Source organism: Kluyvera sichuanensis (assembly GCF_014218705.1).
In the GTDB taxonomy this organism is placed as follows: domain Bacteria; phylum Pseudomonadota; class Gammaproteobacteria; order Enterobacterales; family Enterobacteriaceae; genus Kluyvera; species Kluyvera sichuanensis.
On sequence record NZ_JABBJF010000010.1, the window covers coordinates 57,672 to 144,979 of the forward strand.

The 87,308-nt window shown below is 53.5% G+C and carries 79 protein-coding genes, 3 tRNA genes, 1 pseudogene and 1 other annotated feature (1 of these 84 only partly in view); of the genes and pseudogenes, 53 read left to right on the top strand and 30 right to left on the bottom strand.

Going from position 1 to position 87,308, the window contains the following annotated elements:
* The 3 genes from HII27_RS12810 to bglJ all read left to right on the top strand — a co-directional run.
* Window positions 1-142, top strand: partial view of a helix-turn-helix domain-containing protein gene (locus HII27_RS12810; protein ID WP_223883215.1) — the 3' end only. Its footprint begins 758 nt before the window's first position; 142 of the gene's 900 nt are visible here — the last part of the coding sequence; its start codon lies off the left edge, out of view; it ends in the stop codon at window positions 140-142.
* 287 nt (window positions 143-429) lie between these two features.
* On the top strand, window positions 430-1,155 hold the full coding sequence (locus HII27_RS12815) for a helix-turn-helix transcriptional regulator (protein WP_185668235.1): 726 nt from the start codon (window positions 430-432) through the stop codon (window positions 1,153-1,155).
* Window positions 1,116-1,790 carry a DNA-binding transcriptional activator BglJ gene (gene bglJ, locus HII27_RS12820; protein ID WP_185668236.1) on the top strand — a complete coding sequence of 225 codons (675 nt, stop codon included), beginning with the start codon at window positions 1,116-1,118 and terminating at the stop codon, window positions 1,788-1,790. The genes HII27_RS12815 and bglJ overlap by 40 nt, the downstream gene beginning before the upstream one ends.
* Here the strand turns inward: bglJ and HII27_RS12825 are convergent.
* A complete protein-coding gene (locus HII27_RS12825; protein ID WP_185668237.1) occupies window positions 1,787-2,245 on the bottom strand; it encodes a YbaK/EbsC family protein in 459 nt (152 codons plus the stop codon). The two genes, bglJ and HII27_RS12825, sit on opposite strands and share 4 nt — an antisense overlap.
* A 337-nt stretch (window positions 2,246-2,582) precedes the next feature.
* Between HII27_RS12825 and HII27_RS12830 the strand changes: the two genes are divergently transcribed.
* Window positions 2,583-3,926, top strand: a complete 1,344-nt coding sequence (locus tag HII27_RS12830) for a PTS sugar transporter subunit IIC (RefSeq protein WP_185668238.1) — start codon at window positions 2,583-2,585, stop codon at window positions 3,924-3,926.
* A 40-nt stretch (window positions 3,927-3,966) separates the two neighbouring features.
* Here the strand turns inward: HII27_RS12830 and fhuF are convergent, their stop codons facing one another.
* Together fhuF and HII27_RS12840 are read right to left on the bottom strand one after the other, a co-directional pair.
* A complete protein-coding gene (gene fhuF, locus HII27_RS12835) occupies window positions 3,967-4,755 on the bottom strand; it encodes a siderophore-iron reductase FhuF (protein WP_185668239.1) in 789 nt (262 codons plus the stop codon).
* A 101-nt stretch (window positions 4,756-4,856) separates the two neighbouring features.
* A complete protein-coding gene (locus HII27_RS12840; RefSeq protein ID WP_185668240.1) occupies window positions 4,857-5,921 on the bottom strand; it encodes a GGDEF domain-containing protein in 1,065 nt (354 codons plus the stop codon).
* Window positions 5,922-6,150: 229 nt separating this feature from the next.
* Here HII27_RS12840 and HII27_RS12845 point away from each other — a divergent pair, with 229 nt between their 5' ends.
* A complete protein-coding gene (locus HII27_RS12845; RefSeq protein WP_185668241.1) occupies window positions 6,151-6,390 on the top strand; it encodes a DUF1435 domain-containing protein in 240 nt (79 codons plus the stop codon).
* Between the two features lie 44 nt (window positions 6,391-6,434).
* Here HII27_RS12845 and HII27_RS12850 read toward each other — a convergent pair.
* The 4 genes from HII27_RS12850 to rsmC form a co-directional block, all read right to left on the bottom strand.
* A tRNA-Leu gene (locus HII27_RS12850) sits at window positions 6,435-6,520 on the bottom strand.
* Between the two features lie 35 nt (window positions 6,521-6,555).
* Window positions 6,556-6,641 (bottom strand) — tRNA-Leu (locus tag HII27_RS12855).
* A gap of 27 nt (window positions 6,642-6,668) precedes the next feature.
* Window positions 6,669-6,754: transfer RNA gene (locus tag HII27_RS12860), tRNA-Leu, on the bottom strand.
* Between the two features lie 225 nt (window positions 6,755-6,979).
* A complete protein-coding gene (gene rsmC, locus HII27_RS12865; protein WP_185668242.1) occupies window positions 6,980-8,011 on the bottom strand; it encodes a 16S rRNA (guanine(1207)-N(2))-methyltransferase RsmC in 1,032 nt (343 codons plus the stop codon).
* A 298-nt stretch (window positions 8,012-8,309) separates the two neighbouring features.
* On the opposite strand from rsmC, the gene HII27_RS12870 reads away from it, so the two are divergent.
* From HII27_RS12870 to HII27_RS12905, 8 genes are all read left to right on the top strand, one after another.
* On the top strand, window positions 8,310-8,723 hold the full coding sequence (locus tag HII27_RS12870) for a DNA polymerase III subunit psi (RefSeq protein ID WP_185668243.1): 414 nt from the start codon (window positions 8,310-8,312) through the stop codon (window positions 8,721-8,723).
* Window positions 8,692-9,138 carry a ribosomal protein S18-alanine N-acetyltransferase gene (gene rimI / locus HII27_RS12875; protein ID WP_185668244.1) on the top strand — a complete coding sequence of 149 codons (447 nt, stop codon included), beginning with the start codon at window positions 8,692-8,694 and terminating at the stop codon, window positions 9,136-9,138. The genes HII27_RS12870 and rimI overlap by 32 nt, the downstream gene beginning before the upstream one ends.
* Before the next feature lie 14 nt (window positions 9,139-9,152).
* The gene (gene yjjG / locus HII27_RS12880) at window positions 9,153-9,833 is read left to right on the top strand and encodes a pyrimidine 5'-nucleotidase (RefSeq protein WP_185668245.1); all 681 of its coding nucleotides are present in this window, start codon (window positions 9,153-9,155) and stop codon (window positions 9,831-9,833) included.
* 93 nt (window positions 9,834-9,926) lie between these two features.
* Window positions 9,927-11,516, top strand: a complete 1,590-nt coding sequence (prfC, locus tag HII27_RS12885; RefSeq protein WP_185668246.1) for a peptide chain release factor 3 — start codon at window positions 9,927-9,929, stop codon at window positions 11,514-11,516.
* 330 nt (window positions 11,517-11,846) lie between these two features.
* Entirely contained in the window at window positions 11,847-12,008 is a 162-nt protein-coding gene (locus tag HII27_RS12890; protein WP_185668247.1) for a DUF1328 domain-containing protein, read from the top strand.
* Window positions 12,009-12,129: 121 nt separating this feature from the next.
* Complete coding sequence (locus tag HII27_RS12895) at window positions 12,130-13,188, top strand: patatin-like phospholipase family protein (protein ID WP_185668248.1); 1,059 nt, start codon at window positions 12,130-12,132, stop codon at window positions 13,186-13,188.
* Window positions 13,185-13,964, top strand: a complete 780-nt coding sequence (locus HII27_RS12900) for a metal-dependent hydrolase (RefSeq protein WP_185668249.1) — start codon at window positions 13,185-13,187, stop codon at window positions 13,962-13,964. Before HII27_RS12895 ends, HII27_RS12900 begins: the two co-directional genes overlap by 4 nt.
* Before the next feature lie 147 nt (window positions 13,965-14,111).
* Complete coding sequence (locus HII27_RS12905) at window positions 14,112-15,389, top strand: NupC/NupG family nucleoside CNT transporter (RefSeq protein ID WP_185668250.1); 1,278 nt, start codon at window positions 14,112-14,114, stop codon at window positions 15,387-15,389.
* On the opposite strand, the gene HII27_RS12910 is transcribed toward HII27_RS12905, so the two are convergent.
* Together HII27_RS12910 and HII27_RS12915 are read right to left on the bottom strand one after the other, a co-directional pair.
* A complete protein-coding gene (locus tag HII27_RS12910) occupies window positions 15,384-16,247 on the bottom strand; it encodes a YjjW family glycine radical enzyme activase (RefSeq protein WP_185668251.1) in 864 nt (287 codons plus the stop codon). The genes HII27_RS12905 and HII27_RS12910 overlap by 6 nt on opposite strands.
* The gene (locus tag HII27_RS12915; RefSeq protein ID WP_185668252.1) at window positions 16,219-17,769 is read right to left on the bottom strand and encodes a YjjI family glycine radical enzyme; all 1,551 of its coding nucleotides are present in this window, start codon (window positions 17,767-17,769) and stop codon (window positions 16,219-16,221) included. The genes HII27_RS12910 and HII27_RS12915 overlap by 29 nt, the downstream gene beginning before the upstream one ends.
* A 258-nt stretch (window positions 17,770-18,027) precedes the next feature.
* Here HII27_RS12915 and deoC point away from each other — a divergent pair, with 258 nt between their 5' ends.
* From deoC to yjjJ, 5 genes are all read left to right on the top strand, one after another.
* Window positions 18,028-18,807: a deoxyribose-phosphate aldolase gene (deoC, locus tag HII27_RS12920; RefSeq protein WP_223883216.1), complete on the top strand. Its 780-nt coding sequence runs from the start codon at window positions 18,028-18,030 to the stop codon at window positions 18,805-18,807.
* A 137-nt stretch (window positions 18,808-18,944) separates the two neighbouring features.
* Entirely contained in the window at window positions 18,945-20,267 is a 1,323-nt protein-coding gene (gene deoA / locus HII27_RS12925) for a thymidine phosphorylase (RefSeq protein WP_185668254.1), read from the top strand.
* A 52-nt stretch (window positions 20,268-20,319) separates the two neighbouring features.
* Complete coding sequence (deoB, locus tag HII27_RS12930; protein ID WP_185668255.1) at window positions 20,320-21,543, top strand: phosphopentomutase; 1,224 nt, start codon at window positions 20,320-20,322, stop codon at window positions 21,541-21,543.
* A gap of 57 nt (window positions 21,544-21,600) precedes the next feature.
* Entirely contained in the window at window positions 21,601-22,320 is a 720-nt protein-coding gene (gene deoD, locus HII27_RS12935) for a purine-nucleoside phosphorylase (RefSeq protein ID WP_035894565.1), read from the top strand.
* A gap of 229 nt (window positions 22,321-22,549) precedes the next feature.
* The gene (yjjJ, locus tag HII27_RS12940; protein ID WP_185668256.1) at window positions 22,550-23,890 is read left to right on the top strand and encodes a type II toxin-antitoxin system HipA family toxin YjjJ; all 1,341 of its coding nucleotides are present in this window, start codon (window positions 22,550-22,552) and stop codon (window positions 23,888-23,890) included.
* Here the strand turns inward: yjjJ and lplA are convergent.
* Entirely contained in the window at window positions 23,887-24,903 is a 1,017-nt protein-coding gene (gene lplA, locus HII27_RS12945; RefSeq protein ID WP_185668257.1) for a lipoate--protein ligase LplA, read from the bottom strand. The two genes, yjjJ and lplA, sit on opposite strands and share 4 nt — an antisense overlap.
* 18 nt (window positions 24,904-24,921) lie before the next feature.
* Window positions 24,922-25,554 carry a YtjB family periplasmic protein gene (locus HII27_RS12950; RefSeq protein ID WP_185668258.1) on the bottom strand — a complete coding sequence of 211 codons (633 nt, stop codon included), beginning with the start codon at window positions 25,552-25,554 and terminating at the stop codon, window positions 24,922-24,924.
* A gap of 106 nt (window positions 25,555-25,660) precedes the next feature.
* Between HII27_RS12950 and serB the strand changes: the two genes are divergently transcribed.
* From serB to HII27_RS12985, 7 genes are all read left to right on the top strand, one after another.
* Window positions 25,661-26,632, top strand: coding sequence for a phosphoserine phosphatase (gene serB, locus HII27_RS12955; RefSeq protein ID WP_185668259.1), 972 nt, complete (start codon window positions 25,661-25,663; stop codon window positions 26,630-26,632).
* 10 nt (window positions 26,633-26,642) lie between these two features.
* A complete protein-coding gene (gene radA, locus HII27_RS12960) occupies window positions 26,643-28,025 on the top strand; it encodes a DNA repair protein RadA (RefSeq protein WP_035894570.1) in 1,383 nt (460 codons plus the stop codon).
* A 118-nt stretch (window positions 28,026-28,143) separates the two neighbouring features.
* The gene (nadR, locus tag HII27_RS12965) at window positions 28,144-29,370 is read left to right on the top strand and encodes a multifunctional transcriptional regulator/nicotinamide-nucleotide adenylyltransferase/ribosylnicotinamide kinase NadR (protein ID WP_185668260.1); all 1,227 of its coding nucleotides are present in this window, start codon (window positions 28,144-28,146) and stop codon (window positions 29,368-29,370) included.
* A 485-nt stretch (window positions 29,371-29,855) separates the two neighbouring features.
* Window positions 29,856-30,632 carry an ABC transporter permease gene (locus HII27_RS12970; RefSeq protein ID WP_185668307.1) on the top strand — a complete coding sequence of 259 codons (777 nt, stop codon included), beginning with the start codon at window positions 29,856-29,858 and terminating at the stop codon, window positions 30,630-30,632.
* Window positions 30,629-31,300 (top strand): ABC transporter ATP-binding protein, encoded by a 672-nt coding sequence (locus HII27_RS12975; RefSeq protein WP_185668261.1) that lies wholly within the window; start codon window positions 30,629-30,631, stop codon window positions 31,298-31,300. The genes HII27_RS12970 and HII27_RS12975 overlap by 4 nt, the downstream gene beginning before the upstream one ends.
* A gap of 34 nt (window positions 31,301-31,334) precedes the next feature.
* Window positions 31,335-32,459, top strand: coding sequence for a stealth family protein (locus HII27_RS12980; RefSeq protein WP_191092081.1), 1,125 nt, complete (start codon window positions 31,335-31,337; stop codon window positions 32,457-32,459).
* Complete coding sequence (locus HII27_RS12985) at window positions 32,449-36,210, top strand: CDP-glycerol glycerophosphotransferase family protein (RefSeq protein WP_185668262.1); 3,762 nt, start codon at window positions 32,449-32,451, stop codon at window positions 36,208-36,210. The genes HII27_RS12980 and HII27_RS12985 overlap by 11 nt, the downstream gene beginning before the upstream one ends.
* A gap of 16 nt (window positions 36,211-36,226) precedes the next feature.
* Here the strand turns inward: HII27_RS12985 and HII27_RS12990 are convergent, their stop codons facing one another.
* The 5 genes from HII27_RS12990 to ettA form a co-directional block, all read right to left on the bottom strand.
* Complete coding sequence (locus HII27_RS12990; protein WP_185668263.1) at window positions 36,227-37,498, bottom strand: capsule biosynthesis protein; 1,272 nt, start codon at window positions 37,496-37,498, stop codon at window positions 36,227-36,229.
* A 14-nt stretch (window positions 37,499-37,512) separates the two neighbouring features.
* On the bottom strand, window positions 37,513-39,534 hold the full coding sequence (locus HII27_RS12995; protein ID WP_185668264.1) for a capsular polysaccharide biosynthesis protein: 2,022 nt from the start codon (window positions 39,532-39,534) through the stop codon (window positions 37,513-37,515).
* Between the two features lie 65 nt (window positions 39,535-39,599).
* Complete coding sequence (locus HII27_RS13000) at window positions 39,600-41,273, bottom strand: polysaccharide biosynthesis/export family protein (protein WP_185668265.1); 1,674 nt, start codon at window positions 41,271-41,273, stop codon at window positions 39,600-39,602.
* Window positions 41,274-41,303: 30 nt separating this feature from the next.
* Window positions 41,304-42,362 carry a capsule biosynthesis protein gene (locus HII27_RS13005; RefSeq protein ID WP_185668309.1) on the bottom strand — a complete coding sequence of 353 codons (1,059 nt, stop codon included), beginning with the start codon at window positions 42,360-42,362 and terminating at the stop codon, window positions 41,304-41,306.
* A 485-nt stretch (window positions 42,363-42,847) separates the two neighbouring features.
* Window positions 42,848-44,515, bottom strand: coding sequence for an energy-dependent translational throttle protein EttA (gene ettA / locus HII27_RS13010; protein WP_185668266.1), 1,668 nt, complete (start codon window positions 44,513-44,515; stop codon window positions 42,848-42,850).
* A gap of 218 nt (window positions 44,516-44,733) precedes the next feature.
* Here ettA and sltY point away from each other — a divergent pair, with 218 nt between their 5' ends.
* Together sltY and trpR are read left to right on the top strand one after the other, a co-directional pair.
* A complete protein-coding gene (gene sltY / locus HII27_RS13015) occupies window positions 44,734-46,671 on the top strand; it encodes a murein transglycosylase (RefSeq protein ID WP_185668267.1) in 1,938 nt (645 codons plus the stop codon).
* 63 nt (window positions 46,672-46,734) lie between these two features.
* Window positions 46,735-47,058, top strand: a complete 324-nt coding sequence (trpR, locus tag HII27_RS13020; protein ID WP_185668268.1) for a trp operon repressor — start codon at window positions 46,735-46,737, stop codon at window positions 47,056-47,058.
* Between the two features lie 16 nt (window positions 47,059-47,074).
* On the opposite strand, the gene yjjX is transcribed toward trpR, so the two are convergent.
* Window positions 47,075-47,593 carry an inosine/xanthosine triphosphatase gene (yjjX, locus tag HII27_RS13025; RefSeq protein WP_185668269.1) on the bottom strand — a complete coding sequence of 173 codons (519 nt, stop codon included), beginning with the start codon at window positions 47,591-47,593 and terminating at the stop codon, window positions 47,075-47,077.
* 53 nt (window positions 47,594-47,646) lie between these two features.
* Between yjjX and gpmB the strand changes: the two genes are divergently transcribed.
* Window positions 47,647-48,294 (top strand): 2,3-diphosphoglycerate-dependent phosphoglycerate mutase GpmB, encoded by a 648-nt coding sequence (gene gpmB, locus HII27_RS13030; RefSeq protein WP_185668270.1) that lies wholly within the window; start codon window positions 47,647-47,649, stop codon window positions 48,292-48,294.
* Here gpmB and robA read toward each other — a convergent pair.
* Window positions 48,291-49,160, bottom strand: a complete 870-nt coding sequence (robA, locus tag HII27_RS13035) for an MDR efflux pump AcrAB transcriptional activator RobA (RefSeq protein WP_185668271.1) — start codon at window positions 49,158-49,160, stop codon at window positions 48,291-48,293. The two genes, gpmB and robA, sit on opposite strands and share 4 nt — an antisense overlap.
* A gap of 211 nt (window positions 49,161-49,371) precedes the next feature.
* Here robA and creA point away from each other — a divergent pair, with 211 nt between their 5' ends.
* From creA to creD, 4 genes are read left to right on the top strand one after another with little or no spacing between them, the layout of a single operon-like run.
* Complete coding sequence (gene creA, locus HII27_RS13040; protein WP_185668272.1) at window positions 49,372-49,845, top strand: protein CreA; 474 nt, start codon at window positions 49,372-49,374, stop codon at window positions 49,843-49,845.
* A 12-nt stretch (window positions 49,846-49,857) separates the two neighbouring features.
* Entirely contained in the window at window positions 49,858-50,547 is a 690-nt protein-coding gene (gene creB, locus HII27_RS13045; RefSeq protein ID WP_185668273.1) for a two-component system response regulator CreB, read from the top strand.
* Complete coding sequence (gene creC, locus HII27_RS13050; RefSeq protein ID WP_185668274.1) at window positions 50,547-51,971, top strand: two-component system sensor histidine kinase CreC; 1,425 nt, start codon at window positions 50,547-50,549, stop codon at window positions 51,969-51,971. Before creB ends, creC begins: the two co-directional genes overlap by 1 nt.
* 57 nt (window positions 51,972-52,028) lie before the next feature.
* On the top strand, window positions 52,029-53,381 hold the full coding sequence (gene creD / locus HII27_RS13055) for a cell envelope integrity protein CreD (protein ID WP_185668275.1): 1,353 nt from the start codon (window positions 52,029-52,031) through the stop codon (window positions 53,379-53,381).
* A gap of 45 nt (window positions 53,382-53,426) precedes the next feature.
* Here creD and arcA read toward each other — a convergent pair whose 3' ends face one another.
* Window positions 53,427-54,143 carry a two-component system response regulator ArcA gene (gene arcA / locus HII27_RS13060; RefSeq protein ID WP_015966004.1) on the bottom strand — a complete coding sequence of 239 codons (717 nt, stop codon included), beginning with the start codon at window positions 54,141-54,143 and terminating at the stop codon, window positions 53,427-53,429.
* A gap of 96 nt (window positions 54,144-54,239) precedes the next feature.
* On the opposite strand from arcA, the pseudogene yjjY reads away from it, so the two are divergent.
* The 7 genes and pseudogenes from yjjY to HII27_RS13095 all read left to right on the top strand — a co-directional run bounded on the left by yjjY (window position 54,240) and on the right by HII27_RS13095 (window position 61,056).
* A pseudogene (yjjY, locus tag HII27_RS13065) lies at window positions 54,240-54,381 on the top strand (YjjY family protein).
* Window positions 54,382-54,780: 399 nt separating this feature from the next.
* Window positions 54,781-55,467, top strand: coding sequence for a tRNA/rRNA methyltransferase (locus HII27_RS13070; protein ID WP_185668276.1), 687 nt, complete (start codon window positions 54,781-54,783; stop codon window positions 55,465-55,467).
* Between the two features lie 205 nt (window positions 55,468-55,672).
* Window positions 55,673-55,741 carry a thr operon leader peptide gene (thrL, locus tag HII27_RS27535; RefSeq protein ID WP_072129079.1) on the top strand — a complete coding sequence of 23 codons (69 nt, stop codon included), beginning with the start codon at window positions 55,673-55,675 and terminating at the stop codon, window positions 55,739-55,741.
* Window positions 55,680-55,797: a sequence feature (Thr leader region), on the top strand. (Overlaps the previous gene by 62 nt.)
* A 25-nt stretch (window positions 55,798-55,822) precedes the next feature.
* Window positions 55,823-58,285, top strand: coding sequence for a bifunctional aspartate kinase/homoserine dehydrogenase I (thrA, locus tag HII27_RS13080; RefSeq protein WP_185668278.1), 2,463 nt, complete (start codon window positions 55,823-55,825; stop codon window positions 58,283-58,285).
* Between the two features lies 1 nt (window position 58,286).
* Entirely contained in the window at window positions 58,287-59,216 is a 930-nt protein-coding gene (thrB, locus tag HII27_RS13085) for a homoserine kinase (RefSeq protein WP_185668279.1), read from the top strand.
* 3 nt (window positions 59,217-59,219) lie between these two features.
* Window positions 59,220-60,506, top strand: coding sequence for a threonine synthase (gene thrC, locus HII27_RS13090; protein ID WP_185668280.1), 1,287 nt, complete (start codon window positions 59,220-59,222; stop codon window positions 60,504-60,506).
* A gap of 196 nt (window positions 60,507-60,702) precedes the next feature.
* Window positions 60,703-61,056, top strand: coding sequence for a DUF2502 domain-containing protein (locus tag HII27_RS13095; protein ID WP_185668281.1), 354 nt, complete (start codon window positions 60,703-60,705; stop codon window positions 61,054-61,056).
* 84 nt (window positions 61,057-61,140) lie between these two features.
* Here HII27_RS13095 and yaaA read toward each other — a convergent pair whose 3' ends face one another.
* Window positions 61,141-61,914 carry a peroxide stress protein YaaA gene (gene yaaA, locus HII27_RS13100; protein WP_185668282.1) on the bottom strand — a complete coding sequence of 258 codons (774 nt, stop codon included), beginning with the start codon at window positions 61,912-61,914 and terminating at the stop codon, window positions 61,141-61,143.
* 66 nt (window positions 61,915-61,980) lie between these two features.
* On the bottom strand, window positions 61,981-63,411 hold the full coding sequence (locus HII27_RS13105) for an alanine/glycine:cation symporter family protein (RefSeq protein ID WP_185668283.1): 1,431 nt from the start codon (window positions 63,409-63,411) through the stop codon (window positions 61,981-61,983).
* A gap of 252 nt (window positions 63,412-63,663) precedes the next feature.
* On the opposite strand from HII27_RS13105, the gene tal reads away from it, so the two are divergent.
* Window positions 63,664-64,617 carry a transaldolase gene (tal, locus tag HII27_RS13110; protein ID WP_185668284.1) on the top strand — a complete coding sequence of 318 codons (954 nt, stop codon included), beginning with the start codon at window positions 63,664-63,666 and terminating at the stop codon, window positions 64,615-64,617.
* A gap of 58 nt (window positions 64,618-64,675) precedes the next feature.
* On the opposite strand, the gene HII27_RS13115 is transcribed toward tal, so the two are convergent.
* Window positions 64,676-65,614: an Rpn family recombination-promoting nuclease/putative transposase gene (locus HII27_RS13115; protein ID WP_185668285.1), complete on the bottom strand. Its 939-nt coding sequence runs from the start codon at window positions 65,612-65,614 to the stop codon at window positions 64,676-64,678.
* Between the two features lie 197 nt (window positions 65,615-65,811).
* Between HII27_RS13115 and mog the strand changes: the two genes are divergently transcribed.
* Both mog and HII27_RS13125 read left to right on the top strand, forming a co-directional pair.
* Window positions 65,812-66,399, top strand: coding sequence for a molybdopterin adenylyltransferase (gene mog / locus HII27_RS13120; protein WP_035896213.1), 588 nt, complete (start codon window positions 65,812-65,814; stop codon window positions 66,397-66,399).
* A gap of 125 nt (window positions 66,400-66,524) precedes the next feature.
* Window positions 66,525-67,820: an MFS transporter gene (locus tag HII27_RS13125; protein WP_185668286.1), complete on the top strand. Its 1,296-nt coding sequence runs from the start codon at window positions 66,525-66,527 to the stop codon at window positions 67,818-67,820.
* A 111-nt stretch (window positions 67,821-67,931) separates the two neighbouring features.
* Here the strand turns inward: HII27_RS13125 and satP are convergent, their stop codons facing one another.
* From satP to HII27_RS13140, 3 genes are all read right to left on the bottom strand, one after another.
* Complete coding sequence (gene satP, locus HII27_RS13130) at window positions 67,932-68,498, bottom strand: acetate uptake transporter (RefSeq protein WP_185668287.1); 567 nt, start codon at window positions 68,496-68,498, stop codon at window positions 67,932-67,934.
* Between the two features lie 134 nt (window positions 68,499-68,632).
* A complete protein-coding gene (locus HII27_RS13135) occupies window positions 68,633-69,358 on the bottom strand; it encodes a DUF3944 domain-containing protein (RefSeq protein ID WP_185668288.1) in 726 nt (241 codons plus the stop codon).
* Window positions 69,359-69,385: 27 nt separating this feature from the next.
* Window positions 69,386-69,790, bottom strand: coding sequence for a DUF2541 family protein (locus HII27_RS13140; RefSeq protein WP_185668289.1), 405 nt, complete (start codon window positions 69,788-69,790; stop codon window positions 69,386-69,388).
* A gap of 369 nt (window positions 69,791-70,159) precedes the next feature.
* Between HII27_RS13140 and dnaK the strand changes: the two genes are divergently transcribed.
* The 4 genes from dnaK to nhaR all read left to right on the top strand — a co-directional run bounded on the left by dnaK (window position 70,160) and on the right by nhaR (window position 75,591).
* Complete coding sequence (gene dnaK / locus HII27_RS13145) at window positions 70,160-72,082, top strand: molecular chaperone DnaK (RefSeq protein WP_035896220.1); 1,923 nt, start codon at window positions 70,160-70,162, stop codon at window positions 72,080-72,082.
* Window positions 72,083-72,170: 88 nt separating this feature from the next.
* Entirely contained in the window at window positions 72,171-73,310 is a 1,140-nt protein-coding gene (gene dnaJ, locus HII27_RS13150) for a molecular chaperone DnaJ (RefSeq protein WP_185668290.1), read from the top strand.
* Between the two features lie 173 nt (window positions 73,311-73,483).
* Window positions 73,484-74,653 (top strand): Na+/H+ antiporter NhaA, encoded by a 1,170-nt coding sequence (gene nhaA / locus HII27_RS13155; protein WP_185668291.1) that lies wholly within the window; start codon window positions 73,484-73,486, stop codon window positions 74,651-74,653.
* A gap of 38 nt (window positions 74,654-74,691) precedes the next feature.
* Window positions 74,692-75,591: a transcriptional activator NhaR gene (gene nhaR, locus HII27_RS13160; protein WP_185668292.1), complete on the top strand. Its 900-nt coding sequence runs from the start codon at window positions 74,692-74,694 to the stop codon at window positions 75,589-75,591.
* A gap of 138 nt (window positions 75,592-75,729) precedes the next feature.
* Here the strand turns inward: nhaR and rpsT are convergent, their stop codons facing one another.
* Entirely contained in the window at window positions 75,730-75,993 is a 264-nt protein-coding gene (gene rpsT / locus HII27_RS13165) for a 30S ribosomal protein S20 (RefSeq protein ID WP_003018940.1), read from the bottom strand.
* 328 nt (window positions 75,994-76,321) lie between these two features.
* Here rpsT and ribF point away from each other — a divergent pair, with 328 nt between their 5' ends.
* The 6 genes from ribF (at window position 76,322) to rihC (ending at window position 83,130) form a co-directional block, all read left to right on the top strand.
* A complete protein-coding gene (ribF, locus tag HII27_RS13170) occupies window positions 76,322-77,260 on the top strand; it encodes a bifunctional riboflavin kinase/FAD synthetase (protein ID WP_185668293.1) in 939 nt (312 codons plus the stop codon).
* 33 nt (window positions 77,261-77,293) lie between these two features.
* Entirely contained in the window at window positions 77,294-80,143 is a 2,850-nt protein-coding gene (ileS, locus tag HII27_RS13175) for an isoleucine--tRNA ligase (protein ID WP_185668294.1), read from the top strand.
* A complete protein-coding gene (gene lspA / locus HII27_RS13180) occupies window positions 80,143-80,631 on the top strand; it encodes a signal peptidase II (RefSeq protein ID WP_185668295.1) in 489 nt (162 codons plus the stop codon). The genes ileS and lspA overlap by 1 nt, the downstream gene beginning before the upstream one ends.
* A 117-nt stretch (window positions 80,632-80,748) precedes the next feature.
* Window positions 80,749-81,198 (top strand): FKBP-type peptidyl-prolyl cis-trans isomerase, encoded by a 450-nt coding sequence (gene fkpB, locus HII27_RS13185; RefSeq protein ID WP_185668296.1) that lies wholly within the window; start codon window positions 80,749-80,751, stop codon window positions 81,196-81,198.
* 1 nt (window position 81,199) lies between these two features.
* Window positions 81,200-82,150: a 4-hydroxy-3-methylbut-2-enyl diphosphate reductase gene (gene ispH / locus HII27_RS13190; RefSeq protein WP_185668297.1), complete on the top strand. Its 951-nt coding sequence runs from the start codon at window positions 81,200-81,202 to the stop codon at window positions 82,148-82,150.
* A 65-nt stretch (window positions 82,151-82,215) separates the two neighbouring features.
* On the top strand, window positions 82,216-83,130 hold the full coding sequence (rihC, locus tag HII27_RS13195) for a ribonucleoside hydrolase RihC (protein ID WP_185668298.1): 915 nt from the start codon (window positions 82,216-82,218) through the stop codon (window positions 83,128-83,130).
* A 6-nt stretch (window positions 83,131-83,136) separates the two neighbouring features.
* Here rihC and HII27_RS13200 read toward each other — a convergent pair whose 3' ends face one another.
* The gene (locus HII27_RS13200; protein ID WP_185668299.1) at window positions 83,137-84,045 is read right to left on the bottom strand and encodes a LysR family transcriptional regulator; all 909 of its coding nucleotides are present in this window, start codon (window positions 84,043-84,045) and stop codon (window positions 83,137-83,139) included.
* 92 nt (window positions 84,046-84,137) lie between these two features.
* On the opposite strand from HII27_RS13200, the gene HII27_RS13205 reads away from it, so the two are divergent.
* Complete coding sequence (locus HII27_RS13205; protein WP_185668300.1) at window positions 84,138-84,770, top strand: alanyl-tRNA editing protein; 633 nt, start codon at window positions 84,138-84,140, stop codon at window positions 84,768-84,770.
* On the opposite strand, the gene citB is transcribed toward HII27_RS13205, so the two are convergent.
* The 3 genes from citB to HII27_RS13220 form a co-directional block, all read right to left on the bottom strand.
* Window positions 84,765-85,460, bottom strand: coding sequence for a citrate response regulator transcription factor CitB (gene citB / locus HII27_RS13210; protein ID WP_185668301.1), 696 nt, complete (start codon window positions 85,458-85,460; stop codon window positions 84,765-84,767). The genes HII27_RS13205 and citB overlap by 6 nt on opposite strands.
* Complete coding sequence (citA, locus tag HII27_RS13215; protein ID WP_185668302.1) at window positions 85,453-87,081, bottom strand: citrate sensor histidine kinase CitA; 1,629 nt, start codon at window positions 87,079-87,081, stop codon at window positions 85,453-85,455. Before citA ends, citB begins: the two co-directional genes overlap by 8 nt.
* A gap of 134 nt (window positions 87,082-87,215) precedes the next feature.
* Window positions 87,216-87,308, bottom strand: a 93-nt coding sequence (locus HII27_RS13220; RefSeq protein WP_185667779.1) for a sodium ion-translocating decarboxylase subunit beta, incomplete at its 5' end; no start/stop codon positions are given.

Genomic DNA, 87,308 nt, shown 5'->3' on the forward strand with positions numbered 1-87,308 from the left:
CCTGCAGTACACCAGCATGACCATCACGCAGGTTTCTGATTATCTGGGGTTTAGTGATGTGACCTATTTTTCGCGTTTCTTCCGCAAGCGGGAAGGGGTGACGCCCAAAGAATTCAAAATGAAAATGGAACTATCTGAGTAGGCTGTTTTTTTGAATGTTTAATTCTACTTATTGAGACTTTAATATTTTCTAAGCAACCTCTTTTACATTGATATGCCATACTGTCGTAGTTAGTCCTGCTAACCAGATGAAATCATCTCACAGGTAAAGTCATACAGCGGTCAGGTTTATTTGATAATTAACCGACGAGTATTATGCCGCTATTAAAGGGAAATAGAAATGGATGGATTCATTTCCTGCGAATACGCTTATTTGATTAAATAAAAACATATTCAGGAAACGAATCTTCGAAAGGATACGGAGGTTATATGACGCCAGAGTACTGCAAGTTCGCAGTGATTATCAGCAAAATACCGGTTATGCAGTCTGGGCTGAATTCCATCATGCGAATGCACTTCCCGAATTATGAGCTCAATTTTTGCCAGTCTCTCGAGCAGTTAACGCTGCTTCAACTTCGCCGTACTGATGTGGTTATCGTTGATTTCTCTGGCGATATTGGCAACCCGCGTGCGCTCTGCGAGCAATACTATACGCTGCTATCGCAATATCGTGATATTCACTGGATATTTATGATTAGCCGCCAGTACTACGCATTAGCCGTTGAATTTTTAATGCGTCCGGAAAGTACGCTGCTTTCCGAATCAGACTCCGTTGAGCGGGTGGTAAAAGCCATTCAACAGGAGAATGTTAGCACGGATAACGTGAGTGAAATGCTGCTTTCGCTGCAGCATGATGCGGACGGTGATGATGATAATCAACGACTCATTATGTTGACACTGTCCGAGCGGAAAGTACTGCGACTGCTGGCGAAAGGATGGGGGATTAACCAAATCGCCGCGTTGCTGAAAAAGAGTAATAAAACCATTAGCGCGCAAAAAAATAGTGCGATGCGCCGCCTGTCTCTGCGCAGTAATGCGGAAATGTATGCCTGGCTCAACAGCAATCAGGGAATGAAGGAACTCAATCTCTATTCAGCCTACGGGGAGCAAGTCGAATGGAAAAATGCAGCAGGAAGCAGCGCATCGCTATCATAGAGCATTGTAATGTGACGGCGGTAGGGCTACGCCATCTACTGATGAGCGCTCGTGGTAGGCATTTTACTTTCCATTTTTTTCGCAGCATTGCTGAATTTAAGCTGGCGGTCAAACAAGGGCCGTTTGATGGCGTCATGTATTGTCTCTCCGGCACGCGTGAACTTCGTATTGAATGCCTGTTATTGATGGGCGAGATTGCCAATCATCATCCTGAGGTGATGCGCATCATTCTGGCTAACGATAAAGATGAAGCGGCGCTGATTCGGCACCTGTCGCCAACCTATATTCACGGTGTGCTCAGTAAATCCGAAACGTTGAGTGACCTACGGCATAGCGTATTCGAGCTGCTGGAAGAGGCGATAGAGGTTCGTGAAGCAATGGAGGATTCCGCTGCCCAGCGTGAAAATCGTTTTCTCAGCCCGACCGAGAACCTGATCCTGCGTTACATGACCTACGGCTATTCGTTGATGGATATTTCTCAGCAACTGGGGCGGAATATCAAAACCATTCGCGCGCACAAATTTAATGCGATGACGAAGCTGAGAGTGAATTCCGATATTGAGCTACTGAGCGCCGCCGACCTGCTGGTGTCGTTACACGATATAAATGATGCCAGCACCTCGCCTGTTTGCTAGAGGCAGACATCCACCCAAGTAGCAGCGGTAAGGCTAGCCATTCGCTCCGGCGAAATGCGTACCGCACTGTGTATGGCTCCTGCGGCAGGAAGAACTTCTTCGTATTGCTGCAGCGAGACATCACAGTACACCGCCAGCGGATTCTCCAGCCCAAATGGACAGACCCCACCGACCGGGTGACCGGTGAGAATCACCACTTCATCACTGCTTAGCATGCGAGCCTTCGCACCAAAAGTCTCTTTCAACTTCTTATTGTCCAGACGGGCATCTCCTTTCGCAACTACCAGAATGACGCGGTCTTTAACCTTCAGCGAGAGCGTTTTGGCGATTTGTCCGGGCTCAACGCGGTGCGCGGCAGCGGCAAGCGCAACGGTTGCGGTACTTTGCTCAAGCTCGATGATGCTGATGTCGGGCGCGTGCTCGGCAAAGAATGTCTTTACGGACTGTAGGCTCATGCTTCTCTCCTGATAATTCGGCGAGTCACTCTGTCATAGAGTTACCTGGGTTGTAAATAAAGCGGCTAAGTTGTGCAAAAATTGTTTGTTTTTTGGATCTCCTTCACAATCAGTGCAACCGGTTACTGTAACCGGTTGCGGTTATTCATCAGGCGATTGATACTGCGGGGGTAACTTCCTTTGTATCTATAATAAGAGCCGTGTATGAACTGTATCGGTATGAACATCATTGCAGGTCGCAGACCCGTAACACCTGATGCTTCAATGTACGCCCAGTTGCATGTCGGCAAAATCGTTGTTGCTGTGTTGACGTCTAAAGCCTGTCAGGAGGGCTGTTATGTCTGCTAATCACGCTGCATTTAATCTGATATTCCGTTTTGTAGAAAACTACGTTAGTCCGGTCGCGGGACGAATTTCCTCTCAGCGTCACGTTATGGCGATTCGTGATGGTTTTATCTCTGCCATGCCTTTTATGATTGTAGGATCGTTTTTACTGGTTTTCGCCTACCCACCGTTTTCTCCCGATACCACCTGGGGCTTTGCCCGTGCGTGGTTAGATCTCGCTAAGCAGTTTGAAGGCCGCATTCTGACGCCGTTTGATATGACGATGGGCATTATGTCTATCTATATCTGCGCGGCTATCTCCTATAACCTCGGTAAACACTACGAAAAGAGCAACCAGCTCGATCCGTTCATGTGTTCGATGCTCTCCATCATGGCGTTTCTGCTGGTGGCTGCACCAAAAACCAGCGGCCATCTGCCGGTTGATAGCCTGGGGGGAACTGGGATCTTCACCGCGATCCTCGTTGCTGTCTACTGCGTGGAGATGATGCGTTTTCTGAAAGTCCGTAACATCGGGATCCGCCTGCCGGATCAGGTGCCGCCGATGATCAAAAACTCCTTCGACCTGCTGATTCCAGTGCTGGTGGTGGTGTTGACGCTCTATCCGCTGAGCCTGTTTATTCAAAGCCAGTTCGACATGCTGATCCCGCAAGCCATCATGTCCGTGTTCAAACCGCTGGTTTCCGCCGCTGACTCCTTACCGGCGATTCTGCTGGCTGTACTGATTGGTCACCTGCTGTGGTTTGCAGGGATCCACGGGGCGGCGATTGTCTCCGGTATGCTGCAGATGTTCTGGCTGACTAACCTTGGCCTGAACCAGACTGCTCTGGCGCAGGGCGCGCCGCTGCCGCACATCTTTATGGAAGCGTTCTGGACCTTCTTCATCGTGGTCGGGGGTTCCGGTGCAACGATGGGGCTGGTGTTCTGCTACCTGCGTAGCCGTTCAGCCCACCTGCGTTCTATCGGCCGTCTGAGCGTGGTGCCTAGCCTGTTCAACATCAACGAACCGGTTATCTTCGGTACCCCAATCGTGATGAACCCAGTGTTCTTCATTCCATTCCTGCTGGCACCGATGGTCAACGCGATTCTGGCGTGGGCGGCGATGAAGCTGGATCTGATTGGTCGCGTGATTTCAGTGGTACCGTGGACGGCACCGGCACCTATTGGCGGCGCATGGGCTTTAGGCTGGGACTTCCGTGCGGCGATTCTGGTGGTGCTGTTGGCCTGCGTTTCCGCAGTTATCTACTATCCGTTCTTCAAAGTGTATGAAAAACAGTTGTTAGAGCAGGAAAACGAAGAAGCGCAGCGTGCGGCTGAAGAGAGTCAGCAGGCAGCGTAAAAGAAAGCAGCAAAAAATAACGGGGCGAAAGCCCCGTTGTTTATTTCAGCGTACAGTCGCCACACTGTTTAACGTCGGGCAAGCGGTAACGCTGGCAGCAGGTGCGACGCACCAGCAGACCATCACGTAATACTACCGTTCGCCATAACGGATTATCCTGGCCATCGGCCAGCGTGCTAGTAAAGAAACAGCGCTGACGCAGAAGGTTGACTTGCTCTTCACCGAGTAGCGTTTTCATTTCGCCGAGATACCAGTTAATCAGATAGCCGGTATTACTCCAGATGAGCTTGCCGTTAATCTCTCCTGTTGCTTCCAGCGCCTGCACAACCGGCATAAGCGCCTGACTCACCAGATCGTCCATGCGTTCGATGGCCGGCTTCTGGCTGGCGCGAACGTCAGCGTGTACGTCGATCCAGAAGCAGGCCGCACGGCCGGTTTCGTGGAATTCTACGCGGAAATGGTCAGGGCTAAGTGAGATAGCGGATTCTTCAGTCAGCAGCGCGAGCATCAACGGTGGCACCAGCAGGCCGATGTACCATTGCGCCCAAAGGGAAAGCAGCGGTTTATTTTCTCGCGCCAGGGTTGGTTGATTGCGGTAGATATGATCGGAATAGACGGCCAGCAAGGAGCTTAGCTCCGTCGGTTTTGCCCATTCGCTGAGGGTTCTGGCACAATCCGGGGCCGCTTCGCCCAGACGAAACATGTCCAGCAGGTGCGGACGCAGTTCGGCTATTTTGGCGCGCACTGACTCTGCGAACGCCTGTTCCTTTGAGGGAATCGGCGTGCGCCAGATAAGGTCATCGGCGATCGGAGCGGAACGGTAAGCCATAGCGTTGCTGGATTCAAATCTAAATGATAATGATTAGCAATACTAGCTATAGATAAAAGCGAGCGCAAGAAGTTTGTCTCCTGCACTCGCGTTTTGTGAACCTAGACGGCGGGAGCCTGCTCGTAGGTCAGGATGTTATTGCGCCCCATGTTTTTCGCTTCATACAGGGCCTTATCCGCGCGCTGCATGGCCTGATCAATGTTGTTATCCTCCAACGGGGCTACGCCGATGCTGATGGTCACGTGGGTTGCCACGCTGGAGTTGAACATATGCGGAATTTTGAGATCGTATACGTGTTGGCGAATACGCTCGGCGGTCTGCATCGCGGCCTCAATGCTGCAGTGCGGTAGCACCACCATAAACTCCTCACCGCCAAAGCGCGTCACAATATCCCTGGAACGTACGGCGTTTCTAATCGCTGCCGAAACGCGCATCAGAGCCTGATCGCCCATCATATGGCCGTAGTGGTCGTTGTAGGCCTTGAAGTGGTCAATATCCAGCAGCAGGACGGAGTGCTGCGCCTTGCCTATCGACATTAATGAATCCAGGCGGAACTGGAACCCGCGGCGGTTGTAGAGCCCGGTCAGCGGGTCGAGCATGCTCAGACCGTTCAGCGTTTCGCGCTCTTCCAGTAGTTTATACATCAGCCCCTGCGCGAACTTATCGTTACGCCGCTGGATCACATGCTGAATAGCGATGCCAACTAACGGCAGCGCCATACAGTAGGCCATTCTCCACCATTCTCCGGAAGGACTGGTTATCAGGCACACAATAAAGGTCGGCATTGAATGGAGGGAAAAGGCGACAATATTATTGGAAAAGGCAATGGTACCGACAAATAGTACGCTGAAAAGCGCTACCATCTGGAAATTGTCATTAGGTAAAGCAAGCACCAAAGTTTTACTTAAAATATGCCAGCCCCATAAGCAGCCGAATATAACCGAAACTATTAGTATATTCAGTTTTATGCTGGTATATCGCCAGTTCCATACTAGCAGCACGCTGCTGCCCACCGCTATCAGCATTGCGGGTAGTGGAAAAATATTAACGTTATATATCGGGCTGAAGACGGACAGCGTCGATGAGACCAGATTCAGAAACAAAAATAGCCGGAACGTTAGCTGATATTTTTGCGCACGCAGGGTGCGCCAGGATTGTACTGTCATTGTTGGATGTTGTAGTCAGCCTTTAATATAAGTAAATGCATCAAAAACAAGAATAATTCATGAATGCAAAGCGCAAATTCTATTTATTTAGACATGCTATTTTTTGTACAAGTTATCACCATACAATATACATGTCATTAATGATTATGAAACCTTAGCGCATGAGCAGACAATTGACAAAATACAATATATGATATTGGTAATCATTATCATTTAGATGGGCTGATTCATGTTGCAACGAACGATAGGTAGCGGCTGGGGTGTACTGATTTCGGGAAGTGCAATCGCCATATTGAGCACGATGGGGCTGTCGCTTGACGTCTGGCGCGGCGTTATCGTGTGCGGGTTGCTGCTGAGCGGCGCGATGATATGGCATCGTCGGTTACGTCACTTTGTGCTGTTACCGTCATGCATTGCGTTTGTTGGCGGTCTTGTGCTGATAACAATGAATGTAAAGCTAATGGGATGACTATCAAAAATGGGGGGGGAACTACCGGGAGAGAACGAGGAGTCTGGTGCGAGGGGGGGGACTCGAACCCCCACATCCTAAGGACACTAACACCTGAAGCTAGCGCGTCTACCAATTCCGCCACCTTCGCACAGATATCTCGTTACTTTTGTTATATCGCTTCGTTGGTGCGAGGGGGGGGACTCGAACCCCCACATCCTAAGGACACTAACACCTGAAGCTAGCGCGTCTACCAATTCCGCCACCTTCGCACTCTGCGAACGATATAACGTGGTTTATGGTGCGAGGGGGGGGACTCGAACCCCCACATCCAAAGGACACTAACACCTGAAGCTAGCGCGTCTACCAATTCCGCCACCTTCGCATACCATTGACTCTTTATGAAAGAATCATTACCACGGGGCCGAATTCTAGAGATTTTACGCTGGGCGTCAACAGTTAATTATCGAACTCGGCGCGATTGCCGAAAAAAAAGGCGTTTCTTCGGTTATGGGGAGTTTATGTAGCCCGGCCGAGCGTAGCGACGCCGGGCAATGCCTCGTTGTAAGCCCCGGCGTCGCTACGCTCGGCCGGGCTACAGGCGATCTGATTAGGCTTTTTTCGCCTGACGGGTCAAAACGGTGCGGTACACTTTAAAACGGCCAGTCTGGGCGATGACTTCGTGGAAACCGAAGGTTTCATCCAGCACTGCCGGATACGGCAGGAAGGCGTTCGCCACGATGCGAAGCTCGCCGCCGCTGTTCAGATGACGAACCGCGCCGCGGATTAAGGTCTGGGCAGCGTCCAGGCTGGTCTGCATCCCATCGTGGAACGGTGGGTTGGAGATAATCATGTCAAAGCGACCGTTAATCTCAGAGAAGACGTTACTGCCAATGACTTCACCCTCAACACCGTTCGCCGCCAGCGTGGCGCGGCTGGCTTCGACCGCCGGAGCGCTCACGTCAGACAGGGTCAGACGTACCTTTGGTGAATGGCTGGCAAGGGTGGCTGCCAGTACGCCAGCGCCGCAGCCGACATCCAGCACTTTGCCTTTGGTATGCGGGGTAAGGGTAGAAAGCAGCAGCTGGCTACCAACATCCAGACCGTCGCGGCTGAATACGCCAGGCAGGGTTTTGATGGTCAGATTATCCAGCTGGTACTCGCCCCAGAAACTCTCCGCATCGAAGGTGGGCTGTTTTTCCAGACGGCCATGGTACAGGCCGCAGCGACGCGCGCTGTCGATTTTATTCAGCGGCGCATATTCAGCCAGCATCTGCTCGGCGCTACGTACGCCGCTGCGGTTTTCACCGACGACAAAAATATCGGTACCAACCGGCAGCAGAGAAAGAATATTCATCAGCTGGAACTGGGCTTCCGGCTTGTTCTTCGGCCAGTAGTAGATCAGGGTATCGCAATCCGCGACGTCTTCTGCCTGAGCCACCAGGCTAAAGCGAACGTTGTCTTCCATCTGGCGGCTCAGCACCTGCCAGTGGTGATACTGCTGGGTATGCGCGCGACTTGCCGCAGTGTCCAGACGTGCGGGCAGGTCATCCTGCAGATCGCCGGCAAAGAAAATACGGCTCTGTTCGAAATCATCACTGTGACGCAGCAAGACTTCACTTGCCGGGGTAAAAGCAGACATGAATTATTCCTCAATAAACTTAGGCGACGATTATACACGTCATCCTTCAAGTTGCCTCTACGTTGGCTGCACTCTTTCACCCCAGTCACGTACTTATGTACGTTTCTGGGGATTAATGAGGGACATCCATGTCCCTCACCAGAGGCCAGCCTTTGGCTGGTCAAATTCGTTCCTGACGAATTTGTCATTCGCTTGCCGCCTTGACGCAACTCGAATGATTTTGTGTATATAGTGTGTAATTGGCGCAGTTTCGATGAATTTGCTATATTTGCGCCCTTGATAGACAGGAGCGTTTCACATGACATCCCGGCGAGACTGGCAATTACAACAGTTGGGTATCACCCAGTGGGCATTACGTCGCCCTGGGACACTGCAGGGTGAAATTGCGATTACGCTTCCGCCGCACGTCAAGCTGGTGATGGTTGCCGAGGCGTTACCGCCCCTCACCGAGCCGCTGATTAGCGATATTCTCCGCGCGCTGTGCCTGACGCCGGACCAGGTTTTACCGCTGACGCCTGACCGGGTGGCGATGCTGCCGCAGGACAGTCGATGTCACTGCTGGCGTCTTGGCAACGATACGCCGGTGACGCTGGAAGGGGCGATGATTTCGACGCCTCCGTTTAATGAACTACAGGCCAGCGCGCAAGCTCGCGCCGCGCTGTGGCAACAAATTTGCGCCCATGAACACGATTTCTACCCTCAGCACGACTGATTTACCCCGCGCCTTTCAAATCGAAACGCGCGCGCATGCGTTTCCCTGGAGTGAAAAAACCTTCGCCAGCAACCAGGGCGAGCGCTATCTGAACCTCCAGCTGTCCGTCGACGGTGAAATGGCCGCGTTTGCTATTACTCAGGTCGTGCTGGACGAAGCCACGCTGTTCAACATTGCCGTCGATCCTGCGTATCAGCGCCGTGGTCTGGGACGTGAACTGCTGGAACATCTCATTGATGCACTAGACGCGCAGGGCGTGGTGACGCTATGGCTGGAAGTGCGAGCCTCAAACCACGCGGCCATCGCGCTGTATGAAAGCTTAGGCTTCAATGAAGCGACGATCCGTCGCAACTATTACCCCACGGCGGACGGCCGTGAGGACGCCATTATTATGGCGCTGCCCCTCAGTATGTAAGACAAGGTGAAAAGATGAAGAAGTGGGACTGGATTTTCTTCGATGCCGATGAAACGCTGTTTACGTTTGACTCGTTTAGCGGCTTACAGCGGATGTTTCTCGACTATAGCGTGACCTTTACCGCGGAAGATTTCCAGGACTACCAGGCGGTCAACCAGCCGCTGTGGGTCGACTACCAGAATGGCGCGATCACCTCGCTGCAGCTTCAGCACCAGCGTTTTACCAGCTGGGCGGAGCGTCTAAATGTGAAGCCAGGCGACCTGAACGATGCCTTTATGAACGCGATGGCGGAAATCTGCGCCCCGCTGCCGGGTGCGGTATCGCTGCTGAATACCCTGAAGGGCAAGGTGAAGATGGGCATCATCACCAACGGCTTTACATCGCTACAGCAAATTCGTCTGGAGCGCACCGGGCTTCGCGAACACTTTGATCTGCTGATTATTTCTGAAGAAGTGGGTGTGGCAAAACCGGATCGTCGGATCTTTGACTATGCCCTGGAACAGGCCGGTAATCCGGACCGTTCCCGCGTGCTGATGGTCGGCGATACCGCCGAGTCTGATATTCGCGGTGGGATGAACGCCGAGTGGGCAACCTGCTGGCTGAACGCGCATCAGCGTCCGCTGCCGGAAGGCATTACGCCTGACTGGACGGTGACCTCATTGCCTGAACTGGAGTTACTCCTGTGTAAACAGTGATTGCCAGCCCCCCTTTGATGGGTAAAATAGCCGCAATTTTTTCGTATTCAACCTGCGCGGTGTGAAGCCGTGCTTACTCAAGAAGATTGAATTATGACGTTGTCTCCTTATTTGCAAGAGGTGGCCAAACGCCGCACTTTTGCCATTATTTCCCACCCGGATGCCGGTAAAACGACAATCACTGAAAAAGTGCTGTTATTCGGACAGGCTATTCAGACCGCCGGTACGGTAAAAGGCCGTGGCTCCAGCCAGCATGCTAAATCTGACTGGATGGAGATGGAAAAGCAGCGTGGTATCTCTATTACCACCTCCGTGATGCAGTTCCCGTACCACGACTGTCTGGTAAACCTGCTGGACACCCCGGGGCACGAAGACTTCTCCGAAGATACCTACCGTACGCTGACGGCGGTGGACTGCTGTCTGATGGTTATTGATGCCGCGAAAGGCGTTGAGGATCGTACCCGTAAGCTGATGGAAGTTACCCGTCTGCGCGATACGCCGATCCTGACCTTTATGAACAAACTCGACCGTGACATCCGCGATCCGATGGAAGTGCTGGATGAAGTTGAGCGCGAGCTGAAAATTGGCTGTGCGCCAATCACCTGGCCAATTGGCTGCGGCAAGCTGTTCAAAGGCGTTTACCATCTCTATAAAGATGAAACCTATCTGTATCAGACCGGTAAAGGCCACACCATTCAGGAAGTGCGCATCGTTAAGGGCTTAAACAACCCGGAACTGGATGCCGCTGTGGGTGACGACCTGGCTCAGCAGCTGCGCGATGAGCTTGAGCTGGTGCAGGGCGCGTCCAACGAGTTTGATAAAGAGCTGTTCCTGGCAGGCGAAATTACCCCGGTATTCTTCGGTACCGCGTTGGGTAACTTCGGCGTTGACCATATGCTGGACGGTCTGGTGGAGTGGGCGCCGGCGCCAATGCCGCGTAAAACCGACACCCGTCTGGTGGAAGCGCAGGACGAGAAATTCACCGGCTTTGTTTTCAAAATTCAGGCCAACATGGACCCGAAACACCGCGACCGCGTCGCGTTTATGCGCGTGGTGTCCGGGAAATATGAGAAGGGCATGAAGCTGCGTCAGGTACGTATTGGTAAAGACGTGGTGATTTCTGACGCGCTGACCTTTATGGCGGGCGACCGTTCTCACGTTGAAGAAGCCTATCCAGGCGACATCATCGGTCTGCACAACCACGGTACCATCCAGATTGGTGATACCTTCACCCAGGGCGAAATGATGAAGTTCACCGGTATTCCGAACTTCGCGCCGGAGCTGTTCCGTCGCATTCGCCTGAAGGATCCGCTGAAGCAGAAACAGCTGCTGAAAGGGCTGGTTCAGCTGTCTGAAGAGGGCGCGGTACAGGTGTTCCGTCCGATCGCCAACAACGATTTGATCGTCGGCGCGGTGGGCGTGCTGCAGTTTGACGTGGTGGTTGCGCGTCTGAAAAGCGAATACAACGTGGAAGCTATCTACGAATCGGTGAACGTCGCGACGGCCCGTTGGGTTGAGAGCAAAGACGTGAAGAAATTCGAAGAGTTCAAACGTAAAAACGAAGTTCAGCTGGCGCTGGATGGCGGTGATAACCTGACCTATATCGCCCCAACCATGGTGAACCTGAATCTGACTCAGGAACGTTATCCTGAAGTTGAGTTCCGCAAAACTCGCGAGCACTAAAAACCCCTTCAGGGTGCGGCATCCGCTGCGCCCTGACGCTTTTCCTTCCTGATTAGCCGTTTGCGGAAAGTTCTTAATTCCTCCTCTTTTTTCGCTAGCTGTCTGTTTTTTGACCAGCGGAGCGGGCGATTTCAAAATTGTGATCTATATTTAACAAAGCTATGACATTTTCGTTGGCTTTAAATGCTGATAATGCGTATGCATTAAGCGCTTAAAGCTAACATTTGTTTTTGTCGCAATATTAATCACTAACTCAGGTCGTTGCGGCGGCGAAAGCGGTTGAAGGCTCATAGCAAGCGGTCGACATTAACTATGGTAAAGGAGAAGCTTATGTTTCGTTGGGGCATTATATTTCTGGTTATCGCGTTAATTGCCGCCGCATTAGGATTTGGTGGACTGGCAGGTACGGCAGCGTGGGCAGCAAAAGTTGTGTTCGTTGTCGGGATTATTATCTTCCTGGTGAGCCTGTTTACCGGGCGTAAACGGCCCTAGAACGCCACGCGTTAACGAGCATGACACCAAAGCCAGTCCAGCGGACTGGCTTTATTAGTTTTAGCCCAGCGGAAATTAGGCTACTTTGTCAGTCTGGTGAATAAAAAACAGGTAGGCAGAGGTGGGGCAGCGTATACCCGTCACGCTTGGCAATATTGCGCCATTATCGCTGAGTCGTTTCAAACCTGGCCGCACGGCACTGGTTTGTGAAGGGGGAGGGCAGCGAGGAATTTTCACCGCTGGGGTGCTTGATGAGTTTATGCGGGCACAGTTCAACCCCTTTGATCTCTACTATGGCACCTCTGCGGGCGCGCAAAACCTTTCCGCCTATCTGTGTAACCAACCGGGCTACGGGCGCAAAGTCATCATGCGCTACACCACCCGGCGGGAGTTTTTCGACCCAGTACGTTTTGTTCGCGGTGGTAATCTTATCGACCTCGATTGGCTGGTCGGCTCTACCGCAGGGCAGATGCCGCTGGCGATGGAAAACGCCGAACGCCTGTTTGAGTCGGGAAAATCTTTCTATATCTGCGCCTGCCGAAGCGATGACTATACGCCCAGCTATTTTTCACCCACCAGGCAGAACTGGCTCGATATTATTCGGGCGTCCAGCGCAATTCCTGGCTTCTATCGCCCCGGCGTCGCGCTGGATGGCGTCAGTTACCTGGATGGTGGCGTGAGCGATGCGATCCCGGTGCGCGAGGCGGCAAAGCAGGGGGCTAAAACGCTGGTGGTGATCCGTACCGTGCCATCTCAGATGTATTACACGCCGCAGTGGTTTAAACGTATGGAGCGCTGGCTGGGCGAAAGTAGCCTACAGCCGCTGATGAACCTGGTGCAGCACCATGAAACGACCTACAGTGAAACCCAGCAATTTATTGAGAACCCGCCGGGTAAGCTGCGTATTATTGAAATCTACCCGCCGAAACCGTTACTGAGTATGGCGTTAGGTAGCCGCATCCCCGCACTGCGTCAGGACTACAAAACAGGGCGCTTATGCGGCCGTTACTTTCTGGCGACCATTGGTAAACTGTTGGCTTCGACTCCGCCGTTAGTACGCCACCTCAAACGAGGCCGACCGACTCCCGTGGTTCCTGTGGTGGAAGATATGTCTGATGTTGCGATGAACGATGGACCACCAATAAACGATACACTCTTTGATGATAAGGATCTGGCGTGAACGGCCGTTTTATTGATACCCATTGCCACTTCGATTTCCCTCCATTTACCGGCGACGAAGAGGCGAGTATCCAGCGTGCGGCCGCCGCTGGCGTTAGCAAGATAATCATGCCGGCCACCGAAGCCGACAATTTCCCTCGCGTATTGGCGCTGGCCGAACGGTTTTCTCAGCTGTATGCCGCCATTGGGCTGCACCCGATCGTGGTCGAGCGTCATGGCGATGAGAGCCTGGCGCAACTGGAAGCAGCACTCGCCCTGAAGCCAGAAAAATTGGTGGCGGTGGGGGAAATGGGCCTCGATCTTTACCGGGAGAACCCGCAATTTGAACGCCAGCAGTACCTGCTGGATGAACAGCTGCGGTTGGCAAAGCGTTACGATCTGCCGGTGATCCTCCATTCGCGACGCACCCACGACAAGCTGGCGCTGCACCTGAAACGACATAACCTGCCGCGAACCGGTGTGGTACATGGTTTTGCCGGTAGCCTCCAGCAGGCGGAACGCTTCGTCCAGTTGGGCTATAAAATCGGCGTGGGGGGAACGATCTCCTATCCTCGCGCCAGTAAAACCCGCGACGTGATGGCGCAGTTACCGCTTTCATCGCTGATTCTGGAGACCGATGCGCCGGATATGCCGCTCAACGGCTATCAGGGGCAACCGAACCGCCCGGAGCGGATTGCTGATGTATTCACGCACCTCTGTTCGTTGCGAGGCGAGCCTCCGGAAGAGATAGCTTCAGCGCTGCTGGCAAATACGCACGCCCTTTTTTCACTCTCCTGAAGTGACGTAGATCTCATTACTGGCTATTCATCTGTTGCTGTTGCGTAAAACCTGTGACGTTTTGCAAAAAAGATAATTACGTAGCGTTATAATCGCCGCGATTGGTATGCCGTAATTACTATATTTTTCAATACACAGGGACTCTGTATGCAAATCCTCATGGGACTTATCGGCATGGTGGTGTTGCTCGCCATTGCCTTACTTCTTTCCAGCAATCGTAAAGCGATTAACTACCGAACCGTACTGGGTGCCTGGCTTTTGCAGATAGGTATCGGTGCGCTCATCCTCTATGTACCTGCCGGGCGTAAAGTCCTGCTGGCGATGTCCGAAGGCGTGGCTAACGTGATTGCCTACGGCAACGAAGGGATCGGCTTCCTGTTCGGCGGCCTGGTCTCCGACAAGATGTTTGAAGTCTTTGGCGGCGGTGGCTTCGTGTTTGCGCTGCGCGTACTGCCGGTTATCGTCTTCTTCTCCTCACTGATTGCGGTACTGTACTACATCGGCATCATGCAGTTCGTGATTCGTATTCTGGGCGGCGCGCTGCGTAAGGTGCTGAAAACTTCACGCACGGAATCGCTCTCTGCCACGGCAAATATCTTTGTCGGCCAGACCGAAGCGCCGCTGGTGGTTCGTCCGTATATCGCCACCATGACCCGTTCCGAACTGTTTGCCGTGATGTGCGGCGGGCTAGCCTCGGTGGCGGGTTCCGTTCTGGCAGGCTATGCACAGATGGGCGTACCGCTGGAATACCTGATTGCGGCCTCGTTTATGGCGGCGCCTGGCGGCCTGCTGTTTGCCAAAATCATCGTGCCGGAAACGGAAACGCCGCACGACTCCCCAACGCTTGAGAAAGATACCAAGAACCCGGACGCACCGGCAAACGTGCTGGATGCTGCGGCATCGGGCGCGGCATCCGGTATGCAGTTGGCATTGAACGTGGGCGCGATGCTGCTGGCGTTTATCGCGCTGATTGCATTGCTGAACGGGATGCTCTCTGGTATTGGCGGTTGGTTCAACCATCCGGAGCTGTCGCTGCAACTGATCCTCGGCTGGCTGTTTGCGCCGCTGGCGTGGGTGATTGGCGTGCCGTGGGGCGAAGCGACGGTGGCGGGCTCGTTTATCGGCCAGAAGCTGGTGATCAACGAATTCGTGGCTTACATGAACTTCGGTGAATACCTGAAGGCGGATGCTGAAGTGGCTGCGGCTGGCCTGCAGGTGATCTCCAACCACACTAAAGCGATCATCTCCTTTGCTCTGTGCGGCTTCGCGAACCTCTCCTCGATCGCCATTCTGATTGGCGGCCTGGGCAGCATGGCGCCAAACCGTCGTCAGGATATTGCGCAGCTCGGTCTGAAAGCCGTTGCCGCCGGGACGCTCTCCAACCTGATGAGCGCCACCATCGCGGGCCTGTTCCTCGCCCTATAAGTACAGCGCCGGAGGGATAAGCCTCGTTATTCCTCTGGCCTGTAGCGCCTGGCTGACGGCATCAATATCCGTTGGTCCGGCGCTACCCCACGCTTTTGCCTCACCGTAAACGCCGTGTGCGTGAAAGGCGTTCAGACGCACGGGAATATCCCCCAATTCGGCGATAAATGCGCCCAGCGACTCCGCTTCCTCCAGATAATCACTGTGCCCTGGAATGACCAGCAGTCGTAGCTCCGTCAGCATGCCGTGCTGGGCAAGCCACTGAATGCTCTGTTTGATCCGCGCGTTGCCACGCCCGGTCAGGGCCAGATGTCGGGCGCTATCCCAGGATTTTAAATCGACCATCACCCCGTCACACACCGCTTGCAGCTTCTGCCAACCGCTTATCGGCAGCTCGCCGTTACTGTCGACGAGGCAGGTCAGGTGCGCCAGTGAAGGCGTAGATTTCAGCGTCTGGAAGAGGGCGATGATGAACGGTAACTGCGTGGTGGCTTCGCCGCCGCTGACGGTAATACCCTCGATAAACGGCGCGACCTGCGCTATCTGCTGAATCACTTGCTCCACGCTCATGGTTTGCGCCATTGGCGTGGCCTGCTGCGGGCACATATGCAGACAGGTATCGCACTGCTGGCAAACCTCCGCCTGCCAGCTGACTTTCCCGTCGTGCACGCTTAACGCCTGGTGCGGACACTGCGGCACGCACTCACCGCAGTCGTTGCAACGCCCCATCGTCCATGGGTTATGGCAGTTTTTGCAGCGCAGGTTGCAGCCCTGCAGAAACAGGGCCAGGCGGCTGCCGGGCCCGTCGACGCAGGAGAAGGGGATAATTTTACTGACTAAAGCGCATCTGCTGTTCATGGCTCACGACACGAGGTTGACGTTCCAGGATACGCGTGTTGCGTGCGGCTTCTTCGCCCAGCCACGTGGTGTTGGTGCGGGAGCCTTCATCACGGTATTTTTGCAGGTCGGACAGGCGCACCATATAGCCCGTGACGCGCACCAGATCGTTACCGCTGACGTTGGCGCTGAACTCACGCATACCGACTTTAAACGCGCCGAGGCAGAGCTGCATGACCGCCTGCGGGTTACGTTTCACGGTTTCATCCAGGGTCAGAATATCGCTGATCCCTGCGGTGTAGTGGGCGTGATGCGGGGCGACGGTGAGCAGGTGGTTAATCGGGTCCGGCTCGTCGCCGTATGGCAGACGTGCGCCTGGTGTGGTGCCAATGTCTGAGCTGATGCCGGACTGTGCGTGGAGCAGTGCGCGCTGCTGCCAGCCGTACTGTACCGGTGCACGGGCGACGAAGGCGGCAAGCTCGGCGCTGATGCGGTAGGCCAGCTGATTCGCCTGCTCGTCTTTACCGTAGCGCCCGCTAAGCCCTTCGCGCTCGCACAGGATGTTAACCGCCTCGGCGAGCGAGTAGATGCCGAACATCGGCACAAAACGGTCCGGGTCGATCAACCCTTCACTCACCAGGAAGCTATTCTCAAAGAAGTGCGACTGCTCGTAGAGGAAGCGGCAGCGCGCATCGATGATCTCGATTTGCAGCTGGCAGAAACGCGGTAACACGTTGGCAAAGAAATCATCGATCGATTCACTGCGTTGCGCCACCTGCTGGAGATTCAGACGTACCAGCGTACTGCCGCCGCCGGCAAGCGGCAGCGAGTTGTAACAGCTTACGATGCCATATTGACTATTTGTGAATATTTTATCATTTAACGGCCCGTTGGCGATGTGCGGCTTACTGCACTCGCAGATATTTTGTGCTACCTGCAGCAGTAAATCATCGGAGGTCATCTCCGGGTCGTAGATAAAGGTTAGATTTGGCGCGACCTGCTTTAACTCTGCGTCTGCCCGTAGTATTGCGCGGGTGACTGGCGTATCAAGCGGGCCAATATTGACGTGCGTGAACGCATCAGGGAGCGTGCGATCGAGATAGCGCCAGAAACGTTTTATTCGAATATCAATTTCATCTTGTGTTAGAATTCTAACATAAGGCGATAACAGCGCATCAAGATGACCGAGGTAAACCGGCATCGCCGTCACGGAAGGAACATGGTGGTACAAAATGGTCAGCAGCGAAAGGGCATCGTCCAGATCTTTGGCTCCCTCCAGCTCCAGCCATTCAGAACCGTTAGCCAGAAAACGCGCGTAGTCCGGCAGGACGTAACGCGGCTTATACGGCGCATGCCCTTCATACATATCGCAAATGACGCCGTCGGCCAGCGCCGCTTGCGCGTCCTCAGAGAGTTCTGGATAGGGCAGGGCGTTTTCGGCCTCCAGCGCCAGAAAATGACGTTTCTGTTCTGGGGTTAACACGGAGCTTGTCACAATTTGCTGGCAGTGTTGCAGCAGTGATGAATCATTCGATGTTGGCATGTTCAGTTCCTCAGACGAGCGATAGGCGGAGTGTATGAAAAACGATGAGGCTGTCCTTTGATCCCAGCGGCCGAACGGGTGCTTTAATTACCGTTTCTGATTCCAAAATTTGATGTATGTCTCGTTATTGTTATGCAATTTTGTACGAAGTTTTCACTAAGTGTGATGAAAGTCGAAGTGTGAACGCGGGGCAGTGTTACAATAGTCACAGACCCGCAAGGTAACGATTTACACGGCAGTATGCCGTCGGAGAGAAAAATGACTGATTTAAAGGCAAGCAGCCTGCGTGCGCTGCAGTTGATGGACCTCACTACCCTGAACGAAGACGATACCGACGCGAAAGTGATCGCGCTGTGTCATCAGGCGAAAACGCCGGTGGGCAACACCGCCGCTGTCTGCATCTATCCGCGTTTCATTCCGATTGCGCGTAAAACGCTGAAAGAGCAGGGAACCCCGGACATCCGCATCGCCACCGTCACCAACTTCCCGCACGGTAACGACGACATCGAGATTGCGCTGGCGGAAACCCGCGCGGCCATCGCCTACGGTGCTGACGAAGTTGACGTGGTCTTCCCATACCGCGCACTGATTGCGGGTAACGAGCAGGTTGGTTTCGACCTGGTGAAAGCCTGTAAAGATGCCTGTGCGGCGGCAAACGTGCTGCTGAAAGTGATCATCGAAACCGGCGAGCTGAAAGAAGAGTGGCTTATTCGTAAAGCGTCTGAAATCTCGATCAAAGCCGGCGCTGATTTCATCAAAACGTCTACCGGTAAAGTGCCGGTGAACGCGACCCCAGAAAGCGCGCGCATCATGATGGAAGTGATCCGTGATATGGGCGTACAGAAAACCGTGGGCTTCAAGCCAGCGGGCGGCGTTCGCACCGCAGAAGACGCACAGCTGTTCCTGTCTATCGCTGACGAACTGTTCGGTGCGGACTGGGCTGACTCCCGTCACTACCGCTTCGGTGCTTCCTCTCTGCTGGCTAGCCTGCTGAAGGCGCTGGGCCACGGCGACGGTAAGAGCGCTAGCAGCTATTAATGCATTATCGTAGCCCGGACGAGGCGCATGCGCGCCGACTCCGGGATCTCCCCGGCGGCGCTACGCTTGGCCGGGCTACAGGAACGTAGCGCGGGCGCGAGCCCGCTGCATTTAACCTGATTAATCAGGAGGGTACCTTGTTTCTCGCTCAAGAAATTATTCGCAAAAAACGTGATGGCCACGCGCTGAGTGATGAAGAAATTCGTTTCTTTATCAACGGGATTCGTGACAACACCATCTCTGAAGGGCAGATTGCCGCGCTGGCGATGACCATTTTCTTCCATGATATGAGCATGCCGGAGCGTGTCTCGCTGACCATGGCGATGCGAGATTCAGGCACCGTTCTGGACTGGAAGAGCCTCAACCTCAACGGCCCAATTGTCGACAAACACTCTACCGGCGGCGTAGGTGACGTGACCTCGCTGATGCTGGGCCCAATGGTGGCGGCCTGCGGCGGCTATATTCCGATGATCTCCGGTCGCGGCCTCGGCCATACCGGCGGTACGCTCGACAAACTGGAAGCCATTCCAGGCTTCGACATCTTCCCGGGCGACAACCGTTTCCGTGAAATTATTAAAGACGTGGGTGTGGCGATTATTGGGCAGACCAGCTCGCTCGCTCCGGCGGACAAACGTTTTTATGCCACCCGCGACATTACCGCGACGGTGGACTCCATTCCGCTGATCACTGCGTCCATTCTCGCCAAAAAGCTGGCGGAAGGCCTCGACGCGCTGGTGATGGACGTGAAAGTAGGCAGCGGCGCGTTTATGCCGACCTACGAACTCTCTGCGGCGCTGGCGGAAGCCATTGTGGGCGTTTCTAACGGCGCAGGCGTGAAAACCACGGCCCTGCTGACCGACATGAACCAGGTGCTGGCCTCCAGCGCCGGTAACGCCGTGGAAGTGCGCGAAGCGGTGCAGTTCCTGACCGGTGAATACCGCAATCCGCGTCTGTTCGACGTCACCATGGCGCTGTGCGTTGAGATGCTTATCTCTGGCAAGCTGGCCAAAGACGACGCCGAAGCGCGCGCCAAACTGCAGGCCGTGCTCGACAATGGCAAAGCGGCTGAGATCTTTGGTCGCATGGTGGCGGCACAGAAAGGCCCAACCGATTTCGTTGAAAACTACGCGAAATATCTGCCGACAGCGATGCTGAGCAAAGCCGTCTATGCTGATACCGAAGGTTTTGTCAGCGCGATGGACACCCGCGCGCTGGGCATGGCGGTGGTTTCTATGGGCGGCGGTCGTCGCCAGGCTTCTGACACCATCGATTACAGCGTCGGCTTCACCGACATGGCCCGTCTGGGCGACAGCGTTGACGGACAGCGTCCGCTGGCGGTGATCCACGCGAAAGATGAAGCAAGCTGGCAGGATGCGGCGAAGGCCGTGAAAGCGGCAATTAAACTGGACGATAAAGCGCCTGAAATTACGCCAACCGTCTATCGTCGCATCACCGAATAGTTATATACTGATCTGATCGCTTTTTTGCAGCGCAAGATGTATGGAGAACAAGATGAAACGTGCATTTATTATGGTGCTGGACTCCTTTGGGATTGGTGCAACGGAAGACGCGGACCGCTTTGGCGATGTCGGCGCAGATACGATGGGCCACATTGCAGAAGCCTGTGCCAAAGGCGAAGCTGACAATGGCCGTAAGGGCCCGCTGAATTTGCCTAACCTGACTCGTCTGGGTCTGGTGAAAGCACATGAAGGTTCAACCGGCAAAATTGCTGCTGGCATGGACGGCAACGCGGAAGTAGTGGGTGCATACGCCTGGGCGCATGAGCTCTCTTCCGGTAAAGATACGCCGTCTGGTCACTGGGAAATCGCTGGTGTGCCGGTTCTGTTCGACTGGGGCTACTTCAGCGACCACGAAAACAGCTTCCCGCAGGAACTGCTGGATAAACTGGTTAAGCGTGCCAATCTGCCGGGCTACCTCGGCAACTGCCACTCTTCCGGTACCGTGATCCTCGACCAACTGGGCGAAGAGCATATGAAAACCGGCAAGCCGATTTTCTATACCTCTGCTGACTCGGTGTTCCAGATCGCCTGTCACGAAGAGACCTATGGCCTGGATAAGCTCTACGAGCTGTGTGAAATCGCCCGTGAAGAGCTGACCGAAGGCGGCTACAACATTGGCCGCGTTATCGCGCGTCCGTTTGTGGGCGACAAAGCGGGTAACTTCCAGCGTACCGGTAACCGTCACGATCTGGCCGTTGAGCCACCGGCGGCGACCGTTCTGCAGAAACTGGTTGATGAAAAACACGGTCACGTGGTTTCCGTCGGTAAGATTGCAGACATCTATGCCAACTGCGGTATCACTAAAAAAGTGAAAGCCACCGGTCTGGACGCACTGTTCGATGCCACCATCAAAGAGATGAAGGAAGCGGGTGATGAGACTATCGTCTTCACCAACTTCGTTGACTTCGACTCTTCCTGGGGCCACCGTCGCGATATCGCAGGCTACGCTGCGGGTCTGGAACTGTTCGACCGCCGTCTGCCAGAGCTGATGGAGCTGGTGGGTGAGGATGACATTCTGATCCTCACCGCTGACCATGGCTGTGACCCAAGCTGGACCGGTACTGACCACACCCGTGAGCACATTCCGGTGCTAATCTACGGCCCGAAAGTTAAACCGGGTTCGCTGGGTCACCGTGAAACCTTCGCGGATATCGGCCAGACGCTGGCGACCTACTTCGGTACGTCCCCAATGGCGTACGGTAAAAACATGCTGTGATTCTTTGGGCGGGAGGATTCCCGCCCTTCGTCTATTTGAAAAATAAAGGAAATTACGATGGCTACCCCACATATTAACGCTGAAATGGGCGATTTCGCTGATGTTGTGCTGATGCCGGGCGACCCGCTGCGTGCAAAGCACATTGCTGAGACTTTCCTCGAAGATGTGCGCGAAGTGAACAACGTTCGCGGCATGTTAGGTTTCACCGGGACTTACAAAGGCCGTAAGATCTCCGTCATGGGCCACGGCATGGGTATCCCATCCTGCTCCATCTACACCAAAGAGCTGATCACCGACTTCGGCGTGAAGAAAATCATTCGCGTGGGTTCCTGCGGCGCGGTACGTGCTGATGTGAAACTGCGTGACGTGGTTATCGGCATGGGCGCATGCACCGACTCCAAAGTGAACCGCCTGCGCTTCAAAGATCATGACTTCGCGGCGATCGCCGACTTCGGCATGGTGCGTGACGCGGTTGATGCAGCTAAAGCGCTGGGCGTTGATGCTCGCGTAGGTAACATCTTCTCCGCTGACCTGTTCTACACCCCAGATCCAACCATGTTCGACGTGATGGAAAAATACGGCATCCTGGGCGTGGAAATGGAAGCGGCGGGTATCTACGGCGTAGCTGCAGAATTCGGTGCGAAAGCGCTGACCATCTGCACCGTATCCGACCATATCCGTACCCACGAGCAGACCACTGCCGCTGAACGTCAGACGACCTTCAACGACATGATCAAAATCGCGCTGGAATCTGTTCTGCTGGGCGATAAAGCGTAAGCCGATTCCCGGCGTAGCGTTCGATATACCGTAGCCCGGACGAGGTGCGTCAGCGCCGACTCCGGGGCCGCGCGGCGCTGAATCCCAGCGCTGCGTTGGTCGACTGGGATACCTTCTTAATACTGATAATCTATTCACACTCCCATTCTTCAATTCCATTTTATGTGTACAATTCAAGCAAATATGCTATTAAATGTATCCATATATCTATTCATAAATCTATTCACTCATGAGCGCATTAACCGATTTGCTTCTGCAAGGGCCACGTTCCGCCCCTGAACTGAGACAGGTACTGGCGATAAGCCAGGCGACCTTCTCGCGACTTGTGTCAGCTCATGATGAGGTGCTGCAGTTTGGTAAGGCGCGCGCCACTCGCTATGCCCTCATTAAACCGATTCGCGGTGTATCAACGTTTCCGCTTTGGCAGGTGGATGAGCAGGGGAACGCTCGCCAATTTGGCGTGTTGTATCCATGCTGGCCGCAGGGCAGTTGTCTGGTTGCATTGTCGTCAGGGGAATGGCAGTGGTTTGATGGCCTTCCGTGGTATTTGACCGATCTTCGGCCTCAGGGATTTTTAGGGCGAGCCTGGGGGAGGGCGGTTGCTACTCAGACTCATTTGCCAGACGATATCCGCTTATGGCAGGAAGATGAAGTGCTATACGGACTGCGTGTGTATATGGGTGAAAATGCAGGTGGATGGCTTATTGGTGAAGAGAACTATCAACGATGGCTTATCGCGCCAGAGCGAGTTGCCGTCGCACAATGTGATAAAACCAGCTACTACGCCAGGCTCGCAGAAGAAGCCATCGCGGGTGATATTGTCGGGTCCTCTGCAGGAGGGGAGCAGCCTAAATTTGGCTGTTATGTGCAAACAGCGCAAGGCAATCAAAACGTATTGGTCAAATTTAGTGCCCGAGAACAGAATACGGTTTCCGAGCGCTGGGGTGACCTGCTGATTGCTGAGTCTATTGCGTTATCGGTATTGTCCGCTACGGACATTGATGCGAGCCATGCCACGGCGTTCTGCTGCAGTGATACGGGGCAGGTGTTTCTCGAAAGTCTCCGTTTTGATTGTGTGGGCGTTCACGGCAGACGGCCAATCGTCTCTCTGGAAGCCCTACAAAGTGAATTCGTTTCCTCTCCGGGGGCCTGGCCTACCGTAACAAGCCAACTTTCCGCAAAGGGCATTATTGCTGAATATTCCCATCAGCAAACCGCGAAAATCTGGGCATTTGGGCGCTTAATTGCCAACAGTGATATGCACGCAGGTAATCTCTCGTTCTATTTATCTGCCACGCCAATGGTTATTGCCCCGGTGTATGACATGCTGCCAATGTCGTTTGCCCCGTCTAGTTCTGGCGCGATGCGGAGTGAGGCTGTCGATATTAAAGTGGATCCTACCGTCAGCAAAGCTGCATGGGAGTTTGCTTTACCGCTTGCGGAACAGTTCTGGCAGCGGGTTCAGGACGACCCGCGCATTAGCGCGGGTTTCCATGATATTGCTCGTGCTATGCTGGAAAAATTAACGTCAGCCGCCGTGATTATCGGGCGGCTCGCCTGGCGGTGTTAGCGCACCGCACCCGCCAGCCAGCCCGATAGCTCTCGCAGTTCATTACGCTGCTCCGGGAACGCTTCTCTCAGCCCTTCGCAGGCTTGCTGCAGCACGTCAGCACGATACTGACAGCCCTGTAAGCGCGCCGCCAACGCCTCCAGCGGCGCGGGGTTCAGGCTGTCGGTAAACACCTGCGCGCGGGTGATGACGCCTTTCTCGACGTCGAAATGCAGCTCTACACCGCCCCAGGTGAAACGCTCGTCCAGCAGATGACTGAACGCTGGGGCCTGGCCGAAATTCCACTCCCAGCTGCTTTGACGGGCAAATGTCTCGGCAAAATTTGGCAGGTCCGGTGCTTTATCCGGGGAGATTATTTCGGCTTCGACTCGCTCGCCGTAGTGGCGGAAAAACGCCTCAGTGACGGCTTCGCAGATTTGCTCATGGGTGATATCGGGCAGCAGCTCAACCAGATTCGCCACGCGCCCACGCACCGAAGTAATACCCTTAGCCTGAAGCTTTTTCTTATCAGGGTTCAGGTAGTTAGCCAGACGGCTAAGATCGGCATTGAGCAGCAGCGTGCCGTGGTGGAAGCCACGGTCGATGGTCTCCCGGTAGGCGGAGCCGGAGACTTTACGGTCGCCTTCTTCGGTTTTCACGATCAGGTCGTTACGCCCGGAGGCTTCCGCCGTAATACCCAGCGAATTTAGCGCCTCGAGCACGATGGCCGTAGAGATGGTTTTATCGTACTCCGGCTTACCAGCCATAAAGGTAAAGCAGGTGTTGCCGAGGTCGTGGAACACCGCGCCGCCGCCGCTGCTGCGGCGAGCCAGACGGACGTTATCCTCTTCCATACGCCGGGTGTTGCACTCTTTCCACGGATTCTGCGCACGGCCAATGACGACCGTATCGGCGTTACGCCACAGGAACAGCACCCGCTGCGTGGCGGGCATCTGGCGAAAAATACACTCCTCCACGGCGAGGTTAAACCACGGGTCGTGGGAGTCTGAAAGCAGCAGGCGCAGCGTTGACATAGCGATTTCCTTTTCTGATTAATCTTTATCTTCGTCCTGCACTGGCTTGTTGGCAGTGAGCAGGAACGGCGACTGCTGCCAGCGGGTGCGTTTGCCGCGCAGCAGCGTGCGGGCGAGCACTACGCCGATAGCCAGCGACAGCAGCAGCATCAGACGAAGAATGTTGGTGGTGTTATCCACCTGACGGGATTCGGTGGCGATGGTGTGGGTATCCAGCGTCAGACGCAGGTAACCGAGGGGGCCGTTTTTCCCCTGAATAGGCTCAACGATTTGCTGATTAAAATAGCTGCCCGCTTTTTTGCCATCCAGCGCCAGACGGTCGCGGAGATCGACCTGTTCCCCGGCGCGGGCGATCAGGTCACCCTGCTCATCATAGACCCCAGCGTCCAGAATACGGCTTTTGTCGGTTAGCTGTTTCAGCAACTGACCGATCTTTTTCTCGTCCGGCGTTTCGCTTTTCATCAGCGGCGCGAGGTTCAGCGAGACCTGAAATGCCAGGGTTCTGGCCAGTTCTTCCAGCTGCGGATTTCGTTGTTTCTGGCTTTGTTGACTGAACCAGGAGGCGCCCTGCATCAATGCCACCAACAGAGCGAGACAGATCAGGACAATCGCGGTGCGATGCAGTCGAAATTTCAGTTTTGCGCGAACCATATTCCACCTTTGAAAATTTACAGCTTAATGTTGCCAGAAGCGCTGGTTACAAGGTAGCCTCATGCGTTATTTTCCTGGGCTTAATATAGTGAAGATTGGAGCTGTAATGCCAAACAGTTTGACCTGGTGCGATCTGTCAGAAGATGTCTCCCTGTGGCCTGGATTGCCGCTTTCCCTGAGTGGCGATGAAGTGATGCCGCTGGATTACCACGCCGGTCGCAGCGGTTGGCTGCTGTACGGCCGCGGGTTGAATAAAGCGAGCCTCACCACCTATCAGCGCAAGCTGGGGGCGGCGATGGTGATTGTCGCGGCCTGGTGCGTGGAAGACTATCAGGTTATTCGCCTGGCGGGGTCATTAACGCCACGCGCTACGCGCCTGGCGCACGATGCGGGTCTGGACGTTGCCCCGCTGGGTAAAATCCCGCATTTACGCACACCGGGTCTGCTGGTGATGGATATGGACTCCACGGCGATCCAGATTGAGTGCATCGACGAAATCGCCAAACTGGCCGGCACCGGTGAACTGGTGTCGGAAGTGACCGAACGCGCGATGCGCGGCGAGCTCGATTTCAGCGCCAGCCTGCGTCAGCGCGTCGCCACGCTGAAAGATGCCGATGCCGATATTCTGCGTCAGGTACGCGAAACGCTGCCGTTGATGCCGGGGCTGACTCAGCTGGTGCTCAAGCTTGAAACGCTGGGCTGGAAGGTGGCGATTGCCTCCGGCGGCTTTACCTTCTTCGCCGATCACCTGCGCGATAAGCTGCGCTTAACCGCTGCGGTTGCCAACGAACTGGGTATTCGCGACGGCAAGCTGACCGGCGAAGTGGTTGGTGACATCGTCGATGCGCAGTATAAAGCGAAAACCCTGCTGCAACTGGCTGAGAAACATGAAATTCCCCATGCCCAGACGGTGGCGATTGGCGACGGTGCTAACGACCTGCCGATGATCAAAAAAGCCGGGCTGGGGATTGCGTATCATGCCAAACCAAAAGTGAACGAACAGACGGAAGTCACTATCCGTCATGCCGATTTGATGGGGGTGTTCTGCATTCTCTCCGGCAGCATGAATCAGAAATAAAGAGGTTAACGTGGCGAAAGCTCCTAAACGCGCATTTGTGTGTAATGAGTGCGGTGCGGATTACCCGCGCTGGCAGGGGCAATGTAGCGCCTGCCATGCCTGGAATACCATCACCGAAGTGCGCGTTGCGGCTTCCCCTACGGTCGCACGTAACGAGCGCCTGAGCGGCTATGCGGGCAATGCTGGTGTCGCGAAGGTGCAAAAACTGTCGGATATCAGCCTGGAAGAGCTGCCGCGTTTTTCCACCGGCTTTAAAGAGTTTGACCGCGTACTGGGCGGCGGCGTGGTGCCCGGCAGCGCCATCCTGATTGGTGGTAACCCTGGGGCCGGGAAATCAACCTTGCTGCTGCAAACGCTGTGCAAGCTGGCGGAGCAGATGAAAACCTTGTACGTCACGGGGGAAGAGTCGTTACAGCAGGTTGCCATGCGCGCGCATCGTCTCGGCTTGCCAACCGCCAACCTGAATATGCTCTCCGAAACCAGCATCGAGCAGATTTGCCAGATAGCGGAAGAAGAGCAGCCGAAGCTGATGGTTATCGACTCCATCCAGGTGATGCACATGGCGGATATTCAGTCCTCACCAGGCAGCGTGGCGCAGGTGCGTGAAACCGCGGCCTATCTGACTCGCTTTGCAAAAACGCGCGGCGTGGCGATTGTGATGGTCGGCCACGTGACCAAAGACGGTTCTCTGGCGGGGCCAAAGGTTCTTGAGCACTGTATCGACTGCTCGGTGCTGCTCGATGGTGACGCTGATTCGCGCTTCCGTACACTGCGCAGCCATAAGAACCGTTTCGGTGCGGTGAACGAACTGGGCGTATTCGCGATGACTGAACAGGGCCTGCGCGAGGTAAGCAACCCTTCTGCCATCTTCCTGAGCCGCGGTGATGAAGTCACCTCCGGCAGTTCGGTGATGGTGGTATGGGAAGGCACGCGTCCGCTGCTGGTAGAGATTCAGGCGCTGGTGGATCACTCCATGATGGGCAACCCACGCCGCGTAGCCGTTGGCCTTGAGCAGAACCGCTTAGCGATTCTGCTGGCGGTGCTGCACCGTCACGGCGGTCTGCAGATGGCGGATCAGGATGTGTTTGTAAACGTCGTGGGTGGTGTGAAGGTTACCGAAACCAGCGCTGACTTAGCCCTGCTGATGGCGATGGTTTCTAGCCTGCGCGACAGGCCGCTGCCGCAGGATCTGGTGGTCTTTGGTGAAGTGGGGCTGGCCGGGGAAATTCGTCCTGTACCTAGCGGACAGGAGCGTATTTCAGAAGCCGCTAAGCATGGTTTCCGCCGCGCTATCGTGCCGGCGGCAAACGTGCCAAAGAAAATTCCGGAAGGCATGAAGGTCTTTGGCGTGAAGAAACTCGCCGACGCGCTGGACGTTTTTGACGAACTATAATGTTCAATTCTGGCGGCATATTGCGTCGCCGGTCTCTTTCCCCGGATAGTACCGTGAGTACATCCGGGTTTTTTGTATAATGGGTAGATGGTTTACCCCAATTCAGCAGGAGGCTCTTGTGTCGTCGTTCGACTATCTCAAAACCGCAATTCGTCAGAAAGGCTGTACGTTGCAGCAGGTCGCAGACGCCAGCGGCATGACCAAGGGCTATTTAAGCCAGCTTCTCAACGCCAAAATTAAGAGCCCCAGTGCGCAAAAGCTCGAAGCGTTACACCGCTTTCTCGGGCTCGAATTTCCGCGCCAGCAGAAAAATATCGGCGTGGTGTTCGGTAAGTTTTACCCGCTGCATACCGGCCATATTTATTTGATCCAGCGCGCCTGTAGCCAGGTTGACGAGCTGCACATCATCATGGGTTATGACGACACGCGCGACCGCGCGCTGTTTGAAGATAGCGCTATGTCGCAGCAGCCTACCGTACCGGACCGCCTGCGCTGGCTACTGCAAACCTTTAAATACCAGAAGAACATCCGCATTCACGCCTTTAATGAAGAGGGCATGGAGCCGTACCCGCACGGTTGGGATGTATGGAGTGCGGGCATAAAGACTTTTATGGAAGAGAAGGGCATCGAACCCAACTGGATTTACTCCTCTGAAGAGGCCGATGCGCCGCAGTACCTCGAGCATCTTGGGATTGAAACGGTGCTGATTGACCCGAAACGGACTTTCATGAGCATCAGTGGGGCGCAGATTCGTGAGAATCCGTTCCGCTACTGGGATTACATCCCAACCGAAGTGAAGCCGTTCTTCGTACGTACGGTGGCAATTCTCGGCGGTGAGTCCAGCGGAAAGTCGACGCTGGTGAACAAGCTGGCGAACATCTTCAACACCACCAGTGCCTGGGAATATGGGCGAGACTACGTCTTCTCGCATCTGGGCGGTGACGAGATGGCGCTACAGTATTCCGACTATGACAAAATCGCCCTGGGGCACGCTCAGTACATCGACTTTGCGGTGAAGTACGCCAACAAGGTCGCGTTTATCGATACCGATTTTGTCAGCACCCAGGCATTCTGTAAGAAGTATGAAGGCCGTGAACATCCGTTCGTGCAGGCGCTGATCGATGAATATCGCTTCGACCTGGTTATCCTGCTGGAAAACAACACGCCGTGGGTTGCCGATGGTTTGCGCAGCCTTGGCAGTTCGGTTGACCGCAAAGAATTCCAGACCTTGCTGGTCTCGATGCTCGAAAAGAACAACATCGAATTTGTGCATGTAGAAGAGTCGGACTATGACTCTCGGTTCCTGCGCTGTGTGGAACTGGTGAAAGGATTGATGGGCGATTAACCTTCCGGCACGGCGTCATCGTGGTACCGTGCCGATTTTTATATTCACTGTTAATATTTTATCGTGGATATTATTAAGCTAGAAATATAATAAGTGGCTTTATTTTTATTTTGGCGTTGTTATTATTGAATAATAACTTTATAAATCCGTATTTCTCATCACCATCTATTTTTAACAACCTCTTGATTTATAGATAAAATATTTTATTTAATGTGAGCTTAATGATAATTTAAGTTTAATTAAATAAGATACTACTGGTCATGATGACAATTAAAAGATAAATTCCACTCTCCAATTTATTTCATTGGGATACATCAAGGGAATGATGTAGTTGTATTTATTTATGGTTTTTATAATTCACTTTAATTAGTGTTTCACCCTCTATTATTCACTCCCTGAAGATGTTCATCCCCTGTGATTTTTTGCTTATCGCTATGGTCGCATAAGGCCAGGGCGGTAGCATGCCTGAATGGAAGCAACATCTTATGGCCAGAAGCGGTATCGATGTCCAGCGTGCAGCGGTTTGCGCGCTATTTCTACGTGAGATCAAAACGCGTTTCGGCAAGTACCGGCTAGGCTACTGCTGGGCCATTCTTGAGCCTGCCGCGCATATGCTGGTTATGCTTGCGGTGTTTGGTTTTGTTATGCACCGCACGATGCCAGATATTTCATTTCCCGTTTTTTTGATAAACGGCATTATCCCCTATTTCCTTTTTAGCCATATTGCCACCCGCTCTATCAGCGCAATCGATGCGAACCAGGGGTTATTTAATTATCGGCCGGTAAAACCGATCGACACGATCCTGGCAAGGGCATTGCTCGAAAGCCTTATCTACAGCTGCGTCTATATTGTCCTGATGTGCGTGGTCGGTATTGCCGGTGAGGTGTTTAGCGTCACGCAACTCATTACCTTAGTAGTGACGTGGTTGCTATTGATTCTCTTTTCCTGTGGGCTAGGAATGGTGTTTATGGTGGTAGGGAAGACGTTTCCTGAAATGGAGAAGTTTCTGCCTATCCTGATAAAGCCGCTCTATTTCGTCTCCTGCATCATGTTCCCGCTGCATGCCGTACCGCGTGACTATTGGCCCTATCTCCTCTGGAACCCTATCGTGCATATCGTTGAACTGAGCCGCGAATGCGTGGTGGCGGGCTATGAAAGCCAGGGGGTGAGTTTGCCTTATCTGGCCTTTTGTACCCTACTCATGCTGTTTGTCGGGCTTGCGCTGTATCGCCTGCGCGAAGAGGCAATGTTAACATCATGATCCGCATCGAGAATCTCACCAAATCCTATCGTACGCCCCAGGGGCGGCACTATGTCTTTAAAAATCTCAATATTGAACTGCCGAGTGGAAAAAGCGTGGCGCTTATTGGCCGCAATGGCGCTGGGAAATCGACGTTACTGCGTATGATTGGCGGTATAGACCGACCAGATAGCGGCAGGATCGTCACCAACAGTACCATCTCGTGGCCCGTGGGCCTTTCCGGCGGCTTCCAGGGAAGCCTGACTGGACGTGAAAACGTGAAGTTTGTCGCCCGACTGTATGCACAAAAAGGTGAACTGAAAGAGAAGGTCGCATTTGTCGAAGCGTTTGCCGAACTGGGGAAATACTTCGATATGCCGATTAGAACCTACTCGTCAGGGATGCGCTCGCGATTGGGTTTTGGTTTAAGTATGGCGTTTAAGTTTGATTATTATTTGGTTGATGAGGTTACCGCAGTGGGTGATGCCAGATTTAAGCAGAAGTGCGCGGATATGTTCAATGCGCGGCATAAAGAGTCGAGTTTTTTAATGGTATCGCATAGTTTGAATAGTTTGAAAGAGTATTGTGATGCGGCAATTTTTGTTGGTCGTGATAATGAGATTGAATATTGCAATAGCATCGATGATGTTATTAACCGATATAGAGATGACGAGGGTTTATCAGCATAGCAGAAAATATTCAGATAGTTAAAAGGATTAAAGAATGAGGAAGCAACCATCATTAATAAAAAGAATGACAAAGCTCATTCATTCTCCAGGCATATTTTTTCGGGATTATTTTAACAAGAAATACCCAGTGATTCGTAATGAAATATTATGTCCGGAAGTTGAAGAGTCAATTTTAATCAGGCACGATCTTCAATTGGAAAATATCCTGCATGCTGATTTTCCTATTGATGTTGTGTTTACATGGGTTAATGACAAAGACCCTAAATGGCAAGAGAAATATAAACGCTTCAAAATGGTTAATATTGATTCTCATGGTCAATATGCGACAGATACAGCTCGTTTTAGCAATCACAATGAACTCTATTTCTCTGTAAAAAGTGTGCTGACTTATCTCCCCTGGATTAATAATATTTATATCGTCACCGATGAGCAATATCCTGAATGGGTTGATAAATATGAGAATGTTATCGTTGTCGATCATAAAGATATTATACCAGAAAAATATCTGCCGACGTTTAATTCTCATGTTATTGAAGCGCATCTTCATAAAATAAAAGAACTTTCAGAGCATTTCATCTATTTTAATGATGACGTTTTTGTTGCCCGTGAATTGCCACAAGGCCATTTTTTTAAAAGTAACGGTATAGCTTCTATTTTCTTATCACGGAAAAATCTTGTAGAGATGAAAAATAGAGGAGTGACTACCCCAACGTTAAGTGCATCTATACATGCCAGTGAGTTATTAAAAGGTGCCTTTGGTTATGAAGTGTTGACGCCATTGGTCCATACTTATGTGCCACTAAAGAAAAGTATGTTCGAAGAAGTCTGGGGTAAATATTATAATGAAATTGATATTTTTTTATGTAATAGATTCAGATCAGATTTTGACCTAAATTTAGCAACATTTTTAGTGCCGTGGTTTTCGTATTTTAAACAGCAGTCAATTCCTGCCAGGGATATCTGCTATTACTTTAATATTCGCTCACCTGTTGCCAGGGGGTGCTATTTGGCGTTGCTTAGATACAAAATATTAAGCGCTCCTCATTCTTTTTGCGCTAATGATTTCACATCAACGAGAAAAAATGTAGAAAATTATCAAGGTTCACTAATGAATATGTTAATAAAGTATTTTAGAAAGGGTAATATGGATGTTAAATAAAAAGTTAAAAAAATTAATGCGAAATCCAGGTTTGTTTTTTAGCGATATGCTCGCAAAAAAGAGAAAAAAGGTAAGTGGCCTCTATTCTAAGAAGGTAGATGGTAACTATGAGTATACGGTTGTCTCTGCCGTTTATAATGTCGGGAGATATCTTGATGATTACTTTAAAAGTCTTGTTAATCAGAAACTGAACTTCAAGAAAAATATCTATTTAATTATGGTTGATGACGGCTCTGTCGATGATTCAGCGGCAATTATTAAAAAATGGCAGAGCAAATACCCTGACAACATACTCTATCTCCGAAAGGAGAATGGCGGGCAAGCTTCGGCGCGAAATCTGGGCCTTGAGCATGTAAAAACAGAGTGGGTGACGTTTATCGATCCTGATGATTTTGTTGATGTTAATTATTTCTATGAGGTTGACTCTTTTGTCAGTGCAGGAAATGATCAATACTGCATGGTTTCATGTAATATTATATTTTATTATGAGAATAATAAGTCATTTAAGGATTCACATCCTCTAAGATTTAAATATGCTAAAGGAAATATAGCTTTAAGTATAAGTAAGCTAAACAAACATATTCAACTTTCCAGCAGTACGGCTTTCTTTTGTACTAGAATTATCTCTAATTTCAACCTTCAGTTTAACTCTCAAATAAAGCCAAATTTTGAAGACGGAAAATTTATTGCTGATTATTTGATGTGCAACATTCATACTGAACAAGTAGCATTTCTTAGGGATGCTAAATATTTGTATAGAAAAAGAGATGATGGTTCATCTACGTTAGACACTGCATGGGGAAAAGTCGAAAGATATACTAAAGTAACAAGATATGGTTACTTATCAATGTTGCATGATTACGCTGTGAAATATGGGGTTATTCCTCGTTTTGTTCAGAATACTGTATTGTATGAGGTTGTCTGGCAACTAAAACAGATTGTGAACCACTCTGAAAGAATTTCATTTTTGTCTGATGAGGAGAGGAAGGAGTATACTCAATTATTAATTGATGTGTTCAAATATATCGATTCTGATGTTATCAATGATTTTGATCTGGCCGGTTGTTGGTTTTATCATAAACTTGGCATGATATCTTGTTTTAAAGGAGAAAGTCCAAAATTACAGATTGCTTATGTTGAACGTTATGATAAATATAAAAATCAGGTTCTTTTAAGATACTTCACCTATAATGATAAGTTTGAAAATATAATTGTTGATGGCGTTAGTGTTATTCCAGCTTATGTAAAAAAAACACGACATGATTTTCTTGATTTAGATTTTATTTATGAACGAAGGATATGGGTTGATGTCGGAAATGCACGGGAAATAGACTTGCAGATATCCAATTTACCTACAAAGATTCATTTTGCTGGAAAGCAATATTTATCATCTATTAATGTAAGAGATGTTATTGATTATTTTTTATCAAATAATCAGTTTTATGATAAGAAAAGTTGCTATATAAATTCTTGGGTATTTATGGATCGAGATACTCAGGCTGATGATAACGCAGAGCATTTATATCGTTATGTTATGAATGAGTATCCTGAACGAGCAATATTCTTTATCCTAAGTTCTGACTCTCATGATTGGAATAGGTTGAGAGAAGAAGGTTTTAATCTTATTTCTTATGGTTCAGAAGAACATACAGCGATATTAAAGTCTTGTAGTAAAGTGATTAGTTCTCATGTCGACCATTATGTTGTTAACTATTTAGGTGATAATATGCTGAAAGGAAGGCATTTTATCTTTCTGCAGCATGGAGTAACCAAAGATGACCTTTCAACGTGGTTAAATCACAAGGATAACATTGATTGTTTTGTTACTGCCTCTCCTTATGAGTATAACTCTATCGTTAGGTATGAATCAAAGTATATTTATAGTAATAAAGAAGTCGTTCTGACTGGTTTCCCTCGGCATGATCTTCTAATTAATTCTGGCCGTGGTGAACGAATAATTCTTGTTATGCCAACCTGGCGAAAAGATATTGTTGATAATACCATCGCTATGGGTAATAATAGAGCGAAAAACCCTAGTTTTATGCAATCTGAATTTGCTATGCGATGGTACAATTTTATTCACTCTAATAAATTAAAAGAGTTATCCCTCAGATATAATTTTCAGGTTGTATTTTTTCCTCATGCCAACATTCAACCATATATTAAAGAGTTTTCAGTCCCGGAATATATTAAGAAAATTACACACCAGGACGGCAGTATCCAGAACCTGTTTGGTAAAGCGGCAATGATGATAACCGACTATTCATCGGTCGCATTCGAAATGGCGGTTATCAACAAACCTACATTGTACTATCAATTCGATGAAGCTGATTTCTTCTCCGGTGGTCATGCCTACACGAAAGGGTATTTTGATTATCGGGAGCACGGCTTTGGCGATGTCGCCACCACTGAAGAGGCGTTGTTATCAAGCCTTGAGGTGCTGTTAAAGAATGATGCGAAACCCGATGCGATTATCCAGTCACGTATCGACGCTACGTTCCCCTATCGTGACGGACACTGCTGCCAGAGAGTTTATGACGAAATTATCAAACTTGATGCGCCTATGCCCGATGATTATGTTGATGATAATATTTTGCGAGACTATGCCATTCAGTCATTAAATGCGCATCAGATCACTCTGTCTGAGCGTTGGTGGGAACAGTATATTTCTCGAAATTCGAATGTTTCCTTAAGCGATAACCTTTTATATGTAACGGTGTTGCGGGAGTCTGGTAAGTTAAATGCGGCAGCTAAATATCTCGAAATGTTATTTTCTTCTTGTGGCGATAATGTTGATTCTTCATTGTACTTATCAAGAGCGTTGCTGATGTTGGCAATGCAGGAATGGAGTTCCGCAATTAATTTCTTTAGAATTTCTGGCGTTAAATCTGTCTCGGATAATTACTACCATTATCTCTTCTGTTTTTTACACTCCAGTGAGTATAAAGCGTTGCCGACTGAATCAATGCTGACGCCTGGTAATGGTCTTTTATTGAGCGCATTTTCACTTTTATCACATTACCAATATAGGGAAGCTATTGAATTACTTAACTCGGAACCGGTTGATGAGAGTGATGAATATTATCGGTTATTGGTTTTATCCGATGCTTATGCAGGGCTGAAAAATTATCAAGAGGCCATGGGCTGTATTAATAAAGCTGAGTGTCTGCGTGGTGTTGATATTTTTGTTATCTATAAGAAAATAGGCTTGCTCTATGAGCTACAAGAGTGGGAAACAGTGTGCGAGCAATTCTCGACTATTGCTCATGATATAGCATCCCTACCCATTGTTTACGTGTTCTATTATGTGGCGGCACTCTGTCAGCTTGACCAAAAGGATGTGGCTCGAGAACAGTTCGAACGATTGAAACCTGATCATTATGATGAGAGTAATGAATACTTTTATTCAAAAATATGTATGCTGCTGGATAAATGGGATTTAGCGGTGAGTTATCTGTCGAAAAACAACTTGGCTAACTCGCAAGCCGTCGAGGATCTGTCAAATGCATTAAGATTCAGCGGGCAGTTGATGCCAGCATTGTTGAATTTAAAAACAAAAGAAGAGACTCTGGAGCCTTCAGGTTGGGCCTTAAGGGCTGAGCTTGCACAGCTGAATGATGACTGGGAGGATGCTTATCAAAGCTGGCGTCGTTATTTATCATTAGCCCCGTTACAGGTGACAACTGAGGCTATGACAAAACTTCAGGATTTGAAAAAGTTAAGTGAGTTGGTAAACGTTAATCGGTACTAATGTTACCTTCTTCAGGCTAGCTTTGTTTAGTGATGTTCCTATGTGTGGAGACAGCCTTATCAGCGATAAAGGCATGAGCATTTACCCGATTAGGTTGCTCCACACTGGCATTATGTTTTCCGTAAAATACTTCATTTATCTGTGTCGTTTCCAACAAATATCCTCGAAACTTGCCCAACAACTTCATATCCGGGCGAAAGCCCGCCGTCCAGAACTGGTGCAGATGCCCCTGATAGGTCAACCCTTTCATGTCGTACAGGGCATCACCCATCACCTTCAGCGATTTATTGTGTATCAGCGCAGACAGCCCCGCCGTACTGTTAATCGTCACCACCGCTTTTGCGTGCTTCAGCATTTCCGGCATCGGTAGGTCGTGCACATAGAGCACGCGATTCCGGACCCCATATTTTTTACTGAGGCGCTTAATCAAGGGAGCATACAAACGGTGGCCGCGATCCATTGGATGGTGTTTAAACACGAGAAACTTTGTCGCTGGGGCTTTGGTCGCGAAAGAGTAAATCACATCATTAATATACTCGCGAACGTCGTTATATGGGCTGTGCTGCCGAATCTGGCTGTCGTTGTAGACCTGTAAAATGGCCAGGTAAAAACGATTATCCAGCTGGTTTTGCAAGCGCGGGAGCATATGCCGTTCGCTGAAGGCATACCAGTGTTTACGCCTCCACGCTCGGATCCAGCATCGCATCTCATACCACGGAGAGAACGACTTGTGGTGCCGATAGTGTGGGTACTGCTTTTGGTGAAACCAGCCAATCAGATAATACCAGGTTGCATGCCAGTAGCGCAGGCGCGTGGAGGGTTTCAGTGATTGAATAACGCGTGGCGGCATCTCCGGCAACTGGCGATAAAAGTCGGGTTCCTGAGGGAGGGAAGAGTAGGCGTTAACGCCGCCTACCTCAAGCGTAATGAAATGAGGACGCAAGTAGCCTTCTTCGAACGCCAGAAACCGCAGTCCCTTTGCGTTAGCCCACTGGCGCGCCGCCTGGTGCAAAGGGCGGCAATCGCCAAAACAGACCAGCGTGTCAAAGGGATAGGTTTGCCAGACTTCTTTAAGCCAGCGGGCAAACTGCGCGGGGGTTTGGGTGTAGTACAGCACGGAGCGCTGGCGGCAATAAAAATGGTCACCGCCGTTAAACACAACGTTGACGGCCTCTCGCCCTTTACTCTCCAGCCAACCGGCTAGATCAGAAAAGAAGGGGCCCATTGGGCCTTGTAAAAGCAAATAGCGCTTACCTGCCAGCAGGTTGTTCATTGCGGTGCTTTCCATGCACCCTCCTGATTTTATTTGAATTTTACGCGGTAAAAATTGATGGCCTTGCGACTCAGACGTACCAGTCGATTGGCTTTTTTCTTTGCCGCCATATCGGGGCGGGTTTGCGTCATCAGCCACGCCGCAGCTGCTTCGGCCGTGATGACGCGCTGGTCATGCGGGTGGATATAGGTTGGGTAGGCAATGAGAGTCTGGTAGATGAGATCCTGCAGCGTTAACGACCGCTGGCGACGAGCATTGGGGTGTTCATCCACGGTAAGCCCCCATCCGGCGTAGAACGGTTGGCCGTAGCAGTACACCAGCTTACCGTGCAGCAGCGCTTCAAACCCGGACAGTGAGGTCATGGTGTGGAGTTCATCGGCCTGCTGAATGCACTCGATAATATCGGCATCAAGCGCCACGCAGTCGGCAAGGCTCGTCATCTCTTCTTCAGTAATGTGGCCGGGACGGTTACCGGTGAGCACGTCGGGGTGCGGTTTATAAATAATAAATGCATCTGGATGACGCTCGCGTACGGTACGCAGGAGTGTCAGGTTGGTATTGATGCTGAGTGTTCCCGTCGCGATGGAGGCATCGTTCTCCACCTGCCCTGGAACCAGCAGCACCCGCTTATCCCCGGTCGCCGGACGCTGCCAGCGTTTACCGAGGTTATACTTACTGAGCTTATTCTTCACCAGATGCTGATGGAGTTGCGAAGCTCGCTGCTGCTGTTCGACGGTCAGGAGAGAGTGGCTGAGCAGCGTCTCCAGATCGCTGGGGCGAGTGGCATCGTAGTAAATCCCTGTCTTGTCGAGCACCAGCGAAAGCGGAGGTAACAGATCTGAACCAAGGCCTGATGAACGTAGAAAGCCATCTTCCATTCTCCAGATAGGGAGGTTGCCTTCTGCCGCCTTATCTTTCCAACGCGCCTCGCCTTGAATTCCCCAGACGATGCACGCTGTCGCCTCTTTGCTGCGGCGGGAGAAACTCACCTGATTATCCGTCGTGCGTAAAAAGGGCTTCACAACGCTGCTTTTCCAGAGCGTCATACCCGGCGCCCATAAATACCCTCGCCGGGCGAGTTGGTGGGTTCGATTCAGATGCAGATAGTCCAGCACGTCGAAAAGCGTGGCCCGTTCGCCGGCGTAGGGGTCAATATAGCGGGTGTAGCGGAGCCAGGCGGCGCTGACCAGCGCCGTTAGCGGTGCAGAACCACGCCGTGCGGCAAGCGCTGGCGCATCAGGGTGCCGATCGTCCGTTAGCCCCCATCCGGCATACCAGGGCAGCCCGAAACAGACAACACGTTTACCGGCCATCAGCGCTTCGATACCGTACTGCGACGTTGCGGTGTAGACCGTGCTGACGTGTTGCAGCAAAGACTGCGGGCTAACGTCTTCGATGAACAGCCGGATTCGTGGGTTGGCTGGCAGGGCGTTGAAATAGCCGCGTTTTTTACCACTCAGCACGTCAGGATGCGTTTTAACCCAGATTTCGGCCTGTGGATGCTCGCGACAGGCGCTGGAAAGCATGGCGGCAAATTGGTGTTCGTTTGCTCCGCCTAGTTTCACGGAGATATCACCAAAGGTCTGGTCGATAACCAATACGATCTCTTTGCCCGTTGAGCGCTCTGAAAAGGGCGGGGCATGGTTATATTTTGAGAGATCGTAGTTAACCATCATGGCGATAGCGCGCAGCGCGTCGCCTTCCTGATAGGGGTCGGCGGCGGCTATCTGAATCAGTTTTTCCAGCCGACTGGGCGTGCGGGCATCGTAGTAAATGCCCAAGTCATCTACCACCATCGCCAGCGGCGGTGCGCCATTTACGCCTAGCCCTAGCGAACGGGTAAAACCATCTTCCAGTCGTAGGATGGGAATACCGGCCTGTCGGGCCAGTTTGATGGGGCGCTGCGCCGAAGGGCGCTCTCCCCATACCGCGACGGCGCGAAGGCGGATTGACGCGAGGTTGCTGTGGGGCGTCAGCTTGATGCCGGGTTCACCGAGAAACGCCTCAAGGTGCGGCGTCTTCCAGAGGCCTGATGAATAAATGCCAATCATCCTGATTACATTCTCTATCGCTATGATGAGGTAGCGGCGGAATAACCCGCCGCTCTTATCGGGTTTTACAGATCCAAAATCACTTTTGCCGCAACGGCCAACTGGTAAAGAATGGTAGAAATGCCGCGCGTGACCTCGATGTTCTTTGATTCATATTTCGGCAGAACCATAATTTCATCGCCCGCTTTGATGGTATTAACATCGTCGGCGTTTAGCGCTTCGCCATCCTGGCGAATCACGATGATTTTCGACTGCCCGGACTTTTGCGTCAGGCCGCCACATTTTTTAATATAATCATCAACATCAAGCTTCTCCTGCCAGCTGACTGCGTTGGGAAACAGCACCGAACCGTGCACCATCACCAGCGACGTTTTCTCTGGGATGGTGACGACGTCGCCATCCTCCAGCAGTACCGAATCGAGATTACTTTCATTGAGAACGACCTGGCCTTTGGGGACGACGCTGCGGGCTTTAGCCACAAATCGGCTCACCAGCTGTGCTTCCTGAACGCGCAGACGCGCTTCTTCCTGGGTGGCGGACTGAGAGGAGAGGGAAGCTTCTTCCAGTTTCTGTAAGGAGAGATCGAGCATCTCTTTTTGTCGCAGGGCGACGGACTGGCGATACAGCTGAATGCTGTCCATCCGCGACATGCTATTAGTTCTGATCTGCGAGAGCACCTGCTTCATCGTGCTGCCGTAAGGCAGAACCAGCGCGTGCTCGCCGGAATGCGCGCCTTCAATGCGCACCTGGATTGTGCCCGCGTAGCGGTCGGAACTGATAATCAGCTTGTCGCCATCCTGCAGGCTTCTCCCGGCCGCGCTACCCAGCGGGTAGTATTCTGTCCGCTTGACCGTACCCTGCTGGCGTACGATGGTGAAGTGAGTTGAGCCTGGCTTAGGTCGCGCCCAGTTCAGGGCCTCCTGAACGGGAATGGAACCTTCAGAAAACTCGAAGTCGTAACCGTTATAAACGTCGCCCTCAACGCTAAAAGTCTGTTTTCTGGCGCCAACCACAATGGTATCGCCATCGGCAAACTGCGAGAGCGCCAGCGTGCCGTTAAGCAGAAAATCGTACAAATTGACGCGGGTACGCGTTGATTTCCCGCGTTTTATCGCGATATCAACGTAGCTGCCACGTTCGCTGTCCACGCCTCCGGCTTTGCTCAGATAAGAGAGCAATGAATCCGACGCCACGCCGCCGTACAGCCCAGGATTTTTGACATACCCGGTGACAAAGACTTTCACCGGCTGAGCCTGCAGCAATGAGGCATATACGTTGACGTTAGATTGGTACACCTCTTTTACCTTGGTGGTGACCAGTCTATTGAGTTGGCTGTTGGCGACGCCGGTGACTTTTAGCGGACCAATATTCGGCACAAAAATATTACCTTTAGGATCGACCGTCAGCGCGCCGTCGAAGGCAAATGCCCCCCAGAGGCGAACCTGTACGGTATCGCCGAGCCCAATTACATAGTTCGGGTTAAAGCCGATACTGGCACCGCTATCCGCAGACGTGCCGGTAAAGAGTTGGGCGCCGAACATCCGGCTATTGGAGGGGAACAGCGGCGGAGGCGGTGTGTTATCAAAACCGCTGGCGTCGGCGGCGCTACCGTTTTGCGGCGTTAGCACAGAAGGGAGCGGGGCCGCGCCGGTCAATTCAGGGTCTGCCGTTACGCCAACGGCAAAAGAGGTGCTCGATTGCAGTAACAGAAATAAGAAAATGAGTGTGGCTCGTTTCATAGAGAATCCGTTTCAGTGTTGGCGTTAGCGTCAGTCGCGATGATCTTCAATAATGGTCAGCAGTAATCGGGCTACCCCGTACAGCAGGCAGCAGACCAGCAGCCAGCTCATCAGCAGGTAAGGGACGTTGGGAAACGTCGACTCTTGTGCCAGTTGCGGGGTGCTGATGGTGGCGAGCGTTTTTAACTTTCTGGCGCTTTCTACTCGCGTTTTTTCAAAGGCTTTGAGCGCGAGCGCGTACAGATCGCCTTCAAAAACGGCCTGCGACTTTATCTCTTCAAAATCGGCCGCCATGCTGTTGAGCTTTTTGCCTTCGGGGGCGGTGATCTTGCTTTGTTCTTGATCGATTTGAGATTGCAAAGAGGTAATGGCGTTCCTGGCGCTGACCACCTGAGGCGCATCGCTACGCAGGTAGGTCAGTAGGTTGCGGAGATCTGCCTCCATCTCAATTTTTTTCGCCAGTAGCGTATTCACCAGCGTGGTAGCCGCCTCCGCAGAGGCCAGCGGATCCAGAATATTGTGGTTGTTCTGATAGGTGATTAACGCTTGTTTGCTGGTGTTTAATCGGGATCTGGCCTGCTGTAGTTGCTCTTCCGCAAACGTCATCTGTTCACGGGATATCTGGTGAGACAGTTCATTGATAAAGCGCTCCGATTCTTTGAGTACGGCGCGGTTAAATTGAAGGGCAAATTCAGGAGTAAATCCCTGCGTCTGGATGGTCAGCAGGCCATTTTTTTCATCATAGTTCACCGAAATACGCTGGCGATAATAGTCCAGCAGTCGTTCATTCGTGGTCTTCGCTGATAAGTGATAAAAAATATCTAAGCCGCTCTCGCCAAACGCCTGATGGAAATTCAGCTGCTTATCGAGAATATGCATCATATCCGGAGAATTTATATATTCTTTAAGATACAGTGAGTCTTCGGCCGATGAAGAGGTTGAACCCCCTAATAACAGGCCGACGTTCAGGCTGGCACTATCAATATCCGCAGGGCGTTTAACGGCCACTTTTGATTCGCTGACAAACCGCGGTTCGCTGAAGATAAATAGATAAATGAGCAGCAGTAGCATGGGGGCGGCGATCATCATTCGCCACAGGTGGCGTTGTATTTCAACGTGCTGCAGTTCGTTGGCTATCTTGCGATAGTTTTTTGCTGTTGCCAGTAATATCGCCGATATGCGCGGAGAAATTATTTTCATAGCTTCGCTGATTTAAACCTTTTTAATAGATATAAAATAGTTATTATGAATAATAGGTTTACCGTCATGCGTAGCGATAAAGATAGAAAAATAAGACATGTCAATTCCTTATGAATGTCATTGATTTATTATTTAAATGGCACTGTTATTGCGGATTTGCTTCGTGAATAAATTAAAGGTGAAGTAGTCTGTTTTATTCGAAGAGGTATTTTTAACACAGCTATTGAACTATCTCAATCCTGATGGAAAAGAAATGCGGTGAATGATAATAATCATATTTGAATATGTTATTGAATGGTTTTGAAATATAAATGGAGAATTTATTTTTGTACTAAATAAAAGGCGAATAACCGAAGTTATTCGCCTGATGAAGATTACTTGGCGATACGTTTGTACTTGATACGTTTCGGCTCCAGCGCATCAGCGCCCAGCGTGCGTTTCTTATACTCTTCGTATTCGGTGAAGTTACCTTCGAAGAACTCAACCTTACCTTCATCCTGGTAGTCCAGAATGTGGGTGGCAATACGGTCGAGGAACCAACGGTCGTGCGAGATAACCATTGCGCAGCCTGGGAACTCCAGCAGGGCGTTTTCCAGCGCGCGCAGGGTTTCGATATCCAGGTCGTTTGTGGGTTCATCGAGTAGCAGCATGTTGCCGCCAACCTGCAGCAGCTTCGCCAGATGCAGACGACCGCGCTCACCGCCGGACAGTTCGCCTACGCGTTTGCCCTGGTCGACGCCTTTGAAGTTAAAGCGGCCAACGTACGCACGGCTTGGCATTTCGATGTTGCCAACCTTCATGATATCCAGCCCGCCGGACACTTCTTCCCACACGGTTTTGCTGTTATCCATCGCGTCACGGAACTGGTCAACGGACGCCAGCTTCACGGTTTCACCCAGGGTGATGGTACCGCTATCAGGCTGTTCCTGACCGGACATCATGCGGAACAGGGTGGATTTACCCGCGCCGTTCGGGCCGATGATGCCGACGATAGCGCCTTTCGGCACTGAGAAGCTCAGGTCGTCGATCAGTACGCGATCGCCGTAGGATTTACGCAGATTGCTCACTTCAACGACTTTATCGCCCAGGCGTGCGCCAGGTGGAATAAACAGTTCGTTGGTTTCGTTACGCTTCTGGTATTCGGTATTGTTCAGCTCTTCAAAGCGTGCCAGACGGGCCTTGCCCTTAGACTGACGGCCTTTAGCGCCCTGACGTACCCACTCCAGCTCCTTCTCAATGGATTTACGGCGAGCCGCTTCCTGAGAAGCTTCCTGAGCCAGACGCTGATCTTTCTGCTCCAGCCAGGAGGAGTAGTTACCTTCCCACGGAATACCTTCACCGCGGTCAAGCTCGAGGATCCAACCGGCAACGTTATCGAGGAAGTAACGGTCGTGGGTAATCGCCACAACGGTGCCTTCGAAGTCGTGCAGGAAGCGTTCCAGCCAGGCCACAGATTCTGCATCCAGGTGGTTAGTTGGTTCGTCGAGCAGCAGCATATCTGGCTTTTCGAGCAGCAGGCGGCACAGCGCGACGCGGCGGCGTTCACCACCGGAGAGTTTTTCGATTTTCGCGTCCCAGTCCGGCAGACGCAGCGCATCAGCGGCGCGCTCCAGCTGCACGTTCAGGTTGTGACCGTCGTGCGCCTGGATAATTTCTTCGAACTTACCCTGCTGGGCGGCCAGCTTGTCGAAGTCGGCGTCTGGTTCAGCATACTTCGCGTACACTTCGTCCAGGCCTTTCAGCGCGTTAACCACTTCGGCAACGGCTTCTTCAACCGATTCACGAACGGTATGTTCAGGGTTCAGCTTGGGTTCCTGCGGCAGGTAACCAATCTTGAGACCCGGCTGTGGGCGAGCTTCGCCTTCGATATCGGTATCGATACCGGCCATGATGCGCAGCAGGGTGGATTTACCGGCACCGTTCAGGCCCAGAACACCGATTTTTGCGCCAGGGAAGAAGCTCAGCGAGATGTTTTTAAGAATATGACGTTTCGGCGGAACCACTTTGCCGACACGATGCATGGTATAAACGAATTGAGCCACGTTGGACTTCGCCTCTTTTATAGTGAATAGAGTTTTTCAAAGGCGAAGTGTAGCTGTTTTCAACGTTCAATCCCAGCAGGCAAATTCAGGTGTGCTACGTCGCATATAAAACGTAAAAAAGTGTTCATGGCGTGGCGTATTAGCCGATCAGTCGTTAGCATCAATTTATTACGCGGCATGATGCTGTACTGACGTAACGTGACAACGAGGAAGAGCTTGTGCAAAAAGCCAAACAAATGACGTGGCGTCTGCTGGCGGCAGGGGTCTGCTTGCTGACGGTGAGCAGCGTAGCCCGCGCAGATACCTTGGATCAGCAGCGAAGCCGCTATGCGCAAATCAAACAGGCCTGGGATAACAACCAGATGGATGTGGTCGATCAGCTGATGCCGACCCTGCGTGATTACCCGCTGTACCCCTACCTGGAGTATCGGCAGCTGTCGAGCGACCTGATGAATACGCCAGCGCTGGCGGTGACCAACTTCGTGCAGGCCAACCCTACGCTTCCGCCTGCGCGCACCTTAAGAAACCGCTTTGTGAATGAACTGGCCCGCCGGGAAGACTGGCGCGGGCTGCTGGCGTTCAGCCCTGAGAAGCCAGGAACGGTAGAAGCGCAGTGTAATTACTACTATGCCCAATACGCCGTGGGCGATACTCAGGGTGCCTGGGATGGCGCAAAAACGCTGTGGTTGACGGGGCAAAACCGGCCGAACGCCTGCGATAAGCTGTTTGGCGCCTGGCGTGCTTCTGGTACTCAGGATCCTCTGGCTTACCTTGAACGTATTCGACTGGCGATGAAAGCGGGCAATACCGGTCTGGTGAAAGCGCTGGCGTCACAGATGCCATCGCAGTATCAAACTATTGCTACGGCGATTACCGATCTCGCCAATAACCCGAACAACGTACTGACCTTTGCTCGCACCACCGGCGCGACCGATTTTACCCGCCAGCTGGCGGCGGTCGCCTTCAGCAGCGTGGCACGTCAGGATGTTGAAAATGCGCGCCTGATGATCCCTACATTGGTGCAGGCGCAGCAGTTGAATGACGATCAGACCCAGGAGCTGCGTGATATCGTCGCCTGGCGCTTGATGGGCAACGACGTGACCGATGAGCAGGCGCGCTGGCGTGATGACGCCATCATGCGTTCGCAGTCAACGTCGCTGATTGAGCGTCGTGTGCGCATGGCGTTAGGCACGGGCGACCGCGCTGGGCTCAACACCTGGCTGGCACGGTTGCCGATGGAGGCCAAAGACAAAGATGAGTGGCGCTACTGGCAGGCCGACCTGCTGATGGAGCGCGGGCGTGATGATGAAGCGCGGTCTATCCTGCTGGCTTTAATGCAGCAGCGCGGTTTTTATCCGATGGTTGCCGCGCAGCGTCTGGGCGAACCTTATCCGTTGCGAGTTGAGAAAGCGCCGGGCACCATCTCGTCGACGCTGACCGGCGGTGCGGAAATGGCGCGGGTGCGTGAGCTGATGTACTGGAATCAGGACAACACCGCCCGTAGCGAATGGGCCAACCTGGTGAGCAGCCGTAGCCAGACGGAGCAGGCCCAGCTGGCGCGCTATGCGTTCGATCAGCGCTGGTGGGATCTCAGCGTGCAGGCCACCATTGCCGGCAAACTGTGGGATAACCTGCAGGAGCGTTTCCCGCTGGCTTATAACGACCTGTTTGTTCGCTACACCACGGGGAAAGACGTGCCTCAAAGCTATGCAATGGCGATAGCTCGTCAGGAGAGTGCGTGGAATCCGAAGGTGAAGTCACCGGTTGGGGCAAGCGGCCTGATGCAGATTATGCCGGGTACCGCGACTCATACGGTGAAGATGTTTAATCTGCCGGGCTACAGTAATCCTGTGCAACTGCTGGACCCGGAAACCAATATCAATATTGGGACTAGCTATCTGCAGTACGTCTACCAGCAGTTCGAAAACAACCGTATCTTCGCCTCCGCGGCCTATAACGCCGGGCCTGGGCGCGTGCGCACCTGGCTTGGTAACAGCGCCGGGCGTATCGATGCGGTGGCGTTTATCGAAAGTATCCCGTTCTCTGAGACTCGCGGCTACGTGAAGAACGTGCTGGCCTATGACGCTTACTATCGTCACTTTATGGGGCAGAAAGAGGATGTGCTTAGCAGCAATGAGTGGCAACGACGTTACTGATGCGTAAGACCTGTGTTATGCTTGTACTCGTTTAAGAGTACAAGCATAACATGGTGGCCCGACATGACCCAACAATCCCCTTATTCCGCCACGGTGGCGGAGCAGCGCAACCAGGAGTGGCTTCGCTTTGTGGAGCTTCTGCGTCTGGCGTATACCGATGAGCTTGCGCTGCCGTTACTCAATCTGATGATGACCCCGGACGAGCGTGAAGCGCTGGGAACCCGCGTGCGCATTATTGAAGAGCTGCTGCGCGGTGAGATGAGCCAGCGTGAGCTGAAAAATGAGCTGGGCGCGGGGATCGCGACGATCACCCGCGGATCGAACAGCCTGAAATCGGCGCCGGTAGAATTGCGCCAGTGGCTGGAACAAACCCTGCCAAAAACCTAATCAGCTATCCGGCAGGTTACCGACGATACAGGTCGTTATGGAAGGGGCTAAGCGCCAGCACCACTGCCTGATGATAGACGCTGCTGCGGGTGAGTACGCCCGCGGTGAATACGCCGATAGCGCCTTCTTTATTGCCAATCTTATCAATGCCGGTGTACTTCGACATCACTGGCCCCAGCGCTTCCCCGGCGCGAACCTGCTCAAGAATAGCTTCTGGCAGCGGTAGAGTGGCGGAGCGGGCTTCTCCGCGCTGTACGCCTCTCTCAATGACTACCCAGCTGAAGGTGGCGCCTTCATCGATCCCTGCCTCAATGGCGACCCAAAAATCCGCGTTCGGATGAGCCTCGCGTGCGTTGGCGACGCGGTTACGTGCGCCGGCACGCGTCTCACTGCTACCGAACGGCTGCTCAGGTACACCGGTATCGACGGAAACAGGAGTGATTTGGCAGGATCCTTCACCAAAAATCTGGTCAAATGCGGCAAGAATCGCCTGAATTTTGGCAGGATTGGTGGTAGCAGCGACAACTTGATGCATAATCTACACAACTCAGCTAATAAAATGTCATCGCAGTATAACGGATAAAAAACATGTTACAGGTATATCTTGTTCGCCATGGCGAAACGCAGTGGAACGCCGAACGGCGTATTCAAGGCCAGTCCGATAGCCCACTGACGGCTAAAGGAGAACAGCAAGCTGTACAGGTCGGCGACCGCGTTCGCACCTACGGCATTACGCACGTCATTGCCAGCGATCTGGGCCGTACGCGCCGTACCGCCGAGATCATTGCGGATGCTTGCGGCTGTGGCGTGACGTTCGATGCGCGTCTGCGCGAGCTTGATATGGGCGTGCTGGAGCAACGCCATCTCGATTCGCTAAGCGCGGAAGAAGAGGCGTGGCGTCGGCTGGTGGTCAATGGTACGCCGGACGGACGTATTCCTGAAGGTGAGTCGATGCAGGAGCTGAGCGTGCGCATGCGCGCCGCGTTGAACGCTTGTCTCGATCTGCCTGCTGGCAGTCGGCCGCTGCTGGTGAGCCACGGTATTGCACTTGGCTGCCTGGTCGGTACGATCCTGGGGCTGCCAGCCCATGCGGAACGCCGCTTACGCCTGCGTAACTGCTCTATCTCAAGGGTGGATTATCAGGAAAGCCTGTGGCTGGCGCCGGGATGGGTGGTAGAAACGGCAGGGGATGTCTCGCATCTGGACACCCCTGCGTTGGATGAGCTGCAGCGTTAACGACGAATCGGGATCAGGTACTCGCAGCGCAGTTGAATAGGCGGTTCCTGATTCCGGGCTTCATCCTGCGGGAAGAAGCGCTCGATATCCTGGCCCTTACGGCGCGTCAGATTCAGCATCGGCATGCAGGTGCCGTACAGGGTCAGGATAAACTCCTGCAGGCCTGTTCCCAGCCCTTCATAGGTAAACATGACGTATTCGCCGCCCTCAAGGGTCACCGGATGCGCATTGTTGATATGGCCGTTTGCCAGCTCCGGCGTCAGCGCCGTGGTGTAGAACACCTCTTGCTCATCGTCTTTTTCCAGGCTTGGGCGCGGCTCATGCAGGCCGTAGAGCATTGGCGGAATTGACGGCGAGTTGCCGAGGAAGTCGGTCCAGAACTGAACGCGCATCTGCTGGCGGAAATCGGAAATCTCTTCCAGTTTACAGGTGTAGCTCTGGGTTACCCCCACCAGATGGGGGGTCGGTAGGGTGATGAACTCGTACTGCGGCATCGCAAACTCACCCAGGCGCAGCGGCGGACGCATACCGAACGAACTCCAGTCCGGAGAACGGCGGTATAGCGCGGGCGTTAACGCAAACTGCTTCTTAAACGCGCGGGTAAAGGTTTGCTGGGAGTCAAAACGATATTGCAGGGCAATATCCAGGATTGGGCGCGCGGTTAAACGCAGCGCAACGGCAGATTTAGACAGACGGCGAGCGCGGATATAAGCGCCGATAGCATGGCCGGTAACGTCCTTGAACATACGTTGCAGGTGCCACTTGGAATAACCCGCTTTTGCCGCCACATTATCCAGCGATAAAGGCTGATCTAAATGCCCTTCCAGCCAAACGAGGAGATCGCGAATAATTCCAGCCTGATCCATAAAATGCCCTCATCCTTAATTTCGTAGGTGCCTGTTACCAAAGTAGCGGATAATAGCATCTTTTGCTGTTTTAGCATTCAGTGTTTTTTTTGTGCATAAGTGCGATTTTACATTAGAAATAAGGCTGATTTTTGTAAAGCTGTGATCTTTAAATACTTTCCTGGCTGATGTTGAATAATTCTTCAATGCAATCGACGAAAATGGTAACAATATGAAATACAAGAAATTAATGGCTGGTCTGTTATTAAGTCTCTCTAGCCTGGGCGCTCACGCTGAGCAGATTGGTTCTGTTGATACGGTTTTCAAAATGTTTGGTCCCGATCATAAAATCGTAGTGGAAGCTTTTGACGATCCGGATGTCAAAAACGTGACCTGCTACGTCAGTCGCGCTAAGACCGGTGGCATCAAAGGTGGTTTGGGGCTGGCGGAAGATACTTCCGATGCTGCTATCTCCTGCCAGCAGGTTGGGCCGGTGGAGCTGAGCGATAAAATTAAGAACGGCAAAGCGGAAGGGGACGTGGTCTTTAAGAAACGCACGTCGTTGGTGTTTAAGTCACTGCAGGTCGTTCGTTTCTACGATGCAAAACGTAACACGCTGGCCTACCTTGCCTATTCCGATAAGGTGGTGGACGGTTCGCCGAAAAATGCCATTAGCGCAGTGCCTATTATGCCGTGGCGCGAATAACAGGGACGCTTTATGCAACAGGCAGTGGTCTGGTTAGTTGAAGATGAACAGGGAATTGCAGATACGCTTATCTACATGCTTCAGCAGGAAGGATTTAGCGTTGAAGCATTTGAGCGCGGCCTGCCCGCGCTGGAAAAAGCGCACCGCTGCCAGCCTGACGTGGTGATTCTCGACGTTGGGCTGCCGGATATCAGCGGCTTTGAACTGTGCCGACAGCTGTTGGCACGGTTTCCGGCGCTGCCTGTTCTGTTCCTTACCGCTCGCAGCGATGAGGTCGATCGCCTGCTGGGGCTGGAGATTGGCGCGGACGATTATGTGGCTAAACCGTTTTCTCCCCGCGAAGTGTGCGCCAGAGTCCGCACGCTGCTCAGACGCGTGACCAAGTTTTCTACCCCCTCGCCGGTGGTGCGCGCCGGTCATTTTGAGCTTAACGAACCGGCGGCATTGGTGAGCTGGTTTGATACGCCGCTACCGCTGACGCGCTACGAATTCCTGCTGCTGAAAACGCTGCTGGCCTCTCCAGGGCGTGTCTATTCCCGCCAGCAGCTGATGGACATCGTCTGGGCCGACGCGCAAGAGAGCTTCGACCGAACGGTGGATACCCATATCAAAACGCTGCGCGCTAAGTTACGCGCCGTGAACCCCGATCTTTCGCCGATCAATACCCATCGCGGCATGGGATACAGTCTGAGGATCCTCTGATGCGCATAGGCATGCGGCTGCTGCTGGGCTACTTTCTGATTGTTGCCGTGGCCGCCTGGTTTGTGCTGTCGATCTTTGTCCAGGAAATTAAGCCGGGAGTTCGTCGTGCCACGGAAGGGACGCTTATCGATACCGCTACGCTGCTGGCCTCGGTAGCGCGTGATGATCTGCTCTCTGGCGATCCGGTTCATGGCCAGCTGGCCAGGGCGTTTGAGCGTCTGCATAACTCTCCGTTTCGCGCCAATATCGGCGGTATTAGCAAAGTGCGTAACGAATACCATGTCTATATGACGGATGCGCAGGGGAAGGTGCTGTTTGATTCTACGGGGCAAGCCGTAGGGCAGGACTATTCTCGCTGGAACGACGTCTGGCTTACGCTGCGTGGGCAATACGGTGCGCGTAGCACGCTGCGGGATCCTGCCGATCCTGAAAGTTCGGTGATGTATGTCGCCGCACCGATTATCGACGGCGGGAAGACTATCGGCGTACTGAGCGTCGGGAAACCGAACGCCGCGATGGCGCCGGTGATCAAACGCAGCGAGCGGCGGATCCTGTGGGCGAGCGCAGTATTATTAGGGATCGCGCTGGTGATTGGGGCTGGTATGGTCTGGTGGATTAACCGCTCGATTGCCAAACTCACCCGCTACGCTGACGCCATCACCGAAGACCAGCCGGTGGCGCTGCCGTCGCTTGGCAGCAGCGAGCTGCGTCGGCTGGCGCAGGCGCTGGAAAGCATGCGCCTGAAGCTGGAGGGGAAGAACTATATTGAGCAGTACGTCTATGCGTTGACCCATGAGCTGAAAAGCCCGCTGGCGGCGATTCGCGGCGCGGCGGAGATTCTGCGAGAAGGCCCACCGCCCAGCGTGGTGGCCCGTTTTACCGATAATATTCTGCGTCAGAATGCCCGTATGCAGCTTTTGGTGGAAACGCTGCTGCGCCAGGCGCGACTGGAGAATCGCCAGGAGGTCGCGTTGGTGCCGGTAGCCGTAGAGGCGCTGCTGGCGCAAATTGTTGAAGCGCGCAGCGTGCAGCTTGCGGATAAACACATTGCCGTGACCATTGATGCCCAGCCGCTGCATGTGGCAGCGGATGCCGCCTTACTGGAGCAAGCGCTGGGCAACTTACTGGATAATGCCATCGATTTTACCCCGGAAAAGGGGGCTATCACCCTGAGCGTACAGCAGCAGGGTGAGCAAGTACTACTTCTCGTGGCCGACAGCGGCAGCGGTATTCCCGACTACGCGTTGCCGCGTATTTTTGAGCGATTCTATTCGCTGCCGCGTGAAAATGGCCTCAAGAGCAGTGGTCTTGGCCTGGCGTTCGTCCGTGAAGTTGCCCGGCTCTTCAAAGGTGAAATCACCCTGCGTAACCGCCCGGAAGGGGGCACTGAAGCCGTTTTAAGACTTCACCGTCACTTCACATAGCTTCAAATTCTCCCCACATAGCAGGCGTACTTTGCGGTTATTGCAAAGGAGAACGCTATGTTGAAATCCCCCCTGTTCTGGAAAATTGTCACCCTGGGTGGCGCGATGGTGCTGTTGTTAATTCCGTTGATGATGGTTCGACAGGTTATCGTCGAACGGGCTGATTACCGAGGTGAAGTGGAGGACTCGATCCGCCAAAGCACCAGCGGGCCGCAAAAAGTGGTGGGGCCGCTGATTGCGATTCCTGCCACCGAGCTATACACCCGAATGGAAGATGATAAAGAGGTGACGCGGCAGCGTAACTTCATCCACTTCTGGCTGCCGGAGTCGCTGATGGTGGAGGGTAACCAGAACGTAGAAGCGCGGCAGATTGGTATTTATCAAGGTCAGGTGTGGCATACCGATACGGTCATCAACGCCAAATTTGACGTATCCCGCCTGAGCGAGCTGGATAAGCCCGGCGTCACGCTGGGTAAGCCGTTTATTGTGGTGGGCGTTGGTGATGCGCGAGGCATTGGCGTAGTGAAGGCGCCGCAGATGAATGGGACGACGCTGGTTGCTGAACCGGGAACGGGGCTGGCACAAAACAAAGAGGGGATGCATATCCCGCTGCCGGATAACTGGCGGCAGAATCTTGATTTGAACATGTCGCTTAATTTAAGCGGCACCGGCAGCTTCTCGGTAGTCCCCGTTGGCCGCAGTAGCGAAATGCGGCTGACCAGCAACTGGCCGCATCCGAACTTCCTGGGTGACTTCCTGCCCGGCAAGCGTGAAATTAGCGAAACGGGATACCAGGCGCAGTGGCAAAGCAGCTGGTTTGCCAATAACCTGGGCGACAGTTTAGAGCAGGGGAGATCCTGGCGTACGCTGCCTTCATTCAGCGTGGCCGTCGCCACTCAGGCCGACCAGTATCAACTGACCGACCGGGCAACAAAGTATGCTGTCCTGCTGATTCTGCTTACGTTCGTCTCCTTCTTCGTCTTTGAGACGCTGACGGGGCTGCGTCTGCACGCTATGCAGTATCTGCTGGTGGGGCTTTCGTTGGTGATGTTTTACCTGCTGCTGCTGGCGCTGTCCGAGCATATTGGCTTTACGCCAGCCTGGATTACGGCAAGCCTGGTTGGGGCGCTGATGAACGGCGTATATTTGCAGGCGGTACTTAAAGGGTGGCGGCGCGCGGTACCGTTTACCCTGGCACTGCTGGCGCTGGATGGCGTGATGTGGGGGCTGTTACGCTCCGAGGAGAGCTCGCTGCTGATGGGATCGGGTATTTTACTGCTGGCACTCTGCGCGGTGATGTTCCTGACGCGTCATCTGGATTGGTATGCGCTTTCTGTCGCTAAACCCACTCCACCTGACGCGCCCGAGAAAGCTCAACCGAAGGACGATGAGCTTCGTATCTGGAAGTAAAACAAAGACATAAAAAAACGGCGCTGATTGCGCCGTTTTGTAGTCTTATTCCTGCAGCTCGCCGCAGAAGCGGTAACCTTCGCCGTGGATAGTGGCGATGATTTCCGGAGTATCCGGCGTAGACTCGAAATGTTTACGGATGCGACGAATGGTCACGTCAACCGTACGGTCGTGTGGCTTAAGCTCACGGCCGGTCATTTTCTTCAGCAGTTCAGCACGAGACTGAATTTTGCCTGGGTTTTCGCAGAAGTGCAGCATCGCGCGGAATTCGCTACGCGGCAGCTTGTACTGCTCACCGTTCGGGCTCACCAGAGAGCGGCTGTTGATGTCCAGTTCCCAACCGTTGAACTTGTAGCTTTCTACGCTACGACGTTCTTCGCTGACGGTACCCAGATTCATGGTACGGGACAGCAGGTTACGCGCACGGATAGTCAGTTCGCGTGGGTTAAACGGTTTGGTGATGTAATCATCTGCACCAATTTCCAGACCGAGGATCTTGTCGACTTCATTGTCGCGACCGGTCAGGAACATCAGAGCGACGTTCGCCTGTTCACGCAGTTCGCGCGCCAGCAGAAGGCCGTTTTTACCTGGCAGGTTGATATCCATGATCACCAGGTTGATGTCATTTTCAGACAGGATCTGATGCATTTCCGCGCCATCGGTCGCTTCGAACACATCGTAGCCTTCTGCTTCGAAAATACTTTTTAACGTGTTGCGTGTTACCAACTCGTCTTCAACGATAAGAATGTGCGGGGTCTGCATGTTTGCTACCTAAATTGCCAACTAAATCGAAACAGGAAGTACCAATAGTCCCTGACCTGCCTGATGCATGTCGAAAATTAACATGATCGGCGTAACATGACTAAAGTACGTAATTGCGTTCTTGATGCACTTTCCATCAACGTCAACAACATCATTAGCTTGGTCGTGGGTACTCTTCCCTCTGGACCCGACAGTGTCAAAAACGGTTGTCATCCTAACCATTTTAACAGCAACATAACAGGTAAAGAGGCACCAGACCGCCAATAAACCTACGCTTCGTTGACATATATCAAGTTCAATTGTAGCACGTTAACAGTTTGGTGAAATCATCACTCTGGAATGATAACGCCTATCACATTTTTTCCACAACTCAAGTAGTTGCACAGGTTAACTGATAAATGTGGTGAATCCAATTGTTATTGTTCTATGGTAATGGAAATAGTTCGTATAAACATAGAGATATATCACTTCTGTTAACATAACTAATTGATAATTTCGCCCTGAATAGTTTAGCTTCTTTTATATGTTATGAAACATCATTTCATTGATTTTTGTTGCATTTTTGTAAATTCGCGCTGCGCAATATGTTGAAGTACATCACATTATTGCCGCTGACAGGAAATTAAGAGAACTTTAAATGCGCTTATCTATTGTACTGGTTTCTCCAGCAAGAGCCGAAAATATCGGCGCTGCCGCCCGAGCAATGAAGACCATGGGATTCCACGATTTGCGTATCGTGGATAGCGTTGCGCACCTTGAGCCAGCGACCCGCTGGGTGGCTCACGGTTCGACCGATATCATTGATGACATCACCTGCTACCCAACGCTTGCGGAAGCGCTGCACGACGTGGATTTCACCGTCGCCACCACCGCTCGCAGCCGCGCCCGTTTTCACTACTACGCCACGCCGCAGGAGCTGCTGCCGATGCTGGAGGAAAAAGCGCAGTGGATGGGGCACGCCGCGCTGGTCTTTGGCCGTGAAGACTCGGGGTTAACCAACGACGAACTGGCGCTGGCCGATGTGCTGACCGGCGTGCCAATGGTCGCTGATTATCCCTCGCTGAACCTGGGGCAGGCGGTGATGGTTTATTGTTATCAGCTCTCCTCGCTGTTACAAACCGCGAACCCGACGGCAACGGAAGGTGACGAGAATCAGCTGATTGCGTTAAGGGCACGTATCACTGCTTTGCTGGCACGCCTGGATGTCGCCGGAGATGTAAAAATGGCTGACTGGCTGCAACAACGTATTGGCTTACTAACGCATCGCGATACGGCAATGTTGCATCGTTTGCTGCATGATATTGAAAAAAATATGCCAGAGTAAAATTCTGTCATCGTGTTTACGTATGGTGTTATGCCCCAACATTTTGCTTAACTTATGGCTGTTGTGGTGGTTTATCGGTGGTTTTTTGGGCTGATGTGAACTGATTGCGGAACGTGACGAAGTTAAAAATTCATTGACTTAGATGGGCAGATACTTTAACCAATATAGGCATACAGACAGAGAAATAACAGAGCACACAACATCCATGATTCGCATCAGCAGCATTATGACCATTACCACCACCACTATTACCACAGGTAACGGTGCGGGCTGACGCGTACAGGAAACACAAAAAAAAGCCCGCACCTAAACAGTGCGGGCTTTTTTTTCGACTAGTGATCAAGGGGTAAAAACCATGCGAGTCTTGAAGTTCGGCGGTACATCAGTGGCAAATGCGGAACGGTTTCTGCGTGTTGCCGATATCCTGGAAAGCAACGCCAGGCAGGGGCAGGTAGCAACCGTGCTCTCTGCCCCGGCAAAAATCACTAACCACCTCGTGGCGATGATTGAAAAAACCATTGGTGGCCAGGATGCGCTGACCAATATCGCCGATGCCGAACGAATCTTTGCTGAACTGCTTCAGGGACTCGCTAACGCCCAGCCAGGTTTTCCGCTCGCCGACCTGAAAGCCGCCGTTGAGCTGGAATTCTCCCAGATTAAGCACATCCTGCACGGCATCAGCCTGTTGGGTCAGTGCCCGGACAGCGTCAACGCAGGGCTTATCTGCCGCGGCGAGAAGTTGTCGATTGCCATCATGGCTGGTCTGTTGAGCGCCCGTGGCCACAAAGTGACCGTGATTAACCCGGTTGAAAAACTGCTGGCCGTTGGCCACTACCTTGAATCTACTGTCGATATTGCTGAATCTACCCGCCGCATCGTGGCAAGCCAGATCCCATCAGACCACATGGTGCTGATGGCGGGCTTTACCGCCGGTAACGAGAAGGGCGAGTTGGTGGTGCTGGGGCGTAATGGCTCCGACTACTCCGCTGCCGTACTGGCCGCCTGTTTACGCGCCGACTGTTGTGAAATCTGGACCGACGTTGACGGGGTCTACACCTGTGACCCGCGCCAGGTACCGGATGCGCGCCTGCTGAAGAGCATGTCGTATCAGGAAGCGATGGAGCTCTCCTACTTCGGCGCCAAAGTTCTCCACCCTCGCACGATTGCCCCCATCGCCCAGTTCCAGATCCCTTGCCTGATTAAAAACACCGGTAATCCTCAAGCCCCCGGCACACTTATCGGTGCCAGCAGCGATGATGATTCATTGCCAGTGAAGGGGATCTCTAACCTCAACAACATGGCGATGTTTAACGTCTCTGGCCCCGGCATGAAGGGGATGGTTGGCATGGCGGCACGCGTGTTTGCGACCATGTCTCGCGCCGGTATCTCGGTAGTGCTGATTACCCAATCGTCCTCTGAATACAGCATCAGCTTCTGCGTGCCGCAGAGCGACTGCGCGCGGGCGAAGAAGGCGATGGAAGATGAGTTTTATCTGGAGCTGAAAGAAGAGTTGCTGGAGCCGTTGGCTATCATGGAGCGTCTGGCGATTATCTCCGTGGTTGGCGACGGTATGCGTACGCTGCGCGGCATCTCGGCGAAGTTCTTTGCCGCGCTGGCCCGTGCCAATATCAATATCGTGGCGATTGCTCAGGGCTCTTCCGAGCGCTCTATCTCCGTGGTGGTGAACAACGACGACGCGACGACCGGCGTGCGTGTGACCCACCAGATGCTGTTTAACACCGACCAGGTAATTGAAGTGTTCCTGGTGGGCGTGGGTGGCGTCGGCGGCGCGCTGCTGGAGCAGATCAAACGCCAGCAGGCGTGGCTGAAGAAAAAGCATATCGACCTGCGCGTGTGCGGCGTGGCGAACTCCCGTGCGCTGCTGACCAGCGTACATGGCCTGAATCTTGAAAACTGGGAAGCCGAGCTGGCGGAAGCTAAAGAGCCGTTCAACCTGGGCCGCCTGATTCGCCTGGTGAAAGAGTATCACCTGCTTAACCCGGTGATTGTTGACTGCACTTCAAGCCAGGCGGTGGCCGATCAGTACGCTGACTTCCTGCGTGAAGGCTTCCACGTGGTGACGCCGAACAAAAAGGCCAACACCTCGTCGATGGATTACTACCATCAACTGCGTCATGCCGCCGGGCTGTCGCGCCGTAAGTTCCTCTACGACACCAACGTCGGCGCGGGGCTGCCGGTGATTGAAAACCTGCAAAACCTGCTCAACGCGGGCGATGAACTGCAGCACTTCTCCGGGATTCTCTCCGGCTCGCTGTCGTTTATTTTCGGCAAGCTGGATGAGGGGATGAGCCTCTCCGAAGCTACGGCGATGGCACGTGGAATGGGCTATACCGAGCCGGACCCGCGTGATGACCTTTCCGGGATGGACGTCGCGCGTAAGCTGCTGATTCTGGCACGTGAAACCGGGCGTAACCTCGAGCTGAGTGATATTGTGGTTGAGTCCGTGCTGCCGGAAAGCTTCGATGACTCGGGTGATACCGAGAGCTTTATGTCGCGTCTGCCGCAACTGGACGATGAATTTTCCGCTCGCGTGGCGAAAGCGCGTGATGAGGGCAAAGTGCTGCGCTATGTTGGCAACATCGAAGAAGACGGCGTGTGCCGGGTGAAAGTGGCCGCCGTCGACGGCAACGACCCGCTGTATAAAATCAAAAATGGCGAGAACGCGCTGGCGTTCTACAGCCGCTATTATCAACCGCTTCCGCTGGTACTGCGCGGCTATGGCGCCGGTAACGATGTGACGGCGGCAGGGGTATTTGCCGACCTTCTGCGTACGCTGTCATGGAAGTTAGGAGTTTAACATGGTTAAGGTTTATGCCCCGGCTTCCAGTGCCAATATGAGCGTCGGGTTTGATGTACTGGGTGCCGCCGTGACGCCGATCGACGGCAGTCTGCTGGGTGATAACGTATCGGTTGAGGCGGCTGACCGCTTCAGCCTGCAAAATCTGGGGCGCTTTGCGGACAAGCTGCCGAGCGACCCGCATGAAAACATCGTCTATCAATGCTGGGAGCGCTATTGCCAGGAAATTGGCAAAAATGTTCCAGTGGCGATGACGCTGGAAAAAAATATGCCGATCGGTTCTGGCCTGGGTTCCAGCGCCTGTTCCGTGGTCGCCGCGCTGGTGGCGATGAACGAATTCTGCGGTAAGCCGCTGGATGAAACCCGTATGCTGGCGCTGATGGGCGAGCTGGAAGGGCGTATCTCCGGCAGCGTGCATTACGATAACGTCGCACCGTGCTATCTGGGCGGCATGCAACTGATGATTGAAGAGAACGATATCATCAGCCAGCAGGTACCGTGCTTCGACGATTGGCTTTGGGTGCTGGCTTATCCGGGCATTAAAGTCTCGACGGCGGAAGCGCGGGCCATTTTGCCTGCGCAGTATCGCCGTCAGGACTGTATCGCTCACGGCCGCCACCTGGCAGGCTTTATTCACGCCTGCTACTCCCGTCAGCCTCAGTTGGCGGCGAAACTGATGAAAGACGTGATTGCTGAGCCTTACCGTACCAAACTGCTGCCGGGCTTTAATGAAGCGCGTCAGGCAGTAGCCGGTATTGGCGCCGTCGCCTGCGGTATCTCCGGTTCCGGGCCAACGCTGTTTGCCCTGTGCGATAAAACGGAAACGGCGCAGCGCGTGGCGGATTGGCTCGGCCAGCATTATCTGCAGAATCAAGAAGGCTTCGTTCATATTTGCCGGCTGGACACAGCGGGCGCACGAGTAGTGGGATAACCGATGAAACTCTATAACTTAAAAGATCACAATGAGCAGGTCAGCTTTGCGCAGGCTGTGACTCAAGGGCTTGGCAAACACCAGGGGCTGTTCTTCCCGCACGACCTGCCGGAATTCAACCTGACCGACATTGATGACCTGTTGACCCAGGACTTCGTCACCCGCAGCGCGAAGATCCTCTCTGCGTTTATCGGTGATGAAATCCCGCAGGCTGAGCTAGCCGCGCGTATCGGCAAGGCATTTACTTTCCCGGCGCCGGTTAACAAGGTGCAGGAAGATGTCGGCTGTCTGGAGCTGTTCCACGGCCCAACCCTGGCGTTTAAAGACTTCGGCGGCCGCTTTATGGCGCAGATGCTGACCCTTATTGCGGGCGACAAGCCGGTGACGATTCTTACCGCGACTTCGGGCGATACCGGTGCGGCCGTGGCGCATGCCTTCTACGGCCTGCCAAACGTCAAAGTGGTTATCCTGTATCCGCGCGGCAAAATCAGCCCGCTGCAGGAAAAGCTGTTCTGTACTCTGGGCGGCAATATTGAAACCGTGGCCATTGACGGTGACTTTGATGCCTGCCAGGCACTGGTCAAACAGGCCTTCGACGACGAAGAGCTGAAGGTCGCGCTGGGCCTGAACTCCGCTAACTCCATCAACATCAGCCGACTGTTGGCGCAGATTTGCTACTACTTCGAAGCGGTGGCGCAGCTGCCGCAGGAAGCGCGCAATCAGCTGGTGGTTTCCGTACCAAGCGGCAACTTTGGTGACCTGACTGCAGGTCTGCTGGCGAAATCGCTGGGTCTGCCGGTGAAACGCTTTATCGCGGCCACCAACGCCAACGACACCGTGCCACGCTTCCTGCAGGACGGCAAATGGGCACCAAAGGCGACTCAGGCCACGTTATCGAACGCCATGGACGTCAGCCAGCCTAACAACTGGCCGCGCGTTGAAGAGCTGTTCCGTCGCAAAATCTGGCGTCTGAACGAGCTGGGCTACGCGGCGGTGGATGATGAGACCACCAAAGCGACCATGCGCGAACTGCAAGGGCTCGGCTACACCTCTGAACCGCACGCGGCGATTGCCTACCGTGCGCTGCGTGACCAGCTGCAGCCAGGCGAGTACGGCCTGTTCCTCGGCACCGCGCACCCGGCGAAGTTTAAAGAGAGCGTCGAAGAGATTCTGGGCGAAACGCTGCCGTTGCCAAAAGCGCTGGCGGACCGCGCCGACCTGCCGCTGTTATCACACAACCTGCCGGCTGATTATGCCGAGCTGCGTAAGCTGATGATGAGCAAAGCGTAATTTCTCCGTTTCCCCCTTTCTCAGCGAAGGGGGAAATAGGGAGAAATTATGCAGGGATTTGGCAGGGAAAAAGGAGGAATTCCCAATAAATGCGGGGCCTCAGAATATAGGATTGCGGACAATAACAAGCTGGGTTTTGCCGCAGTAAGCTTTGTTCATCGGCCACATTGGCGAATGATGAACAAAGGAGTTACCTATGTTAAAACCTGCGATGTTAGCACTGGCAATGCTATTGGCGGCTCCGGTTACGACACAGGCCGCAGAGATTACTCTGCTGCCGGCAGTGAAGCTGCAAATTGGCGACCAGGACAATAACGGCAACTATTGGGATGGTGGACACTGGCGTGACCATAGCTGGTGGAAGGATCACTATGAATGGCGCGACAACCGCTGGCATGCTCATACGCCACCGCCGCCGCACTATGATAACCGCGGGCACGACGATCATCATGGCGATCGCCATGACGGTTGGGATCACAACGATCGTGGACATGGCGACAATCACGGCCATGGCAACGATCATCGCCCGCCGCCAAATGACCATCATTAACCTGTAGCCCGGCCGATCAAAGCGACGCCGGGTTTTTTATACCGCAGCAGCCCCGGCGTCGCTTTGCTCGGCCGGGCGACTTAGTTACTGTTCGTGGCGTTTGAAGACCAGTTCTTCAGCGCTCGAGCTTTCCGCATCAAAGAAATACCCTTCGCTATCAAACCCGGTCAACTGCTCCGGCTTGCTCAGGCGATTTTCAATGATGTACCGGCTCATCAGGCCGCGCGCCTTTTTGGCGTAGAAGCTGATCACCTTAAACTTGCCGTTCTTCTCGTCGAGGAACACCGGCTTGATGATGCGGCCTTCAAGCGCCTTCGGTTTCACCGAGCGGAAATACTCGTCCGAGGCCAGGTTAATCACCACATCGTCCCCCTGTGCTTCTAGCGCCGCGTTTAGCGTTTTGGTTATCTCATCGCCCCAGAACTGGTAGAGATCTTTCCCGCGCGGGTTCTCAAAACGAATGCCCATTTCCAGACGATAAGGCTGCATCAGATCCAGCGGGCGCAGCACGCCGTACAGGCCTGAGAGCATCCGCAGATGCTGCTGGGCGAAATCGAAGTCCGCCTCGCTGAAGGTCTCCGCCTGCAGCCCGGTATAGACATCGCCTTTAAACGCCAGAATCGCCTGACGTGCGTTATCGGGCGTGAAGTCCGGGTGCCAGTCGTGGAAGCGGGTGGCGTTGAGGTCGGCCAGCTTGTCGCTAATGCCCATCAGCGCTTTTATCTGCGGTGCGGAGAGCTTGCGCGCCTCGCGGATCAGCTGCTGGGAGTGCTCTAGCAGCGCGGGCTGGGTAAAGCGCGTGGTGGCGAGCTCGCTTTGGTAATCGAGCGTTTTGGCCGGGGAGATCAGAATCAGCATATCCAGTCCTTGCAGAAAATTTCACGCAACTTTAACAAAAAAACGGCGCAAAGTGATCGATTGCTGTTATTGGCGCGGCGGTTGATCCCAACTCTCCGGTGCCAGTTGCTGGGCGATTTCCGGATAATAATCAGGGTCAAACACTGGCGTTACGCCGAGCTTACGCTGGCGCAGATAGTCCAGCGCGATAATGCGCACCACCGGCGAGAGCAGCAGAATGGCCGTCAGGTTGGTGATGGCCATCAGCGCCATAATCACATCTGCCATTTGCCAGACCACCGGCAGACTCAACAGACTCCCCAGGACCACCATCGACAGCGTCGCGATGCGCAGCAGCCAGATTGCCCACGGCTTATCCCAACGTAAAAAGATCAGGTTATTCTCAGCGTAGATATAGTTCGCCACAACGGAGGTGAAGGCGAACAGTATCATTACGATGGCGACAAAGCTGGCGCCCCATTCCCCGACCAATACGCTCATAGCGTGCTGGATGAGCTGAATGCCATCATAGCTGGTGGTTTTTGTGCCGTGGCCGGCCAGCAGAACCACCATCGCACTGGCGCTACAGATAACGACGGTATCAATCAGCACGCCAATCATCTGCACAATCCCTTGTGCCGCCGGATGCGGAGGGAACGATGCGGCAGCAGCGGCGGCATTTGGCGTTGAGCCCATACCGGCTTCGTTGGAGAACATGCTGCGTTGAAAACCGCTGGTGATCGCCTGGCTCACGGTATAGCCCGCCGCCCCGGCTGCCGCTTCCTGCCAGCCAAAGGCGCTGCGGATAATCAGATTGACGATGGAAGGGAGTTCGACAATGTGCCACAGCGTAATCAGTAAACATGCCACTACCCACAGCAGCGCCATGCATGGTACCAGCCACTGGCTAAGCCGTGCGGCCCCTTTCAGCCCGCGCATAATGACCAGCAGAGCGACGAACGCCATAACTACGCCAGTTACCTCACCAGGGACGTTAAAGGCATATTTCAGCGCGTGCGCCGTGGAGTTGGCCTGCACGGTATTAAAGATTAACCCGTAGGCCACGAGCAGGAACAGTGAGAAGAGCACACCCATCCAGCGCATTCCCAGTCCGCGAGACATATACCACGCCGGGCCGCCGCGAAACTGTCCTTTGGCGTCGCGCTCTTTGTAGAGCTGGGCAAGCGAGCACTCTGCGAAGCTGCTGGCCATGCCGATGATCGCCGCGACCCACATCCAGAACACGGCGCCAGGGCCACCGATGGTAATAGCCAGCGCTACCCCGGCTAGATTGCCGCTGCCAACGCGCGCGGCGAGACTGATACACAGAACCTGAAATGAGGTCAGCCCACCTTCACGTGGTGCCAGGCTTCTTTTCAGACTTTTGCTAAACTGACGAATGTAGCGAAACTGGATGTAGCCGGTTCTCCAGGTGAACCAGATGCCGCACCCGAGGAGCAGGTAAATCATTACCGAACCCCACAGTATCTCGCTGATAAAAGACAGGAAATCAGGCATTAAACGTCCTCTTGTCTATGCCGAAACTGGTGGCTGCTTCCGGGAAGGTCACGTTCCTTCGCACGATTCGATTCAGCCAATATAAGCGTTACCACAATAAGGGCAGAGAATCTCACCCCTCAAAGTTTGATGCTTCAGTTTATCATACTCTGCGGTCTGGCGATGTCGGCGGTTGCGCTGAGGAAGGGGCGTGATATTATCGGGGCAGACCGGTTACATCCCCCTAACAGCTGTTTAAAGAGAAACACTATCATGACGGATAAATTGACATCTCTGCGTCAGTACACAACCGTAGTGGCTGACACCGGAGACATCGCAGCAATGAAGCTGTATCAGCCTCAGGATGCGACAACCAACCCTTCCCTGATTCTGGGCGCCGCGCAGATCCCTGAATATCGCAAACTGATTGATAATGCGATTGAGTGGGCGCGTAGCCAGAGCAGCGACCGTGCTCAGCAGGTTGTGGATGCTACTGACAAACTGGCCGTCAATATCGGCCTGGAAATTCTGAAGCTGGTCCCTGGCCGTATCTCTACCGAAGTCGATGCGCGTCTGTCCTACGACACCAATGCGTCTATCGCTAAAGCGAAACGTCTGATCAAAATGTACAACGATGCTGGCATCAGCAACGATCGTATCCTGATCAAACTGGCTTCTACCTGGCAGGGTATCCGCGCAGCGGAGCAGCTGGAAAAAGAAGGCATCAACTGTAACCTGACGCTGCTGTTCTCCTTCGCTCAGGCGCGTGCTTGTGCTGAAGCTGGCGTGTTCCTGATCTCCCCGTTCGTGGGCCGTATTCTGGATTGGTACAAAGCCAATACCGATAAGAAAGAGTACGCACCAGCGGAAGATCCAGGCGTGGTTTCTGTTAGCGAAATCTACCAGTACTACAAACAGCACGGTTACGAAACCGTCGTTATGGGCGCAAGCTTCCGTAACATCGGTGAAATCCTGGAACTGGCTGGCTGTGACCGCCTGACCATCGCCCCTGCGCTGCTCAAAGAGTTGGCAGAAAGCGAAGGCGCTCTGGAACGTAAACTGACCTATACCGGCGAAGTGAAAGCGCGTCCAGACCGCATCACCGAGTCCGAGTTCCTGTGGCAGCACAACCAGGATCCAATGGCAGTTGATAAACTGGCGGAAGGTATCCGTAAGTTTGCCATCGACCAGGAAAAACTGGAAAAAATGATCGGCGACCTGCTGTAATTCAGCTTGGTTGCATGACAACAGCCCGCTTCTCTAAAGAGAGCGGGCTATTTTTTTATTAATGCTGGAGGGAGGGAAGTTCTTCTGCGCTCACGCCGGTCATTTCGATGATATCGGCCGCCGGGATTCCTTTTTCGAGCATTGCCCGCGCAATTTTACGCGATGTTTCGCGTTCCCCGGTTTGGATACCCTGCTGTAGACCTTGTTGCATACCTTGTTGTATTCCTTCGATGCGTCCTTCCTGCTTTAGCTGTTCTGCTAACGTCATGAGTTCGTCTCCATACTGTGGTGCGCGCTGCGCCATTTCGTACAGCAATGTGCGGGCATCCTGTGCTTCTCCCGCCTGAAGCATGTAGTTTACCAGCGCAATGACCTGTTGTCCGCTGATGTGGTTTCGAGTTAATAACCCAGCGAGTTTGTCGAGAAACCGCGTGAGATCGCGTTGGCGGATATGCTTCTGAATCAGCGTTAGCGCAGCCATGCTACGGTGGCGCATAATTTCATCATCGGGGATAACCGTGATGTCGACCAACGGAAAATCCTGGCTATAAATACGCGTCGCCAGCACCGGATCGGTAAAGTTATCCAACCAGTTCATGGAGTAGGGATAGGGGCTTTCTCGTCCATGGTAAAACAGAATGGGAATCACCAGCGGTAGCGTTTTATGGCCTGCTTCCAGATGGCGCTGCATGGCGGCAATGGCGTAGCGCATCAGGCGAAAAGCCATATGTTTATCCGGCGAGCTTTGATGTTCTATTAGTACATGGATATAGCCGTCACCGCAGGCGGTTTTTAGCGAGTAGAGCATATCGCTGTAGTAGGGGTGTAAATCCTCTTCGATAAAGCTGCCGGACTCGAGCTTCAGCGTTTGCAAATCGCAGAGCCGCAGCAGCGCGGGAGGAAGGTGAATGGCAATAAAATCCCGTGCGGTTTCCATGGTGGAAAGAAACGTTTTAAACACGAGATCGTGCGGCGTAGGTGTCCTGTTTTTTCGCATATCCAACCAACCCTCCGTGGAAACATTTGGCCGGAGTCTGCCACCCTCACTCTTGATACGATAGCTAATCGTTATTTGGCGTTTTCATTTTGCGGCGCGCCTCGGGAAACCCGGTGGATAACCCGTTCGGGGTCTTAGTATTGCCGCCCATTCGCGTGTATTATTCTGCTTAACGCTACGGTTTTAACGGAATAATCATGAACACTTTACGCATTGGCTTAGTTTCTATCTCTGATCGCGCCTCCAGCGGCGTTTATCAGGACAAAGGCATTCCGGCACTGGAAGAGTGGCTGGCATCGGCACTGACAACCCCTTTTAAGGTGGAAACTCGTCTGATTCCTGATGAACAAACCATTATTGAGCAAACGCTGTGTGAGCTGGTGGATGAGATGAGCTGCCACCTGGTGCTGACCACCGGCGGCACCGGCCCAGCCCGGCGTGATGTGACTCCGGATGCGACGCTGGCGATTGCCGACCGCGTGATGCCGGGCTTTGGCGAACAGATGCGTCAGGTGAGCCTGCACTTTGTCCCAACGGCCATTCTTTCCCGTCAGGTGGGCGTTATCCGTAAGCAGGCGCTGATCCTCAACCTGCCGGGCCAGCCGAAAGCCATTCAGGAGACGCTGGAAGGGGTGAAAGACGCGGACGGTAAGGTGCTGGTGAACGGTATCTTTGCAAGTGTACCGTATTGTGTACAGTTGCTGGAGGGGCCTTATATTGAGACGAACAGCGATGTGGTAGCAGCATTCCGCCCTAAGAGCGCTCGCCGCGAGACTTTATCCTGAATGTGATGCTTTTCTGACATAACCTATCATTCCTCTGGAGTGCGATAGGGTTTACGGTATAGTCATTTTTGCTTTACACAAATCGTAAACTTATATCAACAGCTCGACTTTGCGAATGGTTTGTTATGTCACATTACACCCGACCTCTGAATCGACAAGATTATAAAACTCTGACGCTGGCGGCATTAGGCGGCGCGCTGGAGTTTTATGACTTCATAATTTTCGTCTTCTTCGCCGCTGTCGTCGGAGAACTCTTCTTCCCGGCTGATATCCCCGAGTGGTTGCGTCAGGTGCAGACCTTTGGCATCTTTGCCGCGGGCTACCTTGCCCGTCCGCTGGGCGGCATCATCATGGCGCATTTCGGCGATCTGGTCGGGCGCAAAAAGATGTTCACCCTTAGCATTCTGCTGATGGCGGTGCCGACGCTGGCGATTGGCCTGCTGCCGACCTTTGCCACCGCAGGTCTGGTTGCGCCGCTGTTGTTGCTGTTGATGCGTATTCTGCAGGGGGCGGCCATCGGCGGGGAAGTGCCGGGGGCCTGGGTGTTTGTGGCTGAGCATGTGCCCGCGCGCCGTATCGGCATTGCCTGCGGTACGCTGACGGCTGGGCTGACGGTGGGGATCCTGCTGGGCTCGGTGGTGGCAACGCTGATTAATACCCAACTCTCCGCGCAGGCGATTCATGACGGCGGCTGGCGTATTCCGTTCCTGCTGGGCGGTATCTTCGGCCTGGTGGCGATGTATCTGCGCCGCTGGCTGCAGGAAACGCCTATCTTCCTGGAAATGCAGCAGCGCAAAGCGCTGGCGCAGGAGTTACCGATTAAATCCGTTGTCCTCAAACACAAGCAGGCGGTAGTGGTCTCAATGCTGCTGACCTGGCTGCTGTCTGCGGGCATTGTGGTGGTTATCCTGATGTCGCCGGTCTGGCTGCAAAAGCAGTACGGCTTTGCCCCCGCGCTGACCTTACAGGCCAATAGCGTGGCAACGGTGATGCTCTGCGTCGGTTGCCTGCTGGCAGGGTTGATTGTCGATCGCGTTGGCGCCAGCAAAACCTTTATGGTTGGCAGCGTCCTGCTCGCCTGCTCAAGCTGGTTCTTTTACCATCTCGCAGAAACGCATCCTGAACAGCTATTCTTGCTCTACGGGTTAGTGGGGCTGTGCGTTGGCGTGGTGGGTGCAGTACCGTACGTCATGGTGCGCGCCTTCCCGGCGGAAGTGCGTTTTACCGGGATTTCCTTCTCTTACAACGTCTCTTACGCCATCTTCGGTGGCCTGACGCCAATTGCTGTCACCATGCTGATGGGCGTTTCGCCGATGGCGCCAGCCTGGTACGTCCTGGCGCTGTCGTTGATTGGCCTTGGGCTTGGCATCTGGCTGCGTAAAGAGATACCCGCAGCCAACCGTAGCCCGGCCGAGGCGTAATCCGACGCCGGGGAATCACGCAGATGGCGAGGAATCAATAATCCCAGGAACGGTAGTTTGCAGGCAAAAAAAACGCCGGACAGGCCGGCGTTTTTCAACATGAGGCGAGGATTAGTGCTTTTCACCAATTGGCAGTACGGTGCAACCGAACTGCTCGTTCAGCACTTCACCCATTGCCAGATAAATAGCGCTCGCGCCACAGATCAGACCAACCCAGCCCGCGACGTGGATAATCGCTTCGTTGCCGTTGATGTTGCCAATCGCCAGCAGTGCGAACAGCACGGTCAGGCTCAGGAACACGAACTGCAGCATACGTGCAGCTTTCAGCGTACCGAAGAACATGAACAGCGTGAACACACCCCACACACCCAGGTAGGCGCCGAGGAACCGTGCATTAGGTGCCTCGGTCAGACCCATCTTCGGCATCAGCAGAATAGCGACCAGCGTCAGCCAGAAAGAACCATAAGAAGTGAATGCAGTCAGGCCGAAAGTATTCCCTTTTTTGTATTCAAGCAGGCCCGCGAAAATCTGCGCGATACCACCGTAAAAAATACCCATTGCGAGAATAATACCGTCTAAAGCAAAGAAACCCGCATTATGCAGGTTCAGCAGAATGGTGGTCATACCGAAGCCCATCAGGCCCAGCGGTGCGGGGTTAGCCAACTTAGTATTTTCCATAATCCCTCAAAGTCATCATTGAATGTTAAAGTTATCTCCCCAAATTCGGGGGCGCGGCATCATAATCATGGGCAAACCCGCTGTCTATGATCTGAACGAGGGGAAAATGAAATATTTACTCTCCAGGAGGGCTGCTAATCGGCGTGTTGCAGCGCGGATCTTGCAATAATTCGACGCAAGCAGGCAATGCGCAGCACTGCCGGAATCGTCACGCGATAGGCACTACCGCTAACGGCCTTCACCCCGTTTACTGCGGCACCCACCGGGCCGCCAAGCCCCGCACCGCGCACCATGCCGTGGCCAATGATGCTAACGGCAGCATGTTTGTGCAGGATATGGCTTAGCTGAAAACCAAGCAGATGTTCAATGCCGTGATCCAGTCGATGGTGATCAATTAAGTGCGGCAGCATGGTTTCCAACTCCATCACTTTCAGCTCCACAAAAGTACGAAAACGAACTTTTTGTTCATCGGTCATACGCTTCCAGGCACTACGAACAAAATGCTCCAGCAGCAATTTCTCGATGGCTGGCGTTGGCATCGCCTTGTCGGTCTTAAGGCCCAGGCGCTTTGCCACATCGCGCAGAATTTCGCGATACAGTTTGCCGTGACCGCGAATCTGATTGGCAATGCTGTCGCCGCCAAAGTGCTGGAACTCGCCGGCAATCAGCTGCCAGTTACGGCGGTGCTGCTCCGGGTGTCCATCCATCGACATGTAGAGCTCGTTATGCAACAGAGTGCTGGAAAGACGGCGCTTACCCTTTTCGTTATGCGTCAGCAGTTGTGCAATTTTGGCCAGCTGTTCTTCGCTACAGTGCTGAAAGAAAACGAGGTCTTCATCATTCAGATAGGTAACTTTCATTCGGGATATCGCTTCTCAAAGATTCGTTTAGTCGTCGCCGATGATTTTTAAAGAGGCCATATCGGAAGAGTTCACGGTATGCCCGGAGAAGGTGATTTTGGAGACGCAGCGTTTGTTATCGTTATCGCTGTTGATATTGATCCAATCGGTGGTTACGCCCTCTTTCAGCGACGATGGCACGTTCAGGCTCTGGCTGCTGCTGCGCGCGGCTTTGAAATAGACGGAGGCGCCGCTAAGTTCAGCGTCACCGCGATCGACGGTCAGTTGGATACGTTTGACGACGCGACAAACCGGCAGCTTCAGCGTCAGATCGCTGGTTTCATTACGAGGTAAAGCAATAACGCCCAGGGTTTTATGATCGTTTGCGTAGGCGGAGGAGGCCAGCATCAGGCCGAAAGCCAGGCTTGCAGAGACGTTTAATACTGTTTTCATTTTATTCCTTACCGGAGAGACCCTTTAACAACATCAAATACAGGGGCGGATTTTATCCCTCTCCGATATGGCTTTCAGCGTTCAATCATTTCAACTTATGACAGTAATTAACTGAATATATTGGTGTTTTAATATGTTTGATGTGAATGAATGTTGCCGGATTAGCCTTGCTGTTATCGCAATAAAACCGCACTGAATGAAAAAATTTTACGGCTGCCCCTTGATGGATGACGTTGCGACCCCATCTTGTAGTCAACCGCAGTGAGTGAGTCTGAAAAAAAACGATTCAGGGCAGTTGAAACCGCAGGTTTCGCCCTTATTACAGATTCACAACCACATGTTGACTGAATTTTTAGTGGAGACGTTTAGATGGGTAAAATTATTGGTATCGACCTGGGTACTACCAACTCTTGTGTAGCGATTATGGATGGCACTACCGCTCGCGTTCTGGAGAACGCCGAAGGCGACCGCACCACGCCTTCTATCATTGCTTATACCCAGGATGGTGAAACTCTGGTTGGTCAGCCGGCTAAACGTCAGGCAGTGACAAACCCGCAAAACACCCTGTTTGCGATTAAACGCCTGATTGGCCGCCGCTTCCAGGACGAAGAAGTTCAGCGTGACGTTTCTATCATGCCTTACAAAATTGTTGCCGCAGACAATGGCGATGCATGGCTTGATGTGAAAGGCACCAAAACTGCACCACCGCAGATCTCTGCTGAAGTGCTGAAGAAAATGAAGAAAACCGCTGAAGATTACCTGGGTGAGCCGGTAACTGAAGCTGTTATCACCGTACCTGCATACTTCAACGATGCTCAGCGTCAGGCAACCAAAGATGCTGGCCGTATCGCAGGTCTGGAAGTCAAACGTATCATCAACGAACCAACCGCAGCTGCACTGGCTTACGGTCTGGATAAAGAAGTCGGCAACCGTACTATCGCGGTATACGACCTCGGTGGTGGTACCTTCGATATTTCCGTTATCGAAATCGACGAAGTTGATGGCGAAAAAACCTTTGAAGTACTGGCGACCAACGGTGATACCCACCTGGGTGGCGAAGACTTCGATACTCGTCTGATCAACTACCTCGTTGACGAGTTTAAGAAAGATCAGGGCATCGACCTGCGTAACGACCCGCTGGCGATGCAGCGCCTGAAAGAAGCCGCTGAGAAAGCGAAGATTGAACTGTCTTCCGCTCAGCAGACCGACGTGAACCTGCCGTATATCACTGCAGACGCGACCGGTCCTAAACACATGAACATCAAAGTGACCCGTGCGAAACTGGAAAGCCTGGTAGAAGACCTGGTTAACCGTTCTATCGAGCCGCTGAAAGTTGCGCTGCAGGATGCTGGCCTGTCCGTATCCGACATTCAGGACGTTATCCTGGTCGGTGGTCAGACTCGTATGCCAATGGTGCAGAAGAAAGTTGCTGAGTTCTTCGGTAAAGAACCGCGTAAAGACGTTAACCCGGACGAAGCTGTTGCTATCGGTGCAGCGGTTCAGGGCGGCGTTCTGACCGGTGAAGTAAAAGACGTGCTGCTGCTGGACGTTACCCCGCTGTCTCTGGGTATCGAAACCATGGGCGGTGTGATGACTGCGCTCATCAACAAAAACACCACCATTCCAACTAAGCACAGCCAGGTGTTCTCTACCGCTGAAGACAACCAGTCTGCGGTAACCATCCACGTGATTCAGGGTGAGCGTAAACGTGCATCCGATAACAAATCACTGGGTCAGTTCAACCTGGACGGTATCAGCCCAGCACCGCGCGGCATGCCGCAGATCGAAGTGACCTTCGATATCGATGCTGATGGTATCCTGCACGTTTCCGCGAAAGACAAAAACAGCGGTAAAGAGCAGAAGATCACCATTAAGGCTTCTTCCGGTCTGAACGAAGAAGAAATTCAGAAAATGGTTCGTGAAGCTGAAGCGAACGCCGAAGCTGACCGTAAGTTTGAAGAGCTGGTCCAGACCCGTAACCAGGGCGACCATCTGCTGCACAGCACGCGTAAGCAGGTTGAAGAAGCAGGCGAACAACTGCCGGCTGACGACAAAACTGCCATCGAGTCTGCGCTGACCGCGCTGGAAGCGTCTCTGAAAGGCGAAGACAAAGCGGACATCGAAGCGAAAATGCAGGCGCTGGCGCAGGTTTCCCAGAAACTGATGGAAATCGCTCAGCAGCAGCACGCACAGCAGCAGGCGGGTGCCGCAGGCGCTGACGCTTCCGCGAACAATGCGAAAGACGACGACGTTGTTGACGCTGAGTTCGAAGAAGTGAAAGACAAAAAATAATCGCCCTGATGCAGGGTAATTAATCAGCACGGGCGAAGAGGGTTTCCTCTCCGCCCGTGCTCGCATGTTAAGGGGCTGAAAAAAACCAATGGCAAAGCAAGACTATTACGAGATTTTGGGCGTTTCCAAAACAGCGGAAGAGCGTGAAATCAAAAAGGCGTACAAGCGCCTGGCCATGAAATTCCACCCGGACCGCAACCAGGGTGATAAAGAGGCCGAAGCCAAGTTTAAAGAGATCAAAGAAGCGTACGAGATCCTGACCGACGCGCAGAAGCGTGCGGCCTACGATCAGTACGGACATGCAGCCTTTGAACAGGGCGGTATGGGCGGCGGCGGTGCCGGTGGTTTCGGCGGCGGCGCGGACTTCAGCGATATCTTTGGTGACGTATTCGGCGATATCTTCGGTGGTGGTCGCGGCCGCCAGCGTGCATCCCGTGGCGCGGATCTGCGCTACAACATGGATCTGACGCTGGAAGAAGCGGTTCGTGGTGTGACCAAAGAGATCCGCATCCCGACGCTGGAAGAGTGCGACATCTGCCACGGCAGCGGCGCCAAAGCGGGCTCGCAGCCGCAGACCTGTCCAACCTGTCATGGTTCCGGCCAGGTGCAGATGCGTCAGGGCTTCTTCGCTGTACAGCAGACCTGCCCACATTGTCAGGGCCGCGGTACGCTGATTAAAGATCCGTGCAACAAATGTCACGGCCACGGTCGCGTTGAGAAGACCAAAACCCTGTCCGTTAAAATTCCGGCAGGCGTGGATACCGGCGATCGTATTCGTCTGACCGGCGAAGGCGAAGCGGGTGAACACGGCGCACCAGCGGGCGACCTGTACGTTCAGGTCCAGGTGAAGCAGCACGCTATCTTTGAGCGTGAAGGCAACAACCTGTACTGTGAAGTGCCAATTAACTTCTCTATGGCTGCCCTGGGCGGCGAGATTGAAGTCCCGACGCTCGACGGTCGCGTGAAGCTAAAAATTCCAGGCGAAACGCAAACCGGCAAACTGTTCCGTATGCGCGGCAAGGGCGTGAAATCTGTCCGCGGCGGCGTGCAGGGCGACCTGCTGTGTCGCGTGGTGGTGGAAACCCCGGTCGGCCTGAACGAGAAGCAGAAACAGCTGTTGAAAGACCTGCAGGAAAGCTTCGGCGGCCCAACCGGCGAGAACAACAGTCCGCGTTCGAAAAGCTTTTTCGACGGCGTGAAGAAGTTCTTTGACGATTTGACCCGTTAACCCTTCGCCCCTCGGGCGAGTGCGGACCAGACAAAAACCCGAAGCCTTCCGCTTCGGGTTTTTTATTGTTCGGCTAAACTGAATTATCATCCAGTTATAATCTGATTTTACCGATCTGTTAGACGCGATAACATGGTTTTATCGATGAATATGTGCTTATAGAGAGAGTAAAAGTGAAGCATCTTCAGCGCTTTTTTAGCAACGATGCCTCTGGTGGCATCATCCTGATTATTGCTGCCGTTCTGGCCATGCTGATGGCCAACATGGGCGCGACCAGCGGCCTGTATCATGCCTTCCTGGAAACGCCGGTGCAGCTGCGCGTGGGCGCATTAGAAATTAACAAGAACATGCTGCTGTGGATTAACGACGCCCTGATGGCGGTGTTTTTCCTGCTGATTGGTCTTGAGGTCAAACGCGAGATGATGCAGGGCTCGCTGGCTACGCGTCGTCAGGCTATTTTCCCGGTCATTGCCGCGCTGGGAGGCATGGTGGTGCCTGCGCTGGTCTACCTGGCGTTTAACGCTCAGGATCCGGTGGCGAGCGGCGGTTGGGCTATTCCTGCGGCGACGGATATCGCCTTTGCGCTTGGCGTGCTGGCACTGCTGGGCAGTCGCGTACCAGCCTCACTCAAGATCTTCCTGATGGCGTTAGCCATCATCGACGATTTGGGTGCCATCGTCATTATCGCGCTGTTTTACACTAACGATTTGTCGCTGCTGTCGCTGGCTGTCGCGGCGGCCGCCATTGTGGTGCTCGCGATTCTGAATATGAGCGGCGTACGCCGTACCGGTATCTATATTCTGGTGGGCGTGATCCTGTGGACGGCGGTGCTGAAGTCCGGCGTACACGCTACTCTGGCCGGAGTGATTGTTGGTTTCTTTATCCCGCTGCGCGAGCAGAACGGTAAGTCGCCGGCGAAGCAGCTTGAGCATGTGCTGCACCCATGGGTGGCCTTTATGATCCTGCCGCTGTTTGCCTTTGCCAACGCCGGTGTCTCCCTGCAGGGCGTCACGCTCGCTGGGCTGACCTCGCTGCTGCCGCTGGGCATTATTGCGGGTCTGTTTATCGGTAAGCCGTTGGGCATTAGTCTGTTTTGCTGGCTGGCGCTGAAGCTCAAGCTGGCGAAGTTGCCAGAAGGGGCCGACTTTTCACAGATTATGGCCGTTGGCCTGCTGTGCGGGATTGGCTTCACCATGTCTATCTTTATCGCCAGCCTGGCCTTCGGCAGCGTCGACCCGTCGCTGATTAACTGGGCGAAGCTTGGCATCCTGATTGGCTCGGTGATGTCGGCGGTGGTGGGGTACGGTTTATTACGCACGCATTTAAAGCCGCAGATGGCTTAAGCGCAAGATGAGAATCAAAGGAGAGGGGAGCACAGGGCATGTCGCACATTAATTACAACCACCTTTACTACTTCTGGCATGTCTACAAGGAAGGCTCGGTGGTGGGGGCGGCGGAGGCGCTGTTCCTGACGCCGCAAACCATCACCGGGCAGATCAAGGCACTGGAAGAACGGTTGCAGGGCAAGCTGTTTAAACGTAAAGGGCGCGGGATTGAGCCGAGCGAGCTGGGTGAGTTGGTCTTCCGCTACGCGGACAAAATGTTCACCCTAAGCCAGGAGATGCTGGATATCGTTAACTACCGCAAAGAGTCGAACCTGCTGTTCGACGTCGGCGTGGCGGATGCGCTATCCAAACGACTGGTCAGCGGCGTGCTGGATGCCGCGGTGGTGGAAGATGAGCAGATCCACCTACGCTGCTTTGAATCGACGCATGAGATGCTACTGGAGCAGTTGAGCCAGCATAAGCTCGATATGATTATCTCCGACTGCCCGATCGACTCGACGCAGCAGGAAGGGCTGTTTTCGGTGAAAATCGGTGAATGCAGCGTCAGCTTCTGGTGTATGAATCCGCCGCCGGAAAAACCGTTCCCGGCCTGCCTGGAGGAGCGTCGGTTGCTGATCCCGGGTCGTCGCTCGATGCTGGGCCGTAAGCTGCTGAACTGGTTTAACGTGCAGGGGCTGAAGGTTGAGATTCTGGGTGAGTTTGACGATGCGGCGCTGATGAAGGCGTTTGGCGCGGCGCATAACGCGATATTTGTCGCACCAACGCTATACGCGCATGACTTCTATGCCGATGACAATATCGTCGAGATTGGCCGGATGGACAACGTGATGGAAGAGTATCACGCGATATTCGCCGAACGGATGATTCAGCATCCGGCGGTGCAGCGTATTTGCCATCGCGATTATTCGGCGCTGTTTGCCGAACCATTTAAATAATCCGTTGTGCTTCAGGGCCGGTGCTGCAAGCGTTTGTAGCCCGGCCAAGCGAAGCGCCGCCGGGGAAACACCCAAATTACAGGCATAAAAAAACCCGCATTAAGCGGGTCTTTTTCAAAGCTGATAACAAGCGGGCGATTAAGCCAGTTTGTTGATCTGTGCAGTCAGGTTTGCTTTATGACGTGCAGCTTTGTTTTTGTGGATCAGACCTTTAGCAGCCTGACGGTCCACGATTGGTTGCATTTCGTTAAATGCTTTCAGTGCAGTAGCTTTGTCGCCAGCTTCGATAGCTGCGTATACTTTCTTGATGAAAGTACGCATCATAGAGCGACGGCTAGCGTTGTGTTTGCGAGCCTTTTCAGACTGAACGGCGCGCTTCTTAGCTGATTTGATATTAGCCAAGGCCAACTCCCAAATGTGTTCTATATGGACAATTCAAAGGCCGAGGAATATGCCCGTTTAGCCTTCTTTTGTCAATGGATTTGTGCAAATAAGCGCCGTTAATTTGACAACGCTGCATTACGTATTGATGGCGCAGGATTCTACCAGCTTGTGGGCAACGAATACAGTCCTTCCGGCACAAAAATCATGCGCGTCGGCCATATTTTCTTACCTTTCCAGCGGATGCTGATGAAAACATTCCTTCTTTCCGCCGTGAGGCGTAATCGCGGGTTAACGTGACGGGTTGTACAAGGTATACTCTGACGATTTTCACTCTTTTGAGCCAGACATGAAGCTGATACGCGGCATACATAATCTCAGTCAGGCCCCGCATGGGTGCGTGCTGACCATTGGTAATTTCGACGGTGTGCATCGCGGGCATCAGGCGTTACTGCAAGGCTTACGTGCCGAGGGCAGAGCGCGCGGTTTGCCTGTGGTGGTGATGATTTTTGAACCGCAGCCGCTGGAGCTTTTCGCGGCTGACAAGGCCCCGGCTCGCTTGACGCGCCTGCGTGAAAAGCTGCGCTATCTGGCCGAGAGTGGAGTGGACTACGTCCTCTGCCTGCGCTTTGACCGTCGCTTTGCGGCGCTGACCGCACAGGACTTTATCAGCGAACTGCTGGTGAAGCGTCTGGGGGTGCAGTTCCTCGCCGTTGGCGATGATTTCCGCTTCGGCGCTGGTCGTCAGGGCGATTTCTTGTTATTACAGAAGGCTGGTGAAGATTTTGGTTTCGATATCACCAGTACCGAAACCTTCTGTCACGGTGGCGTGCGCATCAGTAGCACCGCCGTCCGTCAGGCGCTGGCTGAGGATAACCTCGAACAGGCCGAAAGCCTTCTGGGCCACCCATTTATCATCTCCGGGCGCGTGGTGCACGGCGATGAACTGGGTCGCACCATCGGTTTCCCGACGGCGAACTTACCGCTGCGTCGTCAGGTGTCCCCGGTAAAAGGGGTCTATGCGGTAGAAGTCACGGGGCTGGGTGATAAGCCTCTGCCGGGCGTGGCAAATATTGGTACGCGCCCGACCGTTGCTGGCGTTCGCCAGCAGTTGGAAGTGCATTTGCTCGACGTTGTAATGGACCTTTACGGTCGCCATATAGATGTAGTGCTGCGTAAAAAAATACGCAACGAGCAGCGATTTGCGTCGCTGGATGAACTAAAAGCGCAGATTGCGCGTGATGAATTAACGGCCCGCGAGTTTTTTGGGCTTTCAAACCCGGCTTAAATGCCTACGTAAATATACGGAACCGAGAATCTGATGAGTGACTATAAATCAACCCTGAATTTGCCGGAAACAGGGTTCCCGATGCGCGGCGATCTCGCCAAGCGCGAACCGGGAATGCTGGCGCGTTGGACTGATGATGACCTGTACGGCATCATTCGTGCAGCCAAAAAAGGCAAAAAAACGTTCATTCTGCATGATGGCCCTCCATATGCGAACGGCAACATTCATATTGGTCACTCGGTTAACAAGATTCTGAAAGACATTATCGTGAAGTCCAAAGGGCTTTCCGGTTATGACTCTCCGTACGTGCCTGGCTGGGACTGCCACGGCCTGCCTATCGAGCTGAAAGTTGAGCAAGAATTTGGCAAGCCGGGTGAGAAATTTACCGCCGCCGAGTTCCGCGCCAAGTGCCGCGAATATGCCGCAACCCAGGTTGACGGTCAGCGTACCGACTTCATCCGTTTGGGCGTGCTGGGCGACTGGCAGAAGCCATACCTGACCATGGACTTCAAAACCGAAGCCAACATCATTCGTGCGCTGGGCAAAATCGTTGCTAACGGCCACCTGCACAAAGGCGCGAAGCCGGTGCACTGGTGCGTTGACTGCCGTTCTGCGCTGGCGGAAGCGGAAGTTGAGTATTACGACAAAACCTCTCCGTCCATCGACGTGGCGTTCCACGCCGCTGACCCGGATGCGGTAAAAGCGAAATTTGGTGCCGCGAACGTGACTGGCCCTGTCTCCCTGGTTATCTGGACCACCACCCCGTGGACCCTGCCAGCGAACCGCGCTATCTCTCTGGCGCCTGATTTCGATTACGCGCTGGTGCAAATTGACGGCCAGGCGCTGATTCTGGCAAGCGACCTCGTTGAGAGCGTGATGAAGCGCATCGGCGTGAGCGACTACACCATTCTGGGCACCGTCAAAGGCGCCGAGCTGGAACTGCTGCGCTTCACCCACCCGTTCATGGGCTTCGACGTTCCGGCTATTCTGGGCGACCACGTGACGCTGGATGCCGGTACCGGTGCGGTGCATACCGCCGGTGGCCACGGCCCTGACGACTATGTGATCAGCCAGAAGTACGGTCTGGAAATCGCTAACCCAGTTGGCCCTGATGGCGCTTACCTGGCAGGCACTTACCCAGAACTGGACGGCGTGAACGTCTTCAAAGCCAACGACAAAATCGTGGCGCTGCTGACGGAAAAAGGCGCACTGCTGCACGTAGAAAAAATGCAGCACAGCTACCCATGCTGCTGGCGTCACAAGTCACCGATTATCTTCCGTGCGACCCCGCAGTGGTTCGTCAGCATGGATAAAAAAGGCCTGCGTATTCAATCTCTGAAAGAGATCGACCGCATCGAGCAGGAAGGCCTGGCGAAAGAAGATCTGAGTGGCTGGATCCCGGCCTGGGGTAAAGCACGTATCGAATCCATGGTAGCGAACCGTCCTGACTGGTGTATCTCCCGTCAGCGTACCTGGGGCGTGCCAATGGCGCTGTTCGTGCATAAAGACACCGAAGAGCTGCACCCGCGCACCACTGAACTGATGGAAGCGGTTGCCAAATACGTAGAGAAAGACGGTATTCAGGCGTGGTGGGATCTCGACCCGCGTGAAATCCTCGGTGATGACGCGGACAACTACGTCAAAGTGCCAGATACCCTGGACGTATGGTTCGACTCCGGTTCAACCAGCTACTCCGTCGTCGATGCGCGCCCTGAATTCGGCGGCCACGCGGCTGACATGTATCTGGAAGGTTCTGACCAGCACCGCGGCTGGTTCATGTCCTCCCTGATGATTAGCGTCGCCATGAAAGGCAAAGCGCCGTATCGCCAGGTACTGACCCACGGCTTCACCGTGGATGGTCAGGGCCGTAAGATGTCTAAATCTATCGGTAACACCGTTTCTCCGCAGGACGTGATGAACAAACTGGGCGCGGATATCCTGCGTCTGTGGGTAGCATCTACCGACTACACCGGCGAAATGGCGGTATCGGATGAAATCCTGAAACGTGCTGCCGACAGCTATCGTCGTATCCGTAACACCGCGCGCTTCCTGCTGGCGAACCTGAACGGTTTCGATCCGGTAAAAGACATGGTGAAACCGGAAGAGATGGTGGTGCTGGATCGTTGGGCCGTAGGCTGTGCGCAAGAAGCGCAGGCTGACATCATGAAAGCCTACGAATCCTATGATTTCCACGAAGTGGTACAGCGTCTGATGCGCTTCTGCTCCGTAGAAATGGGTTCGTTCTACCTCGACATCATCAAAGACCGCCAGTACACCGCGAAAGCGGACAGCGTGGCGCGTCGTAGCTGCCAGACTGCGCTGTACCATATCGCAGAAGCGCTGGTTCGCTGGATGGCACCTATCATGTCCTTCACCGCCGACGAAATCTGGGGCTACCTGCCGGGTAACCGCGAGAAGTACGTCTTCACCGGCGAATGGTACGAAGGTCTGTTTGGCCTGGCCGACAGCGAAGCGATGAACGATGCGTTCTGGGAAGAGCTGCTGCAGGTTCGTGGCGAAGTGAACAAGGTCATCGAGCAGGCGCGTGCTGATAAGAAAGTTGGTGGTTCTCTGGAAGCGGCAGTCACCCTGTACGCCCAGCCGGAACTGGCGGCTAAGCTGAATGCATTGGGCGACGAATTACGATTTGTCCTGTTGACCTCCGGGGCAACCGTTGCCGATTATGAAGCGGCAACCGCTGATGCCCAGCAGAGCGAACTGCTGAAAGGGCTGAAAGTGGCGCTGAATAAAGCCGAAGGCGAGAAGTGCCCGCGTTGCTGGCACTACACTCAGGACGTCGGTAAGGTGGCGGAACACGCAGAAATCTGCGGACGCTGTGTGAGCAACGTGGCCGGTGACGGCGAAAAACGTAAGTTTGCCTGATGAGTAAATCGATTTGTTCAACAGGGCTACGCTGGCTGTGGCTGGTTGTCGTCGTGCTGATTATCGATCTGGGCAGCAAATACCTGATCCTCCAGAACTTTGCTCTGGGGGAAACGGTTTCGCTGTTCCCGTCGCTTAATCTGCATTATGCGCGTAACTATGGCGCGGCGTTTAGCTTCCTGGCCGACAGCGGCGGCTGGCAGCGCTGGTTCTTTGCGGGTATCGCTATCGGTATCTGTGTGGCGCTGGCGGTGCTGATGTATCGCGCTAAGGCCTCGCAAAAGCTGAACAACATTGCCTACGCGCTGATTATTGGCGGCGCGTTGGGTAACCTGTTCGACCGTCTGTGGCATGGCTTCGTTGTCGACATGATCGATTTCTACGTCGGCGACTGGCATTTTGCTACCTTCAACCTGGCTGATACGGCAATCTGTATCGGTGCTGCGCTGATCGTGCTGGAAGGTTTCCTGCCGAAAAAGCAGGCGTAATCAAATAAGCGCAGTCTGTAGCCCGGCCGAGCGTAGCGACGCCGGGGAACTGCAGGCTACGCTATCTAATAACAATAATCGTCATTCCAATGTCGTAAGATAAAAGGCTGTCCCTGCATGTCTAACTCGATTCAAAGCAATAGTGCGGTGCTGGTGCACTTCACGCTGAAACTGGACGATGGCTCTACCGCAGAGTCGACCCGTAACAACGGCAAACCGGCGCTGTTTCGTCTGGGCGATGCCTCCCTGTCTGAAGGGCTGGAGCAGCATCTTCTCGGCCTGAAGGCCGGGGACAAAAAAGCATTCTCTCTGGAGCCTGACGCGGCGTTTGGGATTTCCACGCCCGATCTTATCCAGTATTTCTCCCGCCGCGAATTTATGGATGCGGGCGAACCGGAAATCGGCGCTATCATGCTGTTCACCGCAATGGACGGCAGCGAGATGCCAGGCGTGATCCGCGAGATTAACGGTGACTCCATCACGGTTGATTTCAACCACCCGCTGGCGGGCCATACCGTTCATTTTGATATTGAAGTACTGGAAGTCGATCCGGTACTGGAGGCGTAACATGCAGATCCTGTTGGCCAACCCACGCGGCTTTTGTGCAGGCGTTGACCGCGCTATCAGCATTGTTGAAAATGCGCTCGCCATCTATGGCGCGCCAATCTACGTTCGTCATGAAGTGGTGCATAACCGCTACGTGGTGGACAGCCTGCGCGCACGTGGCGCTATCTTTATCGAGCAGATTAGCGAAGTGCCGGACGGCGCTATCCTGATCTTCTCCGCCCACGGCGTTTCTCAGACCGTGCGTAACGAAGCGAAAAGCCGAGACCTGACGGTCTTTGACGCGACCTGCCCGCTGGTTACCAAAGTGCATATGGAAGTGGCGCGCGCTAGCCGTCGCGGCGAAGAGTCGATTCTTATCGGCCACGCCGGTCACCCGGAAGTTGAAGGCACAATGGGCCAGTACAGCAACCCGAAAGGGGGGATGTACCTCGTCGAGTCGCCGGAAGACGTACTGAAGCTGGCGGTGAAAGACGAAAGCAAGCTGTCGTTTATGACCCAGACTACGCTCTCGGTGGACGACACTTCTGATGTTATTGACGCGTTGCGCAGCCGTTTCCCAAAAATCGTCGGCCCGCGTAAAGATGATATCTGCTACGCCACCACCAACCGTCAGGAAGCCGTGCGATCGCTCGCCCAGCAGGCGGACGTGGTGCTGGTCGTTGGGTCGAAGAACTCTTCCAACTCCAACCGTCTGGCCGAGCTGGCGCAGCGGATGGGTAAAGCGGCCTATCTGATTGACGATGCATCTGATATCCAGGAAGCCTGGGTGAAAGAGGCAACCTGCGTTGGCGTCACCGCCGGGGCATCCGCGCCGGATATTCTGGTGCAGAACGTCATTGCTCGCCTGCAATCGTTAGGTGGCGGCGAGGCGATTACCCTTGAAGGTCGTGAAGAGAACATCGTCTTTGAGGTGCCGCGCGAGCTGCGTGTGGATGTTCGTGAAGTCGAATAAATTAATTCTCCCGCAGATGTGAAAAAATGCCAGGCTTAACGTCTGGCATTTTTTATGGAGAAATCATGCGACTGCCTATCTTCCTGGATACCGATCCAGGTATCGACGATGCCGCGGCGATTGCCGCCGCGCTGTTTGCTCCCGAGCTGGATCTCCAGCTCATGACCACCGTCGCCGGCAACGTCTCCGTCGAGAAAACCACCCGTAATGGCCTGCAGCTGCTCCATTTCTGGGAGGCGGATGTGCCGCTGGCGCAGGGCGCGGCCGCACCGCTGGTTCGCCCGCTGCGCGACGCGGCGTCGGTACACGGCGAATCCGGCATGGAGGGCTATGATTTTGTCGAGCATAACCGCCAGCCGCTGGCAAAACCGGCGTTTCAGGCGATCCGCGATGCGCTGATGCTGGCATCTGAGCCGGTCACGCTGGTCGCCATTGGCCCGCTGACCAATATCGCACTGCTGCTGACGCAGTATCCTGAGTGCCGCTTCAATATTCGCCGCCTGGTGATTATGGGCGGTTCCGCCGGGCGCGGTAACTTTACGCCGAACGCCGAGTTTAATATCGCTATCGACCCGGAAGCGGCGGCGCTGGTGTTCCGCAGCGGCCTGGAGATTGTGATGTGCGGTCTGGACGTGACTAACCAGGCGACGCTCTCGCCGGAATATCTGGCCTCGCTGCCCGCGCTGAATAAAACCGGCGGTATGCTCCATGCATTGTTCAGCCACTACCGCAGCGGCAGTATGCAGAGTGGCCTGCGCATGCACGACCTGTGCGCGATTGCCTGGCTGGCACGCCCGGCGCTGTTTACTCTGCAAAGCTGCTACGTCGCCGTTGAAACACAGGGGCAATTTACCGCTGGAACAACGGTTGTGGATATTGAAGGGAAGCTCGGCCAGCCGGCTAACGCGCAGGTGGCGCTGGGGCTGGACGTCGAAGGCTTCCGCCAATGGGTGGCGGAGGTTTTTGCACTGGCGTCGTAATTATCATTAGCGGCTTTGCTGCGGCAGCTTCTCGCTCAGATAATCAATCATCGCCCGCATTCTGGCGGGCATATGCTGGTTACGCGTCCATAACAGCCACAGATCGCCGCTGTAGTCGCTGATAAACTCCCACTCCGGCAGTACCTGCACAATCTCACCGTTAGCCAGTGCTTCCTGCGCGGTAAACAGCGGCAGGCTGCCAATACCAAGATGGTTTTTCACCGCGTCCAGCCGCACGCCGGTATGGTTGGCGGCGTAGCGTCCGTGAGTCTGAATCGTCTCGCTCTTCTCCCCAAGCCGGAATTTCCAGCGCGCGTCGGCGGGCGTTTCACCGAGGCTGATACAGCTATGGTGGCGCAACGCATGCGGTGTGTCTGGCGTGCCGTGCTGACGTAAATACGCCGGGGTAGCGCAAATGACATGGCTGACCGGCATTAGCGCTTTGCCGTACAAGCCGGGGGAGGGGGACTGGCTGATGCGCAGCGCCAGGTCGACGCCGTCGTCAATCAGATCCATATAGCGGTCTTCCAGGCGCAGGCACACGTCGACGTCCGGGTAGCGCTCAAGGAATTCGGCCATCAGCGGGTGAATCACAAAACGTCCCACCGCTTTCGGTACGCTAACGGTCAGCTTGCCTTGGGCCACCTGCTGGCGGCTACTGCCGGAATCCAGCGCCATCTGCGCGGCATTCAGCATCTCCTGCGCGTGTTCGTACACCATTTTCCCTGTTTCGCTCAACGCCAGCTTGCGGGTGGTGCGATGCAGCAACTTACTGCCCAGCGCTTGCTCCAGGCGCGACACGCTGCGGCTAATGGCGGAAGGCGTGGCTCCAGCGGCTTTTGCCGCCGCGGTAAAGCTGCCCTGGTCAATAATCAACACAAAGGTGGCAAGGTCGGGCAGAAGGTTAGGGTTCATTTGTGCGTTCCAGGCAAAGATGCATTGAGTGGGCGCAGGATTATCGCCGCAGATAAAGTGAATATACTCTTCTCATTAAGAGGAGAACAATCATGACTGAACGTCTTTATTACACCTGCGATGATGCTGAAGGTCGGGCTAACGTACTGAGCTGTACACCTGAGCCGGACGGGCGCTATGCGGTAGTGCTGGATAGCACCCTGTTTCACCCGCAGGGCGGCGGGCAGCCTGCGGATGTGGGCTGGATTGACAATGAGCCGGTTGAAGCGGTGATTGCGCGCGGTGACGAAGTGCTGCATATCGTGGCAAAACCGTTATCCCCCGGGGGAGTGGATCTACGTGTGGATGCCGCGCAGCGCAAGCTGCACGCTCGGCTGCATTCAGCCGGGCATCTGATTGGCCTGGCGGGGACGGAATTCGGCTGGCATCCGGTAAAAGCGCACCATTGGCCCCATGAGGGGCGTATTACTTTCGCCACTGGGGAAAACGCCACGTTGCCGGATGCGCCGTCGTTGTTAACGAAAATCAGCGCCTGGCAGGCGGAAAATCTCGCCCGACAGGTGACATTCGCCGACGGACTGCGGCAGGTGGGTTTTGGCCATCTCCCGGCTTACCCGTGCGGAGGAACGCACGTTGCCCAACTTTCAGAGATTGGGCCGGTGACGATCGTTCAGGTGAAGATGAAAAAAGGGCAGATGATCGTCAACTACACGCTGGGATCATAGTTCTGGAATCTTGCCGCGATAGATGCGTTCAGGTCTGCCGACTTTGCCATAGCTGATCTCCGCCTCCAGCTGATCGTTCTTCACGCCTTGCTCCAGATAGCGTCTGGCGGTGGTCTTACTGCTACCGAGGATCCGCGCTAACGAGTCGGCGGTGTGCACCGTCTGCGGGTCGGTAAATATCTGCAGTACGCGGTTGAAGGTGTTTTCATCAATACCGCGTAGACCTGAAGCAGGCTCCGCTATTTGCTCTTTGGCCTGAATATTAAAGAGCGCATCAACGTGGGTTTGGTTCGCCTGCTCGCTGGAACGCAATGAGCCGCGATAGCGGGCAAAGCGTTCCAGCGTATGCTGTAATCGCTGGTAGTGCACTGGCTTAATCAGATAATCAAATACCCCCAGTCGCAATGCTTCGCTGATGGTATCCATATGGTTATCGGCGGTGAGAAATATAATCCGGCCAGCGTACTGCGTGTTGATTGTATGGCGAATTAAATCAATGCCTTTACCATCGGGAAGGAAGTTATCCAGTAGGATCAGATCGGGTTGATACAGGCGAATCTGCTTTTTGGCGCTTTCCACTTTATCGGCCACGCCGATGACCTGAAATTGCGGTGACTGCTTGATGGTATCCACCAGTATTTCCGCCAGCATCGGCTCATCTTCAATAATCAGCGTCGTAATGCTATCCATGATGTTCATCTCTGGTAAAGGGTAGGTAGAGGGTAAAAATGGTGCCGTAAGGGCTATTGTTATCAATAATAATGTTGCCGTTAGCCTGCTCGACGTAGCTGCGAACTAACCATAAACCGATGCCGTGATCGCCGCTGTCACGGCTGGTCACGCCGCGTTCAAAAATATGCTGGCGGATATCTTCATCAATGCCGATGCCCTGATCGGCGACTTCGATGATCACCTCGTTGCCTTCGCTGTTGATCAGACATTCGATCTGGCGTGAGCCCGCGTGGTTAAGCAGGGTGGCGTTGTAGGCATTATCCAGTAAGTTGCCGACAATAGAGATCCATTCGTTATGAGAGAGTGATAGCGGTAGCTGCTCGACGTAGCAGGCGGGGTCGAAAACCAGTTCCAGACCCAGCTCCTTCGCGCGGTAATATTTGCCAATCAGCAAACCGGCAAGGTGGTGGTCTTTAAAGCTGTGGGCAATAAAATCGAGCACTTTCTGGTGGCTCTCAGACTGCTGCTGAATCAGCGCCAGCGCGTTATCGTAGCGCTTGAGGAAAAGCAGCCCGGCGATGGTGGAAATCAGGTTGCGGTGCTCGTGCTGGACTGCGCGCAGGTTGTCGGCGTACTGCTGAATCTGGCTTAACTGCAGGCTGAGGGTGTTAATATCATCCTTGCTGCGAAAGCTAATCACCCATCCCTGCGGCTGGCTGTCTAAGATAACGGCCATGCGGCTGGCAATCACTTTGACGTCATTGAACGTCACAATCTCATCTTTTTTGTTCTTCTGTTGGGCATCATAGAAAAAGGTTTCAGGCGTCACCACGCTATCTATTGCTTGCCCAATCAGCTCGGCCTCCGGCTGGCTAAGGTTCAGCATTCGCCGTGCCGTCTGGTTAATGGCGGTAATGCGGTGAAACGAGTCGATGGCGATAAGCCCCTCAAAAACCGACTCAAATAATACGCTTTGCTGGATGAGCAACTGCGAAAGCTGCTGCGGCTCCATATTCAACATCTGTTTTTTAATGTGCAGGGAAAACCGTCTGGCGCAGTAGAGGAGCAGCAGCAGTAAGACGGCCATGGGAAACATAAACGATCCAATCTGGAGGTTGAGCCAGTTTTCCAACTGGTCGATGGTATAGCCGACGGACACGATGCCAATGACCTTGCCGGTTTGATCCTGAATAGGCGACTTGCCGCGCAGCGATGACCCTAACGATCCTTCACGAACAGAGACATAGCTTTTGGCATTAAACAGCGCCTCATCGCTGTCTCCCCCTTCCATATATTTACCAATCTCATCGGGATTCACGTGGTACAAGCGCTGCCCTTTTTCGTCTCCAACCGTGATGTAAGTGGCGTCGGAGAACGATCGCATTGGGTCGATGAGCGCCTTGATGCGCGCAAGATCGTTGTGCTGCACGGCTTCAACCAGTTCGGGCATTGCCGAGATCTGCATCGCCTGAATCAGCGCACGCTGGCCTACCTGATAGTGCAATCGGTCTTTAGTGATGTTGGTGAGGTACCAGGACATCGCCAGCATCACCACCGTTGAGGTAAATAAGATCAGCAGAAAGATGCGATTCTGGAAGGAACGACGAGAAAACCACAGGGCGATTTTTCGGATAGACATAGGTAAGTGGATATATTTAAAAAAGAGATATTCCGATATTTGGGACGATCGGTTCCTGAGCCAGTTCATACTTACTTTTTTTTCAGAAAACATTGGCATGAAAATGGGATACGCCACGCGTATCCCAACGTAAATTACATCGCCATCACGTACTTCAGCATCACGCCTGCGGCTATCGCCGAGCCAATCACCCCGGCCACGTTCGGCCCCATGGCGTGCATCAGCAG

Coding starts and splice junctions, on each gene's coding strand:
- HII27_RS12815 (WP_185668235.1), top strand. CDS start 430: ATGACGCCAGAGTACTGCAAGTTCGCAGTGATTATCAGCAAAATACCG.
- bglJ (WP_185668236.1), top strand. CDS start 1,116: ATGGAAAAATGCAGCAGGAAGCAGCGCATCGCTATCATAGAGCATTGT.
- HII27_RS12825 (WP_185668237.1), bottom strand. CDS start 2,245: ATGAGCCTACAGTCCGTAAAGACATTCTTTGCCGAGCACGCGCCCGAC.
- HII27_RS12830 (WP_185668238.1), top strand. CDS start 2,583: ATGTCTGCTAATCACGCTGCATTTAATCTGATATTCCGTTTTGTAGAA.
- fhuF (WP_185668239.1), bottom strand. CDS start 4,755: ATGGCTTACCGTTCCGCTCCGATCGCCGATGACCTTATCTGGCGCACG.
- HII27_RS12840 (WP_185668240.1), bottom strand. CDS start 5,921: ATGACAGTACAATCCTGGCGCACCCTGCGTGCGCAAAAATATCAGCTA.
- HII27_RS12845 (WP_185668241.1), top strand. CDS start 6,151: ATGTTGCAACGAACGATAGGTAGCGGCTGGGGTGTACTGATTTCGGGA.
- rsmC (WP_185668242.1), bottom strand. CDS start 8,011: ATGTCTGCTTTTACCCCGGCAAGTGAAGTCTTGCTGCGTCACAGTGAT.
- HII27_RS12870 (WP_185668243.1), top strand. CDS start 8,310: ATGACATCCCGGCGAGACTGGCAATTACAACAGTTGGGTATCACCCAG.
- rimI (WP_185668244.1), top strand. CDS start 8,692: ATGAACACGATTTCTACCCTCAGCACGACTGATTTACCCCGCGCCTTT.
- yjjG (WP_185668245.1), top strand. CDS start 9,153: ATGAAGAAGTGGGACTGGATTTTCTTCGATGCCGATGAAACGCTGTTT.
- prfC (WP_185668246.1), top strand. CDS start 9,927: ATGACGTTGTCTCCTTATTTGCAAGAGGTGGCCAAACGCCGCACTTTT.
- HII27_RS12890 (WP_185668247.1), top strand. CDS start 11,847: ATGTTTCGTTGGGGCATTATATTTCTGGTTATCGCGTTAATTGCCGCC.
- HII27_RS12905 (WP_185668250.1), top strand. CDS start 14,112: ATGCAAATCCTCATGGGACTTATCGGCATGGTGGTGTTGCTCGCCATT.
- HII27_RS12910 (WP_185668251.1), bottom strand. CDS start 16,247: ATGAACAGCAGATGCGCTTTAGTCAGTAAAATTATCCCCTTCTCCTGC.
- HII27_RS12915 (WP_185668252.1), bottom strand. CDS start 17,769: ATGCCAACATCGAATGATTCATCACTGCTGCAACACTGCCAGCAAATT.
- deoC (WP_223883216.1), top strand. CDS start 18,028: ATGACTGATTTAAAGGCAAGCAGCCTGCGTGCGCTGCAGTTGATGGAC.
- deoB (WP_185668255.1), top strand. CDS start 20,320: ATGAAACGTGCATTTATTATGGTGCTGGACTCCTTTGGGATTGGTGCA.
- deoD (WP_035894565.1), top strand. CDS start 21,601: ATGGCTACCCCACATATTAACGCTGAAATGGGCGATTTCGCTGATGTT.
- yjjJ (WP_185668256.1), top strand. CDS start 22,550: ATGAGCGCATTAACCGATTTGCTTCTGCAAGGGCCACGTTCCGCCCCT.
- lplA (WP_185668257.1), bottom strand. CDS start 24,903: ATGTCAACGCTGCGCCTGCTGCTTTCAGACTCCCACGACCCGTGGTTT.
- HII27_RS12950 (WP_185668258.1), bottom strand. CDS start 25,554: ATGGTTCGCGCAAAACTGAAATTTCGACTGCATCGCACCGCGATTGTC.
- serB (WP_185668259.1), top strand. CDS start 25,661: ATGCCAAACAGTTTGACCTGGTGCGATCTGTCAGAAGATGTCTCCCTG.
- HII27_RS12970 (WP_185668307.1), top strand. CDS start 29,856: ATGGCCAGAAGCGGTATCGATGTCCAGCGTGCAGCGGTTTGCGCGCTA.
- HII27_RS12975 (WP_185668261.1), top strand. CDS start 30,629: ATGATCCGCATCGAGAATCTCACCAAATCCTATCGTACGCCCCAGGGG.
- HII27_RS12980 (WP_191092081.1), top strand. CDS start 31,335: ATGAGGAAGCAACCATCATTAATAAAAAGAATGACAAAGCTCATTCAT.
- HII27_RS12985 (WP_185668262.1), top strand. CDS start 32,449: ATGTTAAATAAAAAGTTAAAAAAATTAATGCGAAATCCAGGTTTGTTT.
- HII27_RS12990 (WP_185668263.1), bottom strand. CDS start 37,498: ATGGAAAGCACCGCAATGAACAACCTGCTGGCAGGTAAGCGCTATTTG.
- HII27_RS12995 (WP_185668264.1), bottom strand. CDS start 39,534: ATGATTGGCATTTATTCATCAGGCCTCTGGAAGACGCCGCACCTTGAG.
- HII27_RS13000 (WP_185668265.1), bottom strand. CDS start 41,273: ATGAAACGAGCCACACTCATTTTCTTATTTCTGTTACTGCAATCGAGC.
- HII27_RS13005 (WP_185668309.1), bottom strand. CDS start 42,362: ATGATGATCGCCGCCCCCATGCTACTGCTGCTCATTTATCTATTTATC.
- trpR (WP_185668268.1), top strand. CDS start 46,735: ATGACCCAACAATCCCCTTATTCCGCCACGGTGGCGGAGCAGCGCAAC.
- yjjX (WP_185668269.1), bottom strand. CDS start 47,593: ATGCATCAAGTTGTCGCTGCTACCACCAATCCTGCCAAAATTCAGGCG.
- gpmB (WP_185668270.1), top strand. CDS start 47,647: ATGTTACAGGTATATCTTGTTCGCCATGGCGAAACGCAGTGGAACGCC.
- robA (WP_185668271.1), bottom strand. CDS start 49,160: ATGGATCAGGCTGGAATTATTCGCGATCTCCTCGTTTGGCTGGAAGGG.
- creA (WP_185668272.1), top strand. CDS start 49,372: ATGAAATACAAGAAATTAATGGCTGGTCTGTTATTAAGTCTCTCTAGC.
- creB (WP_185668273.1), top strand. CDS start 49,858: ATGCAACAGGCAGTGGTCTGGTTAGTTGAAGATGAACAGGGAATTGCA.
- creC (WP_185668274.1), top strand. CDS start 50,547: ATGCGCATAGGCATGCGGCTGCTGCTGGGCTACTTTCTGATTGTTGCC.
- creD (WP_185668275.1), top strand. CDS start 52,029: ATGTTGAAATCCCCCCTGTTCTGGAAAATTGTCACCCTGGGTGGCGCG.
- arcA (WP_015966004.1), bottom strand. CDS start 54,143: ATGCAGACCCCGCACATTCTTATCGTTGAAGACGAGTTGGTAACACGC.
- HII27_RS13070 (WP_185668276.1), top strand. CDS start 54,781: ATGCGCTTATCTATTGTACTGGTTTCTCCAGCAAGAGCCGAAAATATC.
- thrA (WP_185668278.1), top strand. CDS start 55,823: ATGCGAGTCTTGAAGTTCGGCGGTACATCAGTGGCAAATGCGGAACGG.
- thrB (WP_185668279.1), top strand. CDS start 58,287: ATGGTTAAGGTTTATGCCCCGGCTTCCAGTGCCAATATGAGCGTCGGG.
- thrC (WP_185668280.1), top strand. CDS start 59,220: ATGAAACTCTATAACTTAAAAGATCACAATGAGCAGGTCAGCTTTGCG.
- HII27_RS13095 (WP_185668281.1), top strand. CDS start 60,703: ATGTTAAAACCTGCGATGTTAGCACTGGCAATGCTATTGGCGGCTCCG.
- yaaA (WP_185668282.1), bottom strand. CDS start 61,914: ATGCTGATTCTGATCTCCCCGGCCAAAACGCTCGATTACCAAAGCGAG.
- HII27_RS13105 (WP_185668283.1), bottom strand. CDS start 63,411: ATGCCTGATTTCCTGTCTTTTATCAGCGAGATACTGTGGGGTTCGGTA.
- tal (WP_185668284.1), top strand. CDS start 63,664: ATGACGGATAAATTGACATCTCTGCGTCAGTACACAACCGTAGTGGCT.
- HII27_RS13115 (WP_185668285.1), bottom strand. CDS start 65,614: ATGCGAAAAAACAGGACACCTACGCCGCACGATCTCGTGTTTAAAACG.
- mog (WP_035896213.1), top strand. CDS start 65,812: ATGAACACTTTACGCATTGGCTTAGTTTCTATCTCTGATCGCGCCTCC.
- HII27_RS13125 (WP_185668286.1), top strand. CDS start 66,525: ATGTCACATTACACCCGACCTCTGAATCGACAAGATTATAAAACTCTG.
- satP (WP_185668287.1), bottom strand. CDS start 68,498: ATGGAAAATACTAAGTTGGCTAACCCCGCACCGCTGGGCCTGATGGGC.
- HII27_RS13135 (WP_185668288.1), bottom strand. CDS start 69,358: ATGAAAGTTACCTATCTGAATGATGAAGACCTCGTTTTCTTTCAGCAC.
- HII27_RS13140 (WP_185668289.1), bottom strand. CDS start 69,790: ATGAAAACAGTATTAAACGTCTCTGCAAGCCTGGCTTTCGGCCTGATG.
- dnaK (WP_035896220.1), top strand. CDS start 70,160: ATGGGTAAAATTATTGGTATCGACCTGGGTACTACCAACTCTTGTGTA.
- dnaJ (WP_185668290.1), top strand. CDS start 72,171: ATGGCAAAGCAAGACTATTACGAGATTTTGGGCGTTTCCAAAACAGCG.
- nhaR (WP_185668292.1), top strand. CDS start 74,692: ATGTCGCACATTAATTACAACCACCTTTACTACTTCTGGCATGTCTAC.
- ribF (WP_185668293.1), top strand. CDS start 76,322: ATGAAGCTGATACGCGGCATACATAATCTCAGTCAGGCCCCGCATGGG.
- ileS (WP_185668294.1), top strand. CDS start 77,294: ATGAGTGACTATAAATCAACCCTGAATTTGCCGGAAACAGGGTTCCCG.
- lspA (WP_185668295.1), top strand. CDS start 80,143: ATGAGTAAATCGATTTGTTCAACAGGGCTACGCTGGCTGTGGCTGGTT.
- fkpB (WP_185668296.1), top strand. CDS start 80,749: ATGTCTAACTCGATTCAAAGCAATAGTGCGGTGCTGGTGCACTTCACG.
- ispH (WP_185668297.1), top strand. CDS start 81,200: ATGCAGATCCTGTTGGCCAACCCACGCGGCTTTTGTGCAGGCGTTGAC.
- rihC (WP_185668298.1), top strand. CDS start 82,216: ATGCGACTGCCTATCTTCCTGGATACCGATCCAGGTATCGACGATGCC.
- HII27_RS13200 (WP_185668299.1), bottom strand. CDS start 84,045: ATGAACCCTAACCTTCTGCCCGACCTTGCCACCTTTGTGTTGATTATT.
- HII27_RS13205 (WP_185668300.1), top strand. CDS start 84,138: ATGACTGAACGTCTTTATTACACCTGCGATGATGCTGAAGGTCGGGCT.
- citB (WP_185668301.1), bottom strand. CDS start 85,460: ATGGATAGCATTACGACGCTGATTATTGAAGATGAGCCGATGCTGGCG.
- citA (WP_185668302.1), bottom strand. CDS start 87,081: ATGTCTATCCGAAAAATCGCCCTGTGGTTTTCTCGTCGTTCCTTCCAG.